Annotated in this window: 103 protein-coding genes, 1 pseudogene and 2 riboswitches; of the genes and pseudogenes, 61 read left to right on the top strand and 43 right to left on the bottom strand. The window is 56.7% G+C overall.

Going from position 1 to position 112,929, the window contains the following annotated elements; translation table 11 throughout:
- Window positions 1-12: 12 nt before the first annotated feature.
- Window positions 13-420, bottom strand: a complete 408-nt coding sequence (locus K7H09_RS11020; RefSeq protein ID WP_022522993.1) for a CBS domain-containing protein — start codon at window positions 418-420, stop codon at window positions 13-15.
- A gap of 241 nt (window positions 421-661) precedes the next feature.
- On the opposite strand from K7H09_RS11020, the gene K7H09_RS11015 reads away from it, so the two are divergent.
- The 8 genes from K7H09_RS11015 (at window position 662) to K7H09_RS10980 (ending at window position 6,903) form a co-directional block, all read left to right on the top strand.
- Window positions 662-1,222: a YqaE/Pmp3 family membrane protein gene (locus tag K7H09_RS11015; protein WP_041158644.1), complete on the top strand. Its 561-nt coding sequence runs from the start codon at window positions 662-664 to the stop codon at window positions 1,220-1,222.
- 88 nt (window positions 1,223-1,310) lie between these two features.
- Window positions 1,311-2,180, top strand: coding sequence for a carboxylate/amino acid/amine transporter (locus tag K7H09_RS11010; RefSeq protein WP_022522995.1), 870 nt, complete (start codon window positions 1,311-1,313; stop codon window positions 2,178-2,180).
- A 63-nt stretch (window positions 2,181-2,243) separates the two neighbouring features.
- Entirely contained in the window at window positions 2,244-3,179 is a 936-nt protein-coding gene (locus tag K7H09_RS11005) for an NAD(+) kinase (protein WP_039859209.1), read from the top strand.
- A 2-nt stretch (window positions 3,180-3,181) separates the two neighbouring features.
- Complete coding sequence (locus K7H09_RS11000; protein ID WP_027958679.1) at window positions 3,182-4,168, top strand: metallophosphoesterase; 987 nt, start codon at window positions 3,182-3,184, stop codon at window positions 4,166-4,168.
- A 240-nt stretch (window positions 4,169-4,408) separates the two neighbouring features.
- Window positions 4,409-5,260 (top strand): rhomboid family intramembrane serine protease, encoded by an 852-nt coding sequence (locus K7H09_RS10995; protein ID WP_009287098.1) that lies wholly within the window; start codon window positions 4,409-4,411, stop codon window positions 5,258-5,260.
- Between the two features lie 10 nt (window positions 5,261-5,270).
- Window positions 5,271-5,555 carry a YeaC family protein gene (locus tag K7H09_RS10990; protein WP_022522996.1) on the top strand — a complete coding sequence of 95 codons (285 nt, stop codon included), beginning with the start codon at window positions 5,271-5,273 and terminating at the stop codon, window positions 5,553-5,555.
- Window positions 5,539-6,399, top strand: coding sequence for a DUF2797 domain-containing protein (locus K7H09_RS10985; protein ID WP_052475638.1), 861 nt, complete (start codon window positions 5,539-5,541; stop codon window positions 6,397-6,399). Before K7H09_RS10990 ends, K7H09_RS10985 begins: the two co-directional genes overlap by 17 nt.
- A gap of 78 nt (window positions 6,400-6,477) precedes the next feature.
- Complete coding sequence (locus K7H09_RS10980; protein ID WP_022522998.1) at window positions 6,478-6,903, top strand: CopD family protein; 426 nt, start codon at window positions 6,478-6,480, stop codon at window positions 6,901-6,903.
- Window positions 6,904-6,928: 25 nt separating this feature from the next.
- Here K7H09_RS10980 and K7H09_RS10975 read toward each other — a convergent pair whose 3' ends face one another.
- Window positions 6,929-7,390 (bottom strand): DUF2231 domain-containing protein, encoded by a 462-nt coding sequence (locus tag K7H09_RS10975; RefSeq protein WP_022522999.1) that lies wholly within the window; start codon window positions 7,388-7,390, stop codon window positions 6,929-6,931.
- A gap of 36 nt (window positions 7,391-7,426) precedes the next feature.
- On the opposite strand from K7H09_RS10975, the gene coxB reads away from it, so the two are divergent.
- From coxB to K7H09_RS10955, 4 genes are read left to right on the top strand one after another with little or no spacing between them, the layout of a single operon-like run.
- Complete coding sequence (gene coxB, locus K7H09_RS10970) at window positions 7,427-8,470, top strand: cytochrome c oxidase subunit II (protein ID WP_041158643.1); 1,044 nt, start codon at window positions 7,427-7,429, stop codon at window positions 8,468-8,470.
- Window positions 8,467-11,007, top strand: coding sequence for a cytochrome c oxidase subunit I (gene ctaD / locus K7H09_RS10965; protein WP_141440918.1), 2,541 nt, complete (start codon window positions 8,467-8,469; stop codon window positions 11,005-11,007). The genes coxB and ctaD overlap by 4 nt, the downstream gene beginning before the upstream one ends.
- Before the next feature lie 4 nt (window positions 11,008-11,011).
- Window positions 11,012-11,368, top strand: coding sequence for a hypothetical protein (locus K7H09_RS10960; protein WP_051051983.1), 357 nt, complete (start codon window positions 11,012-11,014; stop codon window positions 11,366-11,368).
- Window positions 11,369-11,415: 47 nt separating this feature from the next.
- The gene (locus K7H09_RS10955; protein WP_141441535.1) at window positions 11,416-13,560 is read left to right on the top strand and encodes a heavy metal translocating P-type ATPase; all 2,145 of its coding nucleotides are present in this window, start codon (window positions 11,416-11,418) and stop codon (window positions 13,558-13,560) included.
- Here the strand turns inward: K7H09_RS10955 and K7H09_RS10950 are convergent.
- Both K7H09_RS10950 and K7H09_RS10945 read right to left on the bottom strand, forming a co-directional pair.
- Window positions 13,557-13,856, bottom strand: a complete 300-nt coding sequence (locus K7H09_RS10950; RefSeq protein WP_230804633.1) for a winged helix-turn-helix domain-containing protein — start codon at window positions 13,854-13,856, stop codon at window positions 13,557-13,559. The two genes, K7H09_RS10955 and K7H09_RS10950, sit on opposite strands and share 4 nt — an antisense overlap.
- Before the next feature lie 41 nt (window positions 13,857-13,897).
- Window positions 13,898-14,971: a PA0069 family radical SAM protein gene (locus K7H09_RS10945; protein WP_230804631.1), complete on the bottom strand. Its 1,074-nt coding sequence runs from the start codon at window positions 14,969-14,971 to the stop codon at window positions 13,898-13,900.
- A 169-nt stretch (window positions 14,972-15,140) separates the two neighbouring features.
- On the opposite strand from K7H09_RS10945, the gene K7H09_RS10940 reads away from it, so the two are divergent.
- Window positions 15,141-15,872, top strand: a complete 732-nt coding sequence (locus K7H09_RS10940) for an SDR family oxidoreductase (RefSeq protein WP_041158638.1) — start codon at window positions 15,141-15,143, stop codon at window positions 15,870-15,872.
- Window positions 15,873-15,932: 60 nt separating this feature from the next.
- Window positions 15,933-16,472: a DinB family protein gene (locus K7H09_RS10935; RefSeq protein ID WP_041158637.1), complete on the top strand. Its 540-nt coding sequence runs from the start codon at window positions 15,933-15,935 to the stop codon at window positions 16,470-16,472.
- A gap of 132 nt (window positions 16,473-16,604) precedes the next feature.
- Here the strand turns inward: K7H09_RS10935 and pgi are convergent, their stop codons facing one another.
- The 4 genes from pgi to ptsP all read right to left on the bottom strand — a co-directional run bounded on the left by pgi (window position 16,605) and on the right by ptsP (window position 24,040).
- Complete coding sequence (pgi, locus tag K7H09_RS10930) at window positions 16,605-18,272, bottom strand: glucose-6-phosphate isomerase (RefSeq protein ID WP_009287092.1); 1,668 nt, start codon at window positions 18,270-18,272, stop codon at window positions 16,605-16,607.
- Between the two features lie 178 nt (window positions 18,273-18,450).
- Window positions 18,451-20,190 carry a PTS fructose-like transporter subunit IIB gene (locus tag K7H09_RS10925; RefSeq protein ID WP_230804629.1) on the bottom strand — a complete coding sequence of 580 codons (1,740 nt, stop codon included), beginning with the start codon at window positions 20,188-20,190 and terminating at the stop codon, window positions 18,451-18,453.
- Window positions 20,187-21,170, bottom strand: a complete 984-nt coding sequence (gene pfkB / locus K7H09_RS10920; RefSeq protein ID WP_041158635.1) for a 1-phosphofructokinase — start codon at window positions 21,168-21,170, stop codon at window positions 20,187-20,189. The genes K7H09_RS10925 and pfkB overlap by 4 nt, the downstream gene beginning before the upstream one ends.
- A complete protein-coding gene (gene ptsP, locus K7H09_RS10915; RefSeq protein WP_230804627.1) occupies window positions 21,170-24,040 on the bottom strand; it encodes a phosphoenolpyruvate--protein phosphotransferase in 2,871 nt (956 codons plus the stop codon). The genes pfkB and ptsP overlap by 1 nt, the downstream gene beginning before the upstream one ends.
- A 300-nt stretch (window positions 24,041-24,340) precedes the next feature.
- Between ptsP and cra the strand changes: the two genes are divergently transcribed.
- Window positions 24,341-25,318 carry a catabolite repressor/activator gene (cra, locus tag K7H09_RS10910; RefSeq protein WP_041158633.1) on the top strand — a complete coding sequence of 326 codons (978 nt, stop codon included), beginning with the start codon at window positions 24,341-24,343 and terminating at the stop codon, window positions 25,316-25,318.
- Here cra and K7H09_RS10905 read toward each other — a convergent pair.
- Both K7H09_RS10905 and pyk read right to left on the bottom strand, forming a co-directional pair.
- Window positions 25,315-25,791, bottom strand: coding sequence for a methylglyoxal synthase (locus tag K7H09_RS10905; RefSeq protein WP_022523012.1), 477 nt, complete (start codon window positions 25,789-25,791; stop codon window positions 25,315-25,317). The two genes, cra and K7H09_RS10905, sit on opposite strands and share 4 nt — an antisense overlap.
- A 104-nt stretch (window positions 25,792-25,895) precedes the next feature.
- The gene (pyk, locus tag K7H09_RS10900) at window positions 25,896-27,398 is read right to left on the bottom strand and encodes a pyruvate kinase (RefSeq protein WP_041158632.1); all 1,503 of its coding nucleotides are present in this window, start codon (window positions 27,396-27,398) and stop codon (window positions 25,896-25,898) included.
- Window positions 27,399-27,609: 211 nt separating this feature from the next.
- Between pyk and gap the strand changes: the two genes are divergently transcribed.
- Window positions 27,610-28,614: a type I glyceraldehyde-3-phosphate dehydrogenase gene (gene gap / locus K7H09_RS10895; RefSeq protein WP_041158631.1), complete on the top strand. Its 1,005-nt coding sequence runs from the start codon at window positions 27,610-27,612 to the stop codon at window positions 28,612-28,614.
- Between the two features lie 21 nt (window positions 28,615-28,635).
- On the opposite strand, the gene K7H09_RS10890 is transcribed toward gap, so the two are convergent.
- From K7H09_RS10890 to K7H09_RS10865, 6 genes are all read right to left on the bottom strand, one after another.
- Window positions 28,636-29,685 carry a LacI family DNA-binding transcriptional regulator gene (locus tag K7H09_RS10890; protein WP_009287088.1) on the bottom strand — a complete coding sequence of 350 codons (1,050 nt, stop codon included), beginning with the start codon at window positions 29,683-29,685 and terminating at the stop codon, window positions 28,636-28,638.
- A gap of 165 nt (window positions 29,686-29,850) precedes the next feature.
- Window positions 29,851-30,957 (bottom strand): ABC transporter ATP-binding protein, encoded by a 1,107-nt coding sequence (locus tag K7H09_RS10885; RefSeq protein ID WP_022523015.1) that lies wholly within the window; start codon window positions 30,955-30,957, stop codon window positions 29,851-29,853.
- 62 nt (window positions 30,958-31,019) lie between these two features.
- Window positions 31,020-32,639 (bottom strand): alpha-glucosidase family protein, encoded by a 1,620-nt coding sequence (locus K7H09_RS10880; protein WP_041158672.1) that lies wholly within the window; start codon window positions 32,637-32,639, stop codon window positions 31,020-31,022.
- 30 nt (window positions 32,640-32,669) lie between these two features.
- The gene (locus tag K7H09_RS10875; RefSeq protein WP_035580176.1) at window positions 32,670-33,512 is read right to left on the bottom strand and encodes a carbohydrate ABC transporter permease; all 843 of its coding nucleotides are present in this window, start codon (window positions 33,510-33,512) and stop codon (window positions 32,670-32,672) included.
- On the bottom strand, window positions 33,512-34,495 hold the full coding sequence (locus K7H09_RS10870; RefSeq protein ID WP_035580168.1) for a carbohydrate ABC transporter permease: 984 nt from the start codon (window positions 34,493-34,495) through the stop codon (window positions 33,512-33,514). Before K7H09_RS10870 ends, K7H09_RS10875 begins: the two co-directional genes overlap by 1 nt.
- 15 nt (window positions 34,496-34,510) lie before the next feature.
- Window positions 34,511-35,782: an ABC transporter substrate-binding protein gene (locus K7H09_RS10865; RefSeq protein WP_022523019.1), complete on the bottom strand. Its 1,272-nt coding sequence runs from the start codon at window positions 35,780-35,782 to the stop codon at window positions 34,511-34,513.
- A 455-nt stretch (window positions 35,783-36,237) separates the two neighbouring features.
- On the opposite strand from K7H09_RS10865, the gene K7H09_RS10860 reads away from it, so the two are divergent.
- From K7H09_RS10860 to K7H09_RS10830, 7 genes are all read left to right on the top strand, one after another.
- Window positions 36,238-37,746, top strand: a complete 1,509-nt coding sequence (locus tag K7H09_RS10860) for a carbohydrate porin (RefSeq protein WP_041158629.1) — start codon at window positions 36,238-36,240, stop codon at window positions 37,744-37,746.
- 139 nt (window positions 37,747-37,885) lie between these two features.
- Complete coding sequence (gene malT, locus K7H09_RS10855; protein WP_230804625.1) at window positions 37,886-40,591, top strand: HTH-type transcriptional regulator MalT; 2,706 nt, start codon at window positions 37,886-37,888, stop codon at window positions 40,589-40,591.
- 145 nt (window positions 40,592-40,736) lie between these two features.
- Window positions 40,737-42,431, top strand: coding sequence for an alpha-amylase family glycosyl hydrolase (locus K7H09_RS10850; RefSeq protein ID WP_039859196.1), 1,695 nt, complete (start codon window positions 40,737-40,739; stop codon window positions 42,429-42,431).
- Complete coding sequence (ugpC, locus tag K7H09_RS10845; protein ID WP_230804623.1) at window positions 42,419-43,534, top strand: sn-glycerol-3-phosphate ABC transporter ATP-binding protein UgpC; 1,116 nt, start codon at window positions 42,419-42,421, stop codon at window positions 43,532-43,534. Before K7H09_RS10850 ends, ugpC begins: the two co-directional genes overlap by 13 nt.
- A 112-nt stretch (window positions 43,535-43,646) precedes the next feature.
- The gene (locus K7H09_RS10840; RefSeq protein WP_041158625.1) at window positions 43,647-44,171 is read left to right on the top strand and encodes a DUF3455 domain-containing protein; all 525 of its coding nucleotides are present in this window, start codon (window positions 43,647-43,649) and stop codon (window positions 44,169-44,171) included.
- A 118-nt stretch (window positions 44,172-44,289) separates the two neighbouring features.
- Window positions 44,290-44,844: a sigma-70 family RNA polymerase sigma factor gene (locus K7H09_RS10835; RefSeq protein ID WP_223828136.1), complete on the top strand. Its 555-nt coding sequence runs from the start codon at window positions 44,290-44,292 to the stop codon at window positions 44,842-44,844.
- Window positions 44,841-45,578 carry an anti-sigma factor gene (locus tag K7H09_RS10830; protein WP_027958700.1) on the top strand — a complete coding sequence of 246 codons (738 nt, stop codon included), beginning with the start codon at window positions 44,841-44,843 and terminating at the stop codon, window positions 45,576-45,578. Before K7H09_RS10835 ends, K7H09_RS10830 begins: the two co-directional genes overlap by 4 nt.
- Window positions 45,579-45,595: 17 nt before the next feature.
- On the opposite strand, the gene trkA is transcribed toward K7H09_RS10830, so the two are convergent.
- From trkA to malE, 7 genes are all read right to left on the bottom strand, one after another.
- A complete protein-coding gene (trkA, locus tag K7H09_RS10820) occupies window positions 45,596-47,080 on the bottom strand; it encodes a Trk system potassium transporter TrkA (protein WP_330165616.1) in 1,485 nt (494 codons plus the stop codon).
- Entirely contained in the window at window positions 47,077-47,799 is a 723-nt protein-coding gene (locus tag K7H09_RS10815) for a response regulator (RefSeq protein WP_041158623.1), read from the bottom strand. The genes trkA and K7H09_RS10815 overlap by 4 nt, the downstream gene beginning before the upstream one ends.
- Window positions 47,789-48,934 (bottom strand): sensor histidine kinase, encoded by a 1,146-nt coding sequence (locus K7H09_RS10810; RefSeq protein WP_041158622.1) that lies wholly within the window; start codon window positions 48,932-48,934, stop codon window positions 47,789-47,791. The genes K7H09_RS10815 and K7H09_RS10810 overlap by 11 nt, the downstream gene beginning before the upstream one ends.
- 40 nt (window positions 48,935-48,974) lie before the next feature.
- Window positions 48,975-50,465, bottom strand: a complete 1,491-nt coding sequence (locus tag K7H09_RS10805; RefSeq protein WP_041158621.1) for a TrkH family potassium uptake protein — start codon at window positions 50,463-50,465, stop codon at window positions 48,975-48,977.
- 133 nt (window positions 50,466-50,598) lie between these two features.
- Complete coding sequence (malG, locus tag K7H09_RS10800) at window positions 50,599-51,489, bottom strand: maltose ABC transporter permease MalG (protein WP_009287077.1); 891 nt, start codon at window positions 51,487-51,489, stop codon at window positions 50,599-50,601.
- 10 nt (window positions 51,490-51,499) lie between these two features.
- On the bottom strand, window positions 51,500-53,071 hold the full coding sequence (gene malF / locus K7H09_RS10795) for a maltose ABC transporter permease MalF (RefSeq protein WP_039859184.1): 1,572 nt from the start codon (window positions 53,069-53,071) through the stop codon (window positions 51,500-51,502).
- A gap of 74 nt (window positions 53,072-53,145) precedes the next feature.
- Window positions 53,146-54,333, bottom strand: a complete 1,188-nt coding sequence (gene malE, locus K7H09_RS10790; RefSeq protein WP_039859183.1) for a maltose/maltodextrin ABC transporter substrate-binding protein MalE — start codon at window positions 54,331-54,333, stop codon at window positions 53,146-53,148.
- A gap of 291 nt (window positions 54,334-54,624) precedes the next feature.
- On the opposite strand from malE, the gene zwf reads away from it, so the two are divergent.
- From zwf to K7H09_RS10770, 4 genes are all read left to right on the top strand, one after another.
- Window positions 54,625-56,130 (top strand): glucose-6-phosphate dehydrogenase, encoded by a 1,506-nt coding sequence (zwf, locus tag K7H09_RS10785; protein WP_022523034.1) that lies wholly within the window; start codon window positions 54,625-54,627, stop codon window positions 56,128-56,130.
- A gap of 1 nt (window position 56,131) precedes the next feature.
- Window positions 56,132-56,797 (top strand): 6-phosphogluconolactonase, encoded by a 666-nt coding sequence (pgl, locus tag K7H09_RS10780; RefSeq protein WP_022523035.1) that lies wholly within the window; start codon window positions 56,132-56,134, stop codon window positions 56,795-56,797.
- Window positions 56,798-56,842: 45 nt separating this feature from the next.
- The gene (locus tag K7H09_RS10775) at window positions 56,843-57,505 is read left to right on the top strand and encodes a bifunctional 4-hydroxy-2-oxoglutarate aldolase/2-dehydro-3-deoxy-phosphogluconate aldolase (RefSeq protein ID WP_022523036.1); all 663 of its coding nucleotides are present in this window, start codon (window positions 56,843-56,845) and stop codon (window positions 57,503-57,505) included.
- A 249-nt stretch (window positions 57,506-57,754) separates the two neighbouring features.
- Entirely contained in the window at window positions 57,755-59,350 is a 1,596-nt protein-coding gene (locus tag K7H09_RS10770) for a solute:sodium symporter family transporter (RefSeq protein ID WP_027957643.1), read from the top strand.
- Between the two features lie 93 nt (window positions 59,351-59,443).
- Here K7H09_RS10770 and K7H09_RS10765 read toward each other — a convergent pair whose 3' ends face one another.
- The 9 genes from K7H09_RS10765 to edd all read right to left on the bottom strand — a co-directional run bounded on the left by K7H09_RS10765 (window position 59,444) and on the right by edd (window position 68,823).
- On the bottom strand, window positions 59,444-60,340 hold the full coding sequence (locus K7H09_RS10765) for an SMP-30/gluconolactonase/LRE family protein (RefSeq protein ID WP_041158620.1): 897 nt from the start codon (window positions 60,338-60,340) through the stop codon (window positions 59,444-59,446).
- 15 nt (window positions 60,341-60,355) lie between these two features.
- Window positions 60,356-60,976 carry a 2-dehydro-3-deoxy-6-phosphogalactonate aldolase gene (locus K7H09_RS10760; protein ID WP_268747808.1) on the bottom strand — a complete coding sequence of 207 codons (621 nt, stop codon included), beginning with the start codon at window positions 60,974-60,976 and terminating at the stop codon, window positions 60,356-60,358.
- A gap of 7 nt (window positions 60,977-60,983) precedes the next feature.
- Window positions 60,984-61,982, bottom strand: a complete 999-nt coding sequence (locus tag K7H09_RS10755; RefSeq protein WP_041158618.1) for a 2-dehydro-3-deoxygalactonokinase — start codon at window positions 61,980-61,982, stop codon at window positions 60,984-60,986.
- A gap of 3 nt (window positions 61,983-61,985) precedes the next feature.
- Window positions 61,986-63,134 carry a galactonate dehydratase gene (gene dgoD, locus K7H09_RS10750; protein WP_041158617.1) on the bottom strand — a complete coding sequence of 383 codons (1,149 nt, stop codon included), beginning with the start codon at window positions 63,132-63,134 and terminating at the stop codon, window positions 61,986-61,988.
- 43 nt (window positions 63,135-63,177) lie between these two features.
- The gene (locus K7H09_RS10745) at window positions 63,178-63,897 is read right to left on the bottom strand and encodes a FadR/GntR family transcriptional regulator (protein WP_041158616.1); all 720 of its coding nucleotides are present in this window, start codon (window positions 63,895-63,897) and stop codon (window positions 63,178-63,180) included.
- A gap of 181 nt (window positions 63,898-64,078) precedes the next feature.
- Complete coding sequence (locus K7H09_RS10740; protein WP_041158615.1) at window positions 64,079-65,026, bottom strand: carbohydrate kinase family protein; 948 nt, start codon at window positions 65,024-65,026, stop codon at window positions 64,079-64,081.
- 37 nt (window positions 65,027-65,063) lie between these two features.
- Window positions 65,064-65,933 (bottom strand): aldo/keto reductase, encoded by an 870-nt coding sequence (locus tag K7H09_RS10735; RefSeq protein WP_041158614.1) that lies wholly within the window; start codon window positions 65,931-65,933, stop codon window positions 65,064-65,066.
- Between the two features lie 35 nt (window positions 65,934-65,968).
- On the bottom strand, window positions 65,969-66,934 hold the full coding sequence (glk, locus tag K7H09_RS10730) for a glucokinase (protein ID WP_041158613.1): 966 nt from the start codon (window positions 66,932-66,934) through the stop codon (window positions 65,969-65,971).
- Complete coding sequence (edd, locus tag K7H09_RS10725) at window positions 66,934-68,823, bottom strand: phosphogluconate dehydratase (RefSeq protein ID WP_022523045.1); 1,890 nt, start codon at window positions 68,821-68,823, stop codon at window positions 66,934-66,936. Before edd ends, glk begins: the two co-directional genes overlap by 1 nt.
- 281 nt (window positions 68,824-69,104) lie before the next feature.
- On the opposite strand from edd, the gene cobT reads away from it, so the two are divergent.
- The 7 genes from cobT to K7H09_RS10690 are packed head-to-tail and all read left to right on the top strand — an operon-like array spanning window position 69,105 to window position 74,600.
- A complete protein-coding gene (gene cobT / locus K7H09_RS10720; protein WP_041158612.1) occupies window positions 69,105-70,154 on the top strand; it encodes a nicotinate-nucleotide--dimethylbenzimidazole phosphoribosyltransferase in 1,050 nt (349 codons plus the stop codon).
- Window positions 70,151-71,155: an adenosylcobinamide-phosphate synthase CbiB gene (gene cbiB, locus K7H09_RS10715; RefSeq protein WP_041158611.1), complete on the top strand. Its 1,005-nt coding sequence runs from the start codon at window positions 70,151-70,153 to the stop codon at window positions 71,153-71,155. The genes cobT and cbiB overlap by 4 nt, the downstream gene beginning before the upstream one ends.
- Window positions 71,152-72,300: a threonine-phosphate decarboxylase CobD gene (gene cobD, locus K7H09_RS10710; protein WP_052475637.1), complete on the top strand. Its 1,149-nt coding sequence runs from the start codon at window positions 71,152-71,154 to the stop codon at window positions 72,298-72,300. The genes cbiB and cobD overlap by 4 nt, the downstream gene beginning before the upstream one ends.
- The gene (locus K7H09_RS10705) at window positions 72,297-72,866 is read left to right on the top strand and encodes a bifunctional adenosylcobinamide kinase/adenosylcobinamide-phosphate guanylyltransferase (RefSeq protein WP_041158610.1); all 570 of its coding nucleotides are present in this window, start codon (window positions 72,297-72,299) and stop codon (window positions 72,864-72,866) included. Before cobD ends, K7H09_RS10705 begins: the two co-directional genes overlap by 4 nt.
- Window positions 72,863-73,633: an adenosylcobinamide-GDP ribazoletransferase gene (gene cobS / locus K7H09_RS10700; RefSeq protein WP_141440929.1), complete on the top strand. Its 771-nt coding sequence runs from the start codon at window positions 72,863-72,865 to the stop codon at window positions 73,631-73,633. The genes K7H09_RS10705 and cobS overlap by 4 nt, the downstream gene beginning before the upstream one ends.
- On the top strand, window positions 73,570-74,223 hold the full coding sequence (locus K7H09_RS10695; RefSeq protein ID WP_041158608.1) for a histidine phosphatase family protein: 654 nt from the start codon (window positions 73,570-73,572) through the stop codon (window positions 74,221-74,223). The genes cobS and K7H09_RS10695 overlap by 64 nt, the downstream gene beginning before the upstream one ends.
- Window positions 74,175-74,600, top strand: coding sequence for a bifunctional adenosylcobinamide kinase/adenosylcobinamide-phosphate guanylyltransferase (locus tag K7H09_RS10690; protein ID WP_041158607.1), 426 nt, complete (start codon window positions 74,175-74,177; stop codon window positions 74,598-74,600). Before K7H09_RS10695 ends, K7H09_RS10690 begins: the two co-directional genes overlap by 49 nt.
- A 147-nt stretch (window positions 74,601-74,747) precedes the next feature.
- On the opposite strand, the gene K7H09_RS10685 is transcribed toward K7H09_RS10690, so the two are convergent.
- Window positions 74,748-75,365 (bottom strand): hypothetical protein, encoded by a 618-nt coding sequence (locus K7H09_RS10685; RefSeq protein WP_041158606.1) that lies wholly within the window; start codon window positions 75,363-75,365, stop codon window positions 74,748-74,750.
- Window positions 75,366-75,439: 74 nt separating this feature from the next.
- A riboswitch (cobalamin riboswitch) is annotated at window positions 75,440-75,669 on the top strand.
- A gap of 156 nt (window positions 75,670-75,825) precedes the next feature.
- On the opposite strand from K7H09_RS10685, the gene K7H09_RS10680 reads away from it, so the two are divergent.
- The 6 genes from K7H09_RS10680 (at window position 75,826) to hemB (ending at window position 81,772) form a co-directional block, all read left to right on the top strand.
- Window positions 75,826-77,646, top strand: a complete 1,821-nt coding sequence (locus tag K7H09_RS10680) for a TonB-dependent receptor domain-containing protein (RefSeq protein WP_230804621.1) — start codon at window positions 75,826-75,828, stop codon at window positions 77,644-77,646.
- Between the two features lie 46 nt (window positions 77,647-77,692).
- On the top strand, window positions 77,693-78,550 hold the full coding sequence (locus K7H09_RS10675; protein WP_269063984.1) for a cobalamin-binding protein: 858 nt from the start codon (window positions 77,693-77,695) through the stop codon (window positions 78,548-78,550).
- Window positions 78,550-79,530 carry a FecCD family ABC transporter permease gene (locus K7H09_RS10670; RefSeq protein WP_208797088.1) on the top strand — a complete coding sequence of 327 codons (981 nt, stop codon included), beginning with the start codon at window positions 78,550-78,552 and terminating at the stop codon, window positions 79,528-79,530. The genes K7H09_RS10675 and K7H09_RS10670 overlap by 1 nt, the downstream gene beginning before the upstream one ends.
- Window positions 79,530-80,300 carry an ABC transporter ATP-binding protein gene (locus tag K7H09_RS10665; protein WP_141440932.1) on the top strand — a complete coding sequence of 257 codons (771 nt, stop codon included), beginning with the start codon at window positions 79,530-79,532 and terminating at the stop codon, window positions 80,298-80,300. The genes K7H09_RS10670 and K7H09_RS10665 overlap by 1 nt, the downstream gene beginning before the upstream one ends.
- A 318-nt stretch (window positions 80,301-80,618) precedes the next feature.
- Entirely contained in the window at window positions 80,619-80,780 is a 162-nt protein-coding gene (locus K7H09_RS10660) for a hypothetical protein (protein WP_208797087.1), read from the top strand.
- Window positions 80,777-81,772: a porphobilinogen synthase gene (gene hemB / locus K7H09_RS10655; RefSeq protein WP_208797086.1), complete on the top strand. Its 996-nt coding sequence runs from the start codon at window positions 80,777-80,779 to the stop codon at window positions 81,770-81,772. The genes K7H09_RS10660 and hemB overlap by 4 nt, the downstream gene beginning before the upstream one ends.
- Window positions 81,773-81,865: 93 nt before the next feature.
- On the opposite strand, the gene K7H09_RS10650 is transcribed toward hemB, so the two are convergent.
- Complete coding sequence (locus K7H09_RS10650; RefSeq protein WP_230804619.1) at window positions 81,866-82,690, bottom strand: AraC family transcriptional regulator; 825 nt, start codon at window positions 82,688-82,690, stop codon at window positions 81,866-81,868.
- Window positions 82,691-82,844: 154 nt separating this feature from the next.
- A complete protein-coding gene (locus tag K7H09_RS10645) occupies window positions 82,845-83,735 on the bottom strand; it encodes an NAD-dependent epimerase/dehydratase family protein (RefSeq protein ID WP_230804617.1) in 891 nt (296 codons plus the stop codon).
- A gap of 168 nt (window positions 83,736-83,903) precedes the next feature.
- Between K7H09_RS10645 and K7H09_RS10640 the strand changes: the two genes are divergently transcribed.
- Window positions 83,904-84,515 carry a Yip1 family protein gene (locus tag K7H09_RS10640; protein ID WP_022523063.1) on the top strand — a complete coding sequence of 204 codons (612 nt, stop codon included), beginning with the start codon at window positions 83,904-83,906 and terminating at the stop codon, window positions 84,513-84,515.
- Between the two features lie 78 nt (window positions 84,516-84,593).
- Here K7H09_RS10640 and K7H09_RS10635 read toward each other — a convergent pair whose 3' ends face one another.
- Genes K7H09_RS10635 through K7H09_RS10625 form a run of 3 tightly spaced genes read right to left on the bottom strand, consistent with a single transcriptional unit; the run spans window position 84,594 to window position 87,435 of the window.
- The gene (locus tag K7H09_RS10635) at window positions 84,594-85,358 is read right to left on the bottom strand and encodes an ABC transporter ATP-binding protein (RefSeq protein WP_141440935.1); all 765 of its coding nucleotides are present in this window, start codon (window positions 85,356-85,358) and stop codon (window positions 84,594-84,596) included.
- A complete protein-coding gene (locus tag K7H09_RS10630) occupies window positions 85,358-86,422 on the bottom strand; it encodes a FecCD family ABC transporter permease (RefSeq protein ID WP_141440936.1) in 1,065 nt (354 codons plus the stop codon). Before K7H09_RS10630 ends, K7H09_RS10635 begins: the two co-directional genes overlap by 1 nt.
- Window positions 86,419-87,435 carry an ABC transporter substrate-binding protein gene (locus tag K7H09_RS10625; RefSeq protein WP_141440937.1) on the bottom strand — a complete coding sequence of 339 codons (1,017 nt, stop codon included), beginning with the start codon at window positions 87,433-87,435 and terminating at the stop codon, window positions 86,419-86,421. The genes K7H09_RS10630 and K7H09_RS10625 overlap by 4 nt, the downstream gene beginning before the upstream one ends.
- A gap of 64 nt (window positions 87,436-87,499) precedes the next feature.
- Window positions 87,500-87,690, bottom strand: a riboswitch (cobalamin riboswitch).
- Window positions 87,691-88,024: 334 nt separating this feature from the next.
- Here K7H09_RS10625 and K7H09_RS10620 point away from each other — a divergent pair.
- The 9 genes from K7H09_RS10620 to cobJ all read left to right on the top strand — a co-directional run bounded on the left by K7H09_RS10620 (window position 88,025) and on the right by cobJ (window position 100,093).
- Window positions 88,025-89,782 carry an AAA family ATPase gene (locus tag K7H09_RS10620; RefSeq protein ID WP_141440938.1) on the top strand — a complete coding sequence of 586 codons (1,758 nt, stop codon included), beginning with the start codon at window positions 88,025-88,027 and terminating at the stop codon, window positions 89,780-89,782.
- Complete coding sequence (cobO, locus tag K7H09_RS10615; protein ID WP_141440939.1) at window positions 89,779-90,372, top strand: cob(I)yrinic acid a,c-diamide adenosyltransferase; 594 nt, start codon at window positions 89,779-89,781, stop codon at window positions 90,370-90,372. Before K7H09_RS10620 ends, cobO begins: the two co-directional genes overlap by 4 nt.
- A complete protein-coding gene (locus K7H09_RS10610; protein WP_230804615.1) occupies window positions 90,372-91,742 on the top strand; it encodes a cobyrinate a,c-diamide synthase in 1,371 nt (456 codons plus the stop codon). Before cobO ends, K7H09_RS10610 begins: the two co-directional genes overlap by 1 nt.
- Window positions 91,729-92,835, top strand: coding sequence for a cobalamin biosynthesis protein CobW (cobW, locus tag K7H09_RS10605; protein WP_230804613.1), 1,107 nt, complete (start codon window positions 91,729-91,731; stop codon window positions 92,833-92,835). The genes K7H09_RS10610 and cobW overlap by 14 nt, the downstream gene beginning before the upstream one ends.
- Window positions 92,835-96,656 (top strand): cobaltochelatase subunit CobN, encoded by a 3,822-nt coding sequence (cobN, locus tag K7H09_RS10600; RefSeq protein WP_230804611.1) that lies wholly within the window; start codon window positions 92,835-92,837, stop codon window positions 96,654-96,656. The genes cobW and cobN overlap by 1 nt, the downstream gene beginning before the upstream one ends.
- Window positions 96,634-97,800: a cobalamin biosynthesis protein CobG gene (locus K7H09_RS10595; protein ID WP_041158589.1), complete on the top strand. Its 1,167-nt coding sequence runs from the start codon at window positions 96,634-96,636 to the stop codon at window positions 97,798-97,800. The genes cobN and K7H09_RS10595 overlap by 23 nt, the downstream gene beginning before the upstream one ends.
- Before the next feature lie 195 nt (window positions 97,801-97,995).
- Window positions 97,996-98,625: a precorrin-8X methylmutase gene (locus tag K7H09_RS10590; RefSeq protein WP_041158588.1), complete on the top strand. Its 630-nt coding sequence runs from the start codon at window positions 97,996-97,998 to the stop codon at window positions 98,623-98,625.
- Window positions 98,622-99,347 carry a precorrin-2 C(20)-methyltransferase gene (locus tag K7H09_RS10585; protein WP_041158587.1) on the top strand — a complete coding sequence of 242 codons (726 nt, stop codon included), beginning with the start codon at window positions 98,622-98,624 and terminating at the stop codon, window positions 99,345-99,347. The genes K7H09_RS10590 and K7H09_RS10585 overlap by 4 nt, the downstream gene beginning before the upstream one ends.
- Window positions 99,344-100,093, top strand: a complete 750-nt coding sequence (gene cobJ, locus K7H09_RS10580) for a precorrin-3B C(17)-methyltransferase (protein ID WP_041158586.1) — start codon at window positions 99,344-99,346, stop codon at window positions 100,091-100,093. Before K7H09_RS10585 ends, cobJ begins: the two co-directional genes overlap by 4 nt.
- Here cobJ and K7H09_RS10575 read toward each other — a convergent pair.
- Entirely contained in the window at window positions 100,090-100,827 is a 738-nt protein-coding gene (locus tag K7H09_RS10575; RefSeq protein WP_230804610.1) for a cobalt-precorrin-6A reductase, read from the bottom strand. The two genes, cobJ and K7H09_RS10575, sit on opposite strands and share 4 nt — an antisense overlap.
- Here K7H09_RS10575 and K7H09_RS10570 point away from each other — a divergent pair.
- From K7H09_RS10570 to K7H09_RS10545, 6 genes are all read left to right on the top strand, one after another.
- Complete coding sequence (locus K7H09_RS10570; RefSeq protein ID WP_041158584.1) at window positions 100,826-102,049, top strand: bifunctional cobalt-precorrin-7 (C(5))-methyltransferase/cobalt-precorrin-6B (C(15))-methyltransferase; 1,224 nt, start codon at window positions 100,826-100,828, stop codon at window positions 102,047-102,049. The two genes, K7H09_RS10575 and K7H09_RS10570, sit on opposite strands and share 2 nt — an antisense overlap.
- Window positions 102,046-102,429, top strand: a complete 384-nt coding sequence (locus K7H09_RS10565; protein ID WP_041158583.1) for a cobalamin biosynthesis protein — start codon at window positions 102,046-102,048, stop codon at window positions 102,427-102,429. The genes K7H09_RS10570 and K7H09_RS10565 overlap by 4 nt, the downstream gene beginning before the upstream one ends.
- The gene (cobM, locus tag K7H09_RS10560) at window positions 102,429-103,232 is read left to right on the top strand and encodes a precorrin-4 C(11)-methyltransferase (RefSeq protein ID WP_041158582.1); all 804 of its coding nucleotides are present in this window, start codon (window positions 102,429-102,431) and stop codon (window positions 103,230-103,232) included. The genes K7H09_RS10565 and cobM overlap by 1 nt, the downstream gene beginning before the upstream one ends.
- Complete coding sequence (cobF, locus tag K7H09_RS10555; RefSeq protein WP_041158581.1) at window positions 103,229-103,993, top strand: precorrin-6A synthase (deacetylating); 765 nt, start codon at window positions 103,229-103,231, stop codon at window positions 103,991-103,993. The genes cobM and cobF overlap by 4 nt, the downstream gene beginning before the upstream one ends.
- 70 nt (window positions 103,994-104,063) lie before the next feature.
- Complete coding sequence (locus K7H09_RS10550) at window positions 104,064-104,504, top strand: YtoQ family protein (RefSeq protein WP_041158580.1); 441 nt, start codon at window positions 104,064-104,066, stop codon at window positions 104,502-104,504.
- 504 nt (window positions 104,505-105,008) lie between these two features.
- The gene (locus K7H09_RS10545; RefSeq protein ID WP_141440944.1) at window positions 105,009-105,389 is read left to right on the top strand and encodes a hypothetical protein; all 381 of its coding nucleotides are present in this window, start codon (window positions 105,009-105,011) and stop codon (window positions 105,387-105,389) included.
- Window positions 105,390-105,443: 54 nt separating this feature from the next.
- Here the strand turns inward: K7H09_RS10545 and K7H09_RS24600 are convergent.
- Window positions 105,444-106,003: pseudogene (locus K7H09_RS24600) on the bottom strand (transposase); the annotation flags it as partial.
- Between the two features lie 922 nt (window positions 106,004-106,925).
- On the opposite strand from K7H09_RS24600, the gene rho reads away from it, so the two are divergent.
- Window positions 106,926-107,882, top strand: coding sequence for a transcription termination factor Rho (gene rho, locus K7H09_RS10535; RefSeq protein WP_052475636.1), 957 nt, complete (start codon window positions 106,926-106,928; stop codon window positions 107,880-107,882).
- A 56-nt stretch (window positions 107,883-107,938) separates the two neighbouring features.
- On the opposite strand, the gene K7H09_RS10530 is transcribed toward rho, so the two are convergent.
- Complete coding sequence (locus K7H09_RS10530) at window positions 107,939-109,135, bottom strand: DEAD/DEAH box helicase (protein ID WP_041158666.1); 1,197 nt, start codon at window positions 109,133-109,135, stop codon at window positions 107,939-107,941.
- 421 nt (window positions 109,136-109,556) lie between these two features.
- On the opposite strand from K7H09_RS10530, the gene K7H09_RS10525 reads away from it, so the two are divergent.
- Window positions 109,557-110,084: a L,D-transpeptidase family protein gene (locus K7H09_RS10525; protein WP_084625354.1), complete on the top strand. Its 528-nt coding sequence runs from the start codon at window positions 109,557-109,559 to the stop codon at window positions 110,082-110,084.
- 13 nt (window positions 110,085-110,097) lie between these two features.
- Here K7H09_RS10525 and K7H09_RS10520 read toward each other — a convergent pair whose 3' ends face one another.
- Entirely contained in the window at window positions 110,098-110,247 is a 150-nt protein-coding gene (locus K7H09_RS10520; protein ID WP_161575208.1) for a hypothetical protein, read from the bottom strand.
- Between the two features lie 322 nt (window positions 110,248-110,569).
- Here K7H09_RS10520 and K7H09_RS10515 point away from each other — a divergent pair, with 322 nt between their 5' ends.
- Entirely contained in the window at window positions 110,570-111,241 is a 672-nt protein-coding gene (locus K7H09_RS10515) for an HAD family hydrolase (RefSeq protein WP_052475635.1), read from the top strand.
- 369 nt (window positions 111,242-111,610) lie between these two features.
- The gene (locus K7H09_RS10510; RefSeq protein WP_041158578.1) at window positions 111,611-112,018 is read left to right on the top strand and encodes a hypothetical protein; all 408 of its coding nucleotides are present in this window, start codon (window positions 111,611-111,613) and stop codon (window positions 112,016-112,018) included.
- A gap of 23 nt (window positions 112,019-112,041) precedes the next feature.
- On the opposite strand, the gene soxR is transcribed toward K7H09_RS10510, so the two are convergent.
- A complete protein-coding gene (gene soxR, locus K7H09_RS10505; RefSeq protein WP_230804609.1) occupies window positions 112,042-112,524 on the bottom strand; it encodes a redox-sensitive transcriptional activator SoxR in 483 nt (160 codons plus the stop codon).
- A gap of 104 nt (window positions 112,525-112,628) precedes the next feature.
- Between soxR and K7H09_RS10500 the strand changes: the two genes are divergently transcribed.
- A partial coding sequence (locus K7H09_RS10500) for a VOC family protein (RefSeq protein ID WP_230804608.1) occupies window positions 112,629-112,929 on the top strand: 301 nt, incomplete at its 3' end.

The following is a 112,929-nucleotide window of genomic DNA, read 5'->3' as shown; positions in this document are numbered from 1 at the left end:
TTAAGCACTCTGCTAGTGGCGACGTATAGCCAGCAGCGCTACCAGGATATCACGTCGTGTCACAATTCCTATTAGACGCTGCTGTTCCACTACTGGGTAGACTTTGGGTTTAGGGCCTAGCATCTCCTGGGCTAGGTCGGTAATGCTTTTATTGGGAGAGACGCTGAGCACTTCGTGGCGCATCATCTCTTTCACCAGGGGCGCTTCATCGTCATGATAAATGCTGTCCAGCACACGTCCCATGACATCCTGCTCCGAAATAAAGCCGATTAAACGATCACTCTCATCCACAACCGGTGCGCCAGGCAGGCGATGCAGTGCCAGCCCCTTGGCCAAGGTTGTTATCGAGGCGTTGGGTGAAACGCGGTAGCAATCACGGGACATGATATCGCGGACGATGCTAGGGGTTGCTCTATTCATGGTGGGCGCTCCTCGCTCATCGTATTCAGCGCTATGGCAAATCGGGTATCGCAAATTATGCGAACTGATAAGTCGTCGCTAAGTGCTAAAGTAGCTTCAACACTTTCACTGTAGGCGATTTAAGCCGCTGTGTTCTAACTGCAAGCCGTGTTTTTTCAACGCTATAAGTACTGAATTTTCTAAGCTGTTAATTTTCTAACTGCTCAAATGACCTGCAAGTTAACGAAATAAGGAGCTACTCATGGATGCACGTGAGTACTTAAACCGCAAAGGGGTAGGGCTCGACCGCGACCCTGACCGGCCAAATACCTTGGAAGAGAAGGCCTGGGAGCGTGCGCGGGGTTCCGGTCACCAGCGGCCAAAATCGGGGACGCCTCACGACTGGGAGGATTGGGAGCGTTATCACGATGACCTGGCAGAAGGGGCTGAAACCCTAGAGCAAAAAATTGATAAAGAAGCCCACCGACTTGCCCAGGAGCGGGCAGCTAAGGCCGCGGCTGAACCAGCCTCCAGCTCAGTGGAGCACTTCACTCCGACGCCTAACGTTGATCCAGCGCCTGCCGAAGCCGCGTCTGCCAAAGCTACGCCGCCTAAAGCGACGCCCTTAGAGCAAGCGGAACAAACTGTCCCGGAGCCTGGAGCGTTAAGATTCGCCTACTATGCTCTTGCGTTACTATTGCCGCCGCTGGCGGTAGGGCTAACTGATGGTGATCGTAAGCGAGTAGGGGTAGCTGTGTTGCTAACCCTAGCGGGCTGGCTGCCCGGTGTCGTGTATGCTTTTTGGTGGTTGCAGCAGCGTTAACTAAAGACCCTTGCAGACGTTAACTACTTGGCAGCCTGATCCAGGTGCGTATAATCCCGGTAAACTAATTTACAAGTCGGGGTTTACGATGGGTTATTTGATAGGCGTCACGGCGCTATGGGCGTTCTCATTTTCGCTGATAGGCGTTTACTTGGCGGGCCAGGTCGACAGCTACTTTGCAGTACTTTTGCGGGTAACGCTTGCTACCCTGGTCTTCCTGCCTTTTTTAAGACCCAGCCTTCTGCGGGGTAAGCACCGGCTGGCGCTTATGGGCTTAGGTGCTATACAGCTGGGAGTAATGTACACCTTCTTCTATCAATCCTTTCTGCTGCTGTCGGTACCTGAAGTGCTGCTGTTTACTATCTTCACGCCTATTTATATCGCGCTACTGGATGATCTGCTGTTTGGGCGTTTTACGCCGATTTATATCGTGACTGCACTGCTCGCCGTCGTTGGGGCGGGGGTGATTCGCTATGACGGCGTTGATAGCGGTTTCTGGGCAGGCTTTTTAGTTGTGCAGGGGGCCAACCTCTGTTTCGCGCTTGGTCAGGTAGGCTATCGCCGTTTAGCCGCTGATTTGCCACCTACCCTGGCGTGGCACAACGTGTTTGGTTGGTTCTTTATTGGCGCGATGGTCGTGGCCCTGCCTGCTTATTTACTCTTTGGTAACAGCGCAGCACTGCCTACCACGTCACTACAGTGGGGCGTGCTCGCATGGTTGGGGCTAGTGGCTTCTGGCGTGGGCTATTTTGCCTGGAACCAGGGCGCCACCAAAGTAGATGCAGGCACTTTAGCGATTATGAATAATGCGCTGGTGCCGGCGGGGCTAATCGTCAATCTAGTGATTTGGAACCGCGATGCGGATATTCCGCGTTTGCTGTTGGGGGCACTTATCATGGCCGCCTCCCTATGGCTCAATCACTGGTGGTGCCAGCGTCGTCAGGTAGCCGTTAGCTAAGCCTATTTGCCCGATAGCTGAGGTGTCCCCATAATGGCGACTTATGTTAGCGAGAGTCGGCCCATGAGCAACACCTTATCAGCAGACGCTAAGTCAGCGCCCTCCAGCGATCAATCAAGCAGAACCTTTAAAACTATTGGGCTGATTGGTCGGCTGGGGAGTGACAAAGTGGTCGACTCCCTTCAGCGGTTGGTAACCTACCTGGTCGCCCATGACTACTCGGTATTAGTGGAAGATCGCACCGCTACTGTCATACCGCACCATGGTCAGCCGGAAGCCAGCCGCCGCATGCTGGGCGAGCTGTGTGACTTGGTGATTGTGGTAGGGGGCGATGGCAGTCTATTGGGCGCGGCGCGTGCGCTATGCCGCAGCGGTACGCTGATTTTAGGCGTTAATCGGGGCCGCCTGGGGTTTCTTACCGATATCTCCCCAGATGAGTTGGAAACCCGCGTCAGTGAAGTGCTGGCGGGGGAGTTTGAGGTTGAACAGCGTTTTTTACTCGATACTGTGCTCTACCGTAATGGCGTGGCCGTGGGTAATGGCGATGCCTTGAACGAAGTCGTGCTGCACCCTGGTAAAGCGGTGCGCATGATAGAGTTTGAGCTGTTTATCGATGGTCAGTTTGTGTATAGCCAGCGCAGCGATGGCTTGATCGTTGCCACTCCCACCGGTTCGACGGCCTACGCGCTCTCTGGCGGCGGGCCGATCATGCACCCCAAACTGGATGTTGTGACGCTGGTGCCGATGTTTCCTCATACGCTGTCGAGTCGCCCCATTGTGATTGATGCCGCTAGTGAAATACGTATTCACATTGGCGAAACCAACCAGTCCTACCCGCATATCAGCTGCGATGGACAAACTCGCGCGGTAGCCAAGCCCAACGATGTGCTGGTGATTACCCGCAAGCCTGAGCGTATCCAGCTGGTGCACCCCATCGGGCATAATTTTTACGAAGTGCTGCGCAGCAAATTAGGCTGGAGCCATCGGTTGGGGGATTGAGTATGGAGGGATACGACCTCATTGGCGATGTCCACGGCTGCGGTGCTACGCTGGCCTCACTACTGGAAAAATTGGGTTACCACCAGCGCAACGGCGTCTATCGCCACCCGCGTCGCAAAGTGATTTTCCTCGGTGATTTGATTGATCGTGGCCCGAGAATTCGCCTGGCAGTGACCATTGCCCGGCGAATGGTCGAGCAGGGCGAAGCGTATATCGTCATGGGCAATCACGAGTATAACGCCCTGGCGTATACCCATCCTGGGCCTGCAGGTAGCCACAAACGCTGGTTGCGCGAACATACGCCGCGGCATAATCGTATTATTCAGGACACCCTAGAGCAGTATCGCGACTACACCAACGAGTGGGAAGACACCCTGGCGTGGTTTAAAACCATCCCTTTGTGCTTGGAAATCGATGGTATCCGCGTGGTGCATGCCTGCTGGGATGAGGCGCTGATTGAAGAGCTGAAACAGCGCCGCCCTGATTACTGCATGGACACACAGTTTCTGATTGAGTCCACCAACTCCAAAACCCAGGCGTTTCGAATTTTAGACCGCCTCACCCGGGGCCCTCATGTCTCACTACCCAAAGGTATTGCGATACACTCTGGCGATGGCTTTACAAGACAAAGCTTTCGCGCCCACTTTTGGGCCCAGGCACCTCAGCAGTGGGGTGATGTCGTCTTTCAACCGGATAACTTGCCCGGCGACCTTGAAACGCGCGCATTGACCCACGAAGAGCGCCAGAAACTTAGCTACTACGGGCCAGAGCAGCCGCCGTTGTTTATCGGCCACTACTGGTGTGAAGGCATACCGGCACTGCCGACACATAATATTGCCTGCCTAGATTACAGTGCCGTGAAATATGGGCGTTTAGTGGCTTATCGCTGGAGTGGTGAGAGAGTATTAAATGCCGACCATTTTGTGTGGATTAAGGTACCAAAAGAGGAAAGGGCGCTGCCCAAACCCTGGGAAATCGACTTTGATTAACAGTTGTTTCTTTTTATTACATAAAATTACATATTTTTTTCAAAACGGCTGAACTAACCCTGCCGCCGGCCATCTGAGTAAGTGTTCCCTTGAATGATCCCTTGCTTTTATTCTCCGGCGGTTCCCACCGCCGGTTTTTTTTGCCTGTTTGTTGGCAACCGTGTGGTTCATTCAGTAGTTGTCTTCAATAGCTACCCGCTGCGGTCAGCATGCCGCAAGCGCTTTGATTAGAGGGATGTCATGCATCCAGTGATGCTTCTGCCCGATCACGCGGATACCAGTGAACTTCGCCAAGCACTCTGGCGCCACCGCATTGGTCACCGCATTACCGATGAAGCGGACGGCCAACTGCTATGGATAGCCGACCCACGCCAGCTTGGCGAACTTAAAGCACTGCTAGAGCGCTGGCAGCGGGGCGAACCCCTGGTGCTTCATCAGGCTGCTCAGCGCCCGCGCACCATGACCAACTTCTTGGCATCGCTAAAGCAAGTGCCGGTAACGGCGCTGATGATTGTCATTAGTCTGGTGGTATTTGCCCTGATAGGTGTTTTTGGTGACCAGTTGATTGTCACTCTAACCATCGTGCCGATAGGTATTTCAGGGGGTGAGCTGGTCTTCGGTAATCTGTCTCAAACGCTTACGTCAGGACAAGTATGGCGCTTTTTATCGCCTGCTTTTCTGCACTTTGGCTGGATGCATTTAATATTTAACCTGATGTGGGTGTGGTACTTCGGACGTCAGATTGAAGCACTCCAAGGCAGCCGTACCATGTTACTGCTGTTGATTGTGGCGGGCGTTGGCGCGAATGTGGCGCAGTACGCGACCGGCACCGTGCTATTCGGTGGCATGTCCGGGGTGGTATATGCCTTACTGGCTCACGTTTGGTTGATGTCACGCAGGGTGCCCCAAAGCGGCTTCTTTGTACCGCAAATGCTGGTGGTCTTTATGCTCGGCTGGATGGTGTTCACCATGACTGATATGGCGGGCAGCGTTGGTTTTGGCAATGTCGCTAATGAAGCACATTTGGGCGGTCTACTCGTGGGGCTTGTCACAGGCTGGTATTATTCATCCCGCCGTTTGAAAAACCGTTAAGAGGCCTGCAATGAGCGAAATGACGTTCGAAAAAATGATCAACCAGATGACCCCAGCGATTTACGAAAGCCTTAAACAGGCGGTATCGCTGCGCAAATGGCCCGACGGTCGCCGCTTAACGCCGGAACAGACCGAACTCTGCTTGGAAGCCGTCATGCGCTTTGAGGTGGAGAACAACGTGCCGGAAGAGAGTCGCGTAGGGTATTTAGAGCAGCGTACCTGCGGTGCAGCGGCTAGCGGTGCTGGCGTAACGCCTGAAATGGCGGGTTTGGCACGGGATGCCACGCGTGATTGAAGCGGCAGTACCGGGCTTTTCAGTACAGGGCTGTTTAAGCAAAATGGCGGCAGCGCTACCTGGCCGCCAAGATCAGCCGGTGGTTTACCACTTACGCGCGGGTGAGCACCGTGTTGCGCTTAACGAGCGTATCGGTGAGCCGCTTAGTTTGCGGTGGACGGGAGCAATTGCCTGTACCCACTGCGGGCGAGCAACCAAGAAGAGCTTTGCCCAAGGCCACTGTTACCCCTGCTTCAAGCGGCTAGCCCAGTGCGATACCTGCATTATGAAGCCGGAAACCTGCCACTTTTTCCAAGGCACTTGCCGTGAGCCGGAGTGGGGCGAGCGGCACTGCTTCCAGCCCCATATCGTCTATTTGGCTAACTCGTCGGGGCTTAAAGTCGGCATCACTCGCAAAACCCAAATGCCTACCCGCTGGCTGGATCAAGGCGCGATCCAGGCGCTGCCGATTCTTGAAGTGGATACTCGTCAGCAGTCCGGTTTTGTCGAAATTCTGTTTAAAGAGCAGGTGGCCGACCGCACCAATTGGCGTGCGATGCTCAAGGGCGACGTCGAAACCATGGATTTAAGTGCCGAGCGTGACCGTTTGCTAACCCTGCTAGCCGATGGGTTGCACCAACTGCGCGAAACCCATGGTGCGGACGCCATTCGCTTGTTGGAACAGCCAGCGCAACATTTTCACTACCCCGTCAGCGTTTTTCCCAAAAAAGTGGTGTCGCATAACTTTGATAAACAGCCGCTGGTCGAAGGCGTGCTGCAAGGCGTCAAAGGGCAGTATTTGATCCTTGATAGTGGGGTCATTAATCTCCGCAAATTCACTGGTTATGAGATCCAGGTAAGTTGAACGGCTAGCCATAAAGGGGTGCTTTGACTAAGGTTAGGGGTGATCTGCCCCCGCCTTACGCAACGCAAGGAAGCCCCGATGCCTTGGCTTAAACTGCTTCACATTGCCGCGCTAGTGATCTGGTGCGGCTCACTGCTTTATCTGCCCGCCTTGCTTAGCCAGGCACTGCAGCTTCGCAAAGACGCGGGCTTCGCTCAGGGCACACCGCCCATGCCGCGGTTTTTTTATAACTCAGTCGCTACCCCGGCCGCTTTAGTCGCTATTGCCTCGGGCACGCTGCTATTTCTCATCCATGGTGTGTTGGGCGGCTGGCTGATCTTAAAGCTGGGTGCCGTGGTGGCCATGGTCGCCGCTCATGGCAGCTTTGGCTGGTTAATCTTGCGCCTTGAGATGGGCCACTACCGCTGGGTAAAACCCGCCAACTGGACGGCGCTATGTGTTGCGTTAGCGGGCATTATAGGTGTGCTGGGGCTTGTGTTAGCTAAGCCACTGGATTGGAGCTAACGCCGTGTCTTTTAACAGCTTAGTTTTAATCCTCAACGTCGACCCCCACGGCGTGCTCATACACCAACTGCCCACCCAGCCAGCCTGCCAAAGCGATCAACGCGGCGGTGAGCAGCGATACGGCCAGCCCCCAAGGCAAAATCGCGCTCGGGTCGTTGAAGCGCAGCAGCCAGTTCAGCGACGCCAACGAGAGCATCACCACCGCGACGATAGCGTGGCTCCAGCCGGTAATCAGGCGGCGAATGCGCGGCACAGTGACCAGGTCAATAATGCCTGCCGTGCTGGCAATCCAACCGCCAAATGCGCCGACACCGGCCAGCCACAAGCTGGCGCGCAACCAGAATGGGTCGCCGCTAAGCAGGAAACCGATATCGCTTGCCACCAGCGCCATCAGGGCTGCGACGGGAAAGTGAATCATCACGGGATGAAGCGGATGGCCGGCGAGAGATGCGTGGCTTTTAATCGAGCGCTGGCGAGGCTTTGCCATGATCACTTCCTGTGGGCAGAAAAAGGAATTCAAGGGATGAGGCTGATAATTCAACGCTTAACCAAGCAGCGGGTCAACTCACTTGACACACCGCTAGCGCTGTTAGTCGGCCTGCTATTAGCCGGTTGCGCGGGGGATAAGTCTATTCTAGACCCGGCAGGCCAAGCCGCGCGAGACGTGGCGATGATTTGGTGGGTAATGCTGAGTTTTGGCACTGTGGTATTGGTGCTGGTGACTGCTTTTTGGCTGTATACCTTCAAGCGCAAGGAGGTTGTACGTACGCCTGCCGAGGAGCGAAAAATAGCGCGTCGCTGGATTATTGGCGGTGGCATTGTGCTGCCGGTGGCCAGCATTACCGCACTACTGGCCTTTGGTGTGCCCACCGGCCAGCGGCTTTTACCGTTGCCCCTGGCAGAACCGCCGGAGGTAATTGAAGTGATTGGCCACCAGTGGTGGTGGGAAGTGCGCTACCCCGGCGCAGAAGGGGGAGAGGTGGTGACTTCAAATCAGCTCATCATGCCCGCTGGTGAGCCAGTCGATTTTCACGTTACTGGTGCGGACGTTATTCACGCTTTCTGGGTGCCTCGCCTGGGCGGCAAGATCGATATGATCCCAGGGCGAGTGAACAAAATACGCTTGGAAGCGGACGAACCGGCGGTATTTGGTGCTCAGTGCGCAGAGTTCTGCGGCGCCCAACATGCCCAGATGCAACTCTATGTGGAAGCCGTCGGGCGTGACGAGTACGACGCTTGGCTGGCCGCCCGTCAAACGGAAGCATTATCGTCGCTAGCTGCAAACGATCAGCAGCATGAGCCTGCCAGGGAGTCATTTATGACCCATTGCGCGAGCTGCCACCGGGTAGCGGGACTATCCTCTGGGGAGGAGGGGCCGGATCTTTCTGATCTTGGCAGTCGGACTAGCCTAGGGGCAGGGATAATAGCCATGAAGGAGGGCGCAGTTACCCACTGGCTTAAGCACCACCAACGCTTAAAACCGGGCAACAAAATGCCGCCCCACGATGATATTGAGACGGCCACCTTGGCGTCCCTGGGGGCTTGGCTGGAGACGCTAACCCCATGACCACCATTAACCGTGAAGCGACCCCAGAAGGCGATAACATCGCAGTCCCCAACCAGTTGCACAGTGACTTGCACGATATCTGGGGCAATCCGCGTGGCTTAAAAGCCCTCACCATTGTGAATCACACCACTCTCGGCCTGCGCTTTATGGTGACCGGGATGGCGTTCTTCTTGCTCGGCGGGCTGTTAGCCATGCTGGTGCGCACCCAGCTGGCGCTCCCTGATCAAGACTTTATGTCGCCGGATATCTATAGCCAAGTCACCACCATGCATGGCACGGTGATGATGTTTCTGTTCGCCATTCCCATGCTGGAAGGGCTGGCGATTTATATGATTCCCAAGATGATCGGCGCCCGAGATCTGGTCTGCCCACGGCTAACATCCCTGGGTTACTGGTGCTATCTGTTTGGCGGTATCATCCTATCGTTTAGTTTGATTCTGGAGATGGCGCCTAATAGCGGCTGGTTTATGTATACCCCGCTTAGTGGCAGCGAGTATTCACCGGGTTTGGGCTCAGATTTCTGGCTGTTAGGGATCACCTTCGTTGAGATCTCCGCGCTGTCTGCCGGGGTCGAATTGGTGGTCTCGATACTGCGTACACGCACTCAGGGCATGGCGCTGCACAAAATGCCGCTGTTTGCCTGGTATATCCTTGCCATGGCGCTGATGATCGTGGTCGGTTTCCCGCCGCTGATTCTGGGCAGTATTCTACTGGAGCTTGAGCGCGCAGTGGGGATGCCCTTTTTTGAAGTGACCGGTGGCGGTGATCCGATTCTATGGCAGCACCTATTTTGGCTGTTCGGCCATCCCGAGGTTTACATCATTTTCCTGCCTGCGGCGGGCATTGTCTCCACGCTGATACCAGTGTTTGCTGGCCGTCCGATCGTTGGTTACGGCTGGGTGGTCTTCGCCATTACCGTGACAGGCTTTATCAGTTTCGGACTATGGGTTCACCACATGTTTACCGTGGGTATTCCGCAACTGGCTCAAGCATTCTTCTCCGCGGCCAGTATGCTGGTGGCAGTACCTACCGCGATTCAGGTGTTTGTCTGGCTGGCTACGCTATGGCTGGGTAAGCCCAAGATGAAGCTTCCAATGCTATGGATCATGGGCTTTCTGATTATCTTCGTGTGTGGAGGTTTGACTGGGGTAATGCTGGCGTTGGTGCCCTTTAACTGGCAGGTGCACGATACCCACTTTGTCGTAGCGCATATGCACTATGTGTTGGTGGGGGGCATGTTCTTCCCACTGATTGCCGGGCTCTACTACTGGCTGCCGCTGTTTTCAGGGCGCATGCCTTCTGAAACACTGGGCAAATGGGGCTTTTGGCTCACCTTTTTGGGCTTTAACGGCACCTTCTTGATCATGCACTGGACTGGCCTTTTGGGGATGCCGCGGCGGGTCTACTCTTATGAAACGGGCATGGGCTGGGATATTTTCAACCTGCTGTCATCCATGAGTAGCTTTATTATGTCGGCGGGGATCGCCATGGTGCTGCTGGATTTTGCTCTACACTTCCGTTTCGGCAAACCCGCTAAGCACAATCCCTGGAACGCGGATACCCTGGAGTGGGCCAACAGTATGCCACCCAGCGCCTATAACTTTGTCAGCTTGCCAAAGATCGAGACGCGCCACCCCCTATGGGATGACCCTGATCTACCGCGCACCATGGCAGAAGGGCAACATAGCCTGGCGGTGGCTACCCATGGCCGGCGGGAGATGTGGGGCACCGACCCATTAACGGGCAAAGTGCGTGAAATCATTCATCTGCCGGGTAACTCCTGGTGGCCGCTGTTCGCCGCAATGGCGCTGGCCGTGGTGTGTTTAAGCCTGCTGACGCGGCTATACCCGCTGGCTGGTATCGCCGTTGTCGTGGCCGGACTATTTCTACTGCGCTGGTCTTGGGAGAATGGTGCGCATCCAAAAGCGGCGCCAGATGCAGAGGTAGCCCCCGGTGATCCACCGCTGCACTCGCGCACCATGGATGGCCCAGGCTTATGGGCCATGTCGATCACGCTGCTGGCCAATGGTTCGTTCTTTCTCTCTTACCTGTTTGGCTGGTTCTATCTATGGACGGTGTCCCCTGAGTGGCGAATGCCCGAGACCTCACCGCTCTCCTTGGTGGGGCTGATCCTTGCCGGGGTGGCGCTAACTGCTGGCGTGGGAATTCTCGAAAAACTGGTGCGCGGTTTACGCCAGGGTAAGGATGCGGGGCTGGCTGTGGGCATGTATTGCATCAGTGCCCTAGGCTTTGTTCAGGTTGCGATAACGCTTTGGGTGCTGTTGAGTGCAGACTTGGCGGTGACCGATACCTCCCATGATGCGATCATTATGGTCGGGCTGGCCTATGCGCTGCTACACGGCGGTTTAGGCGCGGTGCTGACCCTGCTTCAGGGCCTGCGGGTAGGTTATGGCTATGTGGGTGCCCATGCGCCTTTCGAGCCTGCCGTGGTTGCCCAGTGGTGGCGCTATAACCTGGTGACGTTCTGGATACTCGTGGGCGCGCTTGCCGTGTTGCCGCGTGTGATAGGGAGCTAAGTTAATGTCCATCACGATGCAGCGGTTACATCTTACCCATCCCTTACATTTCGTCATTGGCTTAACGCTATGGTGTATCTGGTTCGTAGCCGTTTACGGCGGGCACGCAATAGCCTGCTCAGTTGCGCCGCCTGCTCCCGAGCAGGGCGTATTCACCCTGGTAAACGCTATGCTGCTGGTGGTTAGTATCGCGGCGATTGCGTTACTGGCGGTGCTAACAGTGGGTTGTTGCCGCATGGCTAGGCGCCATGAAGGGCGGCTGCGCTTTAATGCCACTGTTTCCGCCGGGCTGTATCTTTTCTCTACCTTAAGCGTTGTGTTTGCTGCAATGCCGATTATTGGTATTCCGCCTTGCCTGTAAGCGATGCGCTTAACAAAGAGGAAGAGCAGCTCTATACCCTCCACGGTATGTGGTGCACCAGCTGTGCCCTGGCCGTGGAGGGCTCGCTTAAGAGGCTCGAAGGCGTGCATGAGGTTAGCGTCCACTACCCAAGTGCAGCCCTCTGCATCAGCGGTACACCCGCCGCTGTCCAGCTCCCAACGCTCGCCCCAAAGGTTAAACGTTTGGGCTATCGGCTTACGGAACTTGAGCCGGTGGCAGATGCCCATGGACGTTTAGAAGAGGAGAGCCGCTACCTGACGCTGAGGTTAATGGTCGGTTCGCTGTTCGGCATGTGGACGATGCTCGCTTCACTATTGATATATGCGGGTGCATTGCCTTCGGAGCGGATTGAACTGGTGGTGGCGTGGGTATCGGGGGCATTCTCCTTACCTGTCGTGCTGTTCGCAGGCGTGCCGTTTTACCGGGCCGGGTGGCGAACGCTGCTCGCCAAGCGCCCCGGCATGGATGTTTTAGTTAGCCTGGGTGTTATCGGCGCGGTGGTGGTCTCGGTTTGGCTACTAGGGCGCGGCTCTAACGAGGTCTATTTCGACACGGCGGTGATGCTTATTGTGCTTTTACTGGTTGGTCGGCTGGTGGAAACGCTGTGCCGTCACCGTGGGCTAAAAGCGCTCGATGCCCTGGCGCTTCCTAATGATGACATAACGGTTTGGCAGAACGAGCGCTGGGGATCGGTTCCTGTAGATGAAGTGACAAAGGGAACGCGTGTCGAGCTAGCGCCCGGTGAGTTGATAGCCCTTGATGGGATCCTGGAAGCCCCAGGTTGGATCGATACTGCCTCGCTTACTGGCGAAAGCCTGCCTCGCTACTTTAATGCAGGACAGAAGGTCTACGCGGGCTGCCGCTACCTGGGGACAACGCCGCTGGTAATGCAGGTGAGTGCTGGGGTAGGCAAGCGGCGACTGGATCGGCTGTGTGACGAAATGCGCCGCTATCAGGCCAAAAAAGGCGAATTGCAGAAACTCGCTGACCGTTTTGCCGCATGGCTAAGCCCACTAGCGCTAGTGCTAGCGATGCTAACGCTGCCCACTGCGCTGCTACTTGGGTTGGGCTGGGAGGATGCCTTTGTGCGCGCACTGTCGGTGTTAGTGGTTGCTTGCCCCTGTGCCGTGGGGCTTGCAGTGCCGCTGGCAAGTCTTGCCGGTAGTGGCCAGGCCATGCAGCAGGGTGTTGCGCTACGCGACCCGGCAGCGCTCGAAACCTTGGCTCACATTCGCTCGGTAGCGCTGGATAAAACCGGCACCTTAACCACTGGCAGCCACTCGGTGCTGCACTGGCAGGCCCGGGAGGGCATTGATAAGCACACTTTGCAGCGCAAGCTCAGAGCCGCTGTTGCTGGCAGCGAACACCCCTTGGCACAAGCGTTAGCGTGCTGGTCGGGCAGCCAACATGATCAACATCACGAGCAATGCGTGGACGTAAACGAAGCGCCTGGGGAAGGGCGCCATGTGCGCTTGAGCAACGGTGAATGGCTGATGGTAGGCAGCGCCGGTTGGCTTTCTCGCCATCAGATAGCGCTGCCAGACCACGAGGAGGACACAGCGCTGGCCTTTGCTACTCAAGTGATGGTAGCTGATGGTGCAGGCTGGCTAGCCACGCTCTATCTTACTGATCAGCCAGTGGAAGATGCTGAAAAAAGCGTGAAACACCTGCTAGATGCAGGGTATGTGGTGGCAATGATCAGCGGTGATCGGGAGGGGGCGGTTAGTTGGTTAGGTGAACGGGTGGGGCTTGGAAGAGAAGCTTGCTATGCCCAGCGCTCGCCTGAAGCCAAAGCGCGGCTTTTGCAGGGGTTGCCATCGCCAACGCTCTACGTGGGTGATGGCTTAAACGATACCTTGAGCCTAGCCGCGGCAGATGTTGGCATCGCTCCATTAAATGCCAGCGAAGCCGCCCGCGAAGGGGCTTCCGCACAGCTAATGACGCCGGGGATGGGTGGGGTAGTCAAACTGCTTAGTATTGCTAAACGTACGCGACGCATCATGGTTCAGAATCTGTTCTTTTCAGCGCTCTACAATACCTTGGCACTCGGGCTGGTAGTGCTGATGGCGATCCCCCCGCTAGTAGCGGTACTCGCCATGGCGGCAAGTTCGCTGACGGTTACCCTCAACGCTGCACGGCTGGCCTGGGCAGAGTCTAATGATAATGGCTAAATAGCATAGCCAAGCGCCTGTTTAAGCCGCTCGGCGTGGGTGGCCACCCAGCGTGGATCTATCGCCCCCCAATCACGTATCTGGTAGCGACCAATGTTGTGGCGCTCGCCGTCATCCTTAGTAAATACACACTCGATATCCAACTCGGCAAGGGAGGCGATCGTATCCTGGGCGGTGCGTCGTGGCATGCCGGTGGCCTCGATTAGCGCAGGTACACTGGCAGCGCCCTGTTCGATCAAATAGGCGACGTATAAGCGGCGGTAAAAACTCGATTTGGTTTTGCTAAGAGCGGGCATTCGGCTTCCTTTGCAACTATTTTATGCGCGTGCTGCTTAGCTTAAATGAATAAATCCTGCTGCGCTCGTGGTGGGCGAAAGTCCCGGGTGTTTAAGCCCTGCTCGGTGCGATCCTGCATGTTCCACTGGCGGCTGGCGCGGGCAAAGCGTTGCGCAATTAAATCAGCAAATACCCCTTCACCGCGAAAGCGTTTACCAAACTTGGCATCGTACGCCTTACCGCCACGGCACTGACGCATTAGGCTCATCACTTTCGCCGCGCGCTCCGGGTAGTGGGCTTCTAACCAGGCTTCAAATAGCGGCGCCACTTCATAGGGTAAGCGCAGCAGCATCCAGGCGGCGGTTCGCGCTCCTGCACGGCTGGCGGCTTCCAAGAGTTTTTCTATTTCATGATCGGTTAGCCCCGGAATAACCGGTGAAATTAAAGCACCCACGGGAATGCCTGCTGTATTCAGTTCACGAATCGCCCGCAAGCGCGCCTGAGGTGATGCCGCCCGTGGCTCTAATGTGCGTTTCAATTGGGCATCCAGGCTGGTCAAACTGACAAACACACGCACCAGCCGGTGCTCTGCCATTTCCGCCAGAAGCTCTAAATCGCGCAGCACCAAGGTGCTTTTAGTCACCAGCGTTACCGGATGGCGACACTCCAGTAGCAGCTCCAGCAAACGGCGGGTGGTTTGGTAGGTGGCCTCTAACGGCTGATAGCAGTCGGTGTTGCCGGAAAGGTTGATCGGGCGGCACACGTAATTAGGGTGGCACAGCTCTTCGGTTAACCGCTCCACTAAACCGCTACGGGCAATCAGCTTGGTTTCAAAATCTAGCCCTGGCGATAAGTCCCAGTAGGCGTGAGAAGGGCGGGCATAGCAGTAAACGCAGCCATGCTCACAGCCGCGATACGGGTTCAGCGAGCGATCAAAAGGTAAATCTGGTGAGTGATTCCACGACAAAGCACTTTTGCTCACCTCCTCACGCACTTCGGTAGCGATAGTCGTAGAGGCCTCTTCCCGCCACCAACCGTCATCTTCCGCCACGCTACGGGTAGGCGCAAAACGATTGTGTGGGTCGTATGTTGCCCCGCGACCCTTATAGGAGCTTGGTGTTCCAAGAGATGTCATGGTTCACCTCTTTTGACATGGTTTTATATACAGTATTTGTGAGGTGGCAAGAAATCAATAGCCAGTCAATTAATTAACTTGCAGCAGCAAAAAGGGCGCTACCCAAAGAACTATCGTGGGTTTAATGTGCAAGGTGGGTTTGTGACTAAAGAGTCAGCGAGGAAACGTTATGTCGAAAGTGGTCATCGTGACAGGGGGAAGCCGAGGTATCGGAGCGGCCACCGCAAAATTGCTGGGCGCAAAAGGCTATGCAGTGTGCGTGAACTATCTTGCTAATAGGGAGCTGGCAGATGATGTGGCTGATTGCATTATTCGAGCGGGTGGTCGAGCGTTTGCCTATCAAGCGGATGTTAGCAGTGAAGCTGACGTTATCCGCCTGTTTGATGCAGCAGAGGAGCGCTTGGGCGAGGTGACGCATTTGGTTAATAATGCAGGGATACTGTTTACTCAATCCAAGCTGGTCGATATCGACCTTGAGCGCTTCAACCAAGTGCTTAATAGCAATGTGGTCAGCTGTTTTCTGTGCTCTAGAGAAGCCGTCAGGCGCTTCCCAGCAGGTAGTGCAATCGTCAATGTCTCGTCGCTTGCCTCGCAAACAGGCTCGCCCTTTGAATATGTTGACTACGCTGCATCGAAAGGTGCCATGGATACCCTAACCAAGGGGTTGTCTCGCGAAGTTGCTGGCTCGGGGATTCGTGTTAACGCCGTTCGCCCCGGTTTTATCTACACTGATATGCATGCCGATGGTGGAGAACCAGGGCGGGTTGATCGTTTAGCTCCTCAGATTCCTATGCAGCGTGGCGGTAGCGCTGAAGAAGTGGCTAATACCATCGCTTGGTTGCTCTCGGACGAAGCCTCTTATGTAACGGGGTCATTCATTGATGTAGCAGGCGGGCGGTGATGCTGTTCTTCCCCCATATTTCAAACGTTCTAAATAGATGCTGCTTTTGGGTCTTAACTCATGACACTTCAACAACACTTCGAACAGTTAGCCACTTATAACCAGTGGATGAACACTAACCTCTATGATGCCGCCGGTAAGCTGAGCGCCTCTGAACTAGCTGAAGAGCGTGGCGCGTTCTTCGGCTCGATTTTTGGCACACTGAACCACATCGCGGTAGCCGACACGATTTGGCTCAAACGGTTTGCAACACACGCCTCTTCTTCCGCAAGAACGCTTGAGGTAATGGTGGCACTACCTACGCCAGATCGCCTTGATCAGATTCTCTTTGATGACTTGAAGGGATTGAAAGCGCATCGCCAATGGCTCGATACCGTGATTATTAACTGGGTATCGGCGCTGACAGACGACGATTTGAGTACCACGCTGAGTTATCACAACATAAAAGGAGTGGCCTCAAAACGGCGCTACTCAAGCCTGATCGTTCACTTCTTCAATCACCAAACCCACCACCGCGGGCAGGCATCTACTTTGTTCTCCCAAGCCGGTGTGGATATTGGTGTCACCGATTTGTTGGATCTCATTCCGGATGAGTCTTAAGGGGAAAGCTTAGACAACGGGAACCGAGTTACTGGAATTAGTCATTTATTACAAACCGAAGGTTCCAGGGTTGCGAAACGCCGTGGCTTGAGAAAGCCACGGCGTTGTTTTCTATCGATTTACCCTATCCATTCAACGCTTCTTCCGTGATGGCTTCTTATCGGCACTGGCCGGTGCGCTTTCCTTTTCGCCGCTACCACCATTGGGGAAGTGAGCGCGAACCAGTTCCAGCAGACCTTGAGTTGAGGTGTCGAAGTCAGCAGCGTTGGTGTCGATGCGTTCGCTGATTTCACCGGCGATGCGCTTGCCAAGCTGCACGCCCCACTGGTCAAAGGAGTTGATGTTCCAGATGACCCCTTGCACGAACACCTTGTGCTCGTAGAGCGCGATCAGTGCCCCCAGGTTTTTTGGCGTTAGCTCATCCAGCAGTAGGGTGCTGGAAGGACGGTTGCCGGGGCAGCTGTAGGGGTCGTGTTGACTGAGCTCTTTGCTGTCCCCTTGGCTGCCTTCCATAAAGGCGTTGGCCTGGGCGAGCATATTAGTCAGCAGTGCGAAGTGGTGGTCTTCAACGCCGGGCTCGGGCTTGAGTGAGGCAATAAAGTCGATAGGTACGTAGCGCGTGCCCTGGTGCAGCAACTGGAAGAAAGCGTGCTGGCCGTTGGAGCCGGTCTGGCCCCAGACAATCGGGCCGGTTTTGTAATTCACCGGGTGACCGAAAATATCCACCGATTTACCGTTAGACTCCATATCCAGCTGCTGCAGGAAAGAGGGTAGTTGGTTCAGCGCCTGGTCGTAGGGCACGATGGCTTGAGTTTCGGCGCCAATAAAGTTGATGTACCAAATACCAATCAGCGCCATTAGCACGGGCATGTTTTGCGAGAAGGGCGCGTTGATGAAATGGTTATCCATCTCATGAGCGCCTTCCAGCAGTTCGATAAAGCCTTCGAAACCGATCGACAGCGCAATCGGCAGCCCGATGGACGACCACATGGAGTAACGGCCGCCCACCCAAGCCCAGAATTCGAACACGTTCTCTTCGCGAATGCCGAACTCCATGGCCGCTTTGCGGTTGGTGGAGGCGGCAATAAAGTGCGCGCCTACGTCGGCGTCTTCGCCAGCGTTCTCCAGGAACCAGCGCCGCGCGGTTTTGGCGTTAAGCAGGGTCTCCTGGGTAGAGAAGGTCTTGGTGGAGACGATAAACAGCGTGGTGGCGGGGTCGAGGCGCGAAAGTACCTTCTGAATATGGGTGCCGTCCACATTGGAAACGAAGTGGAAGTGCAGCTCCGGGTGGCGGTATTTGAGCAGTGCGCGAACCGCCATATTGGGCCCAAGATCCGAGCCACCAATGCCGATATTGACCACATCTTTAATGCGTTTGCCGTTGTAGCCTTTCCATTCACCGCTGCGCACCGCTTCCGAGAACAGCTTGATCTGCTCGCGGGTGCGGGTTATCTCCGGCATAACGTCTTCGCCGTCCACATATACCGGCTCATCGCCTAAGTGACGCAGAGCCGTATGCAGTACCGGGCGGTTTTCCGTAACGTTGATAATATCCCCGGAGAACATCTGTGCCCGGCGCTGTACCAGTGCGGAGTGGTCGGCTAGCTCAATCAGCTTGGTAAGCACTTCATCGGAGACATGGTGCTTGGAGTAGTCGAGAAACAGACCGCCCACCCGTAAACTCATTTTCTCAAAGCGCTGCGGGTCATTGGTGAAGTAGTCACGAATGCGGTCGTTTGCGGTTTTGTCGCGCAAGCGTTCAAGTGCCTGCCAGGTAACACTGCGAGTGAGCTGAAACATAGGATGATCCGTTTGTTATAGGTGAATTGGTGATCAAAAAGTAGGTTATGTAAAAATACTACATAAAAAATGACAAAGAGTAGAGGGTATAAGTGGCGTGAAAAGGTATTAAATGCGTAAAGCGACGTATTTAAAAGGGCAGGCATGTTCGCCTGCCCTCATTTTTTGGTAACAGCGGTTAGGTGGCGAGTGCTACCTGGGCCGCATCACGTTTGATAAACGCATAGCTTAAACCCGTCACCAACGAGCCAGCCACAATAGCGCCAAGGTAGAGCAGTACCGGGGTAATGGCGTTGGGAATCAGCAGTACGAAGATACCACCGTGAGGAGCCATGAGTTGCGCGCCTACCAGCATCGAGAGGGCGCCTGTGAGTGCGCCGCCCACCATGCAAGCGGGGATAACTCGTAGCGGGTCTTTCGCCGTAAAGGGAATCGCGCCTTCGCTGATAAAACAGAGGCCCAGTACAAAAGAGGCTTTGCCCGCTTCCCGCTCCGGTGCCGAGAACTTGTTGCGCGCTACAAAGCTGGCAATACCCATACCAATGGCAGGTACCATTCCCGCCGCCATGATCGCCGCCATGGGGCCGTAAGTTTCAGAGGCTAGCAGGCCTACGCCAAAGGTGTAAGCCGCTTTGTTGACCGGGCCACCCAGATCGAAACACATCATCGCGCCGAGCAGAATACCCAGTAGCACAGCGTTGGTGGAGCCCATGGACTCCAGGAAACTGGTCAGAGCATTAAGCAGCGCCGCGACCGGTTCGCCAATCACATAGATCATGGTGAGGCCGGTGACCAAACTGGCGACTAGCGGAATGATCAGAATCGGCTTCAGGGATTCAACGCTAGAGGGCAGTTTGACGTAGCGAGTAACCGCCAGCGCCACGTAGCCCGCCAGGAAACCCGCCAAAATACCGCCGATAAAGCCGGAGCCGATATTGGCCGCCAGCATGCCACCAATCATACCCGGTGCGATGCCGGGGCGGTCGGCGATGGAGTAGGCAATATAACCGGCCAGCACTGGAATCATCAGTGCAAAGGCGGTGCCACCGCCGATCTGCATCAGCGCTGCGGCCAGAGTGCCTTCCTGCTCAAAGGCCTCAATACCGAACACAAAGGAGAGTGCAATTAGCAGGCCGCCCGCTACGACCATCGGCAGCATAAAGGAAACGCCGGTGAGCAGGTGCTTATAAACGCCTTTCTCTTTGACGCTCTTATTTGCTGTGCCCGCATTGCTGCTGCCGTTCTCTATGGCGGCCTCGCTGAGCGCAGCTTCAAGCGTGGGGCGTGGTTTTTTTAGCGCGTTGCCAGTAGAAGTGCGGTAGATGCGCTTACCAGCGAACCGCGACGGATCAACGTCGATATCGCAGGCCAATACGACTATGTCGGCGTCGGCGATCTCTTCTTCGGTCAATTTATCTTGTGCGCCCACCGAGCCTTGGGTTTCCACGCGAATGGCGTGGCCCATGGCTTTGCCCGCCTCTGCGAGTGCTTCGGCGGCCATAAAGGTATGCGCCACGCCGGTGGGGCAGGCAGTGACGGCAACGATTTTCTTGCCACCCGCGCTGTTTGCAGCGGTAGATGCGCTAGTAGTAGAGGCGGCAGGTGCGCTATAAATCGGCGCTTCACGCTTAGCCTGGGCTAGAAAAGCGCTGGGATCGGGGAGTGCGCTGGCAATCGGTGCTTGGAATAGCCGCTTGCCTTCAAAGCGCTCTGGGGCAGGCACGTGATCGGCGGCGACCACGATCAAATCGGCATTGGCAATCTGCTCGGCAGTAGCGGCCTGGAGCGGCGCGACTTCGCCGTGCATTTCCACATGCGCCGACCAGCCTTGGCGCTGGGCGGCTTGTTCCAGGCGCTTAGCCGCGAGGAAGGTGGTCGCCATGCCGCTGGGGCAGGCGGTAATCAGAATAATATTCATAGCGTGGCTCCCTCGGTGATGGTGTCGTCAAGACGCCGTATCCGGGTGTGTTGTTGGAGTGAATCGAAATCGGCAGCGTGGGGGTTGCCCACGCCAACGTGGCGCACGGCCTCGGCCGAGAGCGCGGTGGCAAAGCGCAGCGTCTGTTCAGCGTCTTGCTGGCCGTTCTGATGAGTCAGCAGGCCGTGGAGCATGCCCGCGACGAAGGTATCGCCGGCGCAAACGGTATTCGTCGCGGTGACCTTAGGGGGTGTAGCGTGCCAGGCACCTTGAGCGTTAACCCACAGCACCCCTTCGGCACCCGCTGAAATCAGTGCATGAGCGATGCCGCTTTTATGCAGCCGTTTAGCCGCATTCAAGCGAGCATCAGAAGAGGTCATATCTTCGCTCGCCCACTCTGCCAGTTCGTTTTCATTAGGCTTAACACCGGCGGGGTGAGTCGCTATGGCCGCATTGAGTGCCGGGCCACTGGTATCTACCCAGAGCGGTACGCCGCTGGCGTTTAAGTGGTTTAACAGCGCGCTGAAATCGACCAGTGACAGCCCGGGGGGCAGGCTGCCCGCCACGACGACCGCCTGGGGGGGCGTCGCGCTGGAAAGCTCGGTATTTAGCGTGTCGATCAGCGCCTGCAAATGCGTGGCGTCAATGGGCATGCCGGGGCCATTAATATCGGTAACGCGGCCGCTTTGTTCCGCAATTTTGGCATTAATGCGGGTTTCTCCCGGCACGCGCACAAAGGCGTCGGTCAGGGAGTACTGGGTAAATGCCAATTGAAAGGGAGCGTCGTTATCGGCACCTAAAAAGCCGCTGACGGTGACGTCGTGGCCAAGGCCTGCCAATACGCGGGCAACGTTAACGCCTTTGCCTGCCGCTTCTAACTGCGCGCTGGTGGGACGGTTGACGCTGCCTAGCACCAAGGCGTCAAGAGTAAACGCCAAATCCAGTGCCGGGTTCAGGGTAATGCATAGCACGCGGGCCATTAGCGCGCCTCCAGTGCATCGCGCACTTTATCGCTAGTCGCCTGATTCAGCGCTAACTGAGCGCTGGCTTGGGCATCAGCGAAGTCAAACTCGCGCAGGCGGGCTTTAACCAGCGGGATCTGCCGCGCGCTGACGGAAAGCTCGTCCACGCCCAGGCCTACCAGCACCGGAATGGCTACGGCATCTGAGGCCAATTCGCCGCACACGCCGACCCATTTGCCTTGGGTATGGGCAGCCGCCACGGTCATTTGAATCAAACGCAGCACAGCAGGGTGCAAACCATCGGCTTGGGCAGAGAGTTCCGGGTGGCCGCGGTCGATAGCCAGGGTGTACTGGGTTAAGTCATTAGTGCCTACTGAGAAAAAATCCACCTCGGCGGCGAGGCTGGGTGCCAGCAGCGCGCTAGAGGGTATTTCAATCATCACCCCCAACTGCACATCGGTGGCGCGCTGGGAAGTAGGGATCTCTTTGAGTAGGCGATCGTAGATGGCTTTTACAGCGCGGAACTCAGCGATATCTTTGACCATCGGCAGCATAATCCGCAGGGGACTATCCTTGCCTGCCATCAATAACGCACGCAATTGGGTCTCGAGCACATCGGGCTGTGTCAGCGCTAAGCGAATACCGCGCAGACCCAGGAAGGGGTTGTCTTCTTGGGGTACCGGCCAGTAGGGCAGTGGCTTATCACCGCCGACATCTAATGTGCGCGCTACCAGCGGGCGGCCATCCAGGGCATCAATTGCCTGACGGTACTCGCTAATCTGAGTGGCTAAGTCTGGTGCGCTGGCGTGGGCCATGAACAGGAATTCAGTACGCAGCAGGCCAACGGCCTCAGCACCGCGCTCCACTGCATCAGCGGCGTGGGCAGTGTTGCCCAGGTTGGCGGCGACTTCCACACGGTGCCCATCGCGAGTTTGGGCGACCTCGAAGCGGCTTTCCCAGGCATCGGCTTCGCGCTGCTGGAGGTCTAGTAACTGCTGCTCGGCACGCTGTAGGCGCTCTTCGGAAGGTTGCGACGTCACTCGGCCACGCTCGCCATCCAGAATCATCATGCTGGCGTTGTTAAGCGCCATCACCGCTTGACCCGCGCCCACCACGGCGGGAATGCCCAGTGCACGGGCCAGAATAGCGCTGTGTGCCGTGGCGCCACCGCGCACGGTAAGCAGGCCGCGGACACGGGAAGTATCCAGCCGGGCCACATCGGAAGGGCCGATATCGTCCATCACCAGAATATAAGGGTGATCCGGCGGTTCGGGGAGCGTCACATCGCAGAGTACGCCCAACACCCGGCGACCTACGTCGCGCAGGTCGGCAGCGCGTTCGGCCAGCAGGCGGTCAGCGAGCATCTCCTGGGCGTGGGCCGCGGTTTCAATCGCTTCCCACCAGCCCACTTCCGCCGAGCGCCCTTCACGAATGGCATCCGTCGCCGCGTGATGGAGCTCCGGGTCGTCGAGCATCTCTTCGTGCATTGAAAGAATATCGGCGACTTCGCCACCGGGGGCGTTATGCACCAATGTCTGCAGCTGGGCGGCACCCTCTTTCAGCGCGCTATTTAAACGGCTGATTTCGTGTTCAGCGTCGCTGGCGTGTTCGGCGTACTCGAACTGCATCGGGCGAATGACAAATACTGGCGCAATGGCCAAGCCCGGCGAGGCGGCCACGCCGGCGTGGGGCGTATCGGCAGCGAGAGGCTCAACGGCCGGTGTAGCGGTGCTCGCTTCCTGCGTGTTATCAAAGCCGCCGTCAAAGGGCGTTACTTTTTCTCCCAGGCCCGATTCAACAGCCTCGGCGACGGCCTCTAGCGCCGCGTTTGCCTGCTCACCCTCGGCTGACAGCACCAGCCACTGGCCGCGGCGTGCGCCCAGGCCAATCACTTTGGTTAGACTGGCGGCGGAAACCGGGGTGGCGCTGCCTTCTTCCAAGCGTGCCTGAATCGGCATGGCTTGGGCGCGCGCTATCTGTACCAACTGTTTGGCGGGGCGAGCGTGCAGCCCATGGGGGTTGAGCACCCGTACCCGACGGGTTTGGGTATTTGCGGTTTCGCCCGCCAGGGTGGCTAACAGCTGATCGCTGGTTTTGCCCACCAGGCTTTGGCTTTCGCTGTTTTCCAACACCGCCATCAGTTGCTCTAGCAGGGGGCGGTGGGCATCGCCATGGGCGGCCAGGCAGAACAACGCATGCACCGGATGACCAGCACTTTCCAGGGTTTGTTCAGCAGGTGTGGCCACCCCAAGCGCGGGCTGGTTAACGCCCTGGGCGCTGCTAGCCAGCCACAGCCCTTTACCTAACCAGGTCGGCTGTGCCGCGGCGACGGCGGAAATAAAACTGTTATCGACACAGCCGCTTTGGCGTAAGCGGGCGGCTGCAGCCAGAGCGAGTTCTTGTGGGTCGCGTGCCGGAAAGTTGACGCATAGGGTGTCGGCATCCAGGCGCGGTTCTAATGCTGGTTTCGAAAGCAGCCGCGCTACATCTGCCGCGGAGGTGGCGTTTGCCAGTTGCTCGGAAACGCCTTCGCGATCCAGCACATGGGTGAGCTGGCGCAGAATATCCAGGTGCTCATCATTCTGGGCGGCAATCGTTACCAGTACGTGCACCTGCTGGCCGTCGTGCCACTCGATCCCTTGTGGAAACTGCAACACGCGCACGCCCGTCTGCTTCACATACTGACGGCTTTCCGGTGTACCGTGGGGTATTGCGATGGCGTTGCCTAGAAACGTTGATGATTGTGCCTCGCGGGCGTGTAGGCCGTCGCGGTACTCGGCCTCAACCAATCCGGCCTCAACCAGCGCCTCAGCGGCACTGTCCAAAGCGGTTTGCCAGCTGTCGGCGTGGCGGCCTAGCAAGATGTCATCGGGGCCGAGTGTCAACATAGTATTCTCCTGTAAACGCGCACTGTCGGCATTTTAATGGGGTAGCGTCGACGCAGCGTCGTGTACATAAAGTGATCGTCGTTAAATGATCATGGTAATGGCGTTGATGCCAATGAGATGAACCGTGTCGTTTCAGTCGGTTTATCCTTGCCATTAAATCTGGGTATGGTGCTTTTAAAGCTGAGCATAGTGCTATGCTGAATCGATTCACTGAATGACACAAGGTTTGGGCGTTTAGACTTTGGTCTGGTAGGCGCTAACTTGCTGATAAACTGCCCGGTCACACCAGGGGGAAACCGCATGACACTTGCCGATATTGCCCGGCTAGCCGGCGTCTCGCGCACCACTGCTAGCTACGTCATTAATGGTCAGGCCGAGCAGCGCCGCATTAGCTCAGCGACAATTGAAAAAGTGATGGCGGTGGTGCGGCAACACCGCTATCACATTGACCCTCAGGCGGCTGCGCTGCGCCGGGGTGCAAGCCGCTTGCTGGGGCTTATCGTGCCGGATTTGGAGAACATTAGTTATGCTCGCCTAGCCAAACGCCTGGAGCGGGGTGCACGGGAGCAGGATTATCAGCTGTTGATCGTAAGCTCAGATGACTGTGCAGAGAGTGAACGGACACTCGCGTTGGCGCTGCGTGCGCAACGCTGTGAGGTGTTGATAACCGCCAGTTGCTTGCCTAGCGACGATACTTTTTATGCCGACCTGGTAGACGAGGGATGGTGCGTGGTGGGGATGGACCGTGGCCTCAACCCGACGCGCTTTGCCAGTGTCGTGAGTAACGATCAGGAGGCGGCTAAGACGTTGACCCGTTCGGTGATCGGAGCGGCGACCAAGCGTATTGCCTGGTTGGAAGCGATGCCGGAGCTGTCGGTTAGCTGTGAGCGGCGGGTGGGTTTTCAGGCGGCCCTTGAAGGTAGCATGATTGAACCGCTTTATCTTACCGGGTCGCACTATGAACGTAGCGAAGGGGCGCGTTTAGCGATTCAATTGCTGGATGAACAGGGCGGTGCCGACGCACTGGTGACAGCGTCCTATACGCTGATGGAAGGGGTGTTTGATGTATTCTTGGAGCGCGGCGGTCTGCCGGAAAATATTCGTCTGGCCACCTTTGGTGATCACCGGCTGCTGGATTTCCTTCCTCAGCCAGTGAACTCGGCGCTACAGGATTATGACCGTATTGCCGAGTTAACATTGCGCTGTGCCCTAGCTGCTATGAACGGCCACTATGAGAGCGGGCTGCAGGTGGTGGCGCGTCATCTGCACCGGCGTTAAACCGTGCGCGCCTGGGCCCAAGCTGCTGCATCTGGTATCGACATATCGTAACTCTCGCTCAAGTAGGGCGAGGAGAGCACGAAGTCGGCGCTCGCCGCATTGCAGGCAACGGGGACATTCCACAGCGCCGCTAAACGCAGCAACGCTTTGACATCCGGGTCGTGGGGCTGGGGCGAGAAGGGATCCCAGAAGAAGATCAGCACATCCAGCCGCTGCTCCGCAATCCGAGCGCCAATCTGCTGGTCACCGCCCAGGGGGCCGCTCATTAGACCCTCGACTTCTAACCCTAACGCGGTTTTAAGCCGCTTAGACGTTGTTCCCGTGCCAATCAATTCGTGCTGGCTCAGCGTATCCTTCCAGCGAGTTGCCCACTCAAGCATTTCGCTCTTCTTGCCATCGTGGGCAATTAGCGCAATACGCTTGCGCGCTTGCAGCGTACGGATGGCTTGGCGGGGCGGTTGCGCGTCACTCATTTCGTCACTTCCCTCATGTTTCTATTGCCTTTCGGTCTTATGGCCGAATGGCTTTTCTTTTTAAAGGTCGCAAAAGCTAAAAGCTCGCTACAGAGGTTAGACCGTTACTCACTATCAAAGGCAAGGATTTTCATCGTATTAGTGCCCCCATGGGCATTCATATGGTCGCCGCGAGTGAGAATGACATGCTCGCCAGGGTGGATAAATCCCTGTGCCTGCAAGCATTTCAATGCTTCTTGGTTAAGGTTGGCCGGATCCATCTCGGTGGTGTCGAAAGGAATTGAAACCACGCCACGATAGAGCGCCATACGCCGCTGGGCGATAGGGCTGTGAGCCAACCCTACGATAGGCAGGCCGGAACGAATGCGCGATGCAATCAGCGGTGTATAGCCTGTGGAGGTCATGCAAGCGATGGCGCTGACGCCGGATAAGTGATTCGCAGCATACATCGCCGATAGCGCGATGGTTTCATCGATGCGCTCAAAGCCCTCATGAATACGGTGGCCTGACTCCTGAGCGAGACGCTCACGCTCGGCACCCAGACAAACACGGTTCATCGCTTCGATGGTTTCCACCGGGTAGTCACCTGCGGCGGTTTCCGCAGAGAGCATCACTGCATCGGTGGCGTCGAGCACCGCATTAGCCACGTCGAAGACCTCGGCGCGGGTGGGCAGCGGCGACTCGATCATCGATTCCATCATTTGGGTGGCGGTAATGACGGCGCGGTTGAGTGTGCGTGCGTGCTTGATAATGCGCTTCTGAGTACCAATCAGCGCGGCGTCGCCAATCTCAACGCCCAGGTCGCCCCTGGCCACCATGACCGCCTCAGAGGCTTCAATGATGCCATCCAGCGTAGCATCGTCGGCAACCGCTTCGGCGCGTTCAAGCTTAGCCACCAGGCCGATCTCTTTCCCGGCTTCGCCAAGCAGCTCGCGGGCTTCTTGCATATCTGCGGCGCTGCGCGGGAAGGAGACGGCTAAGTAGTCAACGCCAATCTCAATAGCGGTTTTTAGATCGGCCTTATCTTTCTCAGTAAGGGCGGGCGCTGAGAGTCCGCCTCCCTGTTTGTTAATGCCCTTATTGTTGGAGAGCTTGCCGCCTACGTGAACGCGGGTATGCACTTCTTGTCCAATTACACGAGTGACATCGAGTACCAAACGGCCATCGTCGAGCAGTAGGCGGTCGCCCTCAATGACATCATCGGCCAGTGTTTGATAGTCGCAGCCGACGCGTTCTGCAGTGCCGCTATTGGCGTCCAGCGCCATGTCCAAGACAAATGCCTGGCCGACATCGAGGTTGACGGCGCCTTCGACAAAACGCGCAATACGAATTTTCGGCCCTTGCAGGTCACCCAGCGCAGCAACGCTGCGGCCAAGGCGTTCGGCGATCTCGCGGACTTCGCTTAAGCGACGGCGGTGGTCGTCTGCCGAGCCGTGGGAGAAGTTAAGCCGCACCACATCCACACCGGCTTTTAGCATCGCTTCCAGCACGCCGGGGCGATCACTGGCGGGGCCGAGTGTGGCAACAATTTTGGTGCGCCTTAAAGGCGTATGGGAATGAGGGTTGGTAGACGCCGGTGTTGCTGTATTCGAGGTCGCATTCGTCATGGGCGCTCTCCTTGAGTAAAGGGATTGTGGGCAATTTAGTATTGGACTACGATAGCGTTTATATAGTAATTTTACTACATATTGGATATTTACTAGCCTTTTGGGGCGGTTGAAACGCTGTTTATCGGCCTCATGACGCTTAAATACGTATTTTTAGTAATTTTTTTACTAAAGATGCAGATTGTTACTATTGGTCAATTGAGGAGCTATCATGACAATAAGAGTTGCGATTAACGGATTTGGCCGTATTGGCCGCAATGTACTGCGCGCCCTTTACGAAAACAGCTACCGTGACCGCGTACAGGTCGTCGCCATTAACGATCTCGGCGACCCCTCGCTAAATTCCCACCTGCTGCGTCACGATACCGTGCATGGCCACTTCCCCTTTAAGGTAGAACACGACGCCGAGAGCATCACGGTGGATGGTGATCGTATCGCCATCTCCTCAGAGCGCGATCCAGCGGAGTTGCCGTGGGCATCGATGAATATCGATCTGGTGATGGAGTGCACCGGGTTGTTTACCAAGCGCGAGGCGGCGGCCAAGCATATCGAAGCGGGTGCCAAGCGCGTGCTGATTTCCGCACCCAGCCCCGACGCTGATGCGACGATTGTGTATGGCGTTAATGACCAAGTGTTGACCGCTGAGCACACGGTGGTCTCTAACGCTTCTTGCACCACCAACTGCCTAGCGCCGGTGGCCAAAGCGTTGAACGATGCAGTCGGTATCGAAAACGGCTTGATGACCACGGTGCACGCTTACACTAACGATCAGAACCTCTCGGATGTTTACCACTCTGACCCCTACCGGGCGCGCAGTGCAACGCACTCCATGATCCCGACCAAAACCGGCGCTGCCGCAGCGGTAGGCTTGGTGCTTCCAGAGCTGGCGGGTAAATTTGACGGCTTGGCCGTCCGCGTGCCGGTGATCAACGTCTCGCTGGTGGATCTGACCTTTACTGCCAGTCGCGATACCACTAAAGAAGAAATTAATGCCATCGTGGAGAAAGCCGCGGCTAACTCACCGGTATTAGCCGTTAACGCTGAACCGCTGGTCTCTATTGATTTCAACCACGATGCTAACTCATCGACCTTCGATGCTAATCACACCCGCGTGAATGGGCGTCTGGTTAAAATCATGGCGTGGTACGACAACGAGTGGGGTTTCTCCAACCGCATGCTGGATACCGCGCTGGCCATGCAGGCGACTGCCAGGTAATGCACTGCTAATTAACGCAATCTAAGGGCAGGTATCGCCCAGCAGTAACTCCGTTTGCAGCAACTGCTGGGCGAGGGGGATGCGGCCAAGAATCATCTGCGCTGCGACTCGCCCTTTGCCCACGCTATCCTGGCGCACCGTGGTTAAACGCGGTGCGCGGTACTGTCCTTCAGCAATGCCATCGAACCCGGTAATGCGTAACTCTTCCGGCACCCGTATACCGCGCTGCTCGGCCAGCGTTAGCGCCGTGAGTGCAATACGGTCAGACATGCACAGCAGCAGGTCTGGCCGTTGTTCTAGTGGCTGGTCGAGAATCTCGGCAATCACCGGCGAGCACACCTCAAAGGTATTCTCCTCGATATTCCAGAGCGGCACTTGCGCCACATCCACACCTTGCTCACTCAGCGCGTTATGAAAGCCCTCAAGGCGGGCACGGCTAATGGTGCTGGTGTTGGGCAGCAGCGTGTGCTCGGCCGTCACGCGGCCGTTGCAGACCTCTTTGGTTAAGCGCAGGTTGATAATCGCCGGGCGTTTGGGCAACTGGTTAAGCGCATGCTGGGCGATTTTATAGCTAGCAGCTGTATCATCGATATGCACCGTCGGGCAGCCTTCAATATCAAAATCGACGGCCACCAGGGTGCGTTGGGCGGGCAGTTCATCGAGCAGCTTATTGTTGGGCATTAATCCATAAACGATAAAGCCATCGGCGATATTGGCGGAGCCCGGCGGCTGTGAGGCATGGCCGCGACCCGGCAATAACAGCAGCGTGTGGCCGTGGGCATCAAGAACTTCGGCAACCCCTGATAAAAACTCGCTGGCCACGGCGTCGTTCAAACTGTAGGTCAGGCTTTCCGCAAGAATCACCGCAATAATCCGCGAGCGGCCGGTGCGCAGGCTGCGCGCTTTGGCGTCAGGGCCGCTGTACCCCAGCCTTTTCGCCTCTTTGAGTATGCGTTCGCGCAGGGCTGGAGAAAGCTGATCCGGCCGGTTAAAGGCATTGGAAATCGTGGCAGTGGAGACGTTGAGTTCCTGCGCAAGATCCTTGAGTGTCATACGGCGCTGATCAGTCACGGTACTTCCTTATACAGGCTTTTTTAATAATTGAAGATTAGCTATTCAAAGGATGTGCATAATAAAATCGACCCGCTGTGTGCTGCCACTCCCCATGATAAGCGAAGGGAAGGTTAGGCACACACAGAGGGTCGTTAAAGCGGGTATCTTGGTTGACTCTTGTGCTTAAGCCGCTGCTTGTTGAGTGGATAACGTCAGTGCTGCACCGCTCTCATCAAACAGGTGGACTTTTTCCCAATCCGCTGCCAGCGACACCTGCTGGCCTTCCTGCCACTGGCTGGGCGCTTCGCTGCGATGAATCAACAGCGTGTCGCCCTGTTTGGGCTCAAGGTAGACGTAAACTTCGTTACCTAAATACTCGACATTGACGATATCGAAGCAGTTGTCATCAGTGGGTGCCGCTAAGCATAGGTGCTCTGGGCGAATGCCGAGGGTCAATGCTTCGCCGCTTTGCCGCTGCTGGGCATTCTGGGGCAGGGCGAGCTCGCCAACTCCTACGGCTCGCACACGACAGCCGTTGGCGTCACCAGCGAGTAACTCTGCGGGCATGAAGTTCATGGTGGGCGAGCCGATAAACCCGGCAACGAATTTCGTCGCCGGGCGCTGGTACAACTCGTGGGGGCTGCCTACCTGCTCAACGTGTCCGCCATTGAGCACCACAATTTTGTCGGCCAGGGTCATGGCCTCCACCTGGTCGTGGGTCACGTAAATCATGGTGGAACCAAGGCGGTTATGCAGCCGTGCGATCTCGTTACGCATTTGTACCCGCAGCGAGGCATCCAGGTTGGAGAGTGGCTCGTCAAACAGCAGAATACGCGGTTCACGCGCCATGGCACGGCCCATGGCCACCCGCTGGCGTTGGCCCCCGGAAAGGGCTTTTGGCTTACGGTGCAGCAGCTCTTCAAGCTGCAGAATCTTTGCTGTGCTCATGACCCGCTCGTGCACGGTCTCTTTGGCGGTCTTGGCCAGTTTCAGGCCAAACGCCATATTGTCGTAAACGGTCATATGCGGGTAGAGCGCATAGGATTGAAACACCATGCCCACACCGCGTTCCCGCGGTGGCAAGTCATTGACCACGGTGTCATCCATGCTCAGGTCGCCATCGCTAATCGATTCCAAACCGGCTATCAGGCGCAAAAGGGTCGACTTGCCGCAGCCGGAGGGGCCAACGAAAACCACAAATTCGCCGTCGCCAATATGTAGGTCCACATCGTTAATAATGTGATCGCTGCCAAACACTTTGTTGATCTTACTAAGCGTAACACTTGCCATAGGTGACTCCTTGCCGACCTCAATGCTTATGTCTTCTGGGTCGGCCTGTTGTTGTTTAGAGCTTATGAGACGACGCGCATAAAGGCCGCTTGATACCCCGGTAGCGTCAGGCTGTCACCGTCGCGCTGGGGGGTAAAGCCGTGGCCCTGCAAATCGCATTCAATCGCTAGTGGCAGATTAACCGTCTGCGCTTCGGCGGTGAGGTTGAAAACACACAGCAGTGTTTCTTCCCCTTTTTGTCGGCTAAAACCGAGCAGCGTTTCGCCTACATCGACCAGCGTTAAGTCACCATCGAACAGTGCGGGGTGCTGACGACGGAAGGCCAGCATGCTGCGCAGCGCATTCAAGGTGGAGTTGGCATCATCCTGTTGGCGGCTGACCGCCATATCCCGATGACTGGTCTCTATGGGGAGCCAAGGTTCAACGCTGGAAAAACCGCCATGTTCGCTATCGTTCCAGGGCATTGGCGTGCGGCAACCGTCGCGACCTTTGAATTCCGGCCAGAGCACTTTGCCGTAGGGGTCTTGGATGCGCTCAAAGGGCACGTCGGCTTCCGGCAGGCCGAGCTCTTCGCCTTGGTACAGGCAGACGCTACCGCGCAGCGAGCAGAGCATGGCTAGGGCCACTTTAGGGTAGGCGGTGGGGTCTTCGCCAGTGCCCCAGCGGGTGGCACTGCGTACGACGTCATGATTGGAGGTTGCCCAGCAGGGCCAGGCGTCGCCTGCCAGGCGTTGAAAGCGCTCCAGCACTTCATGAATATAGCGCGCCGAGTGGGGTGTGTTGAGTAGGTCGAAGGTGTAGGCCATATGCAGCTTGTCGCCGCCTGCGGTGTACTCGGCCATGCGCTCCAGGGGGTTATCATCACCAATTTCACCCACTGTCGTGGCGCCCGGATATTCATCCATTAACGCCCGCAGGTCTTTCAAGAAGTCGAGATTCTCCGGGCGGCTAAGGTCATAAACGTGGCGCTGCCAGGTGTAAGGGTTGGTTTCCGGAGCGCCCAGGGTTTTGGCTTCGCCTTTGGGAACCGGCGGATTGTCGCGCAGCTCGGCGTCGTGGAAGTAGAAGTTAACCGTATCGAGGCGGAAACCATCAACGCCCAGATCCAGCCAGAAGCGCATATTATCCAACTGCGCCTGCCGTGCTTCCGGGTTATGGAAGTTTACGTCCGGCTGGCTGGTTAGAAAGTTATGCATATAGTACTGCTGGCGGCGTGAATCAAACGTCCACGCCGGGCCACCGAAAATCGATAGCCAGTTGTTGGGTGGCGTGCCGTCCGGCTTGGGGTCAGCCCATACAAACCAGTCGGCCTTGGGGTTGGTGCGGTTTTGGCGACTCTCCTGGAACCAAGCGTGTTGATCCGAGGTGTGGCTAATCACCTGGTCGATCATCACCTTAAGGCCAAGCGAGTGGGCTTTTTCCAGCAGCGCTTTAAAGTCCGCCAGGGTGCCGAACATGGGGTCGACGTCGCAGTAGTCGCTAATGTCGTAGCCAAAATCGAGCATTGGCGAGGTGAAAAACGGCGATAGCCAGATACCGTCCACGTTTAGTGACGCCACGTAATCGAGTTTTTCAGTAATGCCGTTAAGATCGCCAATACCGTCACCGCGGCTATCCATAAAGCTACGCGGGTAGATCTGGTAGATAACGCCGCCGCGCCACCAGAGTGTGTTGTCTTGCATCTTAGTATCCATCGTTGACATAAACATTCCTTAGCCTTTAACGGCGCCTGCGGTAAGGCCTGACACAATGCGGCGCTGGAAGATAATCACTAATACGACCAGGGGCACCGTGACCACCACAGAAGCGGCCATAATCGGCCCCCAGGGCAGTTCGTAGGCGCTGCCGCCTGACAGCAGCGCGATGGCAACGGGCACCGTGCGCTGTGTGTCGGTGAGTGTGAAGGTGAGGGCAAACAGAAACTCGTTCCAAGCGGCGATAAATGCCAGCAGTCCCGTGGTCGCCATGGCAGGCCACATGAGCGGCAGAAATACCTTGGTAATGGTCACCCAGGGTGTGGCGCCGTCCATAATGGCGGCCTCTTCCAGCTCCATGGGTAGCTGCTTCATAAAGGTGGTCAGCACCCACACGGTGAAGGGCAGGGTGAAGATGGTGTAGCTTAAAATCAGCCCGGCGGGGTTGTTGTAAAGGTTGAGCGCACGGATCACCTCAAACAGCCCGGAAAGCACCGCCACCTGGGGAAACATCGAAACGCCGAGAATCACCAGCAGCACCGTAGAGCGCCCGCGAAAGCGCACGCGGCCCAGGGCGTAAGAAGCGGTAATGCCGAGTAGCAGGGCAATGAACACCACGCTAAACGCGACGATGATTGAGTTGAAAATGGCGCGCAGAAAGCTGGTCTGGGTGAAGATGCTGATGTAGTTATCGAAGTTCCAGTTCGAAGGCCATAGCTCAACCCGGAACAGGTCGCTCGACGGTTTTAACGAGGTGACCACCGCGTAGTAGAAGGGAAAAACGGCATACACCATGATCAGCACAATCAGCGCCCAAAACCCGATGCGCTTGGCTATTTTGGCCAACTGACGCGTATTCATTAGTCGCCTCCCAATTGGATTTGTTTACGCCCAACGTAGAGGTAAGCCACGGTAGCCAGGGCAATGATCAAGAACAGCAGGGTAGAAGCGGCGCTGCCGTAACCGACATCCTGAAACTCGACCAGCTGTTGGCGGGCGTATACCGACATCGACATGGTGCTGGTGGAGTTGGAGGTGAGTACGTAGATAACATCGAAGACACGCAGCGCATCCAGCAGGCGGAAGATCACCGCGACCATTAACGCCGGGGTAATCAACGGTAGGGTAACTTTGAAGAACACCCGCAGCGGGTGAATGCCGTCTACCTCGGCGGCCTCATAGCAATCCTTGGGCAGCATCTGCAGAGCCGCAAGCACCAGCAGCGCCACGAAGGGAATGGTTTTCCATACATCGACCATAATTACCGCCCACATGGAGTAGGTGGCGTTAGCCGTCCAGGCGATGGGAGCGTCAATCACACCCAGGCCCATCAGCATATGGTTGATGATGCCGAACTGGTCGTTGAGCATCCATGCCCACATTTGCGCGGAAACAATGGTTGGGATTGCCCAGGGAATCAGCACCGCAGCGCGCACAATTACACGCCCCTTGAACTCGGCGTTCAAAATCAGCGCCACAATGACCCCGAAAACCACTTCCAGCGATACCGACACCACCGAGAAGTAGACGGTGTTCCATACCGACTGCCACCACACCGAGTCGGCCAGTACCCCATACCAGCGGCCATCGTCATAGACGAGATAATTCTCAAAGCCAATCAGATTGGCAGCGCCTAAATCTGACAGTGATGCATCGGTGAAGCTGAGAAAAAAGGTGCGCACCAGTGGCCAGCCAGCGACCAGGGTTAACGCAATCAGCATGGGGGCTAAAAAAAGCCAGGCGGCTTTAACCCGCTGTCGGCGAACCTTAGTGCCCCGGCGCGGCTTGGTAGTGAAAGAACGCGCCCCGGCGGGCGCGTCATCATGCTTGATGGAGGTCGACATGGAAAGGCTCCAGGGTTACCAGTTGCGACGCTTCAGGCGAGCCAATTCGTCTTCAAGATCAGCGACCGCTTGAGTGCCATCTTTAGTGCCGGAAAGCACGTCATGGGAGGTGCTGAAGAAGGCGTTACTCACCCGGCCATAAGCATCACCGGTGGGGGCAGAGGGGCGAGCGACCGCATTGACGAAGGTGTCGTAAAGGGTGCCAAAGAAGGGCACGGCTTCAAGCACTTCGTCATCCTGGTAGAGGGCGTCGATAGTGGGGTTGTAAGAGGCCTGTATGGCGCGACGCTTCTGTTCCTCTTCACCGGTCAGGAAGGCGACCAGGTCGGCGGCCAGCTCGGGGTGTTCGCTGTAGCGCGATACCGCCAGGTTCCAGCCGCCCAGGCCAGCGGCACTTTGGCCGTTTTCGCCACCTGCGGGCAGTTGGGTAACACCTACTTTGCCGCGAACGTCACTGTCTTCGCTTTGGGCCAGTGCCCAGGCGTAGGGCCAATTGCGCATAAACACGGCACCGCCGCTTTGGAAGACGCCGCGCGCTTCCTCTTCGGTGTAATTGAGCACACCGTTAGGCGAAATATCACCAATCCACGATGCGGCTAGGTCGAGTGCTTCTGCGGCGTGTTCGTTGTTAATGCTAATTTCGCCATCGGCTTCCACCACTGTGCCGCCGCCAAAGCTGGCTACCCACTCAAGGGCGTTAACGGTCAAACCTTCATAGGAGCGCCCCTGGAAGACATAGCCCTGCATACCGTCTTGGCCCTCAGCGCGCTCGGCGTCTTTGATCTCGCGGGCAATTTCGGTGAGTTCTTGCCAGGTTTTTGGCACGTCATGGCCATACTTTTCCAGCAAGTCTTCGCGGTAGTAGAGCACGCCCGCATCGGTGAACCACGGCATGGCGACTAAACGGTCATCGATGGTGTTGTTGGTGACGATGGTGTCAAAGTGCCCGGCAGCGGCGTCATCGCCAAGCACTTCTTTGAGGTCGAGTAGGTGATTGGCGAGTAGGCCGGGCCACACCACGTCAATCTGCATCACATCGATATCGCTGGAGTTAGCCGAAAGGATCTGCTGGTAGAGCGAAAGGCGCTCGGTGGAGGAGTTGGGCGTTGAAACAACATCGACGCTATGGCCGGTTTTCTCTTCCCAGGCGCGTACGCCTTCCTGGCACAGCGTCAGCTCTGCGCCGACTGCGCCACAGGAAATGGTGAGTTCTTCAGCCTGAGCTTGGCTTGTTGCACTCAGCGTGCTGGCTACTGCGATGGCGGTAGTGATTAAAGTCTTTTTCATAACGGCGTACCTCGACGTTTATTGTTGTGGATGGTGTGGCTTCTAAATTAGCGTTAATTCACAAACTCAACGTTTGTTCAATGGCTCTCTTAATCTTTATCTTAATCGATTAAGATTGTGCTGCTCAGTTAGCCGCTTTGATCGAGGAAGTTCAATAGCGACTTTTGTCTAACGGCATTGTTCAGTTTTCACTAAATAAAATCGTTCCTTAGACATTAGTCGCTAATTAGCAACTAGCCGTTGGTAAAAAGAGACTTAATCGATTAAGTTTTGGCTACCTTTCCTTAAGCGCCGTGGCGTTTAGCAGCAAAGCCACTACCTCCTGGGTGAACCGTGCAAGGGAAGTGTTATCGATTCGATCTTAATCGATTTAGGCAAAAGCGCTTACAGGCAGACGCTTAAAAACAGGCGCTAATAAACAACCGCTTGCCAATAACAATAGGGTACTCAAAACAATGCATAAAATGACATTTAAAACGCCGTTAGCCATTGCTATTGCCACCGCCAGCTTGGGAATGAGCGGTGCTGCTTCGGCACAAATGACCATGGAACAACGCTTTGCCGAGCTTGAAGCCCGCATTGAAGCCGCGGAACAGCGCGCTGATGCCGCCGAGCGCCGTGCCGAGATTGCCGAGCAATCACAGTCGACTGCCGTGGCGACAGAGAGCGACGCGGAGATCGAAGAGCGTCTGGCTCGGGTGGAGCGTTACGCCGATGGCGAAGAGGGTTTCTCGTTCAACGTTTATGCGCGTTCAGGCTTGTTGATTGGCGAAGATGGTAAAAGCGAGAATGCTGGCCCTTACCTGACACCCGCGGGTGGAGAGGGCGGCGCCGTTGGCCGTTTAGGCAATGAGCCGGACACCTACGCTGAAGCTATTTTCAACTACCGCATGCAGTTCGATAACGGCGCCAAAGCGCTTTATCGCACCATGATTGCTGACGGCACGACCTCCAGCAATGACTGGACTGGTGGCGAGTCCGATCTCAACGTGCGCCAAGTGTTTGCTGAATTCAGCGATCTTCCCAGCTTTACCGGCGCATTTGAAAACGCCTCTATCTGGGCCGGTAAGCGCTTTGACCGCGATAACTTCGATATCCATTGGCTCGACAGTGATGTGATTTTCCTGGCCGGTACCGGTGGCGGTATCTACGACATGCAGTTGGCAGACAACTGGAAATCTAACCTCTCGATTTATGGCCGTAGTTTTTCTGACTATCCGATTGTTGACCGCGAGAACCCCGGTCTTGAAGGCGACACCGACAACCTGATCCTGACCTCCAACAACTACTTCGGCAACTGGCAGTGGATGGTCAACGGTATGTCCGCTGCAGACAACGACGAGCGCGACATTGATGTCGGCCAAACTGCTGCCGATACTGGTTTCCACACCATGATTGCTTATCATGGCGACAGCTTCTTCGGCATGGGCGAGGGTAGTTTCAAAGCGGCCGTGCTGCATGGTCAGGGGTTAGGCGCCGAGACCAAAAGTATTGGTTCACGGGGTGATCTAACTGATGACGCTACCGCCACGCGCCTAGCGCTCTATGGCACCACTTATATTGCCCCGCAGTGGCGCGTTGCCCCCTCCATTCTGGCTGAAACCAGCGAAGACCGTTATGCCCAGGGCGATAAGTACAACTGGGCAGGGCTCAACGTGCGCCTAGCCAACGAGTTAACGCAGAACTTCGAAATGCAGTACGAAGCGGGCTATCAGTGGATGGATCTCGATCCCCAGGGTTATAGCGGTCGTAACGCCGTGGATGGTGGCTTCAGCAAATTCACGATTGCGCCCACCTTCAAGCCTGAAGTCGGCGGCTTCTGGCAGCGTCCTGAGATTCGTCTGTTCACCACCTTCAGCGATTGGGATGACGACCTTAACAACTACGGTGCCAGCTCACTGGGCAACGAAGGCTTTACCGGTGGTCAGTGGACTTTCGGCGTTCAGACCGAGGTATGGTTCTAAACCGATGTAAGTTGGTTAGCGTTTAACTGTTTCTTCTCCAATGCACTTTGCCCGCGACATGTCGCGGGCTTTTTTATAGCTTTAAAAGAATTTGTGAATAGTATTTATGGAGGGCTAGCAGGGTTGCTCAGGAGCGTTTATGTCACTACTGCAAGAGAAATTAAAAGCGCCGCCACTACCGCTTGGTGTAGTGGCCCGGCCGCGCCTTAATGACCGTTTCGGGTTAGATGAACGTGTCCGCTTACTGATGGTGCAGGCGCCTCCAGGCTATGGCAAAACCACGCTGCTGGCTGAGCGGCTGCCCGCGCTGGAGCAAGAGGCCACTTGGCTAGGCTTGGATCAGCGCGACAACCAACCCGCGCGGTTTTTAGCCTACTGGCAGGCAGCGCTCGATGGACTGTTAATCGAGCACATACGGCTTTCACCCGTGGCAGACGATGGAGACTGCGTGGAGCAGTTAGAGCGCTGGCTTGGCGAATTGCCTGAGCAGCGCTCGCCGTGTCGTTTGGTAGTGGATAATTTTGAGCACCTTAGCCACCCGGATATCTTAGCTGGGATCGCCCACTGGCTGCGTCATCAGCCGCCTTGGCTAACGTTAACGCTGGCCAGCCGCTCAAGGCCAGCATTGGGTTTGGCAAGCCTGCGGCTAAGAGGTGAACTCGAAGAGATCGACCTTCACGCGTTGGCCTTTGACAGCGAGGAGGCGCAAACCCTGTGTGCCGAACAGTTGAGCTTTCCCCCCACGCGAGTCAGCCTGGAGCGTGCACTGCGCAGAAGCGGTGGCTGGGTAATGGCGTTGAGCTGGCTGGTAGAGCGCACCACCACGCGGGCAGGGTTTGACGCCCTGGTTGACCGGTTAAGTGGTGCCCACCCAGACTTTGCCGCTTGGTTTGACGAACTGCTCTCCGCTGCACTGCCATTGGAAGAGCGAGAGCTAATGCTGCAACTGGGGGTACTGGAGCGCTTTTCCCCCGAGCTTATGGCCCGACTACTGGAAGGGGAGCGCTTGACCCAGCGCCTGGAGGCCTTTGAACAAGCGGGGCTATTTATTGAACGCCCAGACCCGCATGCTCAGTGGTACCGCTTTCAACGACTGTTTGGCGAGTACCTCCGTCATCGCCGTCATGAGCTTAGTTTGGCCACCCAGCGCGTGCTGCACCAGCGCGCAAGCCAGGCGTGGTTAGCCTTGAACGATCCGGTGATGGCTCTGCGCCAGGCGATACTCGCCGAGGCCCCCGATGATGTGGCAAGCCTACTGACCGCCCATGGACCCGCCTTGCTGGCAAGCGGCGCCTATTCACTGTTGGCCAAGGGCTTCGCCCTGCTCGGTGAGCCGCGGCTCTCTACCTGTCCGGAACACACGCTGCTCTATGGCTGGGTCTCCCATGCTCAGTTTCAGTTTGATATTACCGCACGCGTAATTGGCTGGATTGAAGCACAGTTGCACGCGTCAGAGTGGCAGTTGCTCAGCGCTGAATTCGCTACGCTGCGCGCCCAGTTAGCGATTAACCAGGGCGATGCCGAGCGAGCCGCACCGCTGGCCGAGCAAGCGCTAGCCGTGCCCGCCCGCTATTTAGCTTCCACGCCGCTGACTGCCACTGCCATCTTAAGCGAGGCGCGCTTTGTGCTGGGCTATTTGGAAGAGTCGCTGCAGCGGGTGCGCGAGGTAGAGCGTCAGGCCCGCCAGCGTGGCGATCATCAACTGCTGCTCTGGTCGTTTTGCCATCAGTCGGAGACGCTGGTGGCTCAGGGGCGCCTACAGGCCGCCTACGATATTCAGGAGCGCGCCTTTGCCCACCTGGAGCGCGCGGAGCTTGAGCACCTGCCCGTGGCGGAGTTTCTCTACCGCATTCGCAGTCAGGTACTCTGGGAGTGGCACCGGCTGGATGAAGCCGAGCAGGCCGCGCTGAAAGGCATCGCCGTGCTGGATAACCAGGGGGAGCGCTGGACACTTCAGTGTCATATCCAACTGGCCAAAATCGCCCAAAGCCGTGGCGACCAAGCCCAGTGCGCTGACCATATTCGGCGGCTGCGCAAAATTCTCGCAGAAGGGGATTACCATATTGACTGGGTGGCGAATGCTCACGCTACCCTGTTGGCCTGGTGGCACTCCACCCAGGATCTTGATGCGGTAGAGCGCTGGCGCCAGGAAGCGCCGTCCCCCATTACTGAAGGGGCCACCAACCACTTTTCCCAGTGCAATGTGCGCAACCACGCTCGGGCGCTCACGCTGCTGGGGCGCTTTGATGAAGCCTGCATGCTATTAGAGGCCCTTGAAGTGCACACTCAGCGCTTGGGGCTGGTCACGGATGCCAACCGCAACCAGATCTGTCTCGCGGCAGCGGCGTGGTATGCAGGAAGAGAAGAGCATGCCTGCCAGCATATGCATCAAGCGCTGAGCTTGGCTTCCCGCACCGCCCTGGTGGGCAGCTTTCTGCGACTGGGCAAACCCCTTGGGGAGTTGCTCAATCGGTTGCTCGACAGCGGCACCTTGGATGCCTTAGAGCAGGCGAGGGCAGAGCGGTTGCTGGCGCTTGCGGGGCGCCAGAAGGATTTTGGCAGCGCCCGACGCTTAATGCTGGATGAAACGGTGATCGCTGATATTGTCGCCCGGCCAGATGTCCCCGAGCTGATCCGCACTTCGCCGCTCACTCGCCGGGAGTGGCAAATCCTGGGGCTGATTCATGCCGGGCTTTCCAATGAGCAGATCGCCGAGCAGCTGTCGGTGGCGCCTACCACCATCAAAACCCATATCCGCAGCCTCTATCAAAAGCAGAATATTCGACGCCGCGACGAAGCGATTGCCCTGGCGGGACAGTTGCTGGCGCATATTCAGGGGGAATAAGTCGACAGACGGGCTACTCCTAACGCCTACGCCCAGAGTCACCCTGGGGGGAGGATTTTATCTTGTGAGCAACCCTGCATCATGCCGAGTAACCAGCAAGAACTATGTCAAGAACTGTGACAAGAACTATGGCAAGGACAAAACAATGATGCAGACAACCTCTACTTCCCACTACGTTGGTAGCCAAGGGGCCGACTGGTGGCGCGGCGCCGTGATTTATCAAATCTACCCACGCAGCTTTATGGACAGCAACGGCGACGGCATTGGCGACTTAAAAGGCGTGATCGACAAACTTGATTACATCGCCTCGCTTAACGTCGATGCGATTTGGTTGTCGCCGTTCTTTACCTCACCGATGAAAGACTTCGGCTACGACATCAGCAACTATCGCGATGTTGATCCGATGTTTGGCACCCTGGAGGATTTCGACCGTTTAGTCGAGGGTGCCCATGCCAGGGGGCTAAAAGTCACCATCGATCAAGTCATGTCGCACACTGCCGATCAGCATGCCTGGTTCGAAGAGAGTCGCCAAAGTCGTGATAATCCCAAAGCCGACTGGTACGTTTGGGCTGACCCTAAGCCCGATGGCGCGCCGCCCACTAACTGGCAATCCGTGTTTGGCGGCAGCGCCTGGCAGTGGGACACCCGCCGCTGCCAGTACTATCTGCATAACTTCCTGGCTAGTCAGCCGGATTTAAATTTCCGCACACCTGTGGTGGTCGATGCCATGCTGGAGGAAGTGCGCTTCTGGCTAGAGCGGGGCGTGGATGGCTTCCGGCTGGATGCGGTGAACTTCTGCACCCACGGCGAGCTAAAAGATAACCCGCCGCGCCAGGAGATTACCGAAAGTTTTCTAGGCGTTCGCCCCGACAATCCCTACGGCTACCAGCTTCACCAGTACGATAAAACCCAGCCCGAAAACCTGGTGTTTCTGGAGCGGCTGCGCGCTCTGTTGGATGAGTACCCCGGTACCACCAGCGTGGGCGAGGTAGGCGATGACGACGCCTTGGGCGTGATGGCGGAGTACTCCCAGGGCGGCAAGCGGCTACACATGTGTTATTCGTTCAACCTGCTCACCGATAAATCTGACCCCGGCTACTTGCACGAAACGCTAACCGAAATGGAAGCACGCATTGGCGATGGCTGGCCCTGCTGGGCGCTGGGCAACCACGACGTGACGCGGCTGGCAACTCGCTGGCAGGCAGAAGGGCAGCTGGATAAGCTGCGCCTTTATATGGTGTTTCTACTCACTCAGCGCGGTAGCGTATGCCTTTATCAAGGTGAAGAGCTGGGTCTGCCCGAAGCTCAGCTAACGTTTGAACAGTTGGTTGACCCTGCGGGAATTACCTTCTGGCCCGCTTATAAAGGCCGCGATGGCTGCCGAACACCGCACCCCTGGCAGGCCGATGCCCATCATGCGGGCTTTAGCAGCGCCACACCTTGGCTGCCGGTGCCTAATACTCATGCTAATCTCGCTGTTGATCAGCAAGATAACGACACTGATTCATTGCTCAATGCCTACCGCGATTTTTTAGCCTTCCGTCGTACTCAGCCTGCGTTGGTGAAGGGCGATGTGCGCTATCACGCTGTGCGTGACGATGTGCTCTGTCTTGAGCGCACCTACCAGCAAACACGGTTACTAATTGCTCTGAATTTTAGCGGTCGAACGGTCACCCGTTCGGCGCCTGAAGGCGCTGAAGCCATTGCCGGTGCCCCCGCGTGGCTAACCGGTGAGTGGCAGGGCAGCCAACTGTCGCTTCCGCAACTGTCCCTTCCGCCCTATGGCGTGGCCATTGCCCGCTGCTCCCAGCTAGAGGAGAACGCACTATGGGACGTCTAACGCTAAGTGGTATCGGTAAATCTTTTGATGGCGTGGAAGTCTCGCGGGATATCGATCTCACCATCGAAGACGGCGAGTTCGTGGTGTTTGTTGGCCCCTCCGGCTGCGGAAAATCCACGCTGCTGCGCATGATTGCCGGGCTTGAAGATATCAGCGAAGGGGATATGCAGCTGGATGGTCAGCGAATCAACGAGATTCCGCCCCAGGAGCGGGACATCGGCATGGTGTTCCAATCCTACGCCCTCTACCCGCATATGAGCGTGGCCGAGAATATGGCCTTTGGCCTGAAGCTGGCCCGCACCGACAAAGCGGAAATTCGTCGCCGCGTTCAACACGCCGCTGAGATGCTGCATCTCACCGAGCTATTGGAGCGTAAGCCTAAAGACCTCTCCGGCGGTCAGCGCCAGCGGGTAGCCATTGGCCGCACGCTGGTCAAAGAGCCTGCCGTGTTTCTGTTCGATGAGCCGCTCTCTAACCTGGACGCCGCGCTGCGGGTGGATATGCGGGTGCAGATCGCTGCGCTGCATAAGCGCTTGAACGCCACCATGATCTACGTGACTCACGACCAAGTGGAGGCGATGACGCTGGCTGACCGCATTGTGCTGCTTTCCCGGGGAAGAATCGCCCAGGTAGGTGCGCCTCTCTCGCTTTATCACTTTCCCAAAACCTTAGAGGTAGCGGAGTTTATCGGTTCGCCGCGCATCAATACCTTCCCGGTTACGGTAGTCGACCCAGGTGAGCGCCAAACGGTGGTGCGTTTGCCTAACGGGGAGACACTGACGGTCGCGGTCAATGGCAAGCACCTCCATTCCGGTGATGGCGCCACTTTGGGATTGCGGGCAGAAGATTTTGTATCGCCCGAACAGGCGGAGGCTCGGCTGACAGCGAGATTAATGGTGGCGGAAAAGCTGGGTTACGAAACCCTGGCGCATCTGCAGGTAGACGGTATAGACGCTACCTTAACCCAGCGTTTGGATGGCTTAACGCAACTAACCGAAGGCCAAACGATCGACTTGGGTTTAGCGGGCCAGCATTGCCATCTTTTTGATCTACAGGGGAGTGCCTGCCCGCGGCAGGTGGTGGTAGATGGGGTAAGCCAATAATCGCCCATCTTATTTTTTTCAATAAAAGTGCATCCAATACGTCTCCTCGCGGGTAATCCCTATACAGGCGCTATTTAAGGCGGCTGATAAAAACCCTTTTAGGAGACTGAAAATGACCATCCAACCTCTTACGCGTGCAGCACTCGCCGCTACCTTGATTGCATCCTTCAGTCACGTCGCGCTGGCAGACATGACGCCCGCGGAAGTCCAGGTGCCGGACGGCAACACCGTCGCTCTCGAAACCGTAGGCGTTGGCGCTATTACCTACATGTGCGAAACCCAGGACGACGGCAACATGGGCTGGGTATTCAAAGGCCCCCACGCTGCGCTTAACGACAGCGAAGGCACACAGGTAGGAAGCTATTACGGCCCGCCAGCCACCTGGGAAGCGTTGGATGGCTCAAAAATTACCGGCACTCAGCTAGCCACGGCCGCTAATGGTGATGGCAACATTCCACTTCAATTTGTGGAAGCCAACCCGGCTGAAGGCGAAGGTGCTATGAGCGGTGTTAGCTACATTCAGCGCCTGAACACCCAGGGTGGTGTTGCCCCGGACGTCACCTGCGATATGGATCACGACGGAGCCACCGCGGTAGTGACCTACCAGGCGGACTATATCTTCTGGGTTGCTGAATAAGTCGACTGGAATGTTAATTCCGCTGGGGGCTCGTCTGTCGAGTCCCCAGCGGCTATGCTGTCTCTGAGAACGACGACTGGCGTCGGTGCCGTCACCAGGGAGCTAGGGTTTGACTGACGTGTATTCAGAATTTGATCATGCTGCGGCATTAGCCAACTGTGCCCGTGGCGAGCATGACGCCTTGCACCAACTCTATGTTCATGAAGGTGCCCGACTATTAGGCGTCGTCATAAGAATCGTCAAGGATCGTGGTATGGCCGAGGATATTGTCCACGATGCCTGTCTTAATATTTGGCAGCATGCCGATAGTTTTGATCCCGCCAAAGGATCCGCGCGGACGTGGATATTTAGCGTGGCGCGTCACCTGGCACTGAACGCTATCCGTTATCGCGACCGTGAAGTCACTTTTGATAATCACGATCCCACCGAATTAGATCTCGATGAACATTTTCAGCACGCCTTCGTTGCCGATGAAGCCTTCGATTGGCAGACCGGCCAGCGGATGGATAGCTGTTTGGAAGCGCTTGAGCCTGAGCGGCGTAACTGCGTACTCCATGCCTATGTTGACGGCCTTAGTCATGCGGAAATTGCGGCGCATACCGGCGCGCCGCTGGGAACCGTAAAAGCCTGGATCAAACGCAGTTTGCTGCGCCTACGGGAGTGTATGGCATGAGCCGCCCCAGTCAGCACGAACACCAAGACGACCATACTTTAGCGGGTGAATACGTGCTGGGTACGCTTTCGTTAGAGCAGCGTAAGGCGCTAGAGGCCCGGCTACCTAACGAGCCTGAATTGCAACAAGCCGTGATGGCTTGGGAAGAGCGTTTCTTGCCCTATACCGCTATCACCGACCCGGTAACGCCTTCTGACAATTTATGGCCGCGTATTGAGCGCAGCTTAGCGTCACGGGAAGCGCTTGCTAAGCGTGCTCGACCTGCCTCTGTCGTGCCGCCAAGACCTCGCCGCATGCTGCACAGCCTGCCGCTTTGGCGCGGCGCTGCCGGGTTTGGCTTAGCGGCGGCGTTAGTATTGGGCGTAATGCTGGCCAATGAAGTAACTGAACCGACGACCCCCGAGTACATGGTGGTTCTGCTTGCTCCGCAAACGCAGTCAGCGGGTTGGGTAGTGCAGGCCTCATCACGCCAGGAAATCGAGCTGATCCCATTGGGTACTTTCGAAGTACCTGAAGGTAAAGCGCTTGAGTTTTGGACCAAAGCAGATGAGTGGCAGGCCCCGGTATCGCTGGGTTTAGTGGAGCCAGGGCAGCCGATCCGTTTGCGCTTGGATGAACTGCCGCCTCTTGAGGATAACCAGCTATTTGAGCTAACGCTGGAAGACGAAACCGGCTCACCAACCGGCCTGCCCACCGGGCCGATTGAGTTTATTGGCCGCGCGGTCGAGATTTAGCCACTCAAAAGCGCCAGTTAAAAGAACGTCAAGCCGACCTGGAACAGGCGCTCCACGTCGCGAATGCGGCGCTTGTCGATCACGAATAGAATCACGTGGTCACCGCTCTCAACCATCACATCGCCGTGGGCGATGATGACTTCCTTGCCGCGCACAATCGCACCGATGGTGGTGCCGTCGGGCAGTGCGATATCGCGGATGGTACGGCCTACCACTTTTGATGACGGCTTGTCGCCGTGGGCGATGGTGACTTCCGTGCCGCGCACAATCGCACCGATGGTGGTGCCGTCGGGCAGTGCGATATCGCGGATGGTACGGCCTACCACTTTTGATGACTGCTTGTCGCCGTGGGCGATGGCTTCAATGGCCTCGGCGGCGCCCCGGCGCAGCGAGTGGACGTTGACGATATCGCCCCGGCGCACGTGGGTCAGCAGGCTGCCAATGGTCGCCTGCTGGGGAGAAATAGCGATATCGATCTCGCCCCCCTGCACCAAGTCCACATAGGCGGCGTTGTTGATCAGCGTCAGCACCTTCTTCGCCCCCAAACGCTTGGCGAGTAGCGACGACATGATATTGACCTCGTCGTCGTTGGTCAGCGCGCAGAAGATATCGCACTCTTCGATGTTCTCTTCTTCCAGCAAACGCTTGCTCGTGGCGCTGCCGTGGAGCACCACGGTGCGATCCAAACGCTCAGAGAGCGTGGTGCAGCGATCCAGGCTGTGTTCGATGATTTTAACCTGGTGACTATGCTCCAAATGCTCTGCCAAGCGTTCGCCGATATTGCCGCCCCCGGCAATCACTACCCGACGGAAGTCCCGCTCGACGCGGCGCAGCTCGCTCATTACCGCGCGAATATCCCGCCGGGCAGCGAGGAAAAACACTTCGTCGTCGGCTTCGATGACCGTATCGCCACGGGGGATAATTGGCCGATTACGCCGGTAAATCGCCGCCACGCGGGTATCCACGTTGGGCATATGGCGGCGTAGAAAGGCCAGGTCTTGGCCTACCAGCGGGCCGCCGTAGAAGGCCTTTACCGCCACCAGCTGAACCAAGCCACCGGCAAATTCCAGCACCTGTAGGGCCCCGGGGTGCTCGATCAGACGGCGCACATGGTCGGTCACTACCTGCTCGGGGCTGATCAGTACATCAATGGGAATCGCTTCGTGGGCGAATAGCCCTTTGCGGGTTAAATACGCCGTGGCACGCACCCGGGCGATCTTAGTGGGGGTGCGAAACAGCGTATGGGCGACCTGGCAGGCGATCATATTGATCTCGTCGCTGTTGGTGACAGCGATCAACATATCGGCGTCTTCGCAGCCTGCCTGGCGCAGCACAATGGGGTAGGAGCCCGCCCCGGTAACGGTGCGAATGTCGATTTTGGTGTGCAGCTCACGCAGTTTTTTGGCGTCAGTATCAACGACAGTGATGTCGTTCTCCTCGCGGGCGAGGTGCTCTGCCAATGTGCCGCCGACCTGGCCGGCGCCGAGAATGATGATTTTCATAGGGTCTTGTCCTCACTGTCGGGCTCAAGAAAGAGTCGGTAACCGATGCCGGGTTCGGTTTGTAATAGGGTCGGTGATTGGGGGTCGTCACCTAGTTTTTGACGTAGCTTGCTCACCACGATGCGTAAATAGTGGGTATCTTCCTGGTGGGTTGGGCCCCACACCTGGCGCAATAGCTGCGTTTGCGTGACCACACGCCCAGCGGAGGCAATAAGCTGTGCCAGAACAGCGAACTCTTTAGGCGTCAGATGAATTGCCTCGCCGTGCATGCTCACTTGGTAAGCGGCCAGGTCGACCATCAAACCGCCGTGTTGGAAACGCTGAACGGTTGGGCTGGCGCGACGCCTTAATAGGGCTCGAATACGTGCCAGCAGCTCTTGAATGCCGAAGGGCTTGGTGACGTAGTCGCTTGCACCATTATCCAGAGCGCGCACTTTTTCAGTCTCATTACCGCGCACTGACACAATGATCACGGGTATCTCGCTGTGCTGGCGGATCGCATCCAGCACCTGCTGACCATCCATATCCGGCAAACCAAGATCCAGCAAAACAATGTCGGCATTGGGCGCGAGGGCAGTCGCATTGAGTTTTTCCAGCCCTTCGCGACCACTGGCCGCCTCAATCACCTGAAAGCCTTGGGAAGTGAGGCTGATACGTAAAAAGTGGCGAATGTGTGGTTCGTCATCAATCACTAAGACGCGTGCTGGATCAGTGGTCATCCTCGGCCTCTTTGCTGGGTGCCGATAGCGGCAGCGTCATGGTAATTCGGGTGCCAACACCGTCAGGCCCTGGGCTTGCATGAATTTGACCCGCGTGGGCGCCAAGCATTCCCCGACAAATCGCCAGCCCCAGGCCGCTGCCGTGCAGGCTGCGGTCCCCTTCGTTACCGGTGACAAACATATCGAACACGCGCTCGCGCAGCGCTGCGGGTATGCCAGGGCCTTGGTCGCTAACCGAAAACTGCAGGACGGAATGATCTCCGTCGCTGTTCTCATCGCTACACTGGGCCTCAATAGTGATACGGCCATGGAGGGGGGAAAAGCGCGCCGCGTTTTCAAGTACGTTGACCAGCGCTTGCTCGATCAGGGCGGGGTGAACGTAAAGTAGTGGTAGCTCTTTTGACCAGTGCTGCTCTACTTGGAAGCCTTCAAGGGCGCTGCCCAATCGCTTCCGCGCAGAAGTAACTAAATCATCAAATGCCACCCAGTCGCGCTCGATTTTCATGTCGCCATGGCCTAATCGGGTCATGTCCAACAAATTTTGTATATAGCGGTTAAGGCGTTCACTTTCGCTTAATACGCCATCTAGTAACGCAAAGCGATCCTGTTGGCTGAGCTGTGCATCCAGAGTGCGAAGCGAGCTGGCCGCGCCAATAATCGACGCTAGCGGAGTACGCAGGTCGTGGGAAATCGACGATAGCAGCGCTGAACGCAACCTCTCCTGCTCTTCAGCCAAGCGAGCGGCACTAAGCTCCAGCAAGCGTTGGCGGCTATCCCCGGCGAGCTTGCCGACTACCAGTGCGACTAATAGAAAGAACAGCAGTGTTAGCAGTTGCTCTTGCTCTTCAACCGCTAACGAAAAGTGCGGAACGGTGAAGCAAAAATTAAACGTCAGAAACCCCAGTACGGCACATAGCAGAGCTGCGTAGCTTCCTGCTAACACCGCACTGGCGAGAACCGCGGTAAGAAAAATCAGCGAAAGATTAGCCAAGGCTAGCCAGGTATATAGCCCCCAGGCGATTAGCAGAGCAATTAGCGTGCTCGCCAGCGCAATCAGGATTTCTGACGACATTGGCAAGCGCAACTGGTTCGCAATCTGCCTAAAGGGTTTGAATATTGGTTTTCTAAGTGTCATGACACGATTGTCCTTCACGAACGTCCTTCAAGATATCCGGCTAGCGTCGCCAGAACATTGGGGTCAGTAACACCACGACGGTGAGTATTTCTAACCGCCCCATCAGCATGCCAATGCATAGCAACCATTTCGCCGCGTCGGGTAGAGGGGCAAAATTACCTGCGGGGCCGATGATATCGCCTAGACCAGGGCCCACATTGGTGACTGCGGTGGCGGCACCGGAAAGAGCGGTGACTAAATCCAACCCCAGGGCAGAGAGGCTCAACGCCAGTGCCGCTATGGTGATAAAAAAGAAGAACGAGAAGGCCACTACGCTGCGCGAGATATCACTGGTGACCGGCTGATGGTTATAGCGAGTGGTAAACACACCATTGGCATGGATGAGGTAACGCAACTGGTTAAGCAGCATTAAAGAAGCAATCTGAAACCGGAAGATTTTCATTCCGCCGCTAGTAGAGCCGCTGCAGCCGCCCACAAAGGTCAGGTAGAAAAAAGCGACCACCGGCAGCGCCCCCCACTGGGTGTAATCATCCGATGCATAGCCGGTGGTGGTTACCACTGAAATAATGTTAAAGGTAACGTGGGTGAGCGATTCAAACCAGTTGTTGCCCTGGGTGATGCGCCAGACACTGAGTAGCAAAATCGCGGCCATCAAGAGCTTTAACAGCCCAAGTACCTGCTGATCGTTCCATAGGGCACTGCGCGACCCGCGTATAAAACGGATATACAGTACAAAGGGAAGCGCACCGCTCAGCATGAAAAAACTGGCCATCCACAGCAGCCATGGCTGTTCGCTATAGGCGCCGAAGGAAGCGTCGGAATTGGCAAAGCCGCCGGTAGAAAGCGACGTCATACCATGTACGGTGGCGTCTAAGAGCGTCATCCCGCCGAACCAATAACTACCAATCGCGACCAGGGTTAGGCTGACATAGATCGTTAGCGTCGCTTTGGCAATACCGCCAGTGCGTGGCATCACTTTATCCGACCAGTCGGACGACTCGGTGTGAAACAACCGCATACCACCTACTTTAAGAAACGGCAAAATCGCAATACCCATGACGATAATGCCGATGCCGCCCATCCATTGCATGAGCCCTCGCCATAGCTTCAATCCATCGGAAAAGTGCTCAATACCGACCAGAATCGTGGATCCCGTCGTAGTTATCGCTGATACCGATTCAAACACCGCATTGGTGAAGGTTAACTGTGGGGCGCCCAGCACCAGCGGCAGGCTGGCAAAACCGCTAATGGTGACCCAACTGGCGGCGGTAAGAATAAACATCTGCCATGGCTTCAACTCTAAAGCTGCGCGATAGGTGAGTAACCAGGTAAGCGCTGCGGCGCCAAGTACAATTAGAATGGAAACACCGAAGGCAGGTGCGTCAGGGTCTCTTTCAATCAGCAGTACGACGAAAGGCACTAGCATGAACAGCGCTAGCACAACCCAGAGAATCGAAATGATTTTAAAAACAGGTGCCCAGTGCCGATACACATACCTGCTACGGTAAAACCATGGTGTGAATGGAGTCATATGCCCAGCTCGCCGTTTAGTATTCTTAACATCCGCCATGACACCATGACCTTCCATAAAAAGTCTGTAAAAAAACAAAAAAACCCAGCAGAGCGCTGGGTTTGGGCAAGCTAGCTAAACACCTTCGTTAGATTTAACCTTTAACGCCCCCGGCGGTTAATCCACCAATAATCCAACGCTGGCAGATCAGGAACGCCACGGTGATTGGCAGCCCCGAGAGCACGGCAGCGGCGGCGAAGTCGCCCCAGCGCTGATTATGGTCGGCCAGGTACTGCTGGGCGCCCACCGCCAGGGTGAGCTTATGCTCATCCACCAGCAGCACCGAGGCCATGGGGTACTCCATGATGCTCATCACAAACGCCAGGATGAACACCACCATCAGAATCGGCACCGACAGCGGCAGCAGGATGTAGCGAAACGCCTGCCAAGTGCTTGCCCCGTCCACCATGGCGGCTTCTTCGAGCGACCCGTCGATGGATTCGAAGTAGCCCTTGATCGTCCATATATGCAGCGCCACTGCGCCCAGGGAAGCGACAATCAGCGCGCCGTGGGTGTTTATCCCCAGCCAGCCGACGAACTGACCCAGCCGGTCGAACAGCGCGTAGAGTGCCACCAGCGACAATACTGCTGGGAACATTTGGAAAATCAGCATGCCTTTCAACAGCGGCTCCTTGCCCTTAAAGCGCATACGGGCAAAGGCGTAGGCACTGGTGGTGGCAAGCATTAAAATCAGCAGCGAGGACACCACGGCGACTTTGATCGAGTTCCATAGCCACAGCAGCACGGGGAAGGGCGGCTGGATCACGCTGCCGTCGGCGCGCTCCCAGGGAATACCCAAGGCCAGCGCCCAGTGTTCAAGAGAGAAACGCTCGGGGATCAAGCTCCCCGAGGCAAAGTTGCCCTCACGAAACGAAATTGAAATCACCAAAAGCAGCGGAAACACGATCAGTGAAACAAAGCCGATCAGCGCCAAATGGGCGCCCCATCGCCGTGAGCGAATGGAGCGGGGTTGAACCATCGCCATAGTAAACCTCCTAAACCTTAACCTTGGAAAGCCGCAGATTGATGACCGACATGCCCACCACCAGCAGAAAGATCAGCGTGGCAATCGCCGCCGCCAGGCCGAAGTTTTGGCCAGCATCCTGGAAGGCGATTCGGTAGGTGTAGCTCACCAGCAGGTCGGTGGTGCCCGCGGGCGTGCTGGCACCCAGAATGTCCGGGCTGCCCCCGGTGAGCAGCGCAATCAACACGAAATTATTGAAGTTAAAAGCAAAGGCGGCGATTAACAGCGGTGTGAGCGGTTTGATGATCAGCGGCAGGGTGATCTTCATCAGGTTGGTGATCGGCCCGCCGCCGTCTACCGCCGAGGCCTCGTAAAGATCGCCGGGGATCGACTGAATCAGCCCCATGCACAGCAGAAGCATATAGGGGTAGCCCAGCCAGGTGTTGACGATCAGCAGCATGGTTCGGGCCAGCCAGGGGTCGGTAAACCATTCTGGGGAAATGCCGAACAGTGCCTCCAGAATCATGTTCACTTCACCAAAATGCTGATTGAACATGCCTTTGAAAATCAGAATCGAAATAAACGCTGGAACCGCGTAGGGCAGTATCAGTAGCGTCCGATAGACCGCCTTGCCCTTGAGCTGATCCCACTGCAGCAGCGAGGCGAGGACAAACCCCACGGCCAGCGTGAACAGTACGGTGAGCCCGGCAAATACGAAGGTCCAGACAAAAATCTGCATAAACGGCCCGCGAATATCCGGGTCGGTGAAAATCTTGGTGTAGTTGGTGAAGCCCACGTTCACCGGCCACCCGGGGGTGATGCGTTCTCCGTTTTCGGTGACGAAAAAGCCGATATCGTTGTCCGGCGTCAGCACCTGATCCTCCTGCCGATCGTAGAGGCTGCCGTTGTCACGAATCTCATAGCGGTCGATCATTGGCGCGAACTGGCGCAGGCCCGCCATGCGCAGCTCAGTGCCCCCGGGTGTTTGCAGGCGCAGCGCCTGGAGGGCGTCGCGGGCCTGGATGGCTGCGCGCATGGGAAGCGGCTCACCTTCGGGCGGGCCGTCTACGGCTTGGGTTGGAACGCGACGAACTTCGCTGTTAGTTAGGTTGAGCGCGGCGGATAGTAGCCGGTCGTTGTCGCCCGCAGGGGCGTCGCTTTCCAGGTAAAGGCGCACCAGCTCGCCTTCCTGGTAAAGCGCATAGGAAAAGGCAGCGCCTTCTGCCTGGTAGGTTTGATTGGTCAGTTGTGCGCGTACGCGCTCCTGGCTAAGCAGATTGTCCGAGCTGTAGTTGCTGAAGCTGATGCCGACGGTATACACCAGCGGGAAAATGACAAACACGCCAAGCCCGGCCACGGCAGGGAAAATATACCGGTGGCTCATCAGCGAACGTCGGCTGAACACCACGCCCAGCGACGTGCCAAGCACCAAAAAAAGCAGCGCAAATACCCACTGGCCGTGCATGTAAAAGGCCATCACCAGCCAAAGCAGGGCCAGTACCATCAGCCCGATCAAGCTGCGCATTGCCCAGCGGGAATAGCGTTCGGCCACATGGCGGGAGCGGTGGCGGGGCAAGCCCCGCGAAGCATTCGTGGTAAACATGAAAGATGTCCTGCGAAACTGCCCGGCCTTGCCAGCGGTGTGCCATGGTCGGGCAGTGAAGGAAAGGCGAGTGGCTACTGACGCATACGCCGCGCGGCGGCATCCAACGCTTCTTGGGGTGATTGACGCCCGCTGCCGATGTTTTGCAGCGCGGGCTCCATGGCTGCCCAAAAGGCGCCCATTTCGGGAATGTTCGGCATCGGCATGCCAACTTCGGCGTTTTCAAGCGTGGCGGCAATATTGGGGTTGTCGGCCAGTTCCGCTTGATAGTCGATGTGGGCCACAGCCCCCAGCGACCCATCGCTGTTGAAGGTGCGCATACCCTCCTCGCTGAGCAGGTAGTTTTCCAGGAACTCGACGGCCAGAAAGTCATTGGGTGAGGCCGAGTTGATCATTGCCGTCATAACGCCAAACATGGGCTTGGCACGTTCGTCGCCCACCTTGGGCAGCAAGGCGACGCCGTAATCAATGCCACTGCGCTCAAGGTTTGGCCAGGCCCAGGGGCCGCTGATCATGGTTGCTACTTCGCCCTTGTTAAAGCGATTATCCATGATGCTGTAGTCGGTACCTCGCGGCACCACGTCGCTTTCGATAAGCTCGACTAACAGCTCTGCACCTTGCACGGCACCTTCGTTGTTAACGCCAATATCGGTAACGTCGTAGCCTGCGTCAGTTTGTTTAAACGGGTAGCCCCCGTTCGCGGCTAGCAGCGTCCAGCCGTAGTAGGGCTCGCTGTAGTCGAACAGGATGGCTTTTTTACCCTCTTGGGCAAGCGTCTTGTCCAGCTGCATTAACTCGGCAAAGCTCTCCGGCGGGGTGTCCACCAAGGCTTTGTTATAAATGAGACCGAGTGATTCCACTGAAATGGGGTAGCCGTAGGTTTCGCCATTCCACAGGGCGGCTTCCCAGGTGAAGTCGTAAAAAGACTCGCGAAAGCTGTCACTAGGCGCTACCTGTTTTAGTAAGCCACTTTGTGCCCACTCGCCCATCCGGTCGTGGGCCCAGATCACGATGTCCGGCCCTTGGCCACTGCCCGCCGCCTGTTGAAAACGGTCGGTCAGGTTATCCGGAAAGACCACCTCAACTTCTATGCCCGTCTCTTCAAGAAACTGCTCAGCCAGCAGTTGAATGCCTTGCTGGCCTTTGTTGTCGCCCATCCAGATCGTTAGGCGGTCATCTTCGAACGCGAAGGCTGGCAGGGTAGCGCTGGCAGCCAAAGTGGCTGTGAGTAGCGGTCTGATAAAGTAGCGTAGCGTTGCCATCGAGTAATAACCTCATTGTTGTTGTGGTCATTTATTTATCAACTTCCGCAGAGTGGCCAATTATGCGCAAGGTCACCTCCTCCTTAGGGGGCGTAGCAGTGGCGTATATCAAGGGCGTAGAGTAAAAGTGGAAGGAGAAGGATTGATATGAAGTGCTGAGTGCGTTGATAGAGCAGAAACCGTGGTTATTTTGTAGTAAAATTACACGAATTATTGCGTATAATGCCCCCTTTACGGTAGATTTTAGGTAATCTAACTACATTAGATGCCTAATTATAAACAGGAGTGACGATGAGCCAGTCCACTGCTTCCCAAGGTGCACCGCTGGGCGATCCGAATCACGCTATTGATTTAGCGCTGTTTGGAGCGCTGGGTGATCTTGCCATGCGCAAGCTATTTCCTGCCTTATACCATCTTGATCGCGAAGGCTTGATGCCTGAAAGCACGCGCATTATGGGGCTGGCTCGCCATGAGCACGACGCTGCATCATTCCGAAAAATGGTTAACGATGCGCTGCAAAAACGGCTGAAAAGCAGCGAGCAGGATAAGCAGAGCCTCGAGCGTTTTCTCGCCCGCCTAGATTATTTGAAACTCGATTTTTCCAGCGTTGAAGGTTACGACGCCATTCGCCAGTGGCGAAAGGGCTCACCGCGCCCAATGGTGGTCTATCTTTCCGTTGGAGCACCTATTTATGGCGATATCTGCCGTCACCTGCAGGCCAGTAAAAGCCTGGATGATGAGTCCCGCGTGGTGGTTGAGAAACCCATCGGTTACGACCTGCACTCCTCGGTCGAAATTAACGACGCAATTGGTGAAGTGTTCCCCGAGTCGCGGATTTACCGCATCGACCACTATTTGGGTAAAGAGACCGTACAGAACCTGATCGCACTGCGTTTTGCCAACCCGCTGTTTGGCACCCAGTGGAACCAGAACAATATCTCTCATGTGGAAATTACCGTTGCCGAAAAGGTAGGTATCGAAGGGCGCTGGGGCTATTTCGATGAGGCGGGTCAGCTACGCGATATGGTGCAAAACCACCTGCTGCAGCTGCTGTGCTTAATCGCCATGGATCCGCCCTCTAACCTGGATGCCGATGCCATTCGCGATGAAAAGGTCAAGGTGCTTAAAGCACTTAAACCGTTTGTGGGCGAGGCGCTTGGTCGCGATGTAGTACGAGGTCAATATATCGCGGGCACTAGCGATGGCCAGTCGGTGCCGGGTTACCTGGAAGAAGAGGGCGCCAACACCCAGAGCCAGACCGAAACCTTTGTGGCCATGAAAACCGAAGTGGCTAACTGGCGCTGGGCAGGCGTGCCGTTCTACTTGCGCACCGGTAAACGGATGCCGGAGAAGCTCTCGCAGATCGTTATTCACTTCCGTCAGCAGCCCCACTATATCTTCGACCCGGATCAGCGCGGCATCGCCTCTAATAAGTTGATTATTCGCCTGCAGCCGGAGGAGGGTATTGCCCTGCAAGTATTGACCAAAGATAGCGGTTTGGATAAAGGCATGCGCCTGCGCCCGGGTCCGCTGCATTTGGACTTCAACAGCGCATTTCCCAAATCGCGGATACCCGATGCTTACGAACGCCTGCTGCTCGAAGTCATGAAAGGCCAGCAGTACCTGTTCGTGCGTCGCGATGAAATTGAACACGCCTGGCGTTGGTGCGACCAGCTCATCGATGGCTGGAAAAAACGCGACATGCCCCCGCGTCGTTATCCCGCAGGCTCTTGGGGGCCAGTCGCCTCCATCGCCATGATTACCCAGGATGGCCGCAGCTGGTACGAGGATTATTAATATGAGTCAAGCACGCCAACAGTTGGCCGAGCAGCTTGCCGAAGCCGTGTTTCAGGGTCTGCAAGACGATTTGAACCACCAGGAACGCGCCCTGCTGGTGGTTTCTGGTGGTTCTACGCCAGTGCCTTTTTTTAAGGCGCTGGCGGCCAAATCGCTGCCCTGGGAGCGGGTAGATGTAACGCTGGCCGATGAGCGTTGGGTAGACGAGCAGAGCAGCGATAGCAACGCCAAGCTGGTGCGTGAGCATCTGCTACAGGGCGAGGCATCGGCAGCCACTTTTATACCGTTAACTTGCAGCGCGGCTACACCTGAAGAGGGCGTCGATGAAGTTGCCAAGCAAGCAGAAACGCTAGCGTGGCCTGCCAGCGTGGTGATTCTAGGCATGGGCGGTGATGGCCATACGGCATCACTGTTTCCCGACAGTCCTGAATTGACCCTGGCACTTGCCACGGAGGAACTGTTAGTGGCGGTCAGAACGCCTAGTCAGCCGCAACCCCGGATTACTTTTTCGGCCGATCGCCTCCATCAGGCACGGCGGCATATTCTGCATATTACCGGCGATGATAAACGCGCCGTATTGGCCAAGGCACTAAGTGGCGACGATGTTCGTCAACTGCCTATTCGTGCCTTTTTAACCTGCCCACTGGCCATTTATTGGGCGCCTTGAGCGCTAACTGCCTTAGCCAATAATAAGTTGCTTGGAGACTCACTAATGACTATCGACAAACAGTTACCTTCTACACGCACTGCAGAGCTGGATAGCATCTGCTTGAAAGCCGAGGTGATTCCGGTCATCACTATCGAGCGTTTGGAAGATGCGGTACCGCTAGGCCGCGCCCTGGTAGAGGGTGGCTTAACCGTATTGGAAATTACCCTGCGCACTGACTGCGCGCTTGAAGCAGTGAAGCGTATGCGTGAAGCGTTGCCCGGTGCCAGCATTGGCGTGGGCACGGTACTGACGCCCGCCCAGTACCGCCAGGCCGAGCAGGTTGGCGCTGACTTTGTAGTAACACCAGGCGCAACGGAAGCCCTCTATCGTTACGGCGTTGAAAGCCCGGTGCCCATGCTGCCGGGGGTCTCGACAGTTTCTGAACTAATGACCGGCTGGCAGTACGGTTACCGTCGGTTCAAGTTCTTCCCGGCGGAATCCAGCGGTGGAGCCAAAGCCATCAAAGCGTTTGGCGCGCCGATTCCTGAAGCCCGCTTCTGTCCCACTGGCGGTATCACCGTCGACAACGCCGATGATTATCTATCGCTGCCCAATGTGATGTGCGTAGGTGGCTCCTGGCTAACACCCAAAGCAATGGTGGAAGCGGAAGATTGGGATGGCATCCGTGAGCTGGCCCGCCAGTCCGCGGAGCGCTTTCATCACTAAATAGGCATCCACTAGCAACCCGTCGCGGGCCGCATAAATGCATACCCTAGTTATGGTTTTAACCATTGCTAGGGTTTTTTTATAGTGAAGTTTTGTCATTCGCGTATCGTAACCGCCTGCGTACGACCAAAGACGTATAACGGGCTATATTCAGCTCAATTAAAATGACGGCAAGATTTGTCTGACATTTCGCTATTCGCGCATACATAAAGGTGCGTGCCACTTACAATGATGATGAGGTGAGTCAAAATGCACGCGTTGACCTTGGCGTCCTTCCTGTTTTTTACAGGGCTTGTCGCCTTTATCACTTGGCGGATCACCCGCCGAGATGACCACTCAAGCACCAGCGGCTACTTTCTTGCCGGACGTACGCTAACCTTCCCGCTGATTGCCGGCTCTCTATTGATGACCAACCTCTCCACCGAGCAAATGGTGGGGCTCAATGGGGCGGCCTTTTCTGATGGTTTAAGCGTAATGGCCTGGGAAGTGGTCGCGGTTATCGCCCTAGTGGCGTTGGCGCTATTCTTCCTTCCGCGGTTTTTGAAAAGTGGTATTGCTACGCTGCCGCAGCTTCTCGAAATTCGTTTCGATAAAACGACTCAGCTAATCACCAATATCATCTTCTTGATTGCTTACGCGGTGATTCTGCTACCGATCATTCTCTATTCAGGTGCCATCGGCCTGCAGGGCATGCTCGATCTACAGGGATTAACCGGCATTGAGTCTTCGACGACGCTGCTTTGGCTAACGGTGTGGATCGTCGGTATTATCGGTTCCGTGTATGCCCTGTTTGGTGGCCTGCGCACGGTTGCAGTATCCGACACGCTCAACGGTGTTGGCCTCCTGATCGGCGGTTTTGTGATCGTCTATTTCGGCCTGCAGGCCGTGAGTGACGGCAGCGGCATCATGGAGGGTTGGAGCATCCTTAAAGAGGCTGACCCGGATAAGCTTAATTCGATTGGCGGTGCTGAACAGCAGGTGCCGTTCTTTACCCTGTTTACCGGCGTTTTCCTGATTAACCTGTTCTACTGGAGCACCAACCAGCAGATTATTCAGCGTACCTTTGCAGCCAAAAACCTTGCCGAAGGTCAGAAGGGCGTGCTGCTGACCGGTCTCTTCAAGCTGCTGGGACCGCTCTACCTAGTACTGCCTGGCATCATTGCTTATCACCTTTATGCCGATCAGGGTGTGCGTGCCGATGAAGCCTACGGTCATTTGGTTTTTAACGTACTGCCGCCGTACCTCACCGGGTTTTTCGCTGCGGTGATGGTCGGTGCGATCCTGTCGTCGTTTAACTCAGCGCTTAACAGCACCACCACGATTTTCAGCCTGGGCATCTATAAAGGTGTGCTGAATAAAGAGGCCACGGAAGAGCAGGTGGTTAAGTCGGGTAAAGTGTTTGGCTGGATCATGGCCATTCTCACCATGATCATTGCGCCACTGCTGGCAGGTCAGGAGAGCCTGTTTGGCTACCTGCAGAAGATGAACGCGATTTACTTTATTCCGATTCTTGCCGTGGTGCTGGTCGGGCTGCTAACCAAACGTGTTCCGCCAATGGCGGCCAAAATCGCCCTGATCGGCGGCTGCTTATTGATCGCCGCCGGTTACTTTGTGCCACCGTTTACATTGCTGCCGCAGATCATGCACGAGTTCCACTTCGTGGCGCTGGTCTTTGTATTACTGGTGGCGGTGATGCTGATTATCGGCAAGGTGCGCCCAAGGGAAACCGACTGGATTCAGGAGCACAGCGGCGATGTGGATCTAACACCCTGGAAAGGGGCGGTACCCGCCGGTATCGTTTTGGTCGTGTTAGTGATCGTTATGTATATTAGCTTTGCTGGCTGATTGCCCGCCTTGTAGGTAATAGGTGAAGCCGTAACAGAAAGGCCCCGCTAGTATCCGCTAGTGGGGCCTTTTGCTGGGAGGTTCGTGGGAGAGTTATGCCAGACGTAGCGGCGGTTCGGCTAGGCCTTTGATGCCGGTTTCGACCACATAGAGCGAGCCTGCGGTGGGCTCTTGGGCCAGCTGCTCAGCACTGAATCCCTCTTGCGCCGTGGTGATATACAGCGTTTTCAGATCAGGGCCTGCAAACGCCGGGCAGGAGGGTTGGCTGACCGGCAGCTCGACGCGGCCTATTATTTCACCGTTAGGATCCAGACGAACGACCTGCCCAGCCCCCCACAGCGCTAGCCATAGGCAGCCTTCGCTATCCATCACCGCGCCATCGGGATTACCTTGGCTGGAGAAAAAGTCCGCCCAAGGCTGCGGCTCGCCTTGCGGCCAGCCGTCGTTATCCAGCGCCCAGCGCATCACCACACCCGTCACGGTATCGGTAAACCACGCAAACTCACCATCTGCGGAGAAGCAGATGGCATTGGGAATCGTCAGGCCTGAACGCAGACGCGAGAGCTCGCCGCGATGCAGGCGGTAAAGGCTTCCAGCGCCTCTTTCAGCGCTTTTACCCATGCTGGAGAGCCACAGGCTGCCGTGGCGATCAATGCGTGCGTCATTGCTGCGGGTGATAGGGTTATCGGCCTCGAAATCACTCAGCTTTTCGATACTGCCGCTGCTTGGGTTGAAGCGGCTTAAGCGGTCTTCACCGACTAACAACAGGCCACCCTCAGCGAGGGGCGCTGCCAGGGACACCCGATGATCGAGCTGATAGTGGCCGCTTTCCCCGGTGGCGGGGGAGAGCCAGTGCAGCTGCTTTCCAAGAATGTCGCACCAATAAAGGCGCTGATGTTTAGCGTCCCACTGCGGGCCTTCACCCAGTGAACAGCGGCAATCGACCGCTAACTCGGCCTGCCACGTTGAAACACTCATATCGGTATTCATTATTGTTGGTTCTCCTTATTGTTCTCCTGCTAACCAGGCATCGACGAGGGCTTGAGCTTGTTTCCCCACCTGAGAGGCGCTTTGGCCAGGTTTGTATAATGCGCTGCCCAGACCTGCACCATCGACACCCGCTGCGCGCCATTCGGCGAAGTTATCGACTCCAGCGCCGCCGACGGCATACAAAAGTGTGCCTGCCGGTAGCACGGCGCGTACTGCTTTCATTCCTTCTAAGCCTACCTGCACCGCGGGGAAGAGTTTAAGCCCGGTAGCACCTGCATCCAGCGCATCGAATGCTTCTGAAGGCGTCACAATGCCCGGCCAGCTGGCCATGCCGAGCTTATGCGTTTCTTCAATCACCGCTGGTCGACAGTTGGGAGAAACGATTAAGCGCCCACCAGCAGCGTGAACTTCACGCACCTGAGCTGGAGTGAGCACCGTGCCTGCTCCAATGACCGCGCGCTCGCCAAATGCGTCGACCAAGCGGCGAATGCTCTCCAGCGGGTTGGGTGAGTTAAGCGGTACCTCAATCTGGGTGATACCCGCAACCAGCACCGCTTCCGCGATATCCACGGCCTCATCAGGCGTTACACCGCGTAAAATTCCAATCAGTGGCAGTGACATAGCCAATTTCTCCATGCTTAATTTATGTTAACGCGCGATGGGCGAGGCGCAGGCCCGCTAAGACAGCGGTGTCGCCATCCACATGTTTTGTCTGATAGCCGATCGCATTGAGTGCCAACGTGTAGCGCTGGCTCAGCGTTTGGTTGCCAATCAGCGTGATTGGCTTATCGCTGGGGCATTCACGGCAGGCGCCAGCAAGCTCAAGGCCAATGGCGAGCCCAGAGAGCCTGGCCGCAAGAACGGCCCCGCGCGTGTCGCCAGCAGGTAGCCGGCCATCGAGTAAATCTTGCGCGCGCAGGCCGAACAGGCGGCTACTAAAGGTTTCGGGGGCTTGATGAATATCGCTGACGGCCGAAATAAAAGTCTCACGGCAAGCTGCATCGTTAAGATCATCCTTTGCCGCTGAAGGTGATAAAACGGAATGCTTCAGCACCGACTGGTTGGCGAGCAGTTGGTAAAGCTCGCCGGTCAGGTAGGTCGAAAACCCGCTCACCGCGCCCGCTTCCAGGGTTGCCCATTTGGCGTGAGTGCCGGGCAGGCAGGCGAGGCCAGTAAAATCTGGCGAATCAGCGACGAGCCCTGCCAACTGGGTCTCTTCACCGCGCATCACATCAAAGTGAGTCGCGGTACCACGGGTTTGGCTTAAACCAGGCAGCAGGTAAACACCTAGCTGGTCACCCGTAAGCGTTGGCGTCACTGCGCCTTGGCTAAGCTGGTCAAGCCGCGTGGGTACCGGCAAATAGGCGGCTTCCAACCAGCCCTGGCGAGCGCCTGCCATACCGCACACCATCACCTTCGTCGTACCGGTGGTGGGTAGCCAATCGCCCACCAATCGCAGCAGCTCGGCTTCGTACTTGTCGGCCTTTAGCGACAGCATGCCCTTGTCACTACTGGCTTGGGCAATCACTTGGTCGTGTTGATCCAGCCCCCAGACGCGCAGATTGCTGGAGCCCCAGTCAACGGCAATCCAGGTTAATTGACCTGCAATGTCAGGTGTTTCACTCATCTCGGTTGATCCCATGGCTTACCACTCCGCAATAGAGCCATCTTCATGAGTCCAGACCGGGTTGCGCCAGCGGTGGCCCACCTTGGCGCGCTCCTCAACGAACTCCTCGTTGATCTCGACACCCAGGCCTGGGCCTTGGGGAATGGCGCAGAATCCGTCTTCAATGGCGAGGGCGGATTTATCGACCAGGTAATCGAGGACGTCGTTGCCCTGGTTGTAGTGAATGCCCATGCTCTGCTCTTGGATAAAGGCGTTGTGGCTGACCGCATCCAGCTGTAAAGAGGCGGCCAGGGTTAACGGGCCGAGCGGGCAGTGGGGCGCTAAGGCGACGTCATAAGCGGAGGCCAGGGCGGCGATTTTGAGACCTTCGCTAATGCCGCCACAGTGGGAAATATCCGGCTGGATAATGTCGATCATGCCGTCGGCCAGCAAATCCCGGAACTGGAAGCGGGTATGCAGCCGCTCGCCAGTTGCCAATGGGTAGCCCAAACCACCGGCAATATCTTTCAAGCAGGGCAGATGTTCAGGGGCGACCGGCTCTTCCACAAACATGGGGTGAAAGGGTTCTAGCTCGCGCAGCAGTGCTTTGGCCATAGGGCGGTGCACGCGGCCATGAAAGTCGATGCCGATGCCTACATCTGGCCCAACGGCGTTGCGGGCTTCTGCCACTCGGGCAACGGCTTCATCGACCTTGCGGTGTGAGTCGACGATTTGCAGCTCGGGGGTGCCGTTCATTTTAAAAGCCGTGAAGCCTTTTTCGACCAGCGCTTTGGCACCAGCGCCTACGTCGCTTGGGCGGTCGCCGCCCGTCCAGGCATACATGCGCATTTTGTCGCGCACGGCACCGCCTAACAGCTGGTGAACGGGCACACCCAGGTCGCGACCTTTAAGATCCCACAGTGCCTGATCAATACCGGCAATTGCACTCATCAGAATCGGCCCGCCGCGGTAAAAACCGGCGCGGTACATGATGTTCCAAAGATGCTCAATGCGGTGCGGATCCTGACCGATCAGGTAGTCGGAAAGCTCGTGTACGGCGGCTTCAACGGTAGCGGCACGGCCTTCAACCACCGGTTCGCCCCAGCCGTAGCAGCCTTCATCGGTTTCGATCTTGAGAAACAGCCAGCGCGGGGGGACTTGCCAGGTCTTGAGTTTGGTAATTTTCATGTTCGGTCATCCTTCTGAATAGAAAGTATTCATTGAGTAATTGTCAGTTGACGATGCCAAGGTCGATAGCCGTGCGGCGCAGCACTTCTCTGGCGGCGGTTTCTGCGGCGCTGGCATCGTGGCTGCGGATAGCGTCAAGTACCTGGCGGTGGCGCGCGAGACTGTCGTCCAGGGTGTCCGTGCGGTGTTGCGAGCGATGTATTAGCGCCATGATCGAAGGGCGCAATAAATGGCCCATTTGCCGCCAGACTAAATTGTGGCTGGCCCGGTAGGTGGCGTCGTGAAAGGCGACATCGTACTCGGCATGCTCAGCACGCGCTTCAACACTGCCTGCGCTGCTCTCCATGCCTGCATAGGCGCTCTCCAGACGTTCTATGTCTTCAGCCTGAGCTGCCTGGGCAGCGAGTCCTGCGACCACCGGTTCAGCAGAAAAACGAAAGGCGTAAATGGCCCTTACCAACTGCGGGTCAAGGTTGACCAGCCCGGTCATCCATTCGCTCATCAGTGGGTCGAGTAGATGCCAATCGCCCATCTCGCGAACCAGCGTGCCACGGCCCGCGGTGCGCTCTAATAAACCCGCAGCGGTGAGGCTGGTGAGTGCGTTACGCACTTGGTTTCGGCTAACGGCAAAGTGTTTACCGATATCCAGCTCACGGGGGAAAACATCACCTGGCTGCCAATGGCCTGCCAGCAGCGCTTGGGCGAGTAAACGGGCTAACTGTTCAGCGCCACCCTGGTGGGGCGGTAGAGCGTCCAGCGTCATCGGTCATCTCTTGTTCTTTATTGGATAAACCCTAGTCTAGTAAATGTCTGACATTTCCACAAGCGAGCCGCTTTAGACAAAAGTCCGAATTAGATTGGCGACGAGTCGCCCCCTAGGAAGCATAAAAAAAGCGCGCCTGTGTGGGACGCGCCATTTGTTAATGGGTTATAGCTTTACTTGCTTAGCCAATATCCGCTCGCGTTGGCAGCGCTGCGTAAGCGCCTGGCCGGGTGACCGCATGGGCGCCACAGCGGCAGGCGGTATTCACTGCGCTGAGTAGAAAATCCGTATCGCTCTGCCAGTGTTCATTGATGCCGTGGGCCGAGAGCTCCGCCAACAGCCCGCCAATAAAGGCGTCGCCCCCGGCGGTGGTGTCGACCGCTTCCACTTTGGGTGGCGCAATGCGCTGGTCGATGCCGACGCCTTTGATTACGACATCATTGGGGCCGTCGGTAATCAAAATAACTTTTACCCCTGCCGCAAGCCGCTCTGAAAGCCACGATTCTGCAGGATGATCGGCGCGCAAGTAGTCGAGCTCTTCCTGGGAGAGCTTGAGCAGCTCAGCGCCGTCTAGCAGCTGTGTGACTAAGCTGGCATCGGCTTCGCCGCCGGGCCACAGGTTGTGGCGTAGGTTGGCATCTACACTGACCAGGCAGCCTGCGCGCTTGGCCATGGTGGCCATCGCCAGGGTAACGTCGGCGATCTCTGGGTCGGTTAGGCTGTTACTGCACAAGTGCAGAATGGCAGGGTTCTCGAATACGCCATGGGGTAAATGCTCAAGGCGATAAAGCAGGTCAGCAGCGGGCGGGCGATAGAAATCAAAAGTGCGTTCGCCCACGTCATCCCGGGAAACGAACGCCAGCGCCGTGCGGGCTTCTTGGGTAAATACCACGCCGCTGGTGTCGACACCGTGGCTTTTGAGTTCACGCACCAAAAAATGCCCGAACGTATCGTCGCCCGTCATGCCTAAAAATTGGCTAGGAACGCCCAAGCGGGCGCAGGCGACCGCCACGTTAGCGGGAGCACCACCGGCGTAGGGTGTAAAGGTTTCCTGGGCATCTGTAGCCGCCCCTAAACGGCTGGAGAGCATATCAACCAGCGCTTCCCCAAACGCGATAACTGGCGTCATTATTGGCTCCTTAGTGTAATTGTTTGCAAAGACGGGTTTATGCCACGCAGTGGCCGCGGGCGGCTTCCAGCAATTCATACCACACTTCTCGGGGTAGCGTGGCAGGGCCCTTTAGCATGTCGCTGATTCGGTCAGGTTTAATGCTGCCAATCACCGGTACTGGCGAGTTAGGAAGACTACGCAGCCATGCCAGCGCTAAAGCGCTGGGGGAGCTATCAAGCTTTGTCGCCCACTTAGCCAAACATTCGCCAACGGCGCCTTGCATCAGTTGCCCGCCTGCCAGAGGCGACCACGCCATGGGGGCGTGGTCATCGGCACATAGTTCATCAAAGCTGCCGTCAAACAGCGGCGTTGTGTGGGTAATCGAGAGCTCGATTTGGTTGGCTGATAAGCGGTGATGCATGGCGCCCTGCAAGCGCCGCCACTGGCTGGGCAGGTGGTTGGAAACCCCTGCAGCGCCAATTTTGCCTGCTTCAATGGCGTCGTCCAGCGCGCGGCCGGTCGCTTCTGCGTTCATCAGCAGATCGGGACGATGAATCAGGAAATGGTCGAGGCGTTCGACATTCAAACGCACAAGTGAGGCATCAATGGCACTATTAAGATAAGCAGGGCTAGCGTTGTAGTGCTTTACCTTACCCGAACCGGGGGCGGGGTTGTCGTTAGCGATACTCGCTTTAGTGACGACATTAACCCGCTGAGCCAGGGCAGGGCGCGCCCGTAGCGCGGCGCCAAAAAGCGTCTCTCCTTGGCCGCTGCCGTAAATGTCCGCATGGTCAAACCAGTTAAGGCCCTGCTCCAGGCGCGCTTCGATCCATTCTGCTAATCGCTCGGGTTCGTGCATGGCGGGTGTTTCGTGCAGACGCATCATGCCGAGTAAAAGCGGCACATCAAAGGTGGCGGCGGGCATAGCAGGTTCCGTATTGATGTTGTTAGAAGTTGTGATCAGAAAACCTCTTCGTTATGCAGTGCTTCGGCGGCACCTAACAGGCCCGTCCAGGGCGCAGTCACCACCCACACGGGAATGTCAGCGTTATAAGCGCCCATACGGCCTTTATTGACAAAGGCGGCGCGCAGCTCGCTTTTTGGCAGCCACTCAAGCAAGCGCGGGAGAATACCACCGCATAGATAAACCCCACCCCTTGCGCCCATGGTCAAGGTGGCGTCGCCGCACACATCGCCAAGAATTTTTAGAAAGCGCAGCAGGGCAGTAGTGGCGAGGCTATCGCCTTCATTGGCCGCTGTGGTCACCTCGGCTGGGCTAGTTAAGTGCGGCTCAACTCCCTCAAGGGTGCAGTAGGCTTGATAAAGCTCCAATAAACCCTGACCGCATAAGATGCGTTCTACGCTCACCCGTTTGTGGCGCTGCAGAAATACATCCAGCAGTGCCTGCTCGGTACTGTCCGTGGGGGCAAAGGTGACGTGTCCGCCTTCGGTGGGCAGCGGAATCCAGGCGTGTTGTCCAGGAAATACCCCGGCAACGCCCAGCCCAGTGCCTGGGCCGATAATTAAGCGTGTGGAGTGTGCCTGGGTTTGCCCCGGCTGAACTTCGACCAAATCACTGGATGCCACATGGGGAACGCCCAGCGCCTGGGCGGTAAAATCGTTTATGACCTTGAATAGCGCTAGATTCAACTGTTGCTGAACGTCACTTTTCAAAAAATCCCAATGGTTATTGGTCATTTTGACCCGTTCAGCGTGAACGGGGCATGCGAAGGCTAAACACGCCTCTTGGGGCGCGTTGTCACCGGTGGCGCCCACGCGCCCCAGATAATCCTGCACCGCTTCCACGACGCCAGGGTAGTCGGCGCAGGGTAGGTTCAATATATCGTGCGGGGTTATTTCACCGGGAGAGACCAGCGCCAAGCGTGCGTTGGTTCCCCCGATATCGCCGATGAGTGCCGGTCGCATCAGGCATCCTCTTCTGAGATTTGCCCCTGCTGACGGGCGAGATCATCGGCTTCAAAGCCACCGAATACACCAGCGCCTTCTTCACCGCGCATGGCCAGGTGGCGGAAGCCCCCAAACAGCTCGCGACCCAAGCCCACGTGGTAGTGATCCAGGTTGCCAATGGCCAGTTCCCGTTTAGCCCAGGTGGCGGGGTCGACTTTGGCTTCGAGCGTACCGGCGTTGGCATCCAGACGTACAATATCGCCATCACGCAGTTTGGCCAGCGGGCCGCCGTCCAGGGCTTCGGGGCTCATGTGAATGGAGGCGGGTACTTTGCCTGATGCACCCGACATGCGGCCATCGGTGACCAGTGCCACTTTAAAGCCACGATCCTGCAGTACGCCCAGGAAGGGGGTTAGCTTATGCAGCTCGGGCATGCCGTTGGCTTTGGGTCCCTGGAAGCGAACCACCACAATCACGTCGCGATCCAAGTCGCCGGATTCGAAGGAGGCTTTCATTTCGTTTTGATCTTCGAAGATCTTCACCGGCGCTTCTACCACGCGATGCTCTTCCGTCACTGCGGAGACTTTGATCACACCGCGACCCAGATTGCCTTTCATGACCGTCAAGCCACCCGTCGGCGCGAACGGTGTCGCTACCGGGCTGAGCACGTCTTCATCAAGGCTTTTTTCGGGGCCTTCGTGCCAAACGATTTTGCCATCTTCAAGGAACGGCTCTTGGGTGTAGGCGGTTAGGTCGGTGCCGAATACGGTGGGAATATCGCCGTGAATCAAGCCCGCGCCCAGCAGTTCGCGGAACAGGTAACTCATGCCGCCCGCTGCTTGGAAGTGGTTGATATCTGCCTGGCCGTTGGGGTAAACCCGCATCAGACTGGGGGTGACCGCCGAAAGGTCGGTGAAGTCGTCCCAGTTGAGGGTAATGCCCGCAGCGGCGGCCATGGCGATCAGGTGCATCGTGTGGTTGGTTGAACCACCGGAAGCCAGCAAGCCCACCACGGCGTTAACAATCGCGCGCTCATCAATCTGCTTATAGAACGGGCGGTAGTCGCCACCGGGTTCGGTGTTGCGGATCGCCTGCTCGGTGGCATAGCGCGTCAACGCTTCGCGCATTTCGGTGCCTGGGTTTACAAAAGAAGTGCCGGGCAGGTGTAGGCCCATCATCTCCATCATTAGCTGGTTGGAGTTGGCGGTGCCGTAGAACGTACAGGTGCCGGGGCTGTGGTAAGAGTCAGACTCGGCTTCGAGCAGCTCAGCACGGCCGACCTTGCCCTCGGCATAGAGCTGGCGAATGCGCGCCTTCTCTTTATTGGGTAAGCCGCTGGGCATGGGGCCCGCGGGTACAAACATGGCGGGCAGATGGCCAAAACGCGCCGCGCCAATAAACAGACCCGGCACGATCTTGTCGCACACGCCCAGATACAGCGCGGCATCAAACATATTATGCGAGAGACCTACGGCGGTGGCCATGGCAATCACATCCCGGGAAAACAGCGATAGCTCCATGCCCGGCTGGCCCTGGGTGACACCGTCACACATGGCCGGAACGCCACCGGCAAACTGGGCGGTAGAACCCATGGCACTGGCGGCTGCTTTAATCGTTTCAGGAAACGTCTCAAACGGCTGGTGCGCCGAGAGCATATCGTTGTAGGACGAGATAATGCCCAGGTTGGCGCTATTCATTAGCTTGAGTTCGTTTTTATCACGCGGGTTACAGGCCGCGAAACCGTGAGCCAGGTTGCCGCAGCTTAGCTCAGCACGGTGCACGCCACGTTTGTGCTGGTCAGCCATGCGCCGCTCGTAGAGGGCGCGACGCTCAGCAGAACGCTCACGAATGCGCTGGGTAACCTCAGCAACGGTGGGGTTTAACGTAGCAGGTGTTGAGCTCGGCATAGGGACCTCTGCATGATAGAGACGGTGAGTGAAGCTTGTAGTTATTTTACATTTTTTGGCGTCGAAATAAGAGACTTTACGGCAATAAAAACCACATTTGTAGTTTTATTACTCGAATGTGAGGTGGCAAATACGCCACGCGAAATATCTAAATAAAGCCTTAACATCCTGACAGGGTGGAAGACCCGCTAATGAAATAGCAAGTATAGCACTCAGGCTTTTGCTACCATTTTGCGCTTTGCCTTTGAATGTTTGATGACCCCTAGTGGGCTGGAGCCTGCATGCACGCCATTGTTGACCACATTCAGTCAGTTGATCTCAATGCCGGTGAAGAAACGCGTCGTTACTTGGATACGTTGACCAAGCCGCCAGGTAGTTTGGGTGCCTTGGAAGAGCTGGCTATTCAACTGAGCGCCATAACCGGTGAACTCAAGCCCAGCGTGACGCCGCCTGCGGTGGTTGTGTTTGCCGCCGATCACGGAGTTGCTGATGAGGGGGTGTCAGCTTTCCCCCAAGCAGTGACCGCTCAGATGGTGGCCAACTTTGCCAACGGTGGGGCGGCGATTAATGTCTTCGCCCGTCAGATAGGCGCGCAGGTCGAGATTGTGGATGTGGGCGTTGCTTCGCCTTTAACACTGCCTGGGGTGACCTCCGCCAAGGTGCGCCATGGCACCGCCAATATGGTGTTAGAAGACGCGATGCAATGTGATCAAGCCATAGCCGCGATTGATGTGGGTATTGCGGCCGTTAATCGAGCAAAAAGGGCAGGTGCAAAGTGCATTATGGTGGGTGAAATGGGCATCGCCAATACCACTGCCAGCAGCGCAATGTTGGCGGTGCTGACGGGTGAGTCAGTGGCAAGCGTGGTGGGCGCCGGAACCGGGATTAACCCTCAGCAGCAGGCGTACAAAGTGGCGGTGATTGAACGCGCTATTGCTGCGCGCAGCGCTGACCCTCAGGTGCCTTTAGAGGTGCTGGCCAAGTTGGGTGGTCTGGAAATAGCCGCTATGACCGGTGCTTATCTGGCAGCAGCAGCCCAGCGTTTACCGGCCATTGTGGATGGCTTTATTGCCACCGTCGCAGCGCTAACCGCTTGCCGTCTATGCCCCGCCGTTCGTGACTATCTGATTTTTGGTCATCGCTCCCAGGAGCCAGGCCATGATGTGGCATTAAAAGCGTTGGAGGCCAAGCCGCTTCTCGATATGGGCATGCGGCTAGGGGAAGGCAGTGGTGCTGCGCTGGCGTATCCATTGCTGCAAGCGGCGACAGCGATGGTGGCGGAAATGGCTACCTTTACCGATGCCGGTGTTAGCGATAAGGCATCACCATGATCCCAGGCGCCACTTTTGGCGGTATTGTTCTGATCATCTTCGCGACCGCCATTGATTTAGTGGTTGGCGATCCGCGCTCGCTGCCACATCCGGTGGTGCTGATGGGGCGCTTTATCAGTGCTTTTGAGCGGCTGTGGAATCGTGGAACTGCACAGCAGCGCAAAGTTAGTGGCTTCCTGCTAACCATTATTGTCGTCGGTGGTGTATGGGGTATTAGCGGGCTAACGCTGGCGCTGCTGGAACGCTTGCACCCAGGGCTAGCGCTGATCGCCGAGCTTTGGCTGCTCTCTACTACGCTGGCGATCAAAGGTCTGGGCGATGCGGCCCGCGCCGTGATCCAACCGCTTACTCAAGGCGATTTGCCTGCTGCCCGCAAGGCGCTGGGGATGATTGTCGGCCGCGATACGCAAAATCTAGACGAAGCGGAGATTACTCGGGGCACGGTGGAAACCGTGGCGGAAAATACCGTTGACGGCATCACCGCGCCGCTATTTTTCGCGCTTATCGGCGGGGCGCCGCTAGCGCTGGCCTACAAGGCAGTCAATACTCTTGATTCGATGGTAGGCTACAAAAACCAGCGCTATGCCGATTTTGGCTTTGCCTCTGCCAAGCTAGACGATCTAGCTAACTGGGTACCCGCACGCTTAACCGCGCTGTGTCTATGGCTTGCAGGCTTGCTATTAAGTCTTTCAGGTGTTGTACGATTGCGTTGGCAAGGCGCACTGTGGGGCACCTTCCGCGATGCTCCGCGCCACCCCAGCCCCAACGCCGGTTGGCCAGAAGCCATGGTGGCCCGTTTGCTCGGCGTGCAGCTGGGCGGCACCAATTTCTATGGAGGCGAGGTCTCACACCGTGCGACCTTGGGCGAGCCGCTTGAGCAACTGCGTGTTGCCCATATCAGCACCACACTTCGTTTAATGCACGGCGCCTGGATACTGTTTATGTTGCTGCTTGCTGGGGTAATAGTTGGATTGATGTTTATGCTGCGAGGATCGCTATGAGTACTCCTCTATTGCCCAACGCTCCATGGCCCAGCTCTCCATGGCCCAGCCATGGCGGCCAGGCCGAGACACTGCTGGCCCATTTCGGCTTGCCCGCCGATCACCGCCTGGACGACTTTAGTGCCAACCTTAACCCCTTGGGGCCTCCGGCGTGGGTTAGCGATTGGCTGGCTAAGCAACTGGCAGGTCTTGAACGCTACCCCGCGCCGGATTACGCCGCTGCACGTCAGGCCATCGCCACCCATCACCAGCTTCAGCCCGAACAGGTACTGCTCACCAACGGTGGCGCTGAGGCAATTTTCCTCGCCGCCGCGCTGCATGCAGGTAAGCGAGCGGCGATTATTACCCCGAGCTTTGGCGAGTATGCCCGCGCTTGCCGTGCCCATCGGCTTTCAATCAGTGAGATCGAGCTGCCCGCGCCGCACTTCACGGTGGATATAGACGCGCTAACGGCTGGGCTTAACGACATTGATGTGCTGTTTCTATGCCGCCCCAATAATCCGACCGCTACGCTTATCGATATTTCAGCAATGGAAGACCTGTTGAATTACACCGCTGCGATGGGTTGCCGCGTTGTGGTCGACGAAGCCTTTATCGACATGGTGGGTGAGACGTCACAAGCGTCGTCGTTGGTGCCGCTACTGGCGCGCTACCCGCATCTGCTGCTGCTCCACTCAATGACCAAATTTTATACCCTGCCGGGGCTCCGGCTGGGCTACCTGCTGGCGGATGCGGCCACGGTTCAAGCGGCACAGGCTCACCAGCCACCTTGGAGTGTCAATCACCTCGCGGCTGAACTGGTGGCACCATTGCTGGCAGATGATGCCTTTGCCCGGCGCACCCAGCGGTGGTTGGCCAGCGAGCGCTCGCGCATGGCTGAGGCGCTTGCTCAACTAGGGCTGGAAGTCGTGCCCAGCCAGGCTTGTTTTTTTCTTATCCGGCCCTGTGCCGCGCAGGCAATCACCAGTGATGCGTTGTTTGAGCAGCTCCTACGCCGGGGTGTTTTAGTGCGTCATACCCATAATTTTGCCGGGCTCAATGGTGATTGGCTGCGGGTAGCGCTGCGCGATGCCCCTGCTAATCGACGGCTGATAAGCGTGTTGAAACATGTTTTAGAAAATGTTTTGGAAAAAGGAACTGCATGATTGTCTTTGTTAGCGGCGGGGCGCGTTCCGGCAAAAGTGATATCGCCGAGCAGCTAGCAGTGAGTGCAGCAGGCAGTTCGCCCTGTTACTACTTAGCCACCGCAGACATATACGACGACGAGATGGCTGAGCGGGTGGCGCGTCATCGTCAATCCAGGCAAGGGCAGTGGCACACCGTTCAATGGAAAACGCTAGAGGCACCGCTGCATATTGATCGAGCGATTGCCAAGGTGCCTGATGGTGGCGCCGTGCTGCTGGATTGCTTAACGCTATGGGCAAGCCAAGTCCTGTACGCCAGTAAACTAAGCGAAGAAGAAGGCTTCGCGTTGCTAGTAAACGCACTGGCTGATGCCCGCGCGCGTAGCCTTTATCTAGTGATTGTCTCCAATGATATCAACGAAGCTCTGCCGCCTACGGATGCTGAAACCTGGCGCTATCTGGCATTTCTACAGCGGGCTCACTGCTGGATAGTGGCAGAGGCCGATTCTGTACTCGAAGTCGTCGCAGGCTGTGCCATTAAGTGGAAGCATCGGCAGTGGAAGCATGAGAAGGAGGTAAACGTTTGAAAAATGCCTTGTTCGGTGTGTTGCTGGCGCTGCAGTTTCTGACCCGGATTCCGATTCCAATAGCCGTTCCCTGGACGCCTGACACCCGTCGCTGGGCAGTGCGGGCCAATCCATTAGTGGGGTTGATGATAGGGAGCTTGCTGATGCTAACAGCGTTGGCTATGCACAACGTTCCCACGCCTATCACCGCTTTAGCGGTACTAAGCGTGTGGGTAGCGCTTTCCGGTGGTTTGCATCTTGACGGCGTAATGGACATCGCCGATGCTCTGGGCAGCAATCAGCCCCTGGCGCGCCGCTGGGAGATCATGAAAGACCCACAAATTGGCAGCTTTGGAATGCTGGCGCTAGTGTTTTTACTCGCCTGGAAGGGCATTCTGCTATGGGCATTGCTGGCCTATCAGGCTCCCTTGTGGTGGCTGTTGATGCTGCCTGCGCTAGGGCGCTGGGCTGGCGTTGCGTTACTGGTGCTAACACCCTGCGCCCAGCAGAAGGGCTTGGCGTGGAGCTGGCAGCAATCGCTTAGCGGTCAGGATGTGGCGCTAGCGTTGGTGCCGATCATGCTGATAGCCCTGTTAGCGCCCGCGATAGTGTTGATGATGCTTACGGTTACTGTGTTCGTGTTACTAATCCGCTGGCTAATGTTGCGACTGTTTAACGGCATTAACGGCGATATGGTAGGCGCCACCATCGAAGGAGGAGAGCTTTGGCTACTGATCTTACTGTGGAGCTGGTGGCAGTTCGCCACGGTATCACCGCTTGGAATTTAGAGCGCCGTTATCAAGGCCAGCAGGATATTCCGCTGCTGTTTCCTGATGCTGAAGCAGGGTTGCTGGAACTGCGCGACGTACTGGCGAATGAGCGGTTCGATGCTATCTATTCAAGCGATCTTAGCCGCTGCCAGCAAACCCTGGAGTGGGCTGATGTCGCCAAGGCTGGCGTGCCGCTTGTACTTGAGCAACGCCTGCGTGAACTCGATTTTGGCGAGTACGAAGGCAAAGTTTACGATGAGCTGAAAGACTTACCCCATTACCGTGCCTGGATTGATAGCGTGGGCGAACTGCAAATTCCCGGCGGAGAATCGGCGGCCCAACTGCGTGAGCGTTTAGACGCTTGGTTGCATGACCTGGCTACGAATGGCCGCGTCGACGGCCATAAAAAGATTCTGGCCGTCACCCATGGTGGCGTGATTCGTGAGCTGCGCCGCCGCTTTGAAACGATTCATTTCTGGGACGGTACCGTGCTCCAAGCCCAAGGCAGGCGCTGGCAGCTTATTTATCAGCAAGACGACCATGGAAAAGGGGAATGGCAATGCAGCTCTTCATCGGCGGTGCCTGCGCTGGCAAACGTGACGCTGTAACCGCACGCTTTCCCACCGCAAACGGGTGGCGGCTTGATGCTGCTAAGCCCTTCAGCGATAGCCAGCAAGCACTGGTAGCCGATACGCCGCTTGTTATCACAGGTGTGCTTGAGTGGCTTAGCGTTGCACTTGAGCGTGACGATAACGATGCCCTGCGCCAGCAGTGGCAGAGCGATATGGCAGCACTCTGCCAGCGCGCCGAAGAGCTAAACGCACCGTTAATCATCATTGCCAACGAAGTTGGCCGTGGGATTGTGCCCATGCAGCCCGAACAGCGTCGCTTACGTGACCTCAATGGCTGGTTCGTTCAGGATGCCACTACTCAAGCTGAGCATGTGTGGTATGTCCGGCATGGGTTGGTAATGGCGGTTAAGTAGTTAGAAACCTCTGATTAACTACTGCGCTTGACCATACAGCGTTAAAAATCGCCTCAAAATGCTCATTTACAACCTGTAAACTCCGCTTTTTCGTTGATTTTTGCCTTGTCTGGCCTGCGCTCATCACGTTAATCAGAGGTTCCTTAGCTAAGCTTGGCTCCGCCAGCGCTGCCAGCCAATCATCAGCAGATGCACTGGCAGGTAGACTATTACGGGCCAGAGCAGCGAGAGTAGAAACAGATAGAGCAACGGGTTGAGGCTGTCCTGGGGTTGGCCGAAGGGCCCATGCACCCAATTGATATTGCGCCCGGCTTCGGTAAGCAGATAGGTCAATGGCACCACAATCCAGGTTAGCAGGGTCTGCCAAAGCAGGGCGCGGCGTGCATAGCCAAGCCTGGCTATGCCGATACCCGCCACCAGTGGTAGCACCACATGGTAGAGCGACATGGCTCGCGCCATGGGTGGATGCTCCGGGTCAAACATATACTCGGTGCCGCCGATAGGATGCACGCCAGTGAACGCCGCCGTGGCGACGTCCAGGCTCCATAAACTGCCGACTAGCGCCACCGCTAGCCATTGCATCGACATCAGGGTGCGGTGTTCACTCCACAGCGCCACCAGCAGCAGAAAACTCGCCACGTTACACAGCCAAAAGAAGTTCTGCGCTCCCAGCAGCACTACGTAGCTTGGTGCCCAGACCAGGATCCACAGTGTAAAAGCCAGCTTTAACCAGCGTGGCACACCGGCTGCCGAGAAATCGATCATGGCCGTCTCCTGTTCTGTGCACTGCCTTTACTCTAGCAGCTCATCATGAATTGACCTCTCTTGGGCAAGTTGCTAGCTTACGCCCACTCTCAGGTGCTGGCGGTGGATTAAAGCCGCTAGTGAAACGGGAAGTTGGTGAACGCCTTGCGTGATTCCAACGCTGCCCCCGCAACGGTGATCGAGATAAGAACGGCTAAGACGCCACTGTGCTAACGCACGGGAAGGTGGTCGTTCGGAAAGGCGCATTGTTAGATGCTGCCTTTCGCTCGTCAGCCCGGAGACCGGCCCGAGAGTAATGGTTCAACCTGAACCGATATATGCCGAGGCGCGGTGGGTGCTCTCAGGGCGATTAACGGTGGCGCGATGCGATCATACAGCGCGACCGAGACTCCCTTGTTTGATCCTCCGTTCGGTCAAAAAAATGCGCTGTGCGGGTGAGCACACGAGCAAGGGGTCTCACATGAACCACCGTTTCCACACCACCGCCAAACGGGCGGCGTTTAGTATGGCTGCTTTACCGCTAGCCTTTCACATCCAAGCCGAAGCCCAATACGCCGAAACAACGACCGATTTGGCCACGCTTGATCCTGTCGTCGTTACCGCTGCGTTAGCGCCCCGCACTGCTAATGAAAGCCTCTCTTCCGTTAGCGTGCTGGATGAAGCCACTTTCCGCCGCCAAGACCCCACCAGCCTGACGGATCTTCTGCGCGGCCAGCCGGGCGTTGATGTCACGAGTAACGGCAGCTTTGGCAAAAGTAGCAGCGTTTATCTACGCGGTGCGCCCAGCGATGCCTCCGTGCTCATGATTGATGGTATCCGGCTACGATCCGCCACGGCGGGCGGTGCTGCATTTCAGTACTTGGATCCGCGTATGTTTGATCGTGCGGAAATCGTGCGCGGCCCCCGCGGTAGTCTTTACGGAGCGGATGCCGTCGGCGGCGTGATACAGCTTTTTACCCCTGATGGTGATGAAGAGGGGCCGCAACCGAGAATTTCAGTCGGCGGTGGTTCATTCAATACCCAGCGGTTAAGCGCAGGCGTTTCAGGGCGCGAGGGGGGCACGCGTTACAGCTTTGCCGCTAGCCATTTCAATACCGATGGCCAACCCATTCGTCGGGGTGGTGAAGACAAAGGCTACGACAATACCTCAGCGCTAGCCCGCGTTGCGCATACCTTTGAGAGTGGCGCTGAAGTTGGCGTGTTGGCACTGCGCGCACGTGGTAACAACGAATATGACGGTGGAGAGAATGACTTCGTCCAGCAGGTAGCAGGCGTCTACGCTGAGTTGCCGGTAACTGATACGTGGCAGAGTCGACTGACCCTTAGCGAAGCCCGCGATGAGTTGGACACAATCGATAATTTCGGCGCCTCCGTTATTGATACCCGCACGCAAACCGCCCGTTGGCAGAACAACATTCAGTTTGGTGCCCATGAGTTGATCGCTGGCGCTGAAATCAGCGAAGACCGCGTTTCAAGCACCAACGATTTTGACGTTACCAGCCGTGATAACAAAGCAGTGTTTACCCAAGGGTTACTCGACTTTTCGCCGTTCGCCATTCAAGCAAGCCTGCGTTATGACGATAACGAAGCCTATGGTGATGAAGTCACCGGCAGCTTGGCGCTGGGCTACGATCTGGATAACTACCACACGCTGCGTGCCAGTGTAGGCACTGCGTTTAAAGCACCGAGCTTTAATGACCTTTATTGGCCGGATTCGGGTAACCCTGATCTCAATCCAGAAAAGTCTGAAACCGTCGAGGTGGGCGTTCGCGGCCAATACAGCCAGTGGTTCTGGGACTTGGCCGCCTTTCAAAACGACTACGACGACATGATTGCCTGGGCGCCAACGTCGAGTGGCTTATGGGCGCCGCAAAACGTTAACAGCGCGCGTATACGCGGGGCTGAGCTGTCAAGCGGCGTAGAGGTCAACGACTGGACACTCCAAGCTGCCTTCACCTACCTGGATCCGGAAGACCGGGCAACCGGCAATCGATTAGCCCGCCGGGCCACCCAGAGTGTGCGTTTGGATGCAGATAGGGAACTTGGCGATTGGTCGTTGGGGGGCTCCCTAGTAGCGCAGAGTTACCGTTACGATAACACCACCAATACCCAGCGTTTAGGAGGCTATGGGCTGGTTAACCTGCGCGCTGGCTGGCAGTTTGCGCCACTCTGGAGCGCTCGTGTTACGCTAGAAAATGCCTTTGATAAAGAGTATTCAACCACCCGTGATTACATCAACGCTGGCCGAGCAGGGTTCTTGAGTGTTCACTTTGGCCAATAGAAAAAGTGGTGTTGCGCGCGGGGCCCTGGGCCTCGCACTACTGCTGATGGCGTCCGCTGCCCCGGCACACGAGCACTCGCGCTGCGCAGTGGATGATCGTGACCGTGAGGTTTGTCTGTATAATGCTGCTCAGCGCATTGCTACGCTCTCGCCTGGCGCAACCGAGCTGACTTATGCGGCTGGCGCAGGAGATCAAGTGGTCGCCGTCGTCTCGTATAGCGACTATCCCCCGGAAGCCAAACAAGTGGCGTCGGTGGGCAGCCATACCCGAATTGATTTAGAAAAACTGGTGGGACTTGCACCCGATATAGTGATTGGTTGGGTGACGGGTAACCCCGCCGAACAGCTTGAAACCCTTGAAGCCTTAGGCATGCCAGTGTTCTATATCGAGCCCCGCGATGTAGAAGGCGTGGCCAGCGCCATTGAGCGCTTGGCAAGGTTGGCAGGCACAGAAACAGCGGGACAAGCAGTGGCCGACAATTTCCGCAATACCATGAACGCCCTTGAAGAGCGCTATCGAGACCGGGAGCCGGTACCCACGTTTTACCAAGTGTGGGATGAGCCGCTAATGAGCGTTAACGACCAGCACCTGATCGGCCAAGTGGTTGAGATTTGTGGCGGTGAGAATGTGTTTGGCGATCAGGCACGCCTGGTGCCGCGTATCGATGATGAAGCCGTGTTGGCAGCCAATCCTGAAGCGATTGTTGCCGGTGGCATGGGGGAAGAGAATCGCCACTGGCTGACGCACTGGGAACAGTATCCCAACTTGACGGCGGTTGCGGAAGATAACCTCTTTTTTGTGCCGCCCTCACTGATTCAACGGCCCACGCCGCGACTGATGGAGGGCACCCAGCTCCTCTGTGAGAAGCTCGATATCGCCCGCCAAAAACGTGAGCGCAGCTAATGCTCGCACGCCTGGGACTGCCGCTTAGCCTGCTATTACTAGCGGCCTTGGCTTCGCTGATCATCGCCATTGGTGTCGGTAGCGCGCAGATTTCACCGGCTCAAATCTGGCAGGTGGTGGTGGGTAACAGTATCCAGGGCGATGCACTAGCGCGCACCATGGTGATTGATCTGCGCTTGCCCAGGGCGCTCTCGGCTTTTGCTGTAGGCGGTTTACTGGCGGTAGCCGGTGCGTTGATGCAGGTGTTGCTGCGTAACCCCCTGGCAGACCCTTACGTGCTTGGTCTTTCCGGTGGCGCCTCGATTGGCGCACTAGCAGCCATGCTGGGTGGACTAGGCGGGCTGGCGATTTCAGGCTCGGCATTTGGCGGTGCACTGCTCTCAACGTTTTTAGTCTTTGGTTTGGCCCACGGCAGCGGCGGCTGGACGCCTTCGCGGTTGCTGCTCACCGGTGTGGTGGTCGCGGCGGGGTGGGGGGCAGTAATTACACTAATGCTGGCGCTGAGCCCCGCCGAACGCCTGCCGGGTATGCTTTACTGGCTCATGGGCGATCTCTCCTATGCGCGCACGCCTTGGCCGCCGCTACTGCTGTTACTGGCCACCTGCGTGGTGCTGATTCCGCTCGGGCGTAGCCTGAATGTACTGGCCCGTGGCCCGCAGCAAGCCGCCGCGCTGGGCGTTGCGGTTAGGCCGCTGGAGTGGTGTATCTACATTGCCGCCAGCCTGCTGACTGCTGCTGCCGTTACTACCGCAGGCAGCATTGGTTTTGTCGGTCTAGTGGTACCCCACATGCTGCGTTTGCTGCTAGGCAATGATCAGCGGCTGATACTGCCCGCCTGCGCACTGGCGGGTGGCACGCTGTTGGTGTTGGCCGATACCCTGGCGCGCACGATGATCGCTCCGGAGCAGTTGCCCGTAGGGGTAATCACCGCGCTATTGGGTGTGCCTACCTTCCTGTTTCTGCTCTACCGGAGCCGCTGATGAGCGTACTGGCTACCCGTGATCTCATCATCGATGTGCCTGGCCGCGAAGGCGGTACGCCGCTTAATATAACCATCGAACCAGGGCAGGTGTGGGGTGTGTTAGGGCCTAACGGGGCGGGTAAAACGACGCTATTACACACCTTAGCTGGCCTGCATGCGCCACGTTCAGGCAGTGTTCAGCTCAACGATTCAGCGCTTGGCCAGCTGCGCCGCCGCCATGTTGCTCAGCGTTTGGGGTTAGTATTTCAAGATCGCCAGGATGGGTTTCCAGCAACGGTGTTGGAAACCGCTCTGATTGGCCGTCACCCTTATCTATCGCCTTGGCAGATGGAGCGGGCTGAAGACTACGCCCGAGCGGAAGCCGCCCTTGAGCGCCTGGATGTTGCACACCTGCGTGACCGCTTGGTAAGCACACTTTCCGGTGGCGAGCGCCAGCGGGTGGCGATTGCCACGGTGCTGACGCAAGCGCCCAATGTGTGGCTAGCGGATGAACCCACCAACCATCTGGATCTTCATCACCAGAGTGCCGTGATGGCGCTAATGGCAGAACAGGCCATTCAGGGGCAGGCGGTCATCATGTGTTTACACGACCTAAACCTTGCTGCCCGCTGGTGCGACCATGTGCTGTTGCTTTATCCCAATGGCGAGGCGTGCTGGGGCTCGCGGGATAACATGCTGGTGCCCAGCGCACTGGAAGATCTCTACCGCCAAAAGCTAGCAGTGGTAGAGGTGGATGGCGCACCGGTGTTTGTGCCGGTGAAGGGGTGATACAAGCTTAATCTAGCCGTAATCTCGATTAGGGCCCGTCATTCAAGTTTATTCTTAGATACATAGAAACCAAGCGTCATATTAGCCGGAATAATGGTAATGATTTCATCACTTTCTCAGTCATGCTGCATCACTGTAAGGTTTTTTACTTATTGCGTGGAGTGAAAAGTTGAAAAAAATCATTAATTATTAGCTAATTTATTTACACATATTTTTCCTTTTCTAACCAATTTATGTCTCAAGTGGAAAAGTCATTCGTCGAACCTGCGGAGGATAATGTGAACTATGTTATCAACCTGTATAAAGAAGGCGTCACGAATGGAAAAATTCATCATCACCGCTGCAGTAAATAGTGGAACAACTTCACGTCGAAAAAATCCAAACGTTTCTTATACACCTGAAGAAGTTGTGCTTGACGTTTCAAACCCCGATGAAGCCAGAAAGGCCATGGGTCTTAATTTTGTAAGGGCAGTTGCATGAGTATGGTTCATCGTCCCCGCCGATTGCGTCAAAATAATGAATTTCGTCAACTTGTTAAAGAAAACGTTTTAACTTTGAGTGATTTGGTACAACCTATATTTATCGAAGAGGGTACAATTGAGCGTACTCCTATAAAGGAGCTACCAGGTATTTATCGAATACCTGAAGCATTACTTTGTGAAGAGGTAGAGTCACTCTATGGCCTAGGTATTCGTTGCGTCATGCCATTTGGTATATCTCATAATAAAGATAGTCTTGGCAGTGATACCCTTTCCGATAATGGATTGCTGGCACGCATGATCCGTATCATTAAAGAATGTAGATCCGATATGCTGGTTATTCCAGATATTTGTTTCTGTGAATACACCACACATGGTCATTGTGGAGTAGTTGTAGAAGGAAAAGTTGACAACGACAAAACTGTTGAAAATTTAGTTAAGCAGTCCCTTGTTGCTGCTCAAGCAGGTGCTGACATGTTAGCGCCATCATCTATGATGGATGGGCAGGTGGGGGCAATACGGCATGCACTGGATAAATCTGGTTATTCTGAGGTTGCCATACTGTCCCATGCAGTGAAGTTTTCATCCGCTTTTTATGGCCCTTTTCGCTCCGCAGTTGACTGTAAGCTTGGAGGTGATCGTCTAGGTTATCAAGCGGATAATGCAAATGGCCGTCAGGCTATGATTGAAGCCCGTCTAGATGAGGAACAAGGGGCTGACATTCTGATGGTGAAACCTGGTATGCCATATTTAGACGTGGTTAGCCAACTTCGAAATCGCACTGACCTTCCTTTAGCTATTTACCAAGTAGCAGGTGAATATGCCGCTATCAAATTCGGTTCGCTAGCTGGTGCTTTAGATGAAAAAGAAACCGTCATGGAAGTCATGACAGGTTTCAAACGTGCAGGTGCTGACATCATAGTTAGTTACTATGCACACCAAATAGCTCAGTGGCTAAGTGAAAGAAACGTGGACGCGATTATTAGAAATTAATAGTGGTCAGTCAGCGGTTTTAACGAAAGCTTCATATATTCCTCTACCTGTTATTTCAATAAGTAGAGGAACAATATCAATCTCATTCGAATTTTATTCTTCCATACACGACAATTTTATTTGAGAACGGGACAGGTCGTTCAAATACTCTCGTGGGGATTTTCCCGTTACACGCTTGAACATAACAGTAAAAGCACCTTGAGAAGCATATCCTAGCTCTTCAGCAACTTGACTAACACGTTCTCCAGTGCTTAAACCCAAAATTGCACTGACGATGCGTACCTGCTCCCTCCATTGAATGAAAGAAATACCTGTCTCGCTGCGAAATAGCCGGGTTAACGTCCGAGTGGTTGCTCCGACTTCATTGGCCCAATCTGCCAATGAACGTACATCCCCAGGATTTTCCAGTAACGTATCGCATATTTTTTTTAAACGCTTATCTCTACCCATGGGAAGCTTTAATCCACACTCGAATGCATGCTTCGTTTCTTCCAATGTTAGTCTCAGTAAACGTTCTTCAAAACTGTCAGGATGGTAAGTTATCGGGAAATAAGAGGCTCTGATCAGCAGTTCCCGCAAAAGGGGAGTGATACCAATACCTACTGGGTGATTAGGTAAGCTTAAGGTGAATGATTCGACATTTACATATAATGTCCGTAAAGAAACCGATGTGCTGGCAGTCATTTCATGCTCTACATAAGGGGGCATCCATACGCCACGAAAGGGAGGTAACAACCAATACTCATCGCAAGTTCTTAGTCTCATAGTACCTGCGCTGGCATATATCAACTGTCCGCGCTGATGTTGGTGCGGAAGAATATGATGGCCCGCAGGGTATTCTTTGGACATCGATACCACTGGATTTTTTGCATTTTCCCATTGTTCAAGGTGCGCATTTGGTGAGTGGTCAGTATTCATTCGGGGCTCAACATTTGAAAAGAAATAGATGGTAATACCTCTGTGATCGCACCAACTTCAATTAGTTTTTATATAGAGTCTGTTGATGTTTCCGCGTGAGCCACGATGAAGTGTTCACAGAACCTGACATGACCACTTATTTTTCAGGTTGGCTTCACTGCTTCAGCTCTTCCCGCCAGGAGTGGCGTGGTTCAAAGCCGACCAGACGACGGGCCTTTTCGATGCAGTAGAAGGTTTCGAATTCATCCATTTCGCGCTTGATAGGTACGCCGGAGTAGAAGCGTTCGATCACCTGGGCGTTGGTCAGGCCCACTGACAGCTCGTCATTGGCGACGTTAAACACCTGGTAGCCGAGGCCATCTGTTTTCAGGCAGCAATCGACCATCTGGCCCAGGTCGCGAGCGTCGATGTAGGCGAATATATTGCGGCGGCGCAGGGCGGGATCATCCATGTAAGCTGGGAAATCCTGACGGTACTCGTGGGGCTCGATAACGTTGTTGATGCGCAGGCCGTAGATGTCGATGCCCGAGCGCGCCTGGAAGGAGCGTGCCGTTACTTCGTTAACTACCTTACTCATGGCGTAGCTATCTTGAGGCACGGTGGGGTGCTCTTCATCGACGGGCAAGTAGTCGGGTTTTTGCTCGCCATCAGCGAAGCAGACACCGTAGGTGGTCTCGCTAGAGGCGAAGATAACCTTGGGAATGCCCAGCTTGGTGGCGGCATCAAGAATGTTGTAGGTACTTAGGGTATTGATGCGGTAGGTCTCGTTGTCCGGCCGATGCAGAATGGCTGGTATGGCCGCGAAGTGGACTATCGCATCATAACGCGGCACGCCGGTGCCGGGTTCCAGCTCATCGAACCCAGCGTAGGCTTGGCAAGCATTAAACACTTGCCCTGCATCGGTCAGATCGGTTTTCAGGGTAGTAATACCGGGCACATCAGATGCCACCCAGTCCAAATTGGTGACGCGGTGGCCTTGATCGCGAAGATAAGCGGTCGCATGGCGACCAGCTTTGCCACTGCCGCCGGTGAACAGAATACGCATATGAACTCCACCAATGAATAGAATGAGCTACCCCACCTTAGCAAAGAAAAATCCTCACCTCCGAAAATGATTTTGTGTTCTACACTAAAAATGATTCGGAACCTTGTTGATCCGATCGATCATCGTCTGATCCTAACAATAGCGTGTCCACAAAAACGGGAGGTCGTTATGGTCAATCATGTTTGGGGGCTTCTCCATCATCCTGAGCGGGAGTGGTATAAGATCAGTGAGGAGCATGAGTCTGTCAGTCATCTCTATGCTCACCATGTCCTGTTACTCGCTGCCGTTCCTGTTGTCTGTGCCCTGATAGGCACCACCCAGGTAGGCTGGACTTATGGTGGTTCGGCAACCTATAAAGTCTCCCTTGCCAACGGTATTGCCTTAGGCGTGGCTTTTTATGCGCTGATGCTAATGGCTGTGGGGGTGGTGGGGAGTGTGATCCATTGGATGGCCCGCCGTATTGAGAATCGACCTAGCCGCCGCGACTGTATTATCTTCGCAGGTTATATTGCGACCCCGATGTTCCTCAGCGGCGTTTTTGCGCTCTATCCGGTTTTCTGGTTGTGTGTGCTAGGGATGGTGATCGGCCTGCTCTATAGCACCTATCTGCTCTACAAAGGAACGCCCAGCTTTCTGGGAATCAGTCATAAGCAGGGGTTTATTCTGTCGACCACGACGCTGGGTATCGGTGTTTTGGTGCTGGAGGCGCTGCTTGTCGTCGTCGTACTTCTGTGGAGTATGGGCACGGATCACAGTGTGGTTTGGCATTTTTTTCGGTGAATGAGGACTGTAGCGCCGGGGGCACGAAAGTTTGCGCTGTCGGTAACCGGGCATTTTTCCTAGCAGACTAGGAGCTAGCTAAATCGCACTGTGAAAACGCATGACTTGCTTGCCATCGACAGGATCATCGATCACATGGGCATATACCCCAAAGGTCTGTTGTAGCCTGTTAGGCGTGAGTATGTCTTGGGGGAGGCCGCTATCGATCAGGCGGCCGCCATCCATGACGCCGATGCGGTCACACTCCATGGCTTGGTTAAGATCATGCAGTGAGATAACCACCGTGATCGGTAGTTGCCTGACCAATTCAAGAATCGAAAGCTGGTGGCGAATATCCAGATGATTGGTGGGTTCATCCAATAGCAGAATTTTAGGCTGTTGTGCCAGCGCTCGGGCAATATGCACTCGCTGGCGCTCACCGCCAGAGAGGGTATGCCAAAGGCGATTGGCCATGTGCACCATATCCACATCTGCCAGCGCCTGCGCCACGATGGCATCATCTTCCGTTGACCAGGGACGCAACGCGGAAAGGAAAGGTGTACGACCCAGTGATACCACTTGGTGCACGGTAATGCGGTCGGTAGTGTCCGCCTGCTGTTCCACCAAGGCAACGGATTGTGCGATAGCCCGTTGCTTGAGCGTGTGCAGGGGCTGGCTATCCATCAACACCCGTCCTGCCTTGGGTTTGTTCAATCCCGCCAACAGACGCAGCAGGGAGGTTTTCCCCGAGCCGTTCGGCCCCACCAGTCCAAAGGTCTGGCCGGGCTCGACGGTAAGATTGACGTCAGCAAGCAGTGGCGTGCCGTGTACTGACCACGCAAGCTGTTCAGCCGTTAATCGCATTAAGACCTCTTGCCGCGAACCAGAATCAGCGCAAAAGCGGGCGCGCCGATCAGTGAGGTAATCACCCCGATGGGGAGTACTTGGCCGGATATCAGCACCCGGGAAAGAATATCCGAGCCGATCAAGAACACGGCGCCTGCCAGAGCGGTTGCTGGTACCAGTCGGGTATGGCGGCTCCCCACGATAAAACGCATCGCGTGAGGGATCACCAGGCCAACAAAACCAATCGCTCCCACGATAGACACCATCACGGCCGTGACCAGTGCCATGGCGATAATCAGCATTCCACGCACCGGGCGCACCGCGATGCCCATGGAGGCGGCGCTGTCGGCGCCGAAGGTAAATGCATCCAGGGAGCGCCGGTGCCACAGGCAAACCAGCAGCCCGAACAGCGCAGCAGGCACCGCCAAGGATACATCGGCCCAGCGTACCCCGGATAGATTGCCCATCAGCCAAAACATGATGCCCCGGGCCTGCTCGGCGCTTGCTGACTTGGTGATGATAAAAGCGGTCAGCGCATTGAACAGCTGCGAGCCTGCAATACCCGCCAAAATAATCGCCCCCGCGGCTTGAACGCCGCGGCCGCCACCCACACCGCTGTTGGCTGCATGGGCGAGCATGACCACGATGCCGAAGGCGAGCAGGGCGCCCACAAAGGCACCCAAAGAGAGCGAAAGCGCTCCAGCGCCCAGTCCGGCGACGGCCACCGCGACTGCCCCGGTAGAAGCCCCAGCGGAAATACCCATCAAGTAGGGGTCAGCCAAGGGGTTACGCAGCAGCGCCTGTAGCACGACCCCGGCCAGGGCCAAGCTGGTGCCGCAACAGGCGGCAACCACGGCGCGGCTGAGACGATAGTTCCAAATAATGCCCGCGTCGATTCGGTCAACCGGGTAATCCGTTCCTATTAGCTGGTTGGTGAGCACTTTGACAATGGTATCCACGGGAATCGGCGTCTCGCCGATGGCGGTGCCCGCGATCAGTGCCGTCACAAGCACGAGCGGCGTTATCCATAGCCAGCGCAACCCGAAGTGTGCGGAGGAAGCCCTCGTTAGCGCTATGCTCATTCGTTAAACGACATATTGGATAGTGACTCGGCAAGTGTTTCAAGGCCGTAAATAGTGCGCATGGTGGCGCTCATGGCGTGGGCGTCCATCTCGACGATACGGTTATTTTTAACCGCGTTCATCTCCCGGGTGACCGGGTCACTGCGTAAAAACTCGCGTTTTGCTTCAATGTCGTCGGCAGGAAAACGGCGGCGATCCATGCTGGCGATAACAAGCACATCGGGATCGGCTCTGGCGATGCTTTCCCAGCCCACCGTGGGCCACTCTTCGTCAGACTCGATGATATTACGAATGTCGAGTTTTTCCATCATATACCCCGGTGCCCCCAGTTGCCCCGCCACGAAAGGGCTAACCCCCAGGTCTGTCGATGAAAACCAGAATGCCGCCGATAAGTCTTCCGGTAAATCAAGGCTGCTCGCCAAGTCGATAGCGCGCTGTTCGCGGGCGGCAAGGTCGGTTATCAGCGCCTCGCCAGCGTCTTGAACATCGTAGATCGCGGCTAACTCGGTGATCCCTTTATAGATGGAGTCAGTCGAGAAGGCGGCGGTGCGGGTGCCATCGCCGCCGGTAGAGTTATCCTTGGTATCGCAATCGGCGGGCATAATATAGGTATTAATACCCAGCTCATGAAACTGCTCACGGGTGGCGACACTGCCGGTGGGGCCCACGTGCCACTCATACTGCACCGCCACCAGATCAGGCCGTTTATTTACTACGGCCTCGAAGCTCGGGTCGTCATCGGCGATCCGCTCGATCCCTTCATTAGCCTCAGCAAATTGTGGCAAAACGGGATTAAACCAAACCGAGGTACCATTCACTCGATCAGCGAGCCCTAGCGAGTAGAGGATCTCTGTGGCCGATTGCCCCACCGTCACTGTTCGCTCGGGGGACGACGTCACACTGAAGTCAACGCCGCAATTGGTTAGCGTAAGAGGGTAGTCGGTGGAGGCGTAAGCCGCCTGTGCAAGGCCAACAGCGCTCGCGGCGACGGCCGTGGTCAATCTCAACATCATGTACACTCCCGTGCATGATGAGCTCCGCATTCGGGCAGAAAATACTGACCGAGCCACTTCGCTCGATGTAAGTAATATATCGGCAGTTCTCCTGACTGACGGGTCATGGCTAGCTCGCCTTCCCAGACTCTGTGTCCAGTGGCATCAAAGAGCATCGCTCGCCGCCTACAGTTGCGGGGGCAGTTCCGGTTCGCGGCAAGCCGCGGCGGATTCTCTATTAAGTTCCGTGGGAACACCGACACTGGCCATTCTAGGTTGCAGGTGGATAGCGAACAACAGAAAGCCTAAGGATCTTATGAGTTCTTGTTTAAAATGGAATGTTATAACATTGTATTATGTGAGGGCGTAAAAATCCAACTGTATCCTTAGCATAAGTGATATATGCCCTCGCAAAGTTAATAGCTTGCAACAAATTGGCCTCGCCGCCACCCCTTCCTCTATACTGAACGCCTTTTCTGTTCCCGCTTCTTTATGAATGATTTTATTAACACTTAGCTAGTTGCCATGAATCATATTCAAGTTCCATGCTCCCCAGATCAGTTGGCTAGTAGTGATCGGTTAGCGGGCTTGGCCAGCACGGGAGGTGCCGGTGAGTGAGTTCCCCTTTGCGGCGGTGGTCGGCCAGGAGTCGCTGAAGACCGCGCTGCTCCTTAACGCCATTAACCCGCGCATCGGCGGGGTATTGATTAGTGGGCCAAGGGGCAGCGCTAAATCCACCTTAGCTCGGGCGCTGGCCGCCATTCTGCCCAGCGATAGCGAAGGAAAGCATGCCCCTTTTGTCACTCTGCCGCTGGGTGCCAGCGAAGACAGGCTGGTTGGCAGTCTGGATCTGCAAAAGGTACTGGCCAATGGCGAAGCTACCTTTCATGCCGGGCTGCTGGCTAAAGCCGACGGCGGGGTGCTCTATGTGGATGAAGTCAATCTGCTACCGGATACCCTGGTTGATTTGCTGCTAGACGTGGCCGCCAGCGGTACCAATATTGTTGAGCGCGATGGCATTAGCCACTCCCACCCGGCGCGCTTTAGCCTGATCGGCACCATGAACCCGGACGAAGGCGAGCTGCGCCCTCAGTTGCTTGACCGCTTTGGCCTCTGCCTTGAACAGGCTGGAACCATAAGCATCGACGAGCGCATTGCCATTGTGCAGCAACGGGAAGCCTTTGACCGCGACCCCACTGGCACGCTCGAACGCGTTGAGGATGCCCAGGCCGCTCTGGTCGGGCGCATTGCTAAAGCGCAGCGCTTGCTCAAAGAGATCACCACCGACACCTGGGTGTATCGAACGATTGCCAACTGCTGTGAAGCCGCGGGCGTTGAAGGTCTGCGGGCAGACGTTACCTGGCACCGCGCCGCCCAGGCCCATGCGGCCTGGCGTGGTGTGGCTAGCGTGGAGCAGCAGGATATCGACACCGTTGAACCCTGGGTGTTGGCTCATCGGCGTACCCAACCGCCTGAGCAGAGCCCGCCATCATCTCCACCTAATGGAACACCTTCGAAAGACGAGAGCGGTTCGTCGTCGGGCAATAACGCATCGACCGCTGGTTCATCCCAACAGAGCGCTGAACAGGGCCAGTGGGGCGCAATGCCTCCCATAGCCCAGGAAGCGATTATCCAACCAGCGGTGAAATTGCCCGATAGCGAAGATCTTTTTAAGCTGGCCAACCGCACCGATACCAACGCTAGCGCTGGAAAAGGTGGTGCGTTGGGCCAGGGGCGATCCCAAGTGACGACTTCCCGGCTGGATGGGTTTGCGACCGTTATCGCCAATCGCGGTCAGTGGCCTTGGCAGCAGCTAAAGATGCGCAAGACCCGCTCTGGGCAGGCGACAGCGCACCTGGTGCTGCTGGACACCTCCGGTTCCACCCTGGGTCAGCGCCTGCTGGGCCAGGCAAAGGGGCTGGTCGAATCGCTGGTTAGCCAAGCCTACGCCGCGCGGGAGCAGGTTGCGGTGCTGGGGTTTGGCAATGGCGGTGTCGTGCCGATACTCTCCCGTCGCCGGGCGCCGAAAAACGCGCGGGGTACGCTTGAGGCGGCCAAAGGCGGTGGCGGCACCCCGCTGCGGGAAGCAATTATTGAAGCCAAGCGGCTGATCCGCCAGTGGCAACGCCGCGAGCCTGGCCTGAGGGTGCGCACCTATCTGATCACCGACGGACGCACCCGGGAAACCGTTGACGATCTTGCCCCGCTGGATGACTGCCTGCTGATCGATACCGAACAGTCCAAAGTCAAACGTGGGCAGGGCGCGCGAATCGCCCAGCAGTTGGGCGCGCGCTACTGGCCGGCCTCGTTTGGCAAACCATTTTTGGCGCCTACCGTCTATGCACATCAACCTGGGAACCTCTCATGAGCGACGCAAGCCATTTAGATCGCATGCAGCGTAAAAAAGACGTGGTCGACGAGCGCATCAGCAAGGCGACGGAAGAGCGCGGCGTGTTGATTCTGCTCAAAGGCAACGGCAAGGGCAAAAGCAGCTCTGCTTTCGGCACCATGGCGCGCTCACTGGGGCACGGCCAGCAGTGCGCGGTGATCCAGTTCATCAAAGGCCGCCGGGAAACCGGCGAGTATCTGTTCTTTCGCGATCATCCCAAGCTCGACTGGCACATCATGGGCCACGGCTTTACCTGGGAAACCCAGAACCGCGAGCGGGACATCGAAGCCGCCCAAGCCGCCTGGGCCGTCGCCAAAGGGCTGCTGGAGAACCCCGCCTATCACATGATCGTGCTGGACGAGATGAGCTATATGTTCAAGTACGGCTATCTCGACCCCGAGCCGGTGGTGGAAGCGTTGCAGAGCCGCCCGGCGCACCAGAACGTCATCATTACCGGGCGTACCATGGCCACGCCGCTGCAGGAAATCGCCGATACCATCAGCGTCGTTCAGGATGAGCGCCACGCCTTTCGCGGCGGCGTCAAAGCCCAGGCGGGGATCGAATACTGATGACGACGCCAACCGCTCGCTGCCCCGCGCTGTTTATCGCCGCCCCGGCCTCAGGCCAGGGCAAAACCACCGTCACGGCGGGCCTTGCGCGCCTGTTGCGCAACCAGGGCAAGGTGGTGCGGGTGTTCAAAACCGGCCCGGACTACCTGGATCCGCAGATACTCGCCCAGGCCTCCGGCCAGCCGGTGGATCAGTTGGATCTATGGATGGCAGGCGAAGCCTACTGCCGCCAGCGCTTTTATGACGCCGCCTGCGAAGCCGATTTGATCCTGGTGGAAGGCGCCATGGGGCTGTTCGACGGCGAGCCCTCCAGCGCCGATCTGGCGGCCTTGTTCGATATTCCCATGGCGATCGTCATGGATGTAAAAGGCATGGCCCAGACCGCCGCCGCGCTTGTCTCGGGCTTGGTCGGCTTTCGCGACGACATCCATATCGCCGGGCTGATCGCCAATGCCTGCGGCTCGCAGCGCCACCGCGAGCTGATCGAAGGGGCGCTGCCGCCTACGATTCCTCTGCTGGCCGCCATGCCCCGCGACCCCGCGCTGTCACTCCCCGAGCGCCACCTGGGCCTCGTGCAGGCGGCGGAAATTCGTGAGGATCTGGAAACCCGCTTCAAGGCGGGCGCCAAAGCGCTGGAAGCCGCCGGGCTGCTGGATGCGCTCGCGGCGCTTTCACCCGTGACCTTTACCGCCCCCCAGGAACAACTTGCGGCCGTTAAGCCGTTGCTCAAAGGCTATACCGTTGGCGTGGCCCGGGACGCCGCCTTCAGCTTCGTCTATCAGGCCAACCTCGATCTACTGGAGCAGATGGGCGCGACGCTGCGTTTCTTCTCGCCGCTGACGGATAGCCGCCTGCCCGAATGCGACGCCCTCTGGCTGCCCGGTGGCTATCCGGAGCTTCATGCTCAAACGCTTGCGGATAACGGCGCCATGCGTTCGGCCATTGAGGCTTTTTATAGCGCCGACAAGCCCATTCTGGCCGAGTGTGGCGGGCTGCTGTACTGCCTGGAAACCCTGACCGACTACGACGATATTACCCATACGATGCTGGGCCTGCTGCCTGGGCAGGGGGCCATGCGCGGGCGGCACGGCTGCCAGGGAATGCAAACCGCCGAGCTGCCGGAAGGCCCGGTTCGCGGTCACGCGCACCACCGCTCCATGGCGGAAGGCACCCTCGAGCCGATTGGCCACGGCCGACGCCAGCGCCACCCCGCGCCGGGGGAGGCGATTTACCGTCAAAAGCGCCTGACGGCGACCTATTTGCATCTGTTTTTCCCTAATAATCCTGACGCTGTGGCAAGGCTCTTTTCTGCCAGCCCGGCGTACTGCGAACCGCAACACAGCGAGGCATTTACCCATGCAATTGAATAAGATTCCTGCCACGGTCGTGACCGGTTTCCTGGGCAGCGGTAAAACCACGCTGCTGGCCAATATTCTGCGTCAGGTGACCGGCAAACGGATCGCCGTGATCGTCAATGAGTTCGGCGAACAGGATATCGACTCCAGCCTGCTGCGCAGCTGTGTGCTGGGGTGTGAAGAGGGTAGCGAAGGCGGGCAGCTAGACGGTGAGGACGGCAGCATCTATGAACTGGCCAACGGCTGTATCTGCTGCACCGTGGAAGAAGAGTTTCTGCCGGTCATGAAAAAGCTGGTCGCCCGCCGCGACGATATCGACCACATCCTGATCGAAACCAGCGGCCTGGCACTGCCCAAGCCGCTGGTGCAGGCGTTCAACTGGCCCGACGTCCGCCAGCACTGCACCGTGGATGCGATTATTACCGTGATCGACGGCCCCGCCGTGGCCGCCGGGCGCTATGCCAGCGACGTGGACAAGGTGGCCGCCCAGCGCCTCGCCGACGAGAGCCTGGATCACGACCCCAGCCTGCGCGAGCTGCTTGATGACCAACTCAGCGCGGCGGATCTGGTGCTGGTCAGCAAGGCCGACCTGCTCAGCCCGGAAGAGCGCACAAAGGTGGAAGCGGTGATTCAGGCGCGTGTGACGGCGTCGGTGAAAACCCTGTTTATCGATCAGACCCTGACGACCGACACTACCCAACTGGAAGCGCTGATGGGCATTGGCGCAGCAAGCGAAAAAAACATCGATAGCATTACCAATCACCACGACAAGCACCACGCCGAAGGCGCTCACCACGACCACGCCCACGATAACTTTGATTCTTGCGTGATCACCCTGGGCGAAGTCGATGGCGATGTGCTGGCCGACAAGCTCCAGCAGCTGCTGAAAAGCCACGAGATCTACCGCGCCAAAGGCTTTGCGGCGATCCCCGGCAAGCCCATGCGTCGGGTCATCCAGGCGGTGGGCGAGAGACTGGAAGGCTACTTCGACCGGCTATGGGCTCAGGACGAACTCCGCCAAACCCAATTAGTGATTATTGGCAAACACCTGGATAGCGCAGCGCTGCGTGACGCGCTGGCTGAAGCAGAGGTTCAAACGGCTACCTAATGCACTTATTTGCCGCCAAGCCCGGAGGCTTTGTCGATGATGAAGGCATCATCGACCTGCAACAGAGCCCCGCCGAGGTCGTGATACTCTCCGCCGCCGATAGCAACCTGTCGGCGCTGGCCCAGGCGGTGGATCGACTGGGTGAGGCGTACCCCTCGGTGCGGCTGGCCAACTGGATGAACCTGGTAAAACCGGCCGCCTATGATCTCTACGAAGATCGGGTGCTGGAAAAGGCTCAGTTGGTCGTCGTCTCGCTGCTGGGCGGCAAGGCCTACTGGCAGTACGGCCATGAACGCCTGCTCGCCTGGGCGGCGGCCAAACCCGAGCGCCAGCTGATTCTGGTGCCGGGCTGCGATGCCCCGGATGATGCGCTGCTGGAAGACTCCACCATCGCCTTCGATGACGCGTACCGCGTGTGGCGCTATCTGCGAGAGGGCGGCGCTGATAACGCCGAGCAGCTGCTGCGCTTTGTCGCCAGCGAGTGTATGGACAAGCACATGGGCGACTGGCAGGAACCCAAGGTCATTCCGCCAGCGGTGATTTATGCGCCGCAAGAGCAGCAGGCCTCCAGTCTCAGCGAGTGGCGTAATCGCCAGGTGGCGGGGCGGCCGGTGTGCCTGCTGCTGTTTTATCGCAGCCATTTGCAGGGGGCGAATACCGCCGTACCCGACGGCTTGCTGGCGGCGCTCAAAGACCAGGGGCTTGAGCCGTTAGCGGTCGCCGTGGCGTCCCTGAAAGAAGGGCCGTGCATTGATTTTATCAATCACTTGATTGAGCAGACCGGCGCGATGCTGGTAATTAACACCACCAGCTTTGCGGTCAATCGCAATGCCGACGGGCTGAATGCCCAGGGGGAAGAACTTCCTGACAACCTGTTTGTAGGCCGACCCGTCGTGCTCCAGGCGATACTTGCCAGCAGCACTGCGGAAGACTGGCAGGGCATGGCCGCCGGGCTGCATAGCCGCGATGTGGCGATGCAGGTGGTGCTCCCCGAGATGGATGGCCGCATCATCACCCGGGCGGTGGGCTTTAAAGCCGAAGCCCACTACAACCCGCGCTGCCAGTTGGCGGTGACCCACCACGTGATCCACCCGGAACGAGCCGCCTTTGTGGCCGAGCTGGCGCGGCGCATTTGTTCGCTGCGGCTGTCCCCCAACGGGCAGAAGCGGGTCGCGCTGATCATGGCCAACTACCCCAATCGCGACGGCCGGATCGGTAACGGCGTCGGGTTGGATACCCCCGCGTCGACGCTGCAGATTCTAAGCGCCCTCAAGGAGGCGGGTTACCCGCTCAGCGAGCTGCCGGAAAACGGCGATGACTTGATCCGCCAGCTTCAGGGCGCGGTAACCAACGATCACGGCAGCCTCGACCAGCGCGCCTGCTGGCAGAGCATTAGCGTTGACGATTATCTGGCCTGGTTTCAAACCCTGCCCACCGAGCTTCAGGAAACGGTATGGACGCGCTGGGGCGCGCCTCACGAAGACCCCAAGTGCCGCCAAGGGCGGTTGATGATCGCGGGTATTCGTCTGGGTGAAACCTTCGTGGGTATCCAGCCGGAACGCGACTTTATCGACGATCTCACCCAGTCCTATCACGATATGGAGCTGGCGCCGCCGCACAGCTACCTGGCGTTTTATTTTTGGTTGCGCGCGCACTACCAGGTCGATGCGGTTATCCATGTGGGCAAGCACGGCAATTTAGAGTGGCTGCCGGGTAAAAGCATCGCCTTGAGTGCCGACTGCTGGCCAGATATTGCTTTGGGGCCGCTGCCGCATTTTTATCCGTTCATCGTCAACGACCCCGGTGAGGGTGCCCAGGCCAAGCGACGCAGTCAGGCGGTGATTATCGATCACCTGATGCCGCCGCTGGCGCGGGCCGAGCTCTACGGCGCCATGGCCGAGCTTGAAGCGCTCACCGACGAATATTATCAAGCGCTGGATATGGATCCCCGCCGAGAAGCGCTGATTCGCAGCCAGATTCTCGCCCACCTGCGTGATACTGGTATCGACCAAGAGCTTGCTCACAGCAGCGACGATGCCGAACTTCTCAACGAGCTGGATACCTTCCTCTGCGACATCAAGGAATCGCAGATCCGTCATGGACTGCACATACTCGGCACGCTGCCGCCGGAAGAGAAGCGGGCGGGCACTTTGGTGGCGCTGTTGCGACTACCCCGGGGCGAAGCGGTGGCAAGCCGCGGCCTGCTGCACAACCTGGCCAGCGATTTAGGCTTGAATTTTGATCCGTTAGCCGCGGGCAACGAGCCCTGGCAGGGGCCTGAACCGACCATTTTAAGCCAACAGCTCAATACCCCCTGGCGCACCGGGGCGGATGCCCGCGAGCGGCTGGAGCTGCTGGCCGAACGCTGGGTAGCCGACTACGTATTGGCAGACGGCTGCCTGGATGACCTGGCCCAGGATTACCCCGATACGGCAGCGCAGCTGCGCTACGCCCGGGACCAGCTATGGGTCACCATGCAGCGCGGGGTGAAGATGGAGATTCAGTCGCTGCTCGACGGCCTTGAGGGCATCTTCGTGCCCGCCGGGCCCAGCGGCGCCCCCAGCCGGGGGCGGCTGGATACGCTGCCCACCGGGCGCAACTTTTTCAGCGTGGATAACCGCTCGATTCCATCGCCCGCCGCCTGGACGCTGGGCGAAAAATCCGCCCAGGCGTTTGTCGAGCGCTACCTACAGGATCACGGCGACTACCCGAGGCGGCTGGGGCTGTCCATCTGGGGCACCGCCACCATGCGTACCGGCGGCGATGACATCGCCCAGGCCTTCGCGCTGATGGGCGTGCGGCCCATCTGGTCGCTGGGTTCCCAGCGGGTGAGCGACTTTGAAGTGATCCCCTCGATGCTGCTCAATCGCCCACGGGTCGACGTTACGCTGCGGGTGTCCGGGTTCTTCCGCGACGCCTTCCCCAACGTGATTCGGCTGTTTGACGCCGCGGTGCAGGCGGTGGCGCGCTATGAAGAGCCGGGCAACAGCAACACCATCCGCGAGGCGGTGCTTTCCCGCCAGCAAGCACTGGAAGAGCAGGGGCTAAGCCCCGAGATGGCCGCCCAGGAGGCGAGCTACCGTATCTTTGGCAGCAAGCCCGGCGAATACGGCGCGGGCCTCAACCGGCTGGTTGAAAACCGCTCTTGGGACAGCGCCGACGATTTAGCCGAAGCCTATCTTGGAGCAGGGGCTTACGCCTACGGCCAGTTTAAGGCCTCCGGCACCGCCGCGCGGGCGGCGTTCGAGCAGCAGCTCCAGGGCCTAGATGCGGTGATGCAAAACCAGGATAACCGTGAGCACGATATTCTCGATTCCAACAGCTACTACGCCTTTCAGGGCGGCATGGCCAACGCCACTCGCTCGCTGAGTGGCAAGGCACCGGAGATTTACCACGCCGACCACGCCAACCCGGCAATGCCCAAGATCCGCACTCTGAAAGAAGAATTGGCCAAGGTGATTCGCTCCCGCGTGCTGAACCCCAAATGGATCAACGCCATGCGCGAGCACGGCTACAAAGGCGCCTTTGAGATGGCCGCCACGGTGGACTACCTGTTTGCTTATGACGCCACCACTGATCTGATTGCCGACTACCAGTACGCCCAGGTGAGCGATGCCCTGGTGCTCGACGCCGCCAATCAGCAGTTCCTGCGCGAGCACAACCCGGCCGCCCTGGAAGAGATGGCCGAGCGCTTACTCGAAGCGGCCCAGCGGGGCATGTGGCAAGCCCCCGGCGAGCATGGCGAGTCGCTTCAGGATCTGCTGCTGGAAATGGACGAAGCCAAAGAGACCAGTGGTCATGTCGCCCAGCCCGCGCATTAAAGGCTGGTGCCCCGGCGCGTGGCGACCCATGGCCACCGGCGATGGCCTGCTGGTGCGTGTGCGCCCGCCGCTGGGTCAGCTTTCCCGCGAGCAGACGCTGGCACTGTGCGACGCCGCCGAGACCTTCGGCAGCGGTTTGATCGAGCTCACCAGCCGGGCCAACCTGCAGCTGCGTGGGGTGACCGACGAAAGCTGGCCGCTACTGATGGCGTTTCTGGTCGAGCATCAGTTGGTCAGCGACGACCCGGACGCAGAACGCCAGCCACAGCTGATGCTGGCGCCCGCATGGCAAGTGGGCGATGACACCCATACCATTGCCAGTCTGTTGCAGGCGCGGGGTAGCGAATTAGCCACCATGCCCGGCAAGGTGGGCATCGCCATCGATGCGGGAAACGCGCCGGTGCTTGGCGACAGCGCCGCTGATTTTCGAATCGAGCGCTCAACGGAAGGCGGCCTGATGGTGCGCCCCGATGGCTACGCGCAAGGCACGGCGGTGAACAATACCGAGGCCGCCGTCGAGCAACTGATACGCCTGACCCACTGGTTCGTAAATACCGGCGGCTGGGAGTCAGGCCGTATGCGGCGGCACACAGCACCGCTGCCAGATTGGGCGCCGGCTGATACAGCCCCCGCCTCCCATGGCGAGAAGCTGGCGCTGGGCGAAAATCGCGAGGGCATGGTGGTTGGCCTGCCTTTTGGTCGGGTGGCGGCTGATACGCTGCGCGAGGCGGTCTTTCCGGCAAGTGGCTCGCAAGCAAGTATCAGTGCTGTGCAGGTCACGCCCTGGCGGCGCCTGTTATTGAAGGATTGCGATACACTACCCGCGGTTGATGGCTTGATCCGTCATAATAGCGACCCGCGGCTATCTATGGATGCCTGCCCCGGCGCGCCCTTTTGCGAACAGGCGAGTGTCGCCACCCAGCCGCTTGCCGAGAAGCTAAGCGGCTGGGTGGAAGGAACGGTTCATATATCCGGCTGCTCTAAAGGCTGCGCCCGTCGCGCCCCAGCCGATGTGTGCTTGGTCGGGCAAGCAGGTCGATTTAATGTTGTTGTTAACGGCGGTGCCGATAGCACGCCGATTAAGACAGGCCTCACCGAGAGTGAGGCGTTGGATGTTATAAAGAAGCTCAGCGAAAGCCGTTAGGTTTATCGATATTAAAAAAATAGTGGCTTATATGCTGGATAGCTGAGTGCCAGGGCAGGTTGTAGCGAGGGTCTTTTTCCAGGGATGGAAAAAGTAGCGCCCAGGGACGGGTTCACAGCGCCCTCGCGGAAACCTGTCCTGGCACGGAGGCCTTGCAGACCAGCAACTGCGAATTAGTTTATTTGGAGAGTTTGGGTGCCCTATAAGTATGAAACCAGTGGCCCGGCGATTTACCGGGAGTCGTTTGCGATGATTCGCAGTGAAGCCGAGCTTGGCCGCTTTTCAGTGGAAGAAGAGACCGTGGCGGTGCGCATGATTCACGCCGCCGGGCTGGTGGAATTGGCTGCGTATATTCATTTTCAAAATGACGTGGTCAATAAGGCCCGTGCCGCATTGGAGCAGGGCGCACCGGTCCTCTGCGATGCCCGCATGGTCTCGGAAGGCATCACCCGAAAGCGGCTGCCCGCTGACAACGAGGTCATCTGCACCCTTAACGATGAGCGAACGCCCGGCCTCGCCCAGGAAATGGCCAACACCCGCTCGGCAGCGGCGCTGGAACTGTGGCGGCCGCACCTGGAAGGCGCCGTGGTCGCCATTGGTAACGCGCCCACCGCGCTGTTTCACCTGCTCAATATGCTCGAAGACCCGGCGTGCCCGCGCCCGGTGGCAATTATCGGCTGCCCGGTAGGCTTTGTCGGCGCGGCGGAATCCAAGGAAGCGCTATTGGCTAACCCGGCACTGCCCAGCTGTATCGTACGCGGTCGCCTGGGCGGCAGCGCCGTCACGGTAGCGGCCATCAACGCCATGGCGGATCGCATCGAATGACCCAGGGAACGGTATACGGCGTTGGCCTGGGGCCAGGCAGCCAAGACTTGATGAGCGTGCGCGCCGACCGCCTGATACGCGGGGCGACCCATGTGGCGTATTTTCGTAAAAAGGGTCGCTGCGGCCATGCGCGAACCATCGTGGAGGGCATGATCCCGCCCGGCGCGATCGAGCTGCCCATGGAATACCCGGTCACCACGGAAATTCCCTTCGACGACCCGCGCTACAATGAGCTACTGGCGGCTTTCTACGAACGCAGCGTGGCCCAGCTCATCGAGATGGCGGAAGCCGGGTGCGATGTGGTGGTGCTGTGTGAAGGCGACCCGTTCTTCTATGGCTCCTTCATGCACCTCTACACGCGGCTGCTAAACCGCGTGCCGGTCTCGGTGGTGCCGGGAATTACCGGCATGTCGGCGGCGTGGACGGCCACCGGGCAGCCGATTACCTGGGGCGATGACATCCTGACCGTGCTGATGGCCACGCTACCGGAAGACGCGTTGGCCGAGCGCATCGCCCAGACCGACGCGCTGGTAGTGATGAAGATTGGCCGTAACCTGGCCAAGCTGCGTCGGGCACTGGTTCACGCTGGCCGCGAAGGCGAAGCCTGGCTGATCGAGTACGCCGCCATGTCGCAACAACGCGTATTGCCGCTGGCGGACGTGGGCGAGAGCGTGCCGTACTTCTCGATTGTGCTGATCCATGGCCATGGGAGGCGACCATGAGCGGCTGGCTGAAAATCGTCGGTCTGGGGCCGGGCTCTGAGGCCATGGTCACTCCCGAGGTAACTGCTGCGCTGGAGGAAGCCACCGACGTGGTGGGCTATGTGCCCTACGTTAACCGGGTCGCGCCGCGTGCTGGTTTAGTCCGCCACGGCTCGGACAACCGCGAAGAGATCCGCCGGGCGGAGCAGGCGCTACAGCTGGCGCTTGAGGGCCATAGAGTCGTGGTGGTGTCTTCCGGTGATCCCGGCGTGTTTGCCATGGCCGCCGCGGTGTTCGAGGCGCTGGACGCGGGCGATACCCAGTGGCGCACGCTGGATATTCAGGTGCTGCCGGGCATTTCCGCCATGCTGGCCGCCAGCGCAAGCGTTGGCGCGCCGCTGGGGCACGACTTCTGCTGCATTAATCTATCCGACAACCTCAAGCCTTGGGCGCTGATTGAAAAGCGCCTGCGCCTGGCTGCCGAGGCTGACTTCGCCATGGCGTTCTACAACCCGCGCTCTAAGGCACGGCCTGCGGGTTTTGAAAGAACGCTAGAGGTACTGCGGGAAGCCTGCGGGCCGGATCGATTGATTATCTTTGCCCGGGCGGTTTCTACGCCAGAAGAGTCGGTTCGCGTCACCACCCTAGGTGAGGCGACGCCGGACATGGCCGATATGCGCACCCTGGTGATTGTCGGTTCCCAGCAGACGCGATTGATAGAGCGAGCAGGATCGCCGCTGGTTTATACGCCGCGCTCCGCTGATTAAGCGTGGTCGCTGAGCCAGCTAAAAACGTCATCAATGCGATGAACTTCGTGGCGGGAAGGCAGTGCTGGCCGCTCGATCATCACCATGGGCAGGCCGAGGGTTCTTGCCGCGGTGAGTTTGGACGCCGCCCCTTCGCCGCCGGCGTTTTTACACACGATGCGCTGGATTCCCTGGGTTTCAAGCAGGGCGAGATCGCCTTCCAGCGTAAACGGGCCTCTATCAATCACGGTGCTAACATCGGCCAGCGGCAACGGGCTGGTAGGCGGGTCAACCAAGCGCAGCACGTAATGGTGCTGGGGCTGGGCGGCAAAGACAGCTAGGTGCATGCGGCCGATAGCAAGCAGCACGCGCTGGGGCGGGCCAGCCAGGGCGCTGACGGCTTCATCGATATTTGCCACGCTTTGCCACTGGTCACCGTTAACAGGTCGCCAGGCAGGCCGGGTGAGGGCAATGGCCTTTACGCCGAACTGCGCCGCCGCGGCTAACACGTTGCTGCTCATCTGCGCGGCAAAAGGATGGGTGGCATCGACGATATGGGTGATGCGCTCCTGGGCGACAAAGGCGGCAAGGCCGTTAACGCCGCCAAAACCGCCAATACGGGTTGGTAGCGGTTGGGGTTTAGGCGTGGCAACGCGACCCGCATAGCTGAAAATGGCGGGAAGCCTGCGCTTGGCAACCGCACTGGCCAGGGCGCTGGCCTCCGAGGTTCCCCCGAGAATTAGGATCTTGATCATGGTTGAAATTTCTCACGCTCCAGTGGGTCAGGCTCCCTGGCTGACCCTTTTAGGCTGGGGGGAGGGTGGCACACAGGCACTAACGGCGGCAAGCCGCGCTGCACTGGAAAGTGCCGAGGTAGTGTTCGGCGCACGCCGCCACCTACGCCTTTTGCCGCCCCTAAACGCCGAGGTGATGGAGTGGCCGGTGCCCTTTGCCGATGGCATTCCCGCGCTATTAGATCAGCGCGGCCGCCGGGTGGTCATGCTGGTCTCGAACGACCCGTTCTGGTTTGGGGCGGGCACAACATTAGCGCAGCATCTTAGCGCTAGCGAGTGGCTGGCTTTGCCAGCGCCTTCCACCTTCAGTCTGGCGGCTGGGCGCTTGGGTTGGCCGCTGGAGCGCTGCACCTGCCTGGGCCTGCACGCCAAACCACTGACTCGTATTCGGCCTTACCTGCATGCCGGTAGGCGTTTGCTGTTGCTGGTAAGAGACGGCGAAGCGGTGGCCGAACTCGCCGCTCTGGTTAGCCAATTTGGCTTTGGGGATTCCCAACTAACGGTGCTGGAAGCCCTGGGCGGTAATAACGAGCGCATTCGCCATTGTCGTGTCGACGCCAGCTTGCCCCAGGATATCGCCCACCCGGTGGCGGTAGCGCTGGAAATCGCCGGCAACGGCCCCGCCTTGCCGCTGACGCCCGGCCTGCCGGACCATTTTTTTGACCACGACGGCCAGATCACCAAGCAGGCCATTCGCGCCATCACTCTGGCGGCGCTGGCCCCCATGCCAGGCGAGCGGCTATGGGATATCGGCACCGGTTCAGGCTCCATCGCCATTGAGTGGCTGCTCGTTCATACGGATAATCAGGCGGTAGGCTTCGAGCAAAACGCAGAACGTGCAGCGCGAGCGCGGAGCAACGCAGTTAACTTGGGCGTCGATTGGTTGGAAGTAAAAGAGGGAAGTGCGCCGGAAGTGCTGAACGATACGCCGCTGCCGGACGCGGTATTTATTGGTGGCGGGTTATCCCATGCGCTGCTGGACGACTTATGGCAGCGCCTGCCCGAGGGTGTGCGCATCGTCGCTAATGCCGTCACCCTGGAATCCGAAGCGCTGCTGGCGCACTGGCAGCACAAGGTAGGGGGCGAGCTGCTGCGCCTGGAGCTGGCCAACGCCACTCCCATCGGCACCCGGCGGGGCTGGAAGGCCAGCTATCCGATCGTTCAGTGGCGGGGCGTTCGATGACAGCACGGGGTTTGAGAATAGCGGGATTTGGCTTTCGCAGCGAGGCCAAGCTTGAATCCCTCGCCCAGGCGCTGGATCAACTTAAAGACCTGTACGGGGCTATCGATAAGCTGGCGGCGGCTCATTCAATGCTGCCGTTAGTCGAAGAACTGGGACGACTGCGCAACATTGAAGTTATCGCCGTGGCGGACGCCGAGCTACCAACGGTGACAACGCTGACTCATTCAGCACAAAGTTTACAGGCCCGCGGCACGGGCAGCGTGGCCGAGGCCGTGGCGCTATTAGCGGCGGGCCCTAATGCTAAGTTAGTGGGGCCAAGAATCATCTCAGCGGATCGACAGGCCACCGCCGCGTTGGCGTTAGCAGAAGGAAATAGATAATGACGGTACATTTCATTGGCGCCGGCCCCGGCGCGCCGGATCTGCTTACTCTGCGCGGGCGCGACCTGATCGCCGCCTGCCCGGTGTGCCTGTACGCAGGCTCATTAGTGCCTGAGGAAATCCTCGAGCACTGCCCGGCAGGGGCGCGGGTGATCAACACCGCGCTGCTATCGCTGGATGACATCATGCAGGAAATCGGCCGCGCCCACGCCGAAGACCAGGATGTCGCCCGGCTGCATTCGGGGGATCTATCGGTATGGTCGGCCATGGGCGAGCAACTGCGCCGCCTGCGCGAGCTGGATATCCCCTACAGCATTACCCCCGGCGTGCCAGCGTTTGCGGCTGCTTCGGCAACCTTGGGCCAGGAGCTGACGCTGCCCGGTGTCGCCCAGTCGGTAGTGCTCACCCGCACGCCGGGCCGGGCCAGCGCCATGCCCAGCGATGAGACGCTTGCTAATTTTGCCCGCACCGGGGCTACGCTTGCCATCCATCTCTCTATTCATAACCTTACCCAGGTGGTCGAAAGCCTGACGCCTTACTACGGCGACCAGTGCCCGGTAGCGATTGTGTGGCGGGCAAGCTGGCCCGACGAGCGGGTGGTACGCGGGCGGCTAGCCACTATAGAAGCTTTGATTGATGAGACCATGCAGCGCACCGCGCTAATTCTGGTGGGGTCGGTGCTCGAAAGCGATGACTTCCAGGAGAGCAGCCTCTACGCCGTTGGCTACGACCGCCGCTTTCGTCCCCAGTCGGCGGATTCGCCTTTTGCTACGGCAAGCCAAGACCAAGAGAGCGAATCATGATCACGCTATCGCTCATAGGCATCGGCACCGGCAACCTTGATCACGTCACCCTGGCCGCCGTGCGCGCCCTCAATAACGCCGACCTGATCCTGCTGCCCCGCAAGGGCGAGGCCAAGTCGGATTTGATCGACCTGCGCCGCTTACTCTGCGAACGTCTGCTGGAAGCGCCGGTAACCACCAAGATCGTCGAGTTCGATCTCCCCAGTCGAGATGGCCGCAATGACTACCTCGGCGCGGTAGACGATTGGCACGCTGCCATCGCCAGCGTCTGGGCGCAGCTAATCGATGAACATCTACCCAACGGCGGGCGAGTAGGGATGCTGGTGTGGGGCGACCCCTCGCTTTACGACAGCAGCCTGCGCATTACCCAGCGCCTAAGCGCCGCGGGTAAGCAGGTTGATGTAGAGGTAGTGCCGGGCATCACCAGCCTGCAAGTGCTCACTGCTGAACATAAAATCCCCCTCAACGCCCTCGCCGAACCGGTACACATCACCACCGGCCGCCGCCTGCGCGAGCGCGGCTGGCCAAGTGATGCCGCCACCGTCGCCGTAATGCTGGATAGCGGCGGGGCGTTTATCACGCTGCCACAAGATGACACCTACATCTGGTGGGGCGCCTACCTGGGCATGGATAAACAGTGCCTGATCAAAGGTTGGCTAAGCGACGTCGGCGACCAGATCATCCAGCGCCGAGCAGAGCTGCGCGACACCCACGGCTGGATAATGGATATTTATCTGCTGGCCAGACAGCCTCTGCTATAGTGCTGGTGTTAATATGGAATGATTTTCCATAAAATAGCGCTACTGACCAACTAACCTTTGAGGAATGGCCATGAGCTTTTACGTTTACCTATCCGGCGAGATCCACACCGACTGGCGCGAAGAAATCCAGCGCGGCGCCGAGGCCGCGGGCCTGGATATCGTGTTTACCGCACCGGCCACCGACCACGCCGCCTCTGACGCCGCTGGCGACCACTTGGGCAAGCCGGAAAATGGCTTCTGGCGCGACCATCAGTCGTCCAAGGTCAACGCCATTCGCACCCGCACCATGATCGAGCAGGCGGATCTGGTCGTTGTACGCTTCGGCGACCAGTACAAACAGTGGAACGCCGCCTTCGACGCAGGCTACTGCGCAGCCCTCGCCAAGCCCTACATCACCCTTCATAGCGAAGATATTATCCACCCGCTGAAAGAAGTCGATGCTGGTGCTCAGGCCTGGTGCACCACTACTGATCAAGTGGTTGAAACCCTGCGCTACGTTCTGAAAGCCTAATACGCCCACCCAGCTAAGTGCACGGTGCCCTATAAGGGGCATAGTGCCACAAAGTCTGCAATAGGGGGCTGTAGGAGCCCAATTCATTGGGCGATCAGCGTGTAATCAGCCACCAAAAACGATCGCCCGACGGAGTCGGGCTCTTACAGAAGCCCTCTGCAATTGGGTTACGGGCTGGCATTTCGTCGCGCGATCAGCAGTTATCCCGCCACCGCAAGCCATGCTCGACGAAGTTGGGCGCTTACAAGGCCCTGTGCAGAGGGTGTTGTAAGAGCCCAATTTATTGGGCGATCAAGCGTCTATCCCGTCACCAAAAAACTATCGTCTGACAAAGTTAGGCTGTTACCTAAGCCCGTCCCTTAAGACCATGCAAAATTTCTTGCGATAGGCGCGTCAGCTACGCTACTTTTCATATGTAGCGAATAAGCATTCTATAAAATAGCGGGTATGTGATTTTCAAACCTGCTGGTGGCTGATAATAAGTTATAAGGGAGGTTACTCGTTGTGAATAGGATTGCATTAACAGCGATACTTTTGCTGTCACTCTTTTCATCGTTGGCATGGGCAGATACCAAGCCTAGGCCAATGATTATGGAGCTGTTTCGTTCGCAGATAGATGCCATTGCCTCAGAGAGCTATGAGCAATTTATGGATCATGCGGATGCAAACTTTCGCCAATCGATCAGCCAAGATCAGTTTGGTGCTCTTTCAGAGTCTTTATCCCCAAGGCTTGTGGATGGCTATCAGTCAGAGTATTTGGGCGCTTTAAATCAGGACGGCTTCAACGTTCATTTGTGGAAGATGACCCTTGCCAGCTCGGATTCCGACAATCTCGTAAAAATGGCCATGCGGGAAAACGAAATAGCAGGGTTCTGGATCCAATAAACAGTTAACCAGGGGCGCTAGCCGACTGGCAAACCTGCTGTTGAAACCCTGAATTCAAACATTAAACGCAGTACCTGTGGTTTTCAGCGCCCCTGAATGCTCTCCGAGGAACACTTGTGCCGATGTCCGATACCCCAAACGTTTTCTGTGGCGATTGTGTAGCTTGGCAACGGCTCTCTTCAGTGCTGAGTCGCTCACCTTTCGGAAGTCCGTTCCTTTCGGGAAATGTTGGCGAATCAGTCCGTTGGTGTTTTCATTGGTGCCATGCTGGCATGAGCGGTGCGGGCCGCAAAAAAGGTCTTGGCCGATGGTTCGCACTGCTCCACGGCGTGGTGCTAATAACTGTGTGATCGGCTTGGCCGTTCTAGTGGTCGTGATCTTAGGAAGGCGCGCTGCGAAGAGGTAACCGCTAGGGTCTCCTTTATACCGTATCGCCCTCCCAATCGACGATATGGTGCCTCTTTCCCACTTCGGCGGGGCGCTGTGGGATATTGCCCAATCCCGTATAGTTGTCCAACTGGCGCTGATAGCGCCGCTGGCGTTCGCTTCCATAGTTCACCGCCCTGTTTCTTATTATCCCAGAAGATCCACAGATGGCTTACACTAACTCCGCTGGCATTTGGCTTGTGGCGCAGCAGCGCTGGAGTAGGGTGGGGCGGACTCCATCCCGTTGGTAAAGTCGAGAGGGTACTGGCGTTGGCCCTCCTTCCTCTACTGTGTGAACCAAAGTGCTGAGGTTATTCTATGAATCCAGGATGTCAGGTGATTAGGGCTGTTTTATGTGCATGATAAGAATGTTGAATAGCACAGCGCGTTCATTCCATACCAGAGCGTGAAGTCTAATTACTGTTAACTTACAGCACGCAGGTGAGACGAGAAGAAAAGTAACATGAAGAGCTACCATTACAGTAGCTCTTATCAGTAATATATTCTATTTTTTTGAGGATTTACTAGGTTTTAAGTCCGGAGTATTTCCCGGTGTTTTTTTATTGTCACGTCGACGTTGATCGGGTTTCCCTGTTGATTCTGCAATTGGCTTTGGACCTGGTTTAAGAGCCATAATAGTTTTCCTCAAGTGTTTGAGAGTAATCCTCTCATTCATCAATTTACTTGTATTGATGTGCATGTTCAATAGGCATTAGAGGGGGCGGTCTCAAGTTTGAAGTCTGGAGCGCCGAAATTTAACAAGACGCAGCAGTTTGCGGCCGCCGGACGCTCATAAACTCGCGCCGCTGTGTTTGGTGTTGAGGTTGTAGAAAAACCCCTTTGACGTCTAGGTTTTGGTAGGCTCGAGAAAAAAGACGAGGAGTGGTCAGCATGCCGCACTTCAAGCCCTATAACCAAGATCAGGACGCCATGGTGGTGGTCAACTACTAAGATTAGCTCCAACCCGATACGCTTGAGCGCAAGTGAGACTTATCCGTTTTCCATACCGAGTGCCGCAAGGAGCGACCAGTCGGCTGGCCTATGATGCAGCTATTTTTATAAATTCAGTATTCTATAAATTCAAGTTATTTAAGGCGATCAATCAATATTATGACGAGAAAAACACTAGGTTTGAAGGTGAAAAGGCAGGTAGGCGCCAAGCCCGCCGACGAGGTTGAAGATCAATTCCCTAATGATCCCGAAAAACGTTTTTTAAATGGCGTCGCTATTCATCCTTCCCCACGCATTTATTTAGAGCCTGGTTCTAAGCAGCGTACTGTGCGAATGATGGATTTAATTACGCCTATTGGGATGGGGCAGCGAGGGTTGATTGTTGCGCCGCCAGGCTCTGGCAAAACGACGATGTTAAAACATATCTGTCAGGCCGTGGCTGAGGCTCATCCGGAAATAAAGCTGTATGCCTTGTTGATTGATGAGCGCCCGGAAGAAGTGACCGATTTTAAACGCAGTGTTTCGGCAGAAGTGCATGCATCGTCTTCAGACGAAAGCTATACACACCATGTAAAAATGGCAGACAAGCTTCTTGAGACGGCGCGTAAGCAAGCAGGCGACGGTCATAACGTGATGATTGTGATCGATTCTTTGACGAGACTCTCGCGCGTTCATAATGCCGAGCAGCGGGGCAATGGTCGCACTATGTCGGGTGGGCTGGATTCCCGAGCGATGGAAATACCGCGAAAACTGTTTGGCGCCGCGAGAAAGATCGAAAACGGCGGATCGCTCACCATTCTGGCCACCGTGCTGGTGGATACCGGAAGTCGTATGGATCAGGTGATTTTCGAGGAGTTCAAGGGCACCGGCAATATGGAACTCGTGTTATCCCGGGAAGTTGCCAATCAACGGATTTTCCCTGCGATAGATATTGCCAAAAGTAGTACCCGTCGAGAAGAGCTTTTGATTGATGCAAAAGATATTGAAAAGGTAAGGACATTGCGCAGAGGTTTGACAACGCTTAAGCCAGTAGAAGGCGCGCAGAAGTTGCTTGAGTTATTGGATAAATATCCAACGAATGCCGAGCTATTAGATGTGTTTTTACCAGCTTCTTGAAATGGCTGTAATAAAGAAGCCCACCTTTTTTAAGAGGTGAGCTTCTTTTTTAAGGTTTAACGATTACTTTGTTTATTATAGTTTAAGTTTGACTCGGGTACTGCTTTGCGAACCGGAAAGCCTGCAATCTCTTTGCGCTCAATAATGCTTTTTAACCGTCTTTCAATGGCACAAAGATTTTTAAAGTCACTCATGTCGACTAAAGAGATGGCTTCCCCTGAGGCGCCCGCGCGGCCGGTTCGGCCAATGCGGTGGATGTACTCTTCTGGCTTAAAGGGTAAATCATAATTCACCACACGGCTCAGTTCGCCAATATCCAAACCTCGCGCGGCAACCCCTGTGGCGACCAAGTACTTTAATTCGCCAGATTTGAACTGAGCCAGAATCTTTTCGCGCATCGCTTGGCTTCTATCGCCATGAATGGAATCCGCTGTGATGCCGCGTTTTTCCAATTGAGCAACAAGCTTGGCTGCATTGTGTTTTTTCTCGGTAAAAATAAGCGCCTGATCCCACTTTTGTTCGTTGATCAAGTGGCTTAACAAGGCGGACTTAGTGTCTTTATCGACGGTGATTAGCCATTGTTGGACATTAGCGGCGGCGCGGATATTGGGAGAAATGGATATTTCAGCCGCAAGATCGGTCATCTTGCTATCTGAAAAATCGTAGGCCAGCGCCCGAACGTCGTCGGTCATTGTGGCCGAAAACAGTAGGTTCTGACGGTCTTCAGGCAGGCGTTCTATGATTTTATAGATATCGTCGACAAAACCCATGTCGACCATTCTGTCCGCTTCGTCCAATACCATGACTTTAAGTTCATCAAAGTGCAGTGCACGCTGATGTGCCAAATCAAGCAATCTGCCCGGCGTGGCGACCAGAATATCCACTCCTTTGATCAGGCGCTCTTTTTGAGCTTCGGTATCCACACCGCCATACATAGCCATGGAGGTTAACTGCGTGTGTTTAGCGTATTGAGCCACATTGGCTTCGACCTGAACCGCAAGCTCACGGGTGGGCACGAGGATCAGTGCGCGTATGCGCTTGCCGCGTAACGTTCCCGCGTTGCTGAATCGTTCTAGCAGAGGCAGAACAAAGGCAGCGGTTTTGCCTGTGCCTGTTTGTGCGGTAGCGATTAAGTCGTTACCCGAAAGAATGGCAGGAATCGCTTGTTTCTGGATTGGCGTTGGAGTTTTGTAACCTAGTTCGGTAATCGCTTGAACAAGAGGAGTGGATAAGCCTAGTTTTGCAAATGGCATAAGGTGCCCTGACAGATTGTCGTAAGGTGTGTCGAAAATAAAAGATGAGGCAGTATAAAGTAAAAGCAGCTGTTCGTTGCTCGAATTGTGCAACTAGCTTCATGATGCAGAATGGCGAATCTTGTTATGAAGTAGAATAATGTATTTAATTCAATATAAATAGGGGTTTTCTGTGGTTTGGCTATCGCCGAGCAGCCTAAACTCATCTAAGCCTTGAAGAGCTTTCGGTTCACTAAGCAGCACAAGTGCAGCGTATCACTATTGCGAACGAAGCGGTTCAGTGGAAGACAGTCAAGGCACTAATGATGCACGGGCATCATTAGTACGAATCTAACGAGGTGCGTCATTCGGGGCCTGTGGCCCCTGCGACGCTCGTAAGTTCGTGCGAATACGCACGGCGTTATACCAAAAGGCGGTTAAAGTGCGATACAGACTTCTAGCAATCCTGTTACTTGTTCTGACGCTTGGGGTGGGTGTCTACTTTGCAGATTCCCGCTTGCCAGCGTTGTTTGCTGAAGAACTTCCGCAGGCAGAGGCAGTATTGGTGCTCAAGGAAGAGCGGAAACTTTATCTATTGAGGGATGGCGAGCCATACCGCGAATACGGGATTGCACTCGGAGGTAATCCGGTCGGACATAAACAGAAAGAAGGTGATCAACAGACACCGGAAGGCGACTATGTACTCGACTGGAGAAACCCTAACAGCATGGCTCATCTGTCTCTTCATGTCTCATACCCAAACGAGGATGATCGCGCACAGGCGGAGGCGCGTGGCGTTTCGCCTGGGGGTATGATCATGATCCACGGTCAGAGGAACGGATTCGGCTGGTTGGGTCGCCTAGTCCAACGATGGGATTGGACTGATGGTTGCATCGCGGTTACCAATGTTGCGATGGAAGAGATTTGGCACGCGGTGCCAAACGGAACACCAATTCGCATTGAGCCGTAAATGAATAACCGCGTTAAGCGCGAAGCAAGCCGACTTCTTTCTGGCCGTCAAAGACAATCAGCCACAGCTCAAAGGCGTGATCGATGATTTCTTCGTTAAATTTTGCGCCATGCACGCGTCGCAAATGACGCACGCGATCAAGTGAGAAGTCGGTAGCGGACATGGGAGTGTTCAGACAAATATCGAGAACACTCGCTTGTCTTAGAATGAGAGTCCTTATCTACGTGTGATTACCCTGATACAACAGAGGGGGCTGTATTCGATTCGTTAATTTACGAACGGAACATTGAACGTGCAAATACTCTGATAGATACTTTCATTAGTAAGGATAGTCAATCACCCCAACCGATAATTTACGCCATGCGGATAGCGCTGAACCCGCTTCGCTTTATCACAAGTCACCAATGCGCTAATTATGGGGGCTGGCAAGCTAGCATCTATTATAACTATGCTAGCGTTCACAAATTACGTTTCTCGGAAATCATATGCAACTTCGAGCAATCCTATTCGACCATGATGGCACTCTCGTCAACTCTGAACCAGTTCACTACAGAATGTGGGTGGAAGTTCTTCAGCGCTATGGCTTTACGTTATCGGAACAGCAGTACAAGGCTCGCTATGCAGGCGTACCAACTCCTGCCAATGCCATAGACTTGGTGCAGCGATATGGCATGGATGAATCTCCGGAGCTACTTGCTGAGGCGAAGAACGCCGCAACACGTGAGTACCTGGAACGGCAAACTTTCCCCATGATGCCCGGTGTAGAAGAGGCCATATCCTACTTTCATGGCGCAGGTCTGAAGCTTGCTGTTGTAACGGGTGCCAGTGCGAACGGTGTTCAAACAACGTTAAGGGCCAACGAGTTAGAGCAATATTTTTCTGCGATAGTCTCAGGAGATGATGTCCGGGCAAGCAAGCCTGCGCCGGATTGTTATTTACTCGCTCTGCAGCAGCTTGGTGTCTCCGCCGCTGAATGTCTAGCAATTGAAGATACTCAGCATGGGCTTGAAGCTGCCTTCCAGGCGGGCATCAACTGTGTGGCATTGCCTACGGAGATGTCTATGCATCATGATTTCCATTTAGCAGTAGCGACTCTTGGGGGCATACCAGAAGCAGTGGCTTACGTGCGTGAAATTTTTCTAGGAAGTGAAGCCTAAAAAGCTACGTTACTGAATAACTGTCACACTGCTTCACGGCTAAAAAGTCACTGCTAAGCACTGTGTTAGACGTGATGCTATGATGAAAATCCTAGCATTTTCTACCCACGACCATTTGGCTGAGACTGGCCCGTTTAGACGTCTATAAGAGTTGCTGGCTGGCCCTGAATACCCTGTGTTCCAAGATATCCTGGCTTTTATTCGAGACGGGGTCAGCAGGCTCAAGAGCGCCTTGCCACGTTGAGAAAAGCGCTTGTTGAGGGTGAATCGAGCGAACCCAAGCGGCTTGATATAATTGGCTACCAAGGCAGTTAGGCATAAGCAGATGAAGGCAGTTAAGTAGTGGCCAAACGGAGCACGGGCAACCAAATGAACCCCGTCATTCAAGAAGAAATATCCGGCTGTGGCATCGCATCATGCGCTGCTCTTGCGGGCATTAGCTATGCGCAGGCCAAAGAAAAAGCAAACGCTTTGGGTATCTATGCCGAAGACACAGCGCTTTGGTCAGACACCGAGTACGTTCGTAAGCTCTTGCGTGCTTTGGGTATCACGGCTGCTCCTACGGAGACGCCATTCGATACCTGGGAGCGCCTTCCAGATAAAGCACTGTTGGCGATCAAATGGCGCATGGAGCAGGGCAGACCTTTCTGGCATTGGGTGGTGTTTGCTAGAAGCGAGCGGGAAACCGTGGTGCTGGATTCCAAAAAATCCCTGAAAACAAACACCCGCCGTGACTTCGGACGCATCAAACCCAAGTGGTTCATTCGTGTAGATTAATGCTTGAGGGCTGCTAATAAGCGCTATGAGCTAGCGCTTGGTTCTTGCTGAGCTCTCGCTTTCTGTTCTGCCTGATCCAACAGGACTGGGCCGCTACCTGATTCCGCCAGCTTGTCGTCCGGGTTGTAGAGCGGGCAACTGGTCATGCTCAGGCAGCCGCAGCCGATACAGCCTGCCAGGTTATTACGCAGCTTTTGCAGATAAGCAATCCGGCCATCAAGCATCTGCTGCCAGTTTTTTGAAAGCTGTTGCCAGTCTTCAACCATCGGTGTGCGGTTATTGGGCAGTGATTCAAAAGCTCGCTTGATCTCATCCAGGCTCACGCCGACTTTCTGCGCGGCTTTAATCACCGAAATCCGCCTTAGCACTTCCGGTTTGTAACGGCGCTGGTTGCCCGCATTGCGCCAGCTTTGGATCAGACCTTGTTGCTCGTAAAAGTGCAAGGTGCTGACTTTAATGCCGCAGCGCTTTGCCACCTTGCCAACACTCCAAATTGCCTCTGCCATCACGCACTCCTGAATCTTTTTTGCCATTTTTTTCCAATAACAGCTTTACCTCAAGTGAAGTTGAGGTTTTATCCTGCCATTTCACTTAACGCAAGGAGACTCTTATGTACTTGGAACACGTTAATCTGGTCGTTGATGATATGGATGCCATGTTGGATTTTTACCGCGCTGTATTCCCGCATTGGCGGGTACGCGATGAAGGCCGTGGCGAGTGGTATGGCAAACCGCGTAAATGGGTGCACTTTGGTGACGACGAACATTACCTGGCGTTTAGCGATCACGGCGAAGGGGCGAATCGCGATCTGAAAGGCCACAGCGTTGGCTTGGCCCATTTTGCCTATGCGACCGATAACCTTGATGCCGTTGTGGCCAGATTGAATAACGCGGGTTATGCCATTGCGAAAC

It is taken from the genome of Halomonas sp. IOP_14 (assembly GCF_021021315.1).
Classification (GTDB): domain Bacteria; phylum Pseudomonadota; class Gammaproteobacteria; order Pseudomonadales; family Halomonadaceae; genus Vreelandella; species Vreelandella titanicae.
The sequence above is the reverse complement of the archived record's forward strand: the minus strand, read 5'-3'. Positions and strand labels throughout refer to the sequence as shown.

What these genes read in the sequence shown, in the direction of transcription:
- K7H09_RS10885 (WP_022523015.1), bottom strand. Translation starts at nt 30,957, where the DNA reads ATGGCAAGTGTTACGCTTAGTAAGATCAACAAAGTGTTTGGCAGCGAT.
- K7H09_RS10745 (WP_041158616.1), bottom strand. Translation starts at nt 63,897, where the DNA reads ATGACGCTGGACGCTCTACCGCCCCACCAGGGTGGCGCTGAACAGTTA.
- K7H09_RS10550 (WP_041158580.1), top strand. Translation starts at nt 104,064, where the DNA reads ATGAGCTTTTACGTTTACCTATCCGGCGAGATCCACACCGACTGGCGC.
- K7H09_RS10765 (WP_041158620.1), bottom strand. Translation starts at nt 60,340, where the DNA reads ATGAATACCGATATGAGTGTTTCAACGTGGCAGGCCGAGTTAGCGGTC.
- K7H09_RS10635 (WP_141440935.1), bottom strand. Translation starts at nt 85,358, where the DNA reads ATGCGATTAACGGCTGAACAGCTTGCGTGGTCAGTACACGGCACGCCA.
- ctaD (WP_141440918.1), top strand. Translation starts at nt 8,467, where the DNA reads ATGACCACCATTAACCGTGAAGCGACCCCAGAAGGCGATAACATCGCA.
- edd (WP_022523045.1), bottom strand. Translation starts at nt 68,823, where the DNA reads ATGCCGAGCTCAACACCTGCTACGTTAAACCCCACCGTTGCTGAGGTT.
- K7H09_RS10585 (WP_041158587.1), top strand. Translation starts at nt 98,622, where the DNA reads ATGACCCAGGGAACGGTATACGGCGTTGGCCTGGGGCCAGGCAGCCAA.
- K7H09_RS10760 (WP_268747808.1), bottom strand. Translation starts at nt 60,976, where the DNA reads ATGGAGAAATTGGCTATGTCACTGCCACTGATTGGAATTTTACGCGGT.
- K7H09_RS10640 (WP_022523063.1), top strand. Translation starts at nt 83,904, where the DNA reads ATGGTCAATCATGTTTGGGGGCTTCTCCATCATCCTGAGCGGGAGTGG.
- K7H09_RS10670 (WP_208797088.1), top strand. Translation starts at nt 78,550, where the DNA reads ATGCTCGCACGCCTGGGACTGCCGCTTAGCCTGCTATTACTAGCGGCC.
- coxB (WP_041158643.1), top strand. Translation starts at nt 7,427, where the DNA reads ATGAGGCTGATAATTCAACGCTTAACCAAGCAGCGGGTCAACTCACTT.
- K7H09_RS10690 (WP_041158607.1), top strand. Translation starts at nt 74,175, where the DNA reads ATGCAGCTCTTCATCGGCGGTGCCTGCGCTGGCAAACGTGACGCTGTA.
- K7H09_RS10515 (WP_052475635.1), top strand. Translation starts at nt 110,570, where the DNA reads ATGCAACTTCGAGCAATCCTATTCGACCATGATGGCACTCTCGTCAAC.
- K7H09_RS10735 (WP_041158614.1), bottom strand. Translation starts at nt 65,933, where the DNA reads ATGCCCGCCGCCACCTTTGATGTGCCGCTTTTACTCGGCATGATGCGT.
- cobD (WP_052475637.1), top strand. Translation starts at nt 71,152, where the DNA reads ATGAGTACTCCTCTATTGCCCAACGCTCCATGGCCCAGCTCTCCATGG.
- K7H09_RS10565 (WP_041158583.1), top strand. Translation starts at nt 102,046, where the DNA reads ATGACAGCACGGGGTTTGAGAATAGCGGGATTTGGCTTTCGCAGCGAG.
- K7H09_RS10960 (WP_051051983.1), top strand. Translation starts at nt 11,012, where the DNA reads ATGTCCATCACGATGCAGCGGTTACATCTTACCCATCCCTTACATTTC.
- zwf (WP_022523034.1), top strand. Translation starts at nt 54,625, where the DNA reads ATGAGCCAGTCCACTGCTTCCCAAGGTGCACCGCTGGGCGATCCGAAT.
- K7H09_RS10665 (WP_141440932.1), top strand. Translation starts at nt 79,530, where the DNA reads ATGAGCGTACTGGCTACCCGTGATCTCATCATCGATGTGCCTGGCCGC.
- K7H09_RS11010 (WP_022522995.1), top strand. Translation starts at nt 1,311, where the DNA reads ATGGGTTATTTGATAGGCGTCACGGCGCTATGGGCGTTCTCATTTTCG.
- soxR (WP_230804609.1), bottom strand. Translation starts at nt 112,524, where the DNA reads ATGGCAGAGGCAATTTGGAGTGTTGGCAAGGTGGCAAAGCGCTGCGGC.
- K7H09_RS10775 (WP_022523036.1), top strand. Translation starts at nt 56,843, where the DNA reads ATGACTATCGACAAACAGTTACCTTCTACACGCACTGCAGAGCTGGAT.
- K7H09_RS10530 (WP_041158666.1), bottom strand. Translation starts at nt 109,135, where the DNA reads ATGCCATTTGCAAAACTAGGCTTATCCACTCCTCTTGTTCAAGCGATT.
- K7H09_RS10925 (WP_230804629.1), bottom strand. Translation starts at nt 20,190, where the DNA reads ATGAATATTATTCTGATTACCGCCTGCCCCAGCGGCATGGCGACCACC.
- K7H09_RS10815 (WP_041158623.1), bottom strand. Translation starts at nt 47,799, where the DNA reads ATGACCACTGATCCAGCACGCGTCTTAGTGATTGATGACGAACCACAC.
- K7H09_RS10650 (WP_230804619.1), bottom strand. Translation starts at nt 82,690, where the DNA reads ATGAATACTGACCACTCACCAAATGCGCACCTTGAACAATGGGAAAAT.
- K7H09_RS10810 (WP_041158622.1), bottom strand. Translation starts at nt 48,934, where the DNA reads ATGACACTTAGAAAACCAATATTCAAACCCTTTAGGCAGATTGCGAAC.
- K7H09_RS10520 (WP_161575208.1), bottom strand. Translation starts at nt 110,247, where the DNA reads ATGTCCGCTACCGACTTCTCACTTGATCGCGTGCGTCATTTGCGACGC.
- K7H09_RS10595 (WP_041158589.1), top strand. Translation starts at nt 96,634, where the DNA reads ATGTCGCCCAGCCCGCGCATTAAAGGCTGGTGCCCCGGCGCGTGGCGA.
- pyk (WP_041158632.1), bottom strand. Translation starts at nt 27,398, where the DNA reads ATGACGAATGCGACCTCGAATACAGCAACACCGGCGTCTACCAACCCT.
- pgl (WP_022523035.1), top strand. Translation starts at nt 56,132, where the DNA reads ATGAGTCAAGCACGCCAACAGTTGGCCGAGCAGCTTGCCGAAGCCGTG.
- K7H09_RS10955 (WP_141441535.1), top strand. Translation starts at nt 11,416, where the DNA reads ATGTGGTGCACCAGCTGTGCCCTGGCCGTGGAGGGCTCGCTTAAGAGG.
- K7H09_RS10570 (WP_041158584.1), top strand. Translation starts at nt 100,826, where the DNA reads ATGGTTGAAATTTCTCACGCTCCAGTGGGTCAGGCTCCCTGGCTGACC.
- dgoD (WP_041158617.1), bottom strand. Translation starts at nt 63,134, where the DNA reads ATGAAAATTACCAAACTCAAGACCTGGCAAGTCCCCCCGCGCTGGCTG.
- cobJ (WP_041158586.1), top strand. Translation starts at nt 99,344, where the DNA reads ATGAGCGGCTGGCTGAAAATCGTCGGTCTGGGGCCGGGCTCTGAGGCC.
- ptsP (WP_230804627.1), bottom strand. Translation starts at nt 24,040, where the DNA reads ATGTTGACACTCGGCCCCGATGACATCTTGCTAGGCCGCCACGCCGAC.
- trkA (WP_330165616.1), bottom strand. Translation starts at nt 47,080, where the DNA reads ATGAAAATCATCATTCTCGGCGCCGGCCAGGTCGGCGGCACATTGGCA.
- K7H09_RS10990 (WP_022522996.1), top strand. Translation starts at nt 5,271, where the DNA reads ATGAGCGAAATGACGTTCGAAAAAATGATCAACCAGATGACCCCAGCG.
- K7H09_RS10575 (WP_230804610.1), bottom strand. Translation starts at nt 100,827, where the DNA reads ATGATCAAGATCCTAATTCTCGGGGGAACCTCGGAGGCCAGCGCCCTG.
- K7H09_RS10935 (WP_041158637.1), top strand. Translation starts at nt 15,933, where the DNA reads ATGACACTTCAACAACACTTCGAACAGTTAGCCACTTATAACCAGTGG.
- K7H09_RS10680 (WP_230804621.1), top strand. Translation starts at nt 75,826, where the DNA reads ATGAACCACCGTTTCCACACCACCGCCAAACGGGCGGCGTTTAGTATG.
- malE (WP_039859183.1), bottom strand. Translation starts at nt 54,333, where the DNA reads ATGGCAACGCTACGCTACTTTATCAGACCGCTACTCACAGCCACTTTG.
- pfkB (WP_041158635.1), bottom strand. Translation starts at nt 21,170, where the DNA reads ATGGCCCGCGTGCTATGCATTACCCTGAACCCGGCACTGGATTTGGCG.
- cobM (WP_041158582.1), top strand. Translation starts at nt 102,429, where the DNA reads ATGACGGTACATTTCATTGGCGCCGGCCCCGGCGCGCCGGATCTGCTT.
- K7H09_RS10660 (WP_208797087.1), top strand. Translation starts at nt 80,619, where the DNA reads ATGGAAAAATTCATCATCACCGCTGCAGTAAATAGTGGAACAACTTCA.
- malT (WP_230804625.1), top strand. Translation starts at nt 37,886, where the DNA reads ATGTCACTACTGCAAGAGAAATTAAAAGCGCCGCCACTACCGCTTGGT.
- cobT (WP_041158612.1), top strand. Translation starts at nt 69,105, where the DNA reads ATGCACGCCATTGTTGACCACATTCAGTCAGTTGATCTCAATGCCGGT.
- K7H09_RS10880 (WP_041158672.1), bottom strand. Translation starts at nt 32,639, where the DNA reads ATGCAAGACAACACACTCTGGTGGCGCGGCGGCGTTATCTACCAGATC.
- cra (WP_041158633.1), top strand. Translation starts at nt 24,341, where the DNA reads ATGACACTTGCCGATATTGCCCGGCTAGCCGGCGTCTCGCGCACCACT.
- K7H09_RS10860 (WP_041158629.1), top strand. Translation starts at nt 36,238, where the DNA reads ATGCATAAAATGACATTTAAAACGCCGTTAGCCATTGCTATTGCCACC.
- K7H09_RS11020 (WP_022522993.1), bottom strand. Translation starts at nt 420, where the DNA reads ATGAATAGAGCAACCCCTAGCATCGTCCGCGATATCATGTCCCGTGAT.
- K7H09_RS10875 (WP_035580176.1), bottom strand. Translation starts at nt 33,512, where the DNA reads ATGAATACGCGTCAGTTGGCCAAAATAGCCAAGCGCATCGGGTTTTGG.
- malG (WP_009287077.1), bottom strand. Translation starts at nt 51,489, where the DNA reads ATGGCGATGGTTCAACCCCGCTCCATTCGCTCACGGCGATGGGGCGCC.
- cbiB (WP_041158611.1), top strand. Translation starts at nt 70,151, where the DNA reads ATGATCCCAGGCGCCACTTTTGGCGGTATTGTTCTGATCATCTTCGCG.
- hemB (WP_208797086.1), top strand. Translation starts at nt 80,777, where the DNA reads ATGAGTATGGTTCATCGTCCCCGCCGATTGCGTCAAAATAATGAATTT.
- K7H09_RS11000 (WP_027958679.1), top strand. Translation starts at nt 3,182, where the DNA reads ATGGAGGGATACGACCTCATTGGCGATGTCCACGGCTGCGGTGCTACG.
- cobN (WP_230804611.1), top strand. Translation starts at nt 92,835, where the DNA reads ATGCACTTATTTGCCGCCAAGCCCGGAGGCTTTGTCGATGATGAAGGC.
- K7H09_RS10685 (WP_041158606.1), bottom strand. Translation starts at nt 75,365, where the DNA reads ATGATCGATTTCTCGGCAGCCGGTGTGCCACGCTGGTTAAAGCTGGCT.
- K7H09_RS10770 (WP_027957643.1), top strand. Translation starts at nt 57,755, where the DNA reads ATGCACGCGTTGACCTTGGCGTCCTTCCTGTTTTTTACAGGGCTTGTC.
- rho (WP_052475636.1), top strand. Translation starts at nt 106,926, where the DNA reads ATGACGAGAAAAACACTAGGTTTGAAGGTGAAAAGGCAGGTAGGCGCC.
- K7H09_RS10705 (WP_041158610.1), top strand. Translation starts at nt 72,297, where the DNA reads ATGATTGTCTTTGTTAGCGGCGGGGCGCGTTCCGGCAAAAGTGATATC.
- K7H09_RS11005 (WP_039859209.1), top strand. Translation starts at nt 2,244, where the DNA reads ATGAGCAACACCTTATCAGCAGACGCTAAGTCAGCGCCCTCCAGCGAT.
- glk (WP_041158613.1), bottom strand. Translation starts at nt 66,934, where the DNA reads ATGCGACCGGCACTCATCGGCGATATCGGGGGAACCAACGCACGCTTG.
- ugpC (WP_230804623.1), top strand. Translation starts at nt 42,419, where the DNA reads ATGGGACGTCTAACGCTAAGTGGTATCGGTAAATCTTTTGATGGCGTG.
- K7H09_RS10675 (WP_269063984.1), top strand. Translation starts at nt 77,693, where the DNA reads ATGGCGTCCGCTGCCCCGGCACACGAGCACTCGCGCTGCGCAGTGGAT.
- K7H09_RS10510 (WP_041158578.1), top strand. Translation starts at nt 111,611, where the DNA reads ATGAACCCCGTCATTCAAGAAGAAATATCCGGCTGTGGCATCGCATCA.
- K7H09_RS10950 (WP_230804633.1), bottom strand. Translation starts at nt 13,856, where the DNA reads ATGCCCGCTCTTAGCAAAACCAAATCGAGTTTTTACCGCCGCTTATAC.
- K7H09_RS10755 (WP_041158618.1), bottom strand. Translation starts at nt 61,982, where the DNA reads ATGGGATCAACCGAGATGAGTGAAACACCTGACATTGCAGGTCAATTA.
- cobW (WP_230804613.1), top strand. Translation starts at nt 91,729, where the DNA reads ATGCAATTGAATAAGATTCCTGCCACGGTCGTGACCGGTTTCCTGGGC.
- K7H09_RS10995 (WP_009287098.1), top strand. Translation starts at nt 4,409, where the DNA reads ATGCATCCAGTGATGCTTCTGCCCGATCACGCGGATACCAGTGAACTT.
- malF (WP_039859184.1), bottom strand. Translation starts at nt 53,071, where the DNA reads ATGTTTACCACGAATGCTTCGCGGGGCTTGCCCCGCCACCGCTCCCGC.
- K7H09_RS10905 (WP_022523012.1), bottom strand. Translation starts at nt 25,791, where the DNA reads ATGAGTGACGCGCAACCGCCCCGCCAAGCCATCCGTACGCTGCAAGCG.
- K7H09_RS10625 (WP_141440937.1), bottom strand. Translation starts at nt 87,435, where the DNA reads ATGATGTTGAGATTGACCACGGCCGTCGCCGCGAGCGCTGTTGGCCTT.
- K7H09_RS10985 (WP_052475638.1), top strand. Translation starts at nt 5,539, where the DNA reads ATGCCACGCGTGATTGAAGCGGCAGTACCGGGCTTTTCAGTACAGGGC.
- K7H09_RS10850 (WP_039859196.1), top strand. Translation starts at nt 40,737, where the DNA reads ATGATGCAGACAACCTCTACTTCCCACTACGTTGGTAGCCAAGGGGCC.
- K7H09_RS10610 (WP_230804615.1), top strand. Translation starts at nt 90,372, where the DNA reads ATGACGACGCCAACCGCTCGCTGCCCCGCGCTGTTTATCGCCGCCCCG.
- pgi (WP_009287092.1), bottom strand. Translation starts at nt 18,272, where the DNA reads ATGTTTCAGCTCACTCGCAGTGTTACCTGGCAGGCACTTGAACGCTTG.
- K7H09_RS10840 (WP_041158625.1), top strand. Translation starts at nt 43,647, where the DNA reads ATGACCATCCAACCTCTTACGCGTGCAGCACTCGCCGCTACCTTGATT.
- K7H09_RS10980 (WP_022522998.1), top strand. Translation starts at nt 6,478, where the DNA reads ATGCCTTGGCTTAAACTGCTTCACATTGCCGCGCTAGTGATCTGGTGC.
- K7H09_RS10975 (WP_022522999.1), bottom strand. Translation starts at nt 7,390, where the DNA reads ATGGCAAAGCCTCGCCAGCGCTCGATTAAAAGCCACGCATCTCTCGCC.
- gap (WP_041158631.1), top strand. Translation starts at nt 27,610, where the DNA reads ATGACAATAAGAGTTGCGATTAACGGATTTGGCCGTATTGGCCGCAAT.
- K7H09_RS10740 (WP_041158615.1), bottom strand. Translation starts at nt 65,026, where the DNA reads ATGACGCCAGTTATCGCGTTTGGGGAAGCGCTGGTTGATATGCTCTCC.
- cobO (WP_141440939.1), top strand. Translation starts at nt 89,779, where the DNA reads ATGAGCGACGCAAGCCATTTAGATCGCATGCAGCGTAAAAAAGACGTG.
- K7H09_RS10630 (WP_141440936.1), bottom strand. Translation starts at nt 86,422, where the DNA reads ATGAGCATAGCGCTAACGAGGGCTTCCTCCGCACACTTCGGGTTGCGC.
- K7H09_RS10645 (WP_230804617.1), bottom strand. Translation starts at nt 83,735, where the DNA reads ATGCGTATTCTGTTCACCGGCGGCAGTGGCAAAGCTGGTCGCCATGCG.
- K7H09_RS10940 (WP_041158638.1), top strand. Translation starts at nt 15,141, where the DNA reads ATGTCGAAAGTGGTCATCGTGACAGGGGGAAGCCGAGGTATCGGAGCG.
- K7H09_RS10865 (WP_022523019.1), bottom strand. Translation starts at nt 35,782, where the DNA reads ATGAAAAAGACTTTAATCACTACCGCCATCGCAGTAGCCAGCACGCTG.
- cobF (WP_041158581.1), top strand. Translation starts at nt 103,229, where the DNA reads ATGATCACGCTATCGCTCATAGGCATCGGCACCGGCAACCTTGATCAC.
- K7H09_RS10945 (WP_230804631.1), bottom strand. Translation starts at nt 14,971, where the DNA reads ATGACATCTCTTGGAACACCAAGCTCCTATAAGGGTCGCGGGGCAACA.
- K7H09_RS10830 (WP_027958700.1), top strand. Translation starts at nt 44,841, where the DNA reads ATGAGCCGCCCCAGTCAGCACGAACACCAAGACGACCATACTTTAGCG.
- K7H09_RS10870 (WP_035580168.1), bottom strand. Translation starts at nt 34,495, where the DNA reads ATGTCGACCTCCATCAAGCATGATGACGCGCCCGCCGGGGCGCGTTCT.
- K7H09_RS11015 (WP_041158644.1), top strand. Translation starts at nt 662, where the DNA reads ATGGATGCACGTGAGTACTTAAACCGCAAAGGGGTAGGGCTCGACCGC.
- K7H09_RS10805 (WP_041158621.1), bottom strand. Translation starts at nt 50,465, where the DNA reads ATGACTCCATTCACACCATGGTTTTACCGTAGCAGGTATGTGTATCGG.